Consider the following 102,843-nt stretch of genomic DNA (forward strand, 5'->3'; position numbering starts at 1 on the left):
GAGAGACGCACCGGACGCCCCTCGACGCTCAGCGTATCGCTATCGAGCCGAACCCGCGCAGGGAACACCAAACCTTGCTGTTGATCTTCCATCGCATCACGCGAGATATGTTTGACTTCACCTGAAAGAGTGCCGAATCGGGTATAGGGGAAACTGTCTACTTTGACTTCTACCGCCTGCCCCGGCAGAACAAAACCGACATCTTTATTCAGGATCATCACATCCAGTTCCAGTGGGTAATTTTCTGGTACCAGCACCATCAGCGGTTGAGCGGTGGTGACCACCCCGCCAAGGGTATGTACCGCCAATTGCTGGATAACACCACTCACTGGCGCACGCAAAGTTTGCTGCCGTTGCCTTTCTACCGACTTAATCAGCTCTTGCTGCAATTGATTGATAACTTCGTGGGTTTTGTTTAATTGCTCCTGATAACTTCGTTTCTTTTCAGCCATATAATGCAATCGTGTTTGGCTGAGATTGCGCTCTTTCGCTTGTAAGATAGCGAGTTCATTTTGCATACGGCTGGCTTCCGCTTTGGCATTTAGCCACTCCCGCTCTTGGATTAATAACTCAACTTCAGCAATAGCTTTAGATTTGGCGAGTGTCTGCAATGCTTGTAACCGCTGATAAATGTTTTTCATCAAGGTTTTTTGGTTGGCAATGCTGGCAGCGGCTGACTGCATATGTGCCTGATTAACGGCCAGTTCACTCTCTTGGCGCGCCAGTTCGGCATTATCCTCATCATGCTTTTTTATCAAAAGTGACTTCGCCGTCATGACCAGTTCCTCAGCGCTGCCATCAGGGGAGACAAAATTCGCCAGCGGATCATCGGTCAGTAATGCCGTGACTTGAGCAGCTTCAAGTAAACGATGTATTAATTGTTGATTGATATTGCCGACCTCAGCATCAATGCCAATTGGATTTAGCTCAATTAGCACCTGACCGGCGCTGACATGGTCACCATCACCAACATGAATGGCGGCTACCACTCCGGGCTCAAAGGGTTGGATGACTTTGGAGTGTTCGGAGACAATCACCTTGCCATTGGCTGAGGCGTGGATATCTAATTTACCGATTATTGACCAAGCCAATACCAGCAGTAATGTCAGCGCCAGAAACCAAGCAGTACGCCGCGCCAATGGCGACACCGGACGCTCAACGATATCCAGATAAGCGGGAAGAAAATCATATTCATCGCGGGTTTTTCCTTGCGCGAAGTGGCGCTGCCAGCGCTGTTTCAAGGCATTCACCCAGGACAATTTAGCCAGATATTGCATCAATTTCATTTTGATTCCTCATGGCTAAAGTCAGCTTGTTGCCGCCAAAGTTGGGCATAGGTGCCGTCGAGCGCCAATAACGCATCGTGACTGGCCAGTTCGGTCACTTGGCCCTGAGTAATAACGGCAATACGGTGGCAATGTCGTACGGTTGAAAGACGGTGAGCAATGGTAATCACGGTACGATTGGCGATAATACGCGACATATTTTTCTGCACTTCAGCTTGTGATTCATCGTCCAGCGCACTGGTCGCTTCATCAAAAATCAATACCCGGGGATTGGCCAGCAGGGTTCGAGCAATTGCAATCCGTTGACGTTGCCCGCCAGACAGCGATGCCCCGCCCTCTGACAGTAGCGTGTCATAGCCAAGCGGCAGAGCAAGAATGAAGGTATGAGCGCCCGCCAACGAAGCCGCCTCAACCACCTCACTAAGGGGTGCAGTGGGCCGAGAATAGGCAATGTTTTCACGCACCGTCCTGTTAAACAGGTAGTTTTCCTGCATCACCACCCCGACTTGCCGCCGCAAATATTCAGGAGAGAAACGGTTTATTGGGTGACCATCTATACTTATCTCCCCCTGTTCAGCGATATACAGGCGCTGCAATAACCGGGCGACGGTACTTTTCCCCGAACCGGATGGCCCGACTAACCCGATATGCTCCCCGGCTTGTAGTGACAGTGAAAAATGGCGCAGCACTGGATCAAGATCAGGGCGATAGCGGAAAGTGACATTCTCCAGTGAAATATGGCCGCGGATCTGGCTATCAGAAGGTACGGTCCCTGTGGCTTGCTCCACCGGTAAACTCAAAATATCAGCGATAAGAGTCAGCCCGACTTGGGCCCGAATGCTCTGTTGCCATAAATCAACCAGCTTACTCATTGGCATTAATGCCTGAACCGCCAACATGTTAAAGGCAATCAACTGCCCGATACTGAGCTGCACCGACATCACTTGATAGGCTCCAACCACAATAACTAGCGCCCCAGCCAGCTTTTGCAACAACTGGGCACTCTGGCTACTGAAGTTTTGCAGATTCTGCACCTTAAAATTCGCTTGGGCATAATCACGCGTTTGTATTTCCCAGCGTTGTTGCATTTGCGGTTCTAATGCCAGACTTTTTACCGTTTCAACCCCAGACAGGGTTTCAGTTAAAAATGCGCCATTTTGTGCGGCGCAGGTGCACAATACGCTGACTTTCTTTTGCAGCGGGCGCGTGCTAAGTGCGGCTAATAACAGATAAAAAGGCAGTGTGGCGAGAACAATGAGTGTCAGCAGCGGAGAGATACACCACATGACAATAAACAGCACCAGGGTAAAAACAACATCAACACATAATGTCAGTGCAGAACCGGTGATGAATTCGCGAATATTATCGAGTTCACGCACTCGGGCAACAATATTACCCACATGACGTTGCTTAAAATAACTTAGAGGTAATTTAATTAAGTGATTAAATAACTTTCCACCCAATAAAATATCCACCCGCGTCGTAGTATGAGTGAAAATATATTCACGCAGGAATTTCAGCACCACTTCATATATACCTGTTACTAATAATACAATAATTAATACATCAAGGGTTGTCAGCGCATTATGAACTAAGACTTTATCCATAATAACTTGAAAGAAAAGTGGCGATATGAGTGCCAGAAACTGTAATAATAGAGACAACACCAAGACCTGAGTCAGTGATTTTCGGTGATGGAGTAAAGCAGGAATAAACCAGCGAATATCAAAGCGTGAGTGACTGCAATAGAGAACAACGCCACCCCACAAGGCACTAAGCTCATGATGATTAATGATTTTGGGTTGTTGGCTGTCGGCGTATTGCAGCAATGCCTGATTGTCACTCAGCCGAGCCAATAAAATAAACCGGCCCTGTGTATCGCGAAATGCGAGTGGTAACTGTTCTGGCTTGACTCTATTTAGTGACTGTTTTTTGACTTTAAGACGTGTTGGGGTGGTTCGTGATAATGTTGAGAGATATTGCTGCAATAAGCTGAGCGTTGCCATTGCTGAAATTTCAATATTAGCATTTTGTCTAAATATCTTCACAGGCTCCGCGCTAAATCCCGCTAAGCTGAGTAATCTCGCCGCACATACCAAAGAGGAGTGAACGTGGTTTTCCATAAATTACATTGTCCATTATTTCATCGTAAGGAACAGATAAGTTTCGATGTGCTAAAAATATAACTATGGAATTGTATAGCTTCTTTTATAAACCAATCTCATAAAGTAAGAAGTTTTAATATCCAATATCTCAAAAGTTCTTTAATGCCATTTGAAAAAATAAAACTGATATAAAAAACGAACAAGAATAAGACACCAAAGATATAAATCAGCGCTCTTGCATTAATTTTTGAGGGTGGAAAACACAACATTATCAACTACTGATGACTTCACATTTATTGATTTGTATCGCCAAATCCTCATCACTTTGTGTGATAATTTCGCCATGATTTATAGTCCTTATGATTGACTACCGCCGTTTTGTCACTGATAACAGGAATTTCCCCAGCATGACACCCACTCTACCGTCTACTGCCGATGATCTCTCCCCAATACCCTATGCGAGTCATGACGCAAACTTGCAACCTATCCAGCATATTGCGCAGCAATTAGGCCTCACTGCCGAGGATTTAATTCCCTATGGGCATCATATGGCGAAAGTCGATATCAGTGCCTTACGCCCCGGTAAAGTGCGCGGTAAACTGATTCTGGTTTCCAGCATTACGCCCACGCCAATGGGAGAAGGCAAAACGGTCACCACCATTGGATTAAGTCAGGGAATCAACCAGTTAGGCCACCGCGGCGTGGCATGCATCCGCCAACCTAGTCTTGGCCCGGTCTTTGGTGTGAAAGGGGGAGCCGCAGGCGGTGGTGCCGCACAAGTGTTACCGATGGAGAAATTAAACCTGCATCTTACGGGGGATATTCATGCCATCAGCGCCGCACATAATCTGGCCGCGGCCGCACTGGATGCCCGTCTGTATCATGAACAGCGGCTGGGGCCAGCCTTTAGTCAACAAACCGGTATGCCACTGCTGAATATTGATGCTCAGCAGATTCTGTGGCCACGTGTGGTTGATCATAATGATCGTGCATTGCGCCACATTAAAGTGGGAGTGGGCGGCGGAACTCATGGTGTTGAACGCCACGATCACGTCGAGATAACCGCAGCATCAGAGTTGATGGCTATTCTGGCGTTATCGGAAAACTTGCAAGATATGCGGCAACGTATTGGCCGGATCATTTTGGCAAAAACCACCGGCGGTGAGCCGATTACGGCGGATGATCTGGGGGTTGCTGGGGCCATGACCGCATTAATGAAAGAGACCATTCATCCAACATTAATGCAGACCAGCGAACACACTCCGGTATTGATCCATGCCGGACCATTTGCCAATATCGCGCACGGGAACTCTTCAGTGCTGGCCGACCGTTTAGGGCTACAGTTAGCGGATTACGTGGTCACCGAGGCCGGTTTCGGCTCCGATATGGGAATGGAAAAGTTCTTTAATATCAAATATCGCCAATCCGGTATTGCCCCCTCTTGTGTGGTGCTGGTTGTCACAATCCGGAGCCTGAAAGCCAATAGCGGCGCTTTTGACATCAAACCGGGCCAGCCACTGCCCGCTGAAATTCTCAGCACCAATATTCCGTTGCTCAGTCAAGGTTGCGCCAATCTGAAATGGCATATTAATCATGCCAAAAGCTATGGTCTGCCGGTGGTGGTCGCGGTCAACTGCTTCCCCGACGACAGCGCAGAGGAACTGGCCTTTGTCAGCGACTATGCATTATCGGCCGGGGCTGTAGCCTGCGAAATCAGTGAAGCATTTGCCAAAGGCGGTGCCGGGACCACTGCGCTGGCGCAGCAAGTTATCAATGCTTGTGCCGAAGCTCAAGAACCCACCTTGCCTTACCCTGACCAGGCCTCACTGGAGCAAAAAATTGCCGCTCTGGCTCAAAATTATGGTGCTCGCGACATCACCTATACATCCCAGGCACGCCAGCAACTTGCGGCGATAACCGCGGCAGGTTTTGCTCATTTGCCGCTGTGTATGGCCAAAACTCCCCTGTCTATCAGCGCCGACCCTCGCTTGAAGAATGTCCCACAAGATTTTGTCTTGCCTATCACCGCCTGCGCGGTGTCAGCCGGAGCCGGTTTTGTCCGCATCTATGCTGGGGATATTATGACCATGCCCGGCCTTGGCACTCAGCCAGCGTATTATCATATTGATATAGATGACGAAGGGCACATTTGCGGGTTAAGCTAGCCTCATACAACCTCAGGTAAAAAGGTAATAAGGTTTATTATGTCTCAACAGCAGGAATATCAACGTATTGGTGGCTGGTTATTGGCCCCGCTGGCCTATTTGATTGTGACATTACTCAGTGCCAGCTTAATGTTGGCATTGTATGCCATGGCTATTTTTACACCGGAATCCAGAGAGTATTTGGTCACCAATTCGCAGGCATTTACGCTGCAGTGGTATTTCTCGGTTGTAACCACTATTTTAATGTGGATTTATACAATATGGGTTATCTGGCTATTGTGTAGCCGCTCACAACGTTTCCCCCAATGGTTTATTTTATGGTTATTGTTAACCGTATTATTGGCATTAAAGGCATTCGCGTTTTCCCCTATCAGCGATGATATCGCCTTGCGCACCTTAGGTTGGCCTCTGCTGGCGGCGGCTGTTTTTGTTCCCTATATCAAACGTTCTCAGCGGGTGAAAGCCACATTTACCGAAAAATAAGCGTATTTAAGGGAGTTAGACCATTTTTTGCTATCCTCAAAGGATTTTGAGTTGCCGTTAGGTCGCCATTGAATAAACCCAAGGAGTTGAGATAACTCAATGACTTGGGTGAATGATGGCCACTGACAGTCCGGTATTTTGAAATAGGATAGAGATAAATCGTAATAACCTTGCACTTCATCTGTTGTCGTCAGGCCGCCAATTTTGGATAATAGGCGGCTTTTATTTTTTTAGGCTCCGCAATGACTGAATACCTGCTCCTGTTTGTCGGTACTGTTTTGGTAAACAACTTTGTCCTGGTCAAATTTCTTGGCCTGTGCCCCTTCATGGGTGTCTCCAAAAAATTGGAGACCGCCATTGGTATGGGGCTGGCAACCACTTTTGTACTGACACTGGCCTCGGTGTGTGCCTGGATGGTCAACAGCTTTATTTTGCTGCCTCTCGGCTTGGTCTATTTACGGACGTTGGCATTTATTTTAGTTATCGCGGTAGTGGTGCAATTTACTGAATTGGTGGTCCGCAAAACCAGCCCGGCACTTTATCGCCTGCTGGGGATATTTTTGCCGTTGATCACCACCAACTGTGCGGTGTTAGGTGTGGCCTTGCTTAATGTCAATCAATCTCACAATTTTATGCAATCGGCAGTCTATGGCTTCAGTGCCGCCGCCGGTTTCTCTTTGGTCATGGTGTTATTTGCCGCGATCCGCGAACGCCTTGCTGTTGCTGACGTTCCGGCCCCGTTCCGTGGTTCATCCATTGCCCTGATAACTGCTGGGCTGATGTCATTGGCCTTTATGGGCTTTACCGGGTTGGTGAAGTTCTAATGATGTCGTTATGGATTGCCATAGGCGCACTGAGTACCTTAGCGCTGATTTCAGGTGCAGTGCTGGGTTTTGCTGCCCGTCGTTTTCAGGTTGAACAAGACCCCATCGTTGAGCAAGTTGACGCCATCTTGCCACAAAGCCAGTGCGGCCAGTGTGGCTACCCCGGCTGTCGCCCCTATGCTGAAGCGGTCTCAGGTGGTGGTGAGAAAATAAATAAATGCGCCCCCGGTGGCGAGCAAGTGATGCTCAAGCTGGCCGAGCTGCTAGCTGTTGAACCACAGCCATTAGATGGCGATGAAGCTGCCGCTCACCCTCAGCGCAAAGTCGCCTTTATTGATGAAGCAAACTGTATCGGTTGTACTAAGTGCATTCAGGCCTGCCCGGTCGATGCTATCGTTGGGGCGACCCGCGCGATGCATACCGTGCTGCCCGATCTCTGTACTGGCTGTGACCTTTGTGTCTCTCCCTGCCCGACCGACTGTATTGAAATGATCCCGGTTGCTACCACCACCGCTAATTGGAAGTGGGATTTGAGCACGATCCCAGTCAAAAACCTTCCCACACAATTAACTGCCTCGCAGATGATTCCGGTGAAAATGATAGATGTGGAGCAACATGTTTAAGCTGTTTACTGCCCGTCAGCACGACACCATTTGGGATTTCAACGGTGGGATTCATCCGCCGGAAATGAAGCTGCAATCAAGCCGGGTACCAATGCGTATCGCGCCCCTGCCTGCGCAGATGATTATCCCGTTGCAGCAGCATCTTGGGCCGGAAGGTGAACTCTGTGTCAAAGCTGGCGACCCAGTGCTAAAGGGCCAACCACTGACTATTGGTCGTGGGCGCACCGTTCCGGTGCATGCACCGACCTCCGGTACCATCACCGCCATTGCCCCCCACACCACTGCTCACCCATCAGGTCTGGCAGAGCTGTGCGTGCATATTACCCCGGATGGTGAAGACCGCTGGCGTGAACAGCAGCCTTGGGCTGATTATCGGCAACAGGATAAGCTCGCCCTGCTGGACCGAATTCATCAGGCAGGGATTGCCGGCTTAGGTGGCGCGGGCTTCCCCACCGCCAGCAAGCTGCAAGGCGGTTTGAACGGCGTGATCACCCTGATTATCAACGCGGCGGAGTGCGAACCTTATATCACTGCCGATGATCGGTTGATGCAAGACCATGCAGAAGAGCTGGTTACCGGGATTCATATTTTAATGTATCTGCTGCAACCTCAGCAGGTATTAATTGGCATTGAAGATAATAAACCTGACGCTATCGCGGCTCTGAAACAGGCACTACGCGGTCATGATGACATACAGTTGCGCGTGGTTCCCACCAAGTATCCCTCCGGTGGCGCCAAACAGTTGACCAAAATTCTGACCGGTAAAGAAGTGCCTTTCGGCAAGCACTCGTCATCCATTGGGGTGTTGATGCAAAATGTCGGGACAGTGGTAGCTATCAAGCGGGCAGTGATCGAAGATCAGCCATTAATCGAGCGAGTGGTGACGTTAACCGGCGAGGCACTATCAAAGCCAGGTAACTTCTGGGCCAGAATCGGCACGCCCGTCATCCACTTGTTAAAACTGGCCGGTTTTCAGCCACAAAGCCAGCCCATGGTGATTATGGGTGGCCCACTGATGGGCTTTACTCTGCCAAGTCTGGATGTGCCCATTGTTAAAATCAGTAACTGCATTTTGGCCCCAACCGAGGCTGAAATGGGGTTATCCGAGCCAGAGCAAGCTTGTATTCGCTGTGGCTTATGTGTTGATGCCTGCCCGGCCGGTTTATTGCCTCAGCAACTCTATTGGTTTAGCCGGGGCGAAGAGCATGAGAAGGCCCGTAATCATAACTTATTTGATTGTATTGAATGTGGTGCTTGCGCTTATGTTTGCCCGAGTAATATTCCTTTGGTGCAGTACTATCGTCAGGAAAAAGCAGAAATCCGTGCCCTTGATGAAGAGAGCGCCCGAGCTGCAGAAGCCAAAGCACGCTTTGAAGCTAAGCAAGCTCGGCTCCAGCGCGAGAAGCTGGCGCGTGAATTGCGTCATAAACAAGCTGCCGTCAAACTGACCGAGGCGGATCAACAGACCGTTGAAGCGGCGGTCAGCCGTTTGGCCAGAGAGCCAGAAAGCACGGATTCCGCTATCACTGTGATTGCTGGGAAAGCCCCAGACAACAGCGCGGTTATTGCCGCCCGAGAAGCGCGGAAAGCACAGGCCAGAGCACGTCAGGCAGAAAAGCAAGTGACTGCCGCCACGGAGGAGATTGATCCGCGTCAGGCCGCAGTCGCTGCCGCCATTGCCAGAGTGAAAGCCAAGAAAGCGGCGCAAGCTCTGTCTGAGCCCGAAGCAGTGAAAAGTGACAGTGATGTGCCAGAAGTTGATCCGCGCAAAGCCGCAGTCGCCGCCGCTATTGCCAGAGTGAAAGCCAAGAAAGCGGCGCAGGCGCTGTCTGAGCCCGAAGCAGTGAAAAGTGACCGTGATGTGCCGGAAGTCGATCCGCGCAAAGCCGCAGTCGCTGCCGCCATTGCCAGAGTGAAAGCCAAGAAAGCGGCGCAAGCTCTGTCTGAGCCCGAAGCGGCGAAAAGTGACAGTGATGTGCCGGAAGTCGATCCGCGCAAAGCCGCAGTCGCTGCGGCCATTGCCAGAGTGAAAGCCAAGAAAGCGGCGCAGGCCGCTAATCCAGATTAAGCTTTCAATTTACCGCCATCAGGTAGTGATAGACAGATGAAATATCACGCATTTTAGATTCAGCATGGCAGCTGCTATCAACCTCGATAACTTCCATTTCTAAGCCGCCACCGAATTCATCACGCAGCTTAGGTAATACTTCGTTATACAGATAGATAGAGAATTTCACGCACTCTTTAGCGCTGCCTTGATGAGTTATCGACAAAAATTCACCCGCCGGTATTGAGATATGGTCTATCTCACGATGGCCCTGAATTTCGTGCCTTTTCTCTTTATCAATCGCGGTCGAATAATACACACTGTTCTGCCCTTGCTGACAATCTTTGGCTGAGAACAGCGAATAAATTCGCTGGCATGAAAAGTTAACTTCCTTAAAGAAATCGAGCAAAATTTCATCTTTCATTGCCATAAATGATGAGTGCTGACCGCTACAATGATTGTGCTCATCAAAATCCAACCGCCGGGTAAAGCCCACCAACTCGCGCTCAGGCAAGACTATGCGCTTGATTTCTGGCGTATAATGCTCATAGAACCCAAAGCGCGGGATCATGCCCTGCACATCCCACTGCTCCATCTGGCGGAAACTATTAGGTGTCACACCAAAACGCTTTTTAAAGGTACGGGTGAAGGTCTGTTGCGAATCAAAGCCTAACTCATCAGAAATTTCAATGATTGGTCGCCGTGAAATACGCAATGCAACTGCCGCACGAGTCAGCACGCGCCCACGGATATAGGAGGCTAATTGTAACCCAACAATACTTTTAAACTTACGTTGTAGGTGCCATTTTGAATATCCTGAAATCTTCGCCACATCATCCAATGTGGGTCTCTTTTCTAAATTGATTTCAATCCATTCAATTAATTCTTCTATAAATAATATGTCTTCATTAATCATTTTACTGTTCTTTAAATATATAATTACCTTGCATACTACATTAATCTATCATTATGCCAACGCTTTTCTTAACTCTAATTAGTAACGTTAATAAGTCGTTAATTTACAAATGGTTGACAAATTAAGATGAGATAATAAACGCTATTAAAACAGTGAATTATCGCTCTCTTTCTGCTACTTAAGTCTAATAACATTTTTTGATAAAACAGCGCTACCGACTATTTGCTTGTAACTATTCTTATATGAATTGCAAGTTAATTCTTTGATTGGCTGTACTTATTAAACCCCACTATTTCCTGAATATCATCAGATATGATGGGCAATAACCCTATAATTAAGGCGTATTACACTTTGTCTGAATAGGGTAGAATACGGCACCAATATTATTCCCCCTGACGGCTGAGTGTATTGACGCCCGCAAGCACTGACTTGCCCGCGCGACGCCTGCGTTTGAGAACCCTGTTAAGTATTCGACATATGGTTGCAATTTCATGAAATTCAGGCCTGTAACACCGACCCAGAGCAAAGGGTTGCAGATAGCCAGCTCCCCTTTTACCCACAATCAACGTAGTACCCGCAGCATCATGCTATTGGTGATTTTGGCCTGTATTCCCGGCATTATTGCCCAGACTTATTTCTTTGGTTATGGCAGCCTGATTCAGGTCGCACTGGCCATGGTGACCGCCTTGCTGGCTGAAGGCGCGGTGTTGCAATTACGTAAACAGCCGGTACTCATACGGCTGCAAGATAATTCCGCCCTGCTCACCGGCTTACTGTTAGGGGTAAGCCTGCCACCACTGGCTCCCTGGTGGATGATTGTCTTGGGTACCTTATTTGCCATTATCATTGCCAAACAACTCTATGGGGGCTTGGGGCAAAATCCCTTTAATCCTGCCATGGTCGGCTATGTCGTGCTGCTGATTTCATTCCCGGTACAAATGACCAGTTGGTTGCCGCCACTGCCATTACAAGGCACTCCGGTCGGATTTTATGACAGCCTATTAACCATTTTCACCGGTTTTACCCACAGTGGCGCAGATATTCATCAACTGCAAATAGGGGTCGATGGCGTCAGTCAGGCCACTCCGCTCGACCACTTTAAAACGGCACTGCGCTCACAGCCTGCCGAGCAAATCCTCCACCAGCCGCTGTTTGGTGGGGTTCTGGCGGGCATCGGTTGGCAGTGGGTTAACATCGGTTTCTTGGCTGGCGGTTTAGTGCTGCTGTGGCGTAAAGCCATTCACTGGCATATTCCGGTCAGTTTTCTGCTAGCTTTGGCCGGTTGCGCCGCAATCAGTTGGATGATCGCGCCACAAAGCTTTGCTCCGCCGCTGCTACATCTGTTTTCTGGTGCAACAATGTTAGGGGCGTTTTTCATTGCCACCGACCCGGTCAGCGCCTCTACCACACCGCGTGGTCGCCTGATTTTCGGTGCGTTGATTGGGATTTTAGTGTGGTTAATTCGCGTTTATGGCGGCTATCCCGACGGCGTTGCTTTTGCCGTCTTGCTGGCTAACATTACTGTTCCGCTAATTGATCACTATACCCAACCACGGGTCTATGGTCATAATCGCGGGCACAAATAAGGAGCCGTTATGCTAAACACCATGAAGCGTCACGGCATCACTCTGGCACTGTTTGCCGCCGGTGCCACCGGCTTAACTGCCGTGGTTAACGCATTGACCGAGACCACCATCGCCCATCAGGCTGCTTTGCAACAAAAAGCCTTGCTCGATCAGGTTGTTCCAGCTGAAAATTATGACAACGACATGCAAGCAGAATGTTACGTTGTCACTGATCCAGCCCTCGGCAACAACGCGCCACACCGCCTCTATTTGGCACGTAAAGAGGGCCAGCCGGTCGCTGCCGCCATTGAAACCACGGCGCCAGATGGCTATTCCGGTGCTATCCAACTGTTGGTTGGGGCCGATTTTCGCGGTAACGTACTGGGCAGCCGAGTGGTTGAGCATCACGAAACCCCCGGGCTTGGCGATAAAATTGATATCCGGATCTCTGATTGGATAACCCATTTCAGTGGTCAGCAGGTTGAAAATGCACAAGATAAGCGCTGGGCCGTGAAAAAAGACGGTGGAACTTTTGATCAATTTACCGGTGCGACCATCACCCCTCGGGCAGTGGTGCGGGCGGTGAAAAATACCGCGCTGTATTTGGAAACCCTACCGGCAAAACTCGATAGCTTGCCGGTCTGTGGAGAGAGTCAATGAGTGAAGCAAAAGATCTCTTAGCCCAAGGGCTATGGAAAAATAACTCGGCATTGGTACAACTGCTGGGCCTATGCCCATTGTTGGCCGTTTCATCTACCGCCACCAATGCCTTAGGTCTAGGTTTAGCCACCACACTGGTGTTGGTCTGCACCAATACCGCGGTCTCTGCGCTGCGCCGCTGGGTACCGAATGAAATCCGCATCCCAATTTATGTGATGATCATTGCATCGGTGGTCAGTACCGTGCAAATGCTGATTAACGCCTATGCCTTTGGCTTATACCAATCATTAGGGATATTCATTCCATTGATTGTGACCAACTGCATTGTGATTGGTCGAGCGGAAGCCTATGCCGCAAAAAATCCGGTGGGTTTATCGGCGCTGGATGGTCTGGCAATGGGGCTGGGGGCCACTGGCACACTGTTTGTGCTGGGCTCACTGCGTGAGATTCTGGGCAACGGTACTCTGTTTGATGGTGCCGATATGCTGCTGGGCAGTTGGGCAAAAGTGCTGCGTATTGACGTCTTGCATCTGGATAGCCCCTTCTTGTTGGCGATGCTGCCGCCCGGTGCTTTTATTGGCCTGGGTTTATTGCTAGCCGGTAAATATGTTATTGACGAGAAAATGAAAGCGCGCAAAGCCAGAGCATTGGCCACTGCACCACAAACTCAGGATATCGCGGCCGGGAAAGCCTAATGAATAAAGAAAAACGTGTCGCTATTTTGACCCGCTTGCGGGATAACAACCCGTATCCAACCACCGAGTTGGTCTACCATAGTCCTTTTGAGTTGCTGATTTCCGTGTTGCTGTCAGCACAAGCCACCGACGTCAGCGTCAATAAAGCCACCGCCAAGCTCTATCCGGTGGCTAACACGCCTCAGGCTATACTGGACTTGGGGGTTGAGGGTTTGAAGCCATACATCAAAACCATTGGCCTGTTTAATACCAAAGCCGAAAACGTCATTAAAACATGCCGTATTTTGCTGGAAAAACATCATGGTGAAGTCCCGGAAGATCGCGCCGCGCTAGAGGCATTGCCCGGAGTTGGCCGCAAGACCGCCAATGTGGTCTTGAACACCGCCTTTGGCTGGCCGACCATCGCGGTTGATACCCATATATTTCGGGTCTGTAATCGCACCGGTTTTGCCCCCGGCAGTAATGTTGATCAGGTTGAAGCCAAACTGCTCAAAGTGGTACCGGCAGAATTCAAGCTTGATTGCCACCACTGGTTGATTCTGCATGGCCGCTACACCTGTATTGCTCGCAAACCGCGCTGTGGCTCATGCATTATTGAAGATTTGTGCGAGTTCAAAGAAAAGGTTTACCCCGAACATTGATTATCCCGCCCGGCAACCTAAGCCGGGCAGGCTCGCGATAAACCAGCTCTATGCCGCGATTGCGCTATTCGATTAGACGCCTCAGCCCCGCCCCACTAGACTTGTGACAAAATAGATTCAAACAGTTAATTATTTCGTTACCTGTTTGAAACAAAAATAACACCTGCGGCGTATCCATAATGAAATTTAAACCAGCAATAAAACCCTATACCGGCGCGGCCGGTGGTTGGGGATCTCTTGAAGCCACCACCCGCTTTGTATTGGACAGCAAACAAGCCCTGAAAAATATTCGTAACTTGCTACGCGTCAATCAGGTTAAAGGTTTTGATTGCCCGGGCTGTGCCTGGGGCGATGACAACCACAGCACTTTCAGTTTTTGTGAAAATGGTGCCAAGGCCGTCAGTTGGGAAGCCACACGCAAAGCAGTTGAACCGCAATTCTTTGCCGAACATAGCCTGACCACTCTGCGCCAGCAAAGTGACTATTTCCTTGAATATCAAGGACGAATCACTCACCCGATGCGCTATAACCGGCAAACTGACCGTTACCAGCCTATCAGTTGGCAAGCCGCCCTTGAGTTGATTGCCAAACATATTAATGGTCTGGATAGCCCCAATCAGCTGGAGCTGTATACCTCGGGCCGTGCCAGCAATGAAGCCTCCTACCTTTATCAATTATTTGGCCGCATGTTAGGGACCAATAACTTCCCTGACTGCTCAAATATGTGCCATGAAGCCAGCGGTAGCGGGCTAAAACAGAGTATTGGGGTCGGTAAAGGCACCATTCGCATGCAGGATTTTGAACGGGCTGATGCCATTTTTGTTTTCGGGCAGAATCCGGGCACCAACCACCCACGAATGCTGCACAGCTTGCGCCATGCCAAAGATCGCGGCGCGCGGATTGTGAGCTTTAATACCTTACGTGAACGTGGATTAGAACGTTTTGCCGATCCACAAAATCCGCTTGAAATGTTGACGCCAAAATCCTCACCGATTAGCTCCGCCTATTTCCAGCCTAATCTGGGCGGCGACATGGCGGCGGTCCGCGGGATGGTGAAAGCCCTGCTGGAAAGCCATCGTGAGCAACTGGCGCAAGGGGATGCTGGCCTATTCGACCAGGCATTTATTGCCGAGCAGACTCAAGGGATCGACGCCTATCTGGCGGCAGTCGATAACACCTCATGGGCGCAAATAACGCAACAATCCGGTCTGAGTGAGGAACAAATACGCCATGCGGCTGATATTTATCAGCATGCTGAGCGCGTCATTGTGACTTGGGCCATGGGCGTGACACAGCATAAACACTCGGTGATAACCGTGCGCGAACTGGCCAATCTTCAGCTCTTGTTCGGCCAGCTCGGCAAGCCGGGCGCGGGTTTGTGCCCGGTTCGTGGTCACAGTAACGTGCAAGGCAACCGCACCATGGGGATTGATGAAAAACCCTCAGCCGCCATGCTGGAGCGGTTAGGCCGTCACTTTGGCTTCACAGCACCGCAAGCGGCGGGCCACAACACGGTTGAAGCACTGGAAGCTATGCTGCGCGGTGAAGTCAAAGTGCTGATAGCGCTGGGGGGCAATCTGGCTGCTGCCGCGCCGGATACCGAACGCACCGCACAAGCCCTACGCAGTTGTGACCTGACCGTGCACATCAGTACCAAGCTCAACCGTAGCCACCTGATTACCGGTACTGAAGCCCTGATTTTACCGACCCTCGGGCGCACCGAGCGCGATATGCAAGCCACGGGTTCACAATTTATTACCGTGGAAGACTCTTTCAGTATGGTGCATGCCTCGGAAGGTGTGGGGAAACCCTTGGCAGATACCCAGCATTCAGAAACCGCCATTGTCTGTGGTATTGCCAATGCGGTTTTCGCCCAGCAACCGGCTCAAGGGAACGCGCTGAATTGGTTGGCATTGGCTGATGATTACAACCTTATCCGTGACCATATTGCCGCAACCATTCCCGGCTTTGATGATTTCAATGCGCGTTGCGAGCAGCCCGGTGGTTTCTATCTGGGAAATGCGGCCGCTGAAATGCGTTTTGCTACCCCAAACGGTAAAGCCGAGTTTTGTGCCTCAGCACTGCCGGAGAGTCTATTCCCACAGATGGCTGGGGAGCCCGTCCCGTTTGTGTTGCAAACCCTGCGCTCCCATGATCAGTACAATACGACTATTTATGGCCTTGATGACCGCTATCGTGGGGTTTATGGGCAACGAGAAGTGCTATTTATTAATCCACAAGATTTAGCCGAATTACCACTGGAAGAAGGTGAATTGGTTGAAATTGAAACCCTGTGGCACGACGGTATCACTCGTAAGGTTAGCGGGTTCAAGTTAGTCAGCTATGATATTCCTCGTGGCAATCTGGCTGCCTATTACCCCGAAACCAATCCTCTGGTGCCGCTGTCCAGTTTTGGCGATGAAACCCATACACCCACATCAAAATCAGTCCCGGTGACGGTACGGCGCTGGCAACAGCCACCATCGTTACGTATTGCCTGACGTTACGTATTTTGCCTGAATAGAATAGAACTGGGGCAATGGACATGCCCTAATCTTTATCAGGGAATTGCTCTCTAAGGTGATATGCCGCTTGCCCGATGGGGCTGATTCGCGTAAAACTGTCAGCCGGATTAATCCCACTCACTACACCATTCACTGGACGATATGTTTCAAGATAACCCGCTGCTGGCGCAGCTAAAACAGCAACTTCACACTCAGACTCCACGCGTCGAAGGCGTCGTAAAAGGGACTGAGAAAGGCTTTGGCTTTCTTGAGGTAGATGGGCAGAAAAGTTACTTTATTCCGCCACCACAGATGAAGAAAGTCATGCACGGCGATCGGATTATTGCCACCTTGCATACCGATAAAGATCGTGAGATTGCTGAGCCGGAAACACTGGTTGAGCCATTTTTATCGCGCTTTGTTGGCCGAGTGCAGAGAAAAGACGACCGCCTATCTATTGTGCCTGACCATCCTCTGTTGCGTGATGCCATCCAATGCCGTCCGGTGCGTGAATTAACCCACGACTTCCAGAATGGTGATTGGGCGGTGGCTGAAATGCGTCGCCATCCATTAAAAGGTGATCGCGTCTTTAATGCTGATCTGACGGCCTTTATCACCAATGGTGAAGATCATTTCGTCCCTTGGTGGGTCACCTTGGCGCGCCATAATCTGGAACGCGAAGCGCCAGTGATGGTTGAGTCATCCCTGCATGATACTGATCTTCAACGTGAAGATTTAACCGCACTTAATTTTGTCACTATTGACAGCGCCAGCACCGAAGACATGGATGATGCGTTGCATGTGGCAGACAAAGGCGACGGTTCCCTGCTGTTGACCATTGCTATCGCCGACCCGACGGCTTATGTCGATGAAAACAGTGAGTTGGATTTAATTGCCCGCAAACGTGCTTTTACCAACTATCTGCCGGGCTTTAATATCCCGATGCTGCCGCGGGATTTATCTGACAATCTCTGCTCATTGCGCCCCAATGAGCGCCGCCCGGTATTGGTGTGCCGCGTGACCATTGCGGCCGATGGCGCGCTGGGTAATGATATTCACTTCTCTGCCGCGTGGGTCGAGTCCAAAGCCAAACTAGTTTATGACGAGGTTTCAGACTGGTTAGAGGGCCAAGGTGACTGGCAACCACAAAATGCCGCTATCGCCGAGCAAATCACCCTGCTGAAACGCGTGTGTGAAGCCCGCAGTAACTGGCGTCAACAGCATGCATTAGTGTTTAAAGACCGCCCTGACTACCGCTTCCTGTTGGGTGAAAAAGGCGAAGTGCTGGATATTATTGTTGAGCATCGCCGCATCGCCAACCGGATTGTTGAAGAGTGCATGATTGCCGCTAACGTCTGCGCAGCCATAGCTCTGCGGGATAATCTCGGTTTTGGCATTTACAACGTGCATACCGGTTTTGATCCGGCGCTGGTTGAGCAAGCAGCCAATGTACTGCAAGCCAATGGGGTGGAAGCTGACCCACAAGCCCTGCTGACATTGCCGGGCTTCTGCGAGTTGCGTCGCCATCTTGATGCCTTACCGACTCAATTCCTCGACAGCCGCATTCGTCGTTTCCAGACTTTCGCTGAAATCAGCACCGTTCCTGGCCCTCATTTCGGTTTGGGGCTTGAAGCTTATGCCACCTGGACATCGCCAATTCGTAAATACGGCGATATGGTTAATCATCGTCTGCTGAAAGCGATTATTACTGGCCAGCAAGCAGAAAAACCGCAGGATGAAATTACGGTGCAATTGGCCGAACGCCGCCGGTTGAATCGTATGGCTGAACGCGATGTCGGTGACTGGTTGTATGCCCGTTATCTCCAGCCGCAAGCTGGGACTGATACGCGCTTCCCAGCAGAGATTATTGACGTAACTCGTGGCGGCCTGCGGGTTCGCTTGCTGGATAACGGCGCGGTGGCCTTTATTCCTGCTCCCTTTATTCATGCAGTGCGTGATGAGATGGTGTGTAGCCAAGAAACTGGCACGGTGCAAATCAAAGGTGAAACGGTTTATAGCCAGAGTGACAAAATTGAAGTGCGAATTGCCGAAGTGCGCATGGAAACCCGTAATGTGGTGGCCCGCCCTGTCATTTGATAGTTAATTGGCAGCAAACTGATAAGCCGTGGTTAACATCCCACGGCTTTTTTATTGCCTTTTTCCATCGCCAATAGACTGCAAGATGCCGGTCACATGTCACAATATGTAAGTAAATGATACTAAGCATGAGTTAAAAACAAATAGCCCATCACATTTCTCACTTCCGCTACTTTTCTTTCACATTAAAGCTCCTATGTTAAATAACCGTTACAGCCTACTTAATTCTACAGGCATCGATAACCGTGAAATCCCCCAACATAACGAAGGAGTCGTTACCCATGAAAAACGTCAAGACTGTCGTCATATGGCTGACCGTGGCGTTAATTGGCGCATTTGCCTTTGCCATGCTAGCCCTGAGCCGGGGTGAGCATGTCAATGCCATCTGGCTAGTGATTGCCTCAGTAGCTTGTTACAGCATCGCTTACCGCTTTTACAGCCTCTTTATTGCCAAGAATGTGTTTGAGTTAGATGATCGGCGGCTTACGCCAGCGGAGCGGCGCAATGACGGGCTGGACTATGTCCCGACCAACAAATGGGTGCTCTTTGGTCACCACTTTGCGGCTATTGCTGGCGCTGGGCCATTAGTTGGGCCCATTTTGGCGGCACAAATGGGCTTCTTGCCCGGCACTATCTGGATTCTGGTTGGGGTGATGATGGCGGGTGCGGTACAGGACTTCCTGATCCTGTTTATCTCTACCCGTCGTGATGGCCGCTCTTTGGGGGAGATGGCGAAACAAGAATTGGGGGCTTTTGCGGGCGTTATCACCATGCTGGGGGCCTTGGGGGTGATGATTATCATCCTGTCCGCACTGGCATTAGTGGTGGTTAAAGCACTGGCCGATAGCCCTTGGGGTCTGTTTACCATTGCCGCTACCATCCCCATCGCCCTGTTTATGGGCGTGTATATGCGTTTTCTGCGCCCGGGTAAAATTGCTGAAGTGTCATTAATTGGTTTTGTGTTAATGATGGCCGCAATTATTTACGGCGGGAATATTGCCGCCCATCCATATTGGGGGCCATTCTTCACCTTGCATGGCACCACATTGACTTGGGTATTGGTTATCTATGGCTTTATTGCTTCAGTATTACCCGTGTGGCTATTGCTGGCGCCGCGCGATTACCTGTCAACCTTCCTAAAGATTGGCGTCATTATTGGTCTGGCGGTGGGCATTGTATTCGCCATGCCAGAGATGAAAATGCCAGCGGTGTCGCGCTTTATTGATGGTAGCGGCCCAGTATTCTCCGGCAGCTTATTCCCGTTCCTGTTTATCACCATCGCCTGTGGCGCGATTTCGGGCTTCCATGCTTTAGTGGCCAGTGGCACCACACCGAAACTGATTGAGCGCGAAAGTCATACGCGCTTTATCGGCTATGGCGCAATGTTGATGGAATCCTTCGTGGCCATCATGGCGTTAATCTGTGCCTCGGTGATTGATCCGGGTGTTTACTTCGCCATGAACTCACCCGCCGCCTTAATTGGTACCACGGTAGAGAGTGCCTCGCTGGCCATCAACAGCTGGGGATTTGTGGTCACACCTGAAATCTTGACCATGATTGCCAAAGATGTGGGCGAAAACTCTATTCTATCTCGTGCTGGCGGTGCGCCAACCTTCGCCGTGGGAATGGCACACATCATCAGTGAAGTCTTTAATAGCCGTAACATGATGGCCTTCTGGTATCACTTTGCCATTCTATTCGAAGCCATGTTTATTCTGACCGCAGTGGATGCCGGTACCCGTGCTTGCCGCTTTATGGTGCAGGATTTGGTGGGCGTGGTAGTGCCGAGTTTGGCGAATAACCGTTCATGGTTTGGTAACTTGTCCGGCACCACCGTAGCAGTTGCTTGCTGGGGCTTCTTTGTTTACCAAGGCGTGGTCGACCCACTGGGCGGGATCAATACCTTGTGGCCGCTATTCGGTATCGGTAACCAGATGCTGGCCTCAATGGCGCTGATTTTAGGTACTGTGGTCCTGTTTAAAATGAAGAAGCAGCGCTATGCTTGGGTAACCATCCTACCAACCATTTGGCTGTTTATTACTTCAATGACGGCAGGCTGGCAGAAGATATTCCATGAAAAACCGAGTATTGGCTTCTTGGCTCAAGCGAAGAAATTCTCTGCGGGTGTCGAGCAAGGGGTGCTAATTGCGCCAGCCAAGAGCATTAAGGACATGGAAACCATTGTGTTTAACAACCAGATCAACGCCGCTTTATGTGCTTTCTTCATGTTGGTGGCGGTGACTATGCTGATTTCATCTTTCTTTGTGGTGCGGCGTGCGCTGAAATCCAGCAAGCCAACCACCCATGAGACGGAAGTTGTGTGGCGTGAGGAGACGGCTCGTGGCTAATGCAGGTATACCGCTGCGTACGCGGCAAACGAATCTTTTACAAAACAAGCAATTGCTTACTGGGCCACGGCAGATTACGCGCTGCATCCCGCTGATTCCGCGGGTCACTCACCCCACCACGCTGCGGGCTTGGGCGCGGTTGATTGCACATCGCGTGGCGCAAAGCTTCCGTTTAATGGTGGGAGTTCAGGATTATGGCAACTATGTTAATCATATGCGCCGCCATCATCCAGAAACACCGCCAATGAGCGAACGGGATTTCCATCGTTATTGTCTCGATGCGCGTTTCCCCAGCAAGGCCGGTAAACTCGGTAAGTGCCCTTGCTAGCATACAGTATTAAATAAGTGACATCGTAACGCCCTGTTGATCGTTAACAGGGCGTTTTCTTAATAGCAGTCCGTGATGATAGCCAATAAAACTAGCTCAGAATGGCGCTACCAAAGGCTCCCTGCCAATCATGCTCAAACTGCTCCACTGCCGCTTTTACTGCCGGTGTGCTGATAAACTGCTCGGCAACATCAACCGGGATAGTCACCGACTGGCAACCGGCCAGCAGGCAATCAAGCACCTGCCGCGGGGTGCGGAAACTGGCAGCCAGCACTTTCGCGCCCGGCGCATGTAAGGTCAGCAGCTGTTGTAGCTCGCGCACCATCGCAATGCCATCCCCGCCCTGAGCATCCAGCCGATTAACGTATGGCGCGACATATTCAGCGCCCGCTAATGCGGATAGCAAACCTTGCCCGGCACCATATACCGCGGTACCTAAGGTCGGAATCGACATAGCTTTCAATTTCTTGATTGCGGCCAAGCCTTCAGCGGTTGCCGGAACTTTTATCACTAAACCGGGGACTCGCTGCGACAACAACACCGCCTCAGAGACCATCAGCTCACTGTCGCTGGCCAACACCTGAGCAAAAAGTTTACCGGTGCCACCCAGCGCATCACGCAGCGCAGGTAACACTTCCCAGATAGGTTTGCCCGCTTTTGCCAAAATACTTGGATTGGTGGTGACGCCCTGCAATGGCAATACACGCGCCAGGCGTTTTACTGCGGCCACATCTGCTGTGTCGAGATAAAGCTCCATAAAAACCTCCGGGATTATTTAAAACGGATAGATTAACCAAGAATCATTAGCCGCAATCATAGACCAGCCATCAAGCAATAATGTGATCCTTATCAAACATCTTTCATTCGAAAGTAAATTACACTTCAAACGAAAGTTTATTTACTCGGCGGGAATGCAATGAACTTAAGACAGCAATCAATTATACAGTTAGTAAATGATCGACAACGCATTAGCGTCAGTGAATTGGCTCAGGCAAATCAGGTTTCTGAAGTGACCATCCGTCAGGATCTCAATCTGTTAGAGAAGCGCGGCTTGCTCAAGCGCGTGCATGGGTCGGCTGTCGCCCTGCAAAGTGATGATGTCGATGTCCGCATGATGAGCCATTTCGCTACCAAGCAGAAACTGGCCAATCATGCCGCCTCGCTGGTTAATGACGGCGAAACTATTTTTATTGAAAGTGGCAGTAGCAACGCCCTGCTGGCCCATAAGCTGGCACAGCGCCCCGGCATTACACTGGTGACGGTGAGTGGCTATATTGCCCGACAGCTAAAAGACTCCGCCTGCGAGGTCATTTTGCTTGGCGGGATTTATCAGAAGAAAAGTGACAGTATGGTCGGCCCATTGACGCAACTCTGTCTGCGTCATGTGCATTTTAGTAAAGCGTTTATCGGCATCGATGGTTACCAGCCCAATGCCGGATTTACCGGACGTGACATGCTGCGAGCCGAGGTTATTAACAGCGTGTTGGCTAAAGGTGCCGAAAATATCATTCTGGCTGATGCATCAAAATTTGGTCAGGTACATCAAAACTCATTGGCTCCGCTGTCGTCCATTAGTCGGGTCATCACGGATAACCGCCTGCCGACAGTTTATCAGCAACAGCTCATTGCCCAAGGAATTCAAGTCGATATCCTCAGCGAATAAGCATTCGTGGCTAAAACAGGCAGCAAAGCAAAACAACAATCTTCGGAGTCACAGCAATGGCAGATATTACTTTCACTCGCGAGCAGACTCAGCGCATGGCGCATAAGATCCAACGCTATATGGAACAAGAACATAACTTTGAATTGGAAGATTTTGATGCGGAGTTTTTATTGCAATTTATCAGCCGTGAGTTAGGTGCTCATTATTACAATCAAGGCGTCAATGATGCGATTGCACAGGTTGAGGCCAAAATGCTGGATATCACGGACTCGATACTATGGCTGGAAAAACCCGTGCAAGACTAAGCCCGGGTTCGCCAGAATAGCCAGACTATTGCCCGTAATAGGCATTTTTCCCGTGTTTACGCAGATAGTGCTTATCCAATAGCTGCGGCTGCATATCCGCTAATTGTGGGTTCAACTGGCGTGAGAAAATCCCCATATAGGCCAGTTCCTCTAATACCACGGCGTTATGTACCGCATTATCAGCACTGCTTCCCCAAGCAAATGGCCCGTGTGAGTTGACTAACACCGCGGGCACATCTTCCGGCTTAATCCCGCGCTCATGGAAGGTTTTGACAATCACATTGCCTGTTTCCCATTCATAACGGCCAGCAATCTCTTCTGCGGTCATCAGGCGGGTACAGGGAATGGTGCCGTAGAAATAATCCGCATGAGTGGTTCCCCAAGCGGGCAAATCCAAACCAGCTTGTGCCCAGATGGTGGCATGGCGCGAATGGGTATGCACAATGCCGCCAATCTGAGGGAAATTAAGGTAAAGCACCCGATGGGTATCAGTATCAGACGAAGGCTTCTTGCTGCCCTCCACCACTTTGCCGCTCTCCAACTCGACCACCACCATGTCATCGACCGTCATCACGTCATATTCCACACCCGACGGTTTAATCACCAACAGACCTGTTTGCCGGTCGACGGCACTGACATTCCCCCAAGTGAAGGTGACCAGATTATGGCGCGGCAGCGCCAGATTAGCGGCTAGCACCTGCTGCTTCAGTTCGTTGAGCATCGTCGTATCCTGAATAACGGAATTTGTCTCATTTTCAGCGCCACGGGTCAGAACCGGTATGGGGGAAATAGCTATAAACTGCGTGCAGATCGGCTGGAAAATGCAGTCTGAGAGATCGACAGATCAAGATGAGGAACTTTGTTTAGTGCGGACAACAGGTTAAAGGGTCAGATAATCCTTAATTTCGCCTTGGCTCGGCCAAATTAAGACTATTTACCTATTAAATGATTCACGGGCATTTATACTGGTTTATATCGGCGACAAAACGAGTTTTTAGCATTAATCGCGAATTTAAATCAAAAAGACGTTTTTTATTCCAAACACTAACACAAGAAGACCTCGGCTAAAATTGATTCAATGCCTATACTTAGTAAGGTAAGTTCAATGTGATACGTATGGATTAGGATATATAGACTGAATGAATGTTTCCTGCTCTATCCGTATTAAGCCAACGTCAGGAGAATTATTATGATGATCACTAAACGATTTGCCACTGCTGCATTGGCCCTCACCCTGGCCTTATCGTTATCCGCATGTTCTAACATGTCCAAACGCGACCGTAATACTGCCATTGGTGCCGGTGCCGGTGCCGTAGGTGGTGCCGTGCTGACAGGGAGTACGCTGGGGACATTAGGTGGGGCGGCGATTGGTGGGGTTATTGGTCATCAGGTCGGCAAATAACGTTTATCCTTCGTTCTTGGCGCTGTAGCTTTGTTGGCCGCACTTATTTACCCGAATCACTGACACAAGTCAGCTCATCGGGATTCATTCGTTTGCCGCCTTGCTACAGCACCAATAACTTTGGATAGTATCTTTCGTACTTGACGCTGTAGCTTTGTTGGCCGCACTCATTTACCCGAATCACTGACACAAGTCAGCTCATCGGATTATGAGCCCTTAATAAGGCTCACCCTTCGGGCCAACGCAAGCGTTGTTCAAATCGGTTTACAACCCATTTGTCATTCGTTTGCCGCCTTGCTACAACACCAATAACTTTGGCTAATATATTTCGTTCTTGACGCTGTGTTTTGTTGGCCGCACTCATTTACTCGGTCTATGCATGGCGCTGATGACTGTGGATAATATGCTAGCAAAGCTCAAGGGTGGGAAATGTGCCAACGACCATCGGTACCGTTATCCCACCCGCTTCTGAGCAACAAATTAGCGTGTTATATCAACCACCCGCTAATTTAACTTTCATCCCTTTGGCTTCCAAAAGTTGTTTCAACAGATCGCGTTTATCGCCCTGAATTTCGATAACGCCGTCTTTTACTGACCCGCCGCAACCGCATTTCTTCTTCAGCTCCGCGCCGAGCTTCTCCAGCATTTCATCACTGCCATCAATACCTGTAATCAGACTCACACCCTTTCCTTTACGGCCACTGGTTTGGCGCTGGATACGAACCACCCCATCACCTTTAGGACGTTCAGGTTTTACCTCTGGTTCATTGATACGACCAGTGTCTGTTGAATAAACCAGGCGGCTATTATCATTACTCATTATGCGACCTTACTCAGTGATGCCAGAATTTCACTCAGTGTTTTCTCCGGATCTGGTGATAAGGTGATCGGACGCCCTATTACCATATAATCGACACCAACCGCGATGGCCTGCTCTGGCGTCATAATCCGGCGCTGATCACCGGCATCACTGCCCTGTGGGCGAATACCCGGCGTCACCAATTTAAAATCGGTGCCACAGACTTGTTTCAAACGCACCGCTTCATGGGCAGAACACACCACACCATCCAAGCCGCAATCCCAGGTTAATTTCGCCAGCCGCTCCGCATGTTCCGCTGGGCTGATAGTAATGCCGATATCACGTAAATCTTCACTGTCCATACTGGTTAATACCGTCACAGCAATCAGTAATGGTGCTTGTGGTCCAAAAGGCAATAAAGCCTCTTTTGCCGCGGTCATCATCCGGGCACCGCCACTGGCATGAACATTCACCATCCATACGCCGAGATCGGCGGCGGCGGCAACAGCATGAGCCGTGGTATTAGGAATATCGTGAAATTTCAGGTCGAGGAAGATTTCAAAGCCGCGCTGTTGCAAGTCACGGACAAACTGTGGGCCATATAAGGTAAACATCTCTTTGCCCACTTTTAACCGGCAATCTTGCGGATTAACACGATCCGCAAAGGCTAACGCCGCGTCTTTATTGGCATAATCCAGAGCAACAACGATCGGAGAAGATATTGAGCCACTGTTATTAGTGTTAGTTGCAGACGTCATTTTTAAGCCTTTTTCAGTCAGTTAGTCATGATAACGCTGACATTCTACAGGGTACCTCACTGAAATTACAGCTATCAGCCCGCGCGGTGTTTACCCTTTGTTCAACATGAATTGATGGTGAGAGTCAGTTTGCGTCAATAATACGCCGCCTCCATACCCACCATTAAGTAAAATAGTTTCAAGAAGCGTAAATTATCAATCAAAATATTTGATTAAAACAGTCAACTGTTTGTGATTTTCATTCAACAGCAATGCTATATCATTCACTCCATCGCAAGACATTGACTGTCTACTAATGATTTAAATAAACTTTATTTAATCAAATAATAAACAAAAAATTGGAGTTTCACATGAAAAGCATCAAATACATCGCCCCGGCATTAGTGCTCTCTTTAGCCTCATTTGCCAGTGTTGCTGCAACACAAATCCAGCATACTCCATCAACTGGACTGAATGAAATTGGCGTTATTACTGCCAGTAATGCCAGCACTCTGACTGATTTGGAAAATATACTGGCAGAGAAAGCTGCAGCGGCGGGGGCTAAATCTTTCCTTATTACTTCTGCTGGGGGGAATAACAAGCTACACGGCACCGCGGTTATTTATCGCTAAGTCGGTTTCCCCTCAGGTTAAGTCTGTGTCGCAGCATAAAAGAGCGCTTTGGCGCTCTTTTTGCACATTCTAATGTGAATTTTTTGTGACAGTTGTGTTATCCCCTAGACAGTTCACCTTCCCTCGCTTAGCTTGGTATTTTCCCCTAAGTTGAAGGTTATATGATGAGCGAAATATCTACCTTAACCATTAAAATCCCTCTGGAATTAAAAGAGAAAATCAAAGCAGCCGCCTTAGAAAAACAGTTTTCTCTCAGTACCGAAGTCTGCGAAAGATTAGAAAAAAGCTTTGAAGTTGATGTTAAAAATAGTAAGGGCGGCCGTAAAGATGCCAAATTACATCACAGTGAGATTGATAACCAAGGTGTCGAAGAGATTTCAGAACAGCCGTTAAGCCAGAAAGAATTGAAGAAACTGCGGCAATTATTGAAAGCGCCGCAGAAGAAAAAATAGCGCCTAATTTCCTTATCTACTCCAATCGGGTGATTCACTTCACCCGATGACGCTTTGCTCCCAGCAGCCATTACTGCCCATCCAATCCTCTGATCGGTTTAACCGACGCCCAGGCCCGGCAAGATGGGCAATGCCAGTAGAGGGAATGTGCGGTAAAACCACACTTGTGGCAGCGGTAACGCGGTTTGGTGCGGATTTGCTCCCCAACCATGTCACGTAGCAACAGCAAGCTCTCTTTCGCGCGCCCTTCCTCTGCATCAGCCAAGTGATAATCCATCAAACGATAGAAAACACGCATAGTTGGATGACGTTGCAACTGGCGGTTAATATAGGTTTGCGCCACATCACGGCCTTCATGCTGCTCAAGAATTTCCGCCAGCATCAACTCGGCCGTAGCACCGGTATTATCCTCAACACAGCGCTTCAGGAAATTAGCCCAAGCCTCGGGTTGTTGTAGATGCTGGTAACACTCACTCAGCATAGGTAGTGCTTCACTTACAATTTCTTTATCTTGCTCCAGCACCCGCTCCAGAGCTTCAACGCCCTTAGCATATTCACCCTTGGCGAGATATAACCGGCCTTGCATGATAGAAACTCTGGCGCACTGTTTATCAGCAGAGGCGGCTTTTTTCAGCAACCCCATGGCCTTATCCAGATCATCACTCCCCATAGCTTGCAGCGCGAGTTCGCAATAAAAATGGGCAATTTCCAATCGCTGGTTATCTTTACCCATTTTGACCAGTTTTTCAGCCACTTCGATGGCATTGTTCCAGTCACTGGTGGCCTGATAAATGATTAATAATTGCTGCAATGCACCCAGTCGGAAATCTTGTTCCTCAACCAATTGGTTGAACATATCTTCTGCACGATCATATAAACCCGCCGCCATATAATCACGGCCCAGTTGCTGAATCGCCAGTAACCGCTGTTCAAATGTCAATGAAGCGCTTTCCATCAAGGCCTGATGGATGCGGATAGCGCGGTCAACTTCACCACGGGAGCGGAACAAATTGCCTAACGTCAGATGTGCTTCAACGGCTGAACTGTCTTCTTTTAGCATTTCAAGAAACAGATCAACCGCTTTGTCCTGCTGATTGGAGAGAAGGAAGTTAACCCCGGCTACATATTCACGAGACAGGCGGTTAGCATCCTGCTGCTTATCCTGCTGAGCACTTCTACGCCCCATATACCAACCATAGGCGGCAGCGACCGGTAACAGCAGAAACAGCATTTCTAACATAGAAAATTATTCCTTGCTGACAGCAGGTGCGGATGCAGTAACACTGGGTTCAGTTGACGGTGCAAGCTGTGCTTCAAGACGTTTAATTTTCCGCTCTGCGCGACCCAACAAAATTCGAACCCGCAGATAAAAAAGCCCGCAAATAACCCATCCCAGCACCAAGCCTGCCGCAAAAAGCGTTGCCAATAACGTCGATACCCGATATTCGCCCTGAGCCAATAAATAATTAAAGGTAACGACCTGATCGTTATTTGCCCCCAGCGTGACTGAAATCACGAAAATCACCAGCACTAACAAAAAAATCAGCAAATATTTCACGTTTTTTCCTAAAGGCCGAATCAACCTGATGAATTATGCCAAAAATGTGGCGTCCTTACTTATTAAATTAGCACTTCCTCACCCAGCAAAGAAACCCTGCACCAAGATAAAGCGCCGAAGCGGTGCTCAATAGGCATTATTTTAAGCAACTTAACTGAGAATAATAACTAATCGCTTAATTTTCCCCATGCTCACGGTTTTCGATTTCCTGCTGTTCTTGCGGCACAATAGTTAATGGGCCAAACCAACGCTGTACCAAACTGCATACAATCGCGACTAATAAAGCACTAATAAGGGTTGCTGCCATCAGATCCCGCGGCCAATGCATTCCTAACACCAGGCGGCTCATCATGACACCTTGCGCCCATAACATCAGCAAAATTACCGTTTTATAGTGCCGCCGTGGCCATAATAATCCCACCGCCAATAATGCCCAACTGGCAGCAAAAACCGTATGCCCGGACGGAAAGGCAAAACCGGTTTCAAATTGCCAATGGTTACTCAACCACGGCGGAATAATAGATTGGTTTTGTAGTTGCTGCTTCACTAACTCACTACGCTCAGCGCGCGGTAACGAATAGAAAAACCGATTATCAATATGATGCTCAGCTTCAAGCCACACCACGAATGGCCGTGGCTCCTGCACATGTTCTTTGATCAACGATTTGAGGCCTTGCCCCAGCACAATCGCCATACTCAGAATCACCAACAACCCCACCGCAGGTTTGATTCGAAAGCGCAGACACCATAAGAACCAGCCGCTTAGCAATACGCTGGTAATGATCCCCCAAGGGGCGGTGACTGTTTCGGTCAGCCAAAAAAGGCCTTTTAGCCAGCCAACATTGTTACCGGGTTGCCACTGCCAGCCGGAAAGCCAGATAGCAAAGGTTGGCAGCAGCAAAATAAGTGCTCCCACAGTGATTCGTTTTGCTATATTCCACATCTGAGATCCTTTCTTTCTGGCGATATCCACAACAGATTATCCATGGTGATTACACTAATTGCAGTTATAGCCATTACACATCAATTACGCTATCCATTGATAACATAAATAAATTTTTGTCATTGCCGAAATAAATCCCAGCCAGACATTCACTCTTACCTTCTTGCTGCTTTGTTGAACAGCAGTGAGTCAAAAGTTATGGCAATATAGCTAATAATGATCGCAGAGAAACTTTTTATTTAACCTTATACCCCAATATAGAGGGTATGACGGGCATTCACGGTAGGATGTGCAACAACCTTCCTAAGGGTCTGAAGTTATAATATGAACAGCAAGATGCAGCTAAAACGTGTAGCAGAAGCCAAATTACCTACTCCTTGGGGTGATTTTCTGATGGTCGGTTTTGAAGAACTGGCCACAGGTCATGACCATCTGGCCTTAATATTTGGTGATATCAACGGAGAAGAGCCAGTGCTATCCCGTGTTCATTCCGAGTGCCTGACGGGTGACGCTTTATTTAGTCTGCGTTGTGATTGTGGTTTTCAGTTAGAAGCCGCGCTGGCACACATTGCTGAAGAAGGCCGTGGTGTGCTGATATACCATCGTCAGGAAGGCCGTAATATTGGTTTGCTGAATAAGATTCGAGCCTATGCTTTGCAGGATCTTGGGGCCGATACCGTTGAAGCCAATCACCAACTCGGTTTTGCCGCTGATGAGCGCGATTTTACCCTGTGTTCTGATATGTACAAATTACTCGGTGTCAAAGCCGTGCGCTTGCTGACCAACAACCCGAAAAAGGTTGAGATCCTGTCACAGGCCGGGATTAACATCGTCGAACGTGTTCCGCTGATTGTTGGCCAGAACCCGAAGAATGAGCATTATATGGCGACCAAAGCCGCTAAAATGGGTCATTTATTGACTAAATAGCCCACTACTCTCGGGGTTTAGGAAAGACTATTTCCAAACAGTATTAGGGTGGCTTTGCAGCCACCCTTTTTATTTACTACATATCTATTCGTTGAAAAGTGACACCGTCACTCATCACTGTGGCTATTACAACATTTTGCGGATCACATAATGCAAAATGCCGCCGTTTTCGAAGTAAACCAATTCATTACCTGTATCTATACGGCAGCGAGTATTGACCGTTTGTTGGCGTCCGTCAGCATAGGTTATTATCACTGCCACAGTCTGCCCCGGGGCCAAACGCTGTAAGCCACTGACGCTTATCGCTTCATCGCCGGTCAAACCTAACGTTTTGCGGTCTACGCCCGCTGGAAATTCCAGAGGCAGAATCCCCATGCCGATTAAATTTGAGCGATGAATACGTTCGAATGATTCAGCAATCACCACTCTTACCCCTAATAATCGTGGCCCTTTTGCGGCCCAGTCGCGGCTGGAACCGGAACCATACTCTTTACCGGCAATCACCGCCAATGGCACATTTTCCTGCTGATAGCGCATCGCCGCATCATAAATAGGCATTTCATTTTGCGATGGAATATGTCGAGTGATGCCCCCTTCAACTCCGGGCACCATTTCGTTACGAATGCGAATATTAGCGAAAGTGCCGCGCATCATAACTTCATGGTTACCCCGGCGGGAACCGTAAGAGTTGAACTCCTTAATTTCAACCCCGCGATCGCGCAAATAGCGACCAGCCGGGCTGTCCAGTTTGATATTACCGGCGGGTGAAATATGGTCGGTGGTCACTGAGTCGGCCAAAATTGCCAGAATACGGGCATGGTGAATATCCTGAACCGGGTCAGGTAACGCTTTCATATCACTAAAGAAAGGTGGCAAACGGATATAAGTAGAATCGCTCTGCCAGTCATAGGTCGGTGTGCTCTCCACCTGAATGGCCTGCCAATCTTCATCACCATCAAACACTGCGGCATATTCCTTGCGGAACATATCGGTTTTAACTTCTTCAACCGCTTTGGCAATCTCGAGCCCGGTTGGCCAGATATCTTTTAGATAAACCGGATGGCCATCAGGGTCATTACCCAGCGGGTCTTGGGCAAGATTGACATTCATGTTCCCAGCCAGGGCATAAGCCACCACCAGCGGCGGTGATGCCAACCAGTTAGTTTTGACTAATGGATGGATGCGCCCTTCAAAGTTGCGGTTACCGGAGAGCACCGCTCCCACCGTTAAGTCCCCTTCTTTGATGGCTTTTTCTATTGAGTCCGGTAATGGGCCAGAGTTACCTATACAGGTCGTACAGCCGTAACCCACCAAGTTGAAGCCTAAACGGTCAAGATAGGGGGTTAAGCCCGCCGAATTGAGATATTCAGTGACCACTTTAGAGCCGGGAGCCAGTGAAGTTTTCACCCAAGGTTTGGTTTTCAGGCCTTTTTCTGAGGCTTTTTTCGCTAACAGTCCCGCAGCCATCAACACGCTAGGGTTCGATGTATTGGTACATGAGGTAATGGCGGCGATGACAACCGCACCATGCTGTAGTTCGTGGGTTTCGCCGTCAAGAGTGAAGGCGACGTGGCTGACTTTGTCTTTTTTACTGTTAACTTCCAACTGTTCAAAAGCATTAAATGCGAGGGGAACTTTAGCTAATGCGACCCGGTCTTGTGGGCGTTTCGGCCCAGCCAGACTGGCCTCTACCGTGCTCAAATCCAGTGATAGCTGGCTGGTAAACACCGGCTCATCCCCCGCATGACGCCATAGTCCTTGTGCTTTACTGTAGGCCTCAACCAAGGCTATCTGCTCATCACTGCGGCCACTTAAGCGCATATAGCCCAGAGTGACATCATCTACCGGGAAGAAGCCGCAAGTTGCGCCGTACTCCGGTGACATATTGGCGATAGTGGCACGATCTGCCAGCGGCAAATCCGCCAATCCATCACCATAAAACTCAACAAATTTGCCGACTACGCCGTGCTTTCTCAGCATCTGCGTGACCGTCAATACCAAATCAGTGGCGGTGATCCCTTCGCGCATTTTGCCCGTCATTTTGAAGCCGACCACATCAGGGATAAGCATGGAGACCGGCTGGCCCAACATCGCCGCCTCAGCTTCAATCCCACCGACACCCCAGCCCAGAATCCCCAAGCCATTAATCATAGTGGTGTGGGAATCGGTACCCACTAAGGTATCCGGATAAGCGACCTGCTTGCCGCCCTGCTGCTCATGCCATACGGTTTGCCCCAGATACTCCAGGTTAACCTGATGGCAAATCCCGGTACCCGGTGGGACCACGCGAAAACGGCTAAAGGCTTTCTGCCCCCAGCGCAGGAAAATATAGCGCTCGTGGTTGCGCTCCATTTCTAAGCGGACGTTTTCACCAAATGCCGCTTTATCGCCAAACTCGTCAACAGTTACTGAGTGGTCGATAACCAAATCTACTGGAGACAATGGGTTAACCTGTGCAACGTCGCCACCCAGACGTTTGACCGCCTCGCGCATTGCCGCCAAATCCACGACTGCCGGTACCCCGGTAAAATCCTGCATTAATACCCGAGCGGGACGGTAGGCAATCTCTTTATCGGCATGACCGGTTTGTTGCCAGTCGACGATGGCTTTAAGGTCTTCTTCCTGAACTTGCTCACCATCCAGATGACGCAGTAAGTTTTCCAACAACACTTTCAGTGATTTCGGTAGTCGGTCGATATCCCCCAGCACTGCCGCTAATTGCGGCAAGCTGTAGTAGTGATATTCATGGTTAAGGGCGACCAACTTAGCCATACTCGTTTTTCGCAGATCCAACGACATAGCGCCTCCATTGTTTCTTATAAGTGCTCTAAACAACATTCATCTCAACAAGGCTATTCCCTTGAAATTATGAGGTCTAGATTAAATATAACACAAAGAAACATTAACATTTTGGCAACAATGGCGATTACTGGCAGCGATAGGTGCAAACGATGATAAGCACTCAGGGCCTGATCAAATTCTGCTACAAATTTTGACTTCCTTTAATTATCTCTCAAGCCCCCTTTCGTCATTTCTCTCATTTCCTTAAAGTTACTGGATAATTCTTTTTCAAGTCGCTCTATTTTCTCTATTAAATTTGCTATATCTTTATTCGAAGCAGCCATATCAGTTTCTTTAATTTTATTCATAGTGTTGGTATATTTTTTCTGTAATAAGGTTTGATACTCAGGATCACCGGTCGTATACTCATTTTTATTTATTCCTTTCGAACTGGCGATATCAACAGTATCTTCCTTTAAGTTGGGTGCAGTATACTCATTTTTATTTATTCCCTGCGAACCGACGCCATCAACAATATCTTCTTTTAAGTTAGGCGCTATATACTTCATATCTATCGTGTTAGAGGATGAGGAAAGTAGGTTTGAGAAAAAATCGCATATTTTATCCCACAAACTTCTTAGATCAAATATGGAACTCAACTCATCACTACAGCCGTAAAATTTAATATTTAACACATTATCTTTTGTTAATATCTCACCGTCAGGTTTAAATTTAACGATCAAATCCACTCTAACAAAAGGTTCATCACCTTGATATATCTCATGTATTTTTTTTATTGTTCCGTCGGGATTACATTCAGCATACTTATCATATTGTAGGGTATGGTGCATGACCAGATTATTTTTGGCATCAAAATCAAAATTCATTGTACTCACACTTGGATGCATAGGATAAAACTTTAACTTATTAACTTCAAATAATTCATGAAGTTGCTTATTAACTGCCTTATCAATTATTGAGTTTTCTCTCTGTTGAGTAATTAATTTACCTAATTTAGTCGTTAACTTATCAGCTATGGCATCATTTTCTTTTTGTAGATAACTATCTTTTATCGACATGAAATTTTCAGCGGAAACTGAAGGCTTTTTTATATCCATATTCTCTTGCGTGAATTGAATAGCACTTAACTTACTCGATGGTGGGTTGTTTTCTCTTGGTGAATAAATATGATTTATCGATATAAATTTCTCGGCAGAAATTGAGATTTCTTTTATATTCTGATGTTCCTGTTGGAATTTAATAATTGGGGAAGGAGGTGCATCCCCTCTATCCAATTTCATTATGTATTCATGATTGCCTTGATTTATATACGCAGGGAGTAACCTTGTCGTTATGCTGTCCATTGCTGTTCTCCAATTACCATTGAATATAGCCTCTATTGGTTTAACTCAACTCTAACCAATAGTCATAGACATCACTATAGATAAAACAAGATTAGCTGGCTTTCAATTTTTAACTAAATAAATAAAAAACCACCTAAAATAAGGTGGCTTAAATTATTAGTGCAGAAGAATTATTTCGTTGGCAATTTAATATCCTTAAACATCGCCTCAATATCATCATTCGAACGCAGAGCCACTGCTTTATCCACTACATCACGCGTTAAATGCGGTGCAAAGCGCAGAATAAAATCATACATATAACTGCGCAGGAAGGTACTGCGACGGAAACCAATTTTGGTGGTGCTATAAGTAAAGATATCTCGTGCGTCAACGGTCACTAAATCAGGATCTTGAATCGGGTCAACCGCCATGCTGGCGATAACCCCCACCCCCAACCCTAATCTCACGTAGGTTTTAATCACATCGGCGTCAGTGGCGGTAAAAACAATTCGCGGTGTCAGACCGGCGCGATTAAACGCCATATCCAGCTCAGAGCGCCCGGTAAAACCAAAGGTATAGGTCACTATAGGATAGGCGGCCAGCTCTTCAATACTGACATGCGCTTTGCCCGCTAAAGGATGATCGGGTTTCACAACCACCGCACGATTCCAGTGATAGCACGGCAGCATAATCAGGTCGTCGTACAGATGAAGCGCTTCTGTCGCAATGGCGAAATCAGCACTCCCCTTGGAAACTGCTTCAGCAATTTGTGTTGGTGACCCTTGATGCATATGCAAGGAAACACGCGGGTAGCGCTCGATAAAACCTTTAATCACATTAGGCAGCGCGTAACGTGCTTGAGTATGGGTTGTCGCCACATACAAAGAGCCTTTATCAGGATAAGTGTGCTCACCGGCAACCGCTTTGATGGCATCAACTTTGGATAATACTTCACGGGCGATACGGATGATTTCCAGCCCTGCGGGGGTTACCTGTGTAAGATGTTTACCACTACGGGCAAAAATCTGGATACCCAGCTCATCTTCCAGCATTCGCACCTGTTTACTGATCCCGGGTTGCGAGGTGTAGAGGCCTTCAGCGGTAGATGATACGTTAAGGTTATGGTTAACCACCTCAACAATATAGCGGAGCTGCTGCAATTTCATATCTATACCATCCTAGGTTAAACACTGCGGGGAAACCCACAGTTTGGTATATCGGTATCACCCGGTATGCCGAGAAGTTATTAACTGAAACCCATAACTGCATGATGCCAAAGTGGTCAGTATTGACCTTATAATAACATTCGGTGATAAAAAAATATTTTATATAACCACTATATCATTTCATCAGAAACTGTATACACCCTCTCAGGTTACATTTCAGCGATATTAGCGGCTTTTTTCGCCTAAATCACTGACTCGCGTCCCTATGTATACTTGGGCTATTAACCACCTTAGCTTTCGAGTATTAGCCTAAAAATAATTGTGTTTTTGATAAATGCAGGCAGCCGCTAAAGATTGATAGCATCAACGGATTAACCAAGACTATAAAGCACTTGGATAGATTAGCCCAATAAAAAAACCAGCCATTAAGGCTGGTTTCAGTTGCGCAACTCGGTGCTGCACTTTGCCGCTTAGTGGCAGCCAATCAAGTTAGATGCTGCCACATGCTCAGTAAAGCACTTATTTTTTAGCTTCCACCCATTTGCCGTCGATGTAGAAAGCAGACCAACCGGTAGCTTTGCCATCTTTCTCTGACGAAACATACTGTTGTTTGGTTTTACGGCTAAAGCGCACCATGGTTTTATTACCCTCTTTATCCGTCACTGGCGCATCAGCCAGGTAACGTAATTTCTCAGGTAAACGGTCCTTGAAACGCACCAACTCTTCTACCAATGGCGCACGGGTTTCGCGCGATTTAGGGAAGGTATTGGCCGCCAGGAATACGCCAGCTGCACCATCTCGCAACACAAAATAGGCATCAGACTTTTCACATGGCAATTCTGGTAACGGGACCGGATCTTCTTTCGGTGGCGCAACTTCACCACTGCGCAAGATTTTACGGGTGTTTTTGCACTCATCATTGGTACAGCCCATGTACTTACCAAAACGCCCCATTTTCAGGTGCATTTCGGAACCACATTTCTCGCACTCAACAATTGGGCCTTCATACCCTTTGATTCGGAACTCGCCTTCTTCTATCTCATAACCATCACATGCCGGGTTATTACCGCAAACATGCAATTTACGTTGGTTATCGATTAGATAGCTATCCATGGCTGTGCCACATTTCTGGCAGCGGCGGCGGGCGCGTAATGCGTTAGTTTCCGCATCATCACCTTCCAGGATATTCAGAATTTCAGCTTCTGGCACCAGATTAATGGTGGTCTTGCAACGTTCTTTAGGTGGCAATGCATAACCCGAGCATCCTAAGAACACGCCCGTGCTAGCGGTACGAATCCCCATAGGACGGCCACAGGTTGGGCAGTCAATGCTGGTCATCACCATCTGATTTGGGCGCATACCGCCCTCTTCAGGATCTTTTTCGGCTTTTTCAAGCTGCTCACTGAATTCGGCGAAGAAACCATCCAACACCGCTTTCCACTCAGCCTGATCATTGGCGACTTGGTCCAAACCACTTTCCATGCGCGCAGTAAAGTCGTAATTCATCAACTCGCGGAAGTTCTCTTCCAGACGGTCAGTGACGATTTCACCCATTTTCTCTGCATAGAAACGACGGTTTTCTACCCGCACATAGCCACGATCCTGAATGGTCGAAATAATCGACGCATAAGTGGATGGGCGGCCAATACCGCGTTTTTCCAGCTCTTTTACCAGTGATGCTTCACTGTATCGTGCCGGTGGCTTGGTGAAGTGCTGGCTTGGAATCAGTTTTTGTAAATCCAACTCACTACCCACTTCAATCACTGGCAAGGTGCGGTCTTCATCACCTTTACGCAGTGCCGGCATCACCTTGGTCCAACCATCAAACCGTAAGGTACGGCCTTTAGCACGCAGTTGGAAATCGCCCGCCTGCACAGTCAGTGTCGTAGAATCATACTTGGCCGGTGTCATCTGGCAGGCCACAAACTGACGCCAAATCAGCTGATACAGCTTCTGAGCGTCGGCTTCCATATCTTTTAACTGTTCAGCCAGCACATTCACATCAGAAGGACGAATAGCTTCATGCGCTTCTTGTGAGTTTTCTTTGCTGCTGTACTGATTTGGCGCCGATGGCAGATATTTATCACCAAAATTATCGCCAATATAACCGCGCACCATAGTCAGTGCATCCTGACTTAAATTGGTGGAGTCAGTACGCATATAGGTGATATGACCCGCTTCATACAAGCGCTGCGCCATCATCATGGTTTTCTTCACACCAAAACTCAGGCGGGTACTGGCAGCCTGTTGCAAGGTGGAAGTAATAAATGGTGCACCCGGCTTGCTACTGGTCGGTTTATCTTCGCGATCCAGCACTTTATAGCGGGCATTTTCCAGCAGTTTCAGCGCGGCGTGAGTTTGCTCGCGATTTACTGGTTTAAATGGCTTGTCATGGGCATGAGTGACTTCCATTTGAATAGGAACTTCACCTTTTGCCAGCAAGTCGGCATGCAGTTCCCAATACTCTTCAGGAACGAATGCTTTGATGTCACGTTCGCGTTCCACCACCAGACGCACCGCAACCGACTGTACGCGCCCTGCTGACAGGCCACGGGCAATCTTTTTCCACAGCAGTGGCGAAACCATATAACCCACCACCCGGTCCATAAAGCGACGGGCTTGTTGGGCATTAACCCGGTTGATATTTAATTCACCAGGTTGATTAAACGCCTGTTGGATGGCGTTCTTAGTGATTTCGTTAAATACCACACGGCTGAAACGCTTATCGTCACCACCAATCACTTCCCGCAAATGCCAGGCAATAGCCTCTCCTTCGCGGTCAAGGTCGGTTGCGAGATAGATGTGGTCAGCGTTTTCAGCTAATGCTTTCAGCTCGGCAACCACTTTCTCTTTGCCGGGCAAAATTTCATACTGCGCTTTCCAGCCATGATAAGGATCGACGCCCATACGGTTAACTAAGGCAACCTTTTCGTCTTTCTTTACTTTAGTTTTGGGCTTGTCAGCTTTCTTGGCTTTATCTTCAGTTGAGTTAGCGCTCTTCTTACTGGCTGAGCCACTGGTCGGCAAATCACGAATGTGACCGACACTGGACTTAACCACGTAGTCATTCCCTAAATATTTATTAATAGTTTTGGCTTTTGCCGGGGACTCAACTATTACGAGAGCTTTACCCATAATTACCTTTACCTAAATTATTTCTTCTAAAAGAAGGTTTTTATCTTGCCGTACCGCGGCATTCTGAATCTCTTTTTTATATTGCGGTACTTTTTCAGGAGATCAACCTGTTTTTTTGATCGGAGCCATAAAAGAGTCATCCGAAACAGACCAGGCTATCCCGCAAAATCTTTGCCTGTGCCCAGAGCAACAGTCGTAAATTTTGCCCTATGGCGTCAACAAAACCTTCCACCTAATAGTATAAAATCCCACACTGTACCTGATAAAAAGCGCCACGCAACCTAATTAGCTCGGAATCTGAATTTATCCAATTGTGCTGACAAAACCATCAATGACTCGAATAAACCTTAGTCGGTTTGCGAACAAATGCTAACCCGCAGTAGAATAGTGAAAGAAATTACCTTGTTCTGAGGAAATATAATTGTTGTGAGGAAATATAATGTTTGTAAACACCGCACCTATTGAGCGTAATAAATTGTTGGCAGAGGCTAATGAGATTATTCGCCAGCATGAAGATTATCTGCAGGGTATGCAGGCCACTGACGTTGAGCAAAAAGGCTCAGTATTAGTATTTCGCGGCGAATACTTCCTCGACCCAGATGGTTTACCAACGCCAAAAACCACCGCGGTATTTAATATGTTCAAACATCTGGCGCATGTTTTGTCTGCTAAATATCATTTAATCGATTAATGGCAGATTACTCTTCTATTTATTGCTTCTTGTTTTAGCTATTGAGCAAAAAATAACAGGGGGCTAAGCCCCCTGCTTTTATCCTACAACATTCATATCACATCAGGTTATAGCAGTGGTTTTTCACCACGCTGCCACCAGCGTAATAATAAACGATCCACACTTTCTGCGGCGCTACCGGTAAAACGATCCATTAGACGTTTACGGCGAGAATAACGAACACCAATGACTTCGTGGTTATCCATTTCAGCAATCAGTAAATCATCACTGGTACCAATGGCATCAACCAAGCCTTTCTCTTTGGCTTGTGTCCCAAACCAATGTTCACCGGTCGCCACAGCATCAATGTCTAAAGAGGGGCGCTGCTGCTGAACGAACTGCTTGAATAACAGATGTGTTTCATTCAGATCTTCGCGGAATTTCTCACGACCTTGTTCAGTATTTTCACCAAACAGCGTGAGAGTTCGCTTAAACTCTCCTGCGGTATGCAGCTCTACATCAATATCATTCTTTTTCAGCAAACGATGGAAGTTAGGTATCTGTGCAACCACACCGATAGAGCCGATAATAGCAAAAGGCGCGCTAATAATGCGGTCAGCTACGCAGGCCATCATATAGCCCCCGCTGGCAGCCACTTTATCTACCGCCACCGTCAGACGGATGCCTTTGTGGCGCAAACGCTCTAACTGGGAAGCGGCCAGACCGTAGCCATGAACCACGCCCCCCGGGCTTTCGAGCCGAAGTAACACTTCATCTTGTGCTGTGGCAACCGCGAGTACCGCCGAAATTTCTTCGCGCAATGATGTCACTTCATGTGCATCAATGCTGCCTTTGAAATCAATGACATATAAGCAGGGCTTTCCTGTCGCCACCGCGCCTGCTTTAGCACGCTGTTTCTTCAGTTTTTGATCGGATTTTTGCTGCTTTTTAAATTCTTTGCTCCAGGCTTTTTGTTCAGCATGACTCATGCGCGCCAGCCGCATTTCACGCTGCATTTCCTTATATTGCTCACCCAGATCAACCAGATTAAGCTCTCCCCGTTGCCCTTGTTTTCTCATTCCTTGGCTGACAATCAGTAATACTACCGCACCAATCGCGACCACAATGGTCACCACCTTAGCGAGAAACAGTCCGTACAGCGAAAATAACTCCACAAATACCGCCTTTATTCATCTGCTATTAAAGAGATACCTGCATTCTAGCGAACCCATCGGCCGCCGTCTTGCGCAAATGAAAAATTGCATTGGTTTCGCTTAAATATAAGAATGTAAGAGATATCGCGGCACACGAAAGTCAAAGACCCGCCGCTAGGAAGAGGAATAATTATGCATTACCAACCTAAAGATGACCTGCTCGATAATCGTACTATTCTCATCACGGGAGCAGGCGACGGCATTGGTCGCGAAGCGGCGCTGACTTACGCACGCTTTGGCGCCCATTTGATTCTGGTGGGCAGAACAGAAAGCAAATTAGTTGCCGTGCAACAGCAGATTGCCGCAGCAGGAGGCCATCCAGTCTTGGTTTTGGTATTAGATCTCTTGCACGCAACACAGCAAGATTGCCAGCAATTAGCTCAGACTCTCGGCAGTCAAATATCGCATTTAGACGGCGTTCTGCACAATGCCGGCTTATTAGGTGACGTTGCCCCAATGATCGATCAAAATATTGCGGTCTGGCAAGACGTCATGCAAGTGAATGTCAATGCAACTTTTATGCTCACTCAAGCACTATTACCCTTACTGCTTAAATCTCCCAGCGCCTCTCTGGTGTTCACCAGTTCCAGTGTCGGCCGCCAAGGGCGCGCTGAATGGGGAGCTTACGCCGTATCAAAATTCGCCACTGAGGGCATGATGCAAGTGCTGGCGGAGGAATATAAACACAGTAATCTGCGCGTTAATTGCATTAATCCCGGTGGAACCCGTACTCAGATGCGTGCAAGCGCTTTCCCTGACGAGAACGCTGACAAGTTAAAAACACCCGCAGATATTATGCCGCTGTATCTCTACTTAATGGGCGACGATAGCCGCAGAAAGACCGGCATTAGCTTCGACGCACAACCAGGCCGTAAAGCCGGCCCCGCAGAATAAAGGAAGGTTTTATGTCTGAAGAACGTCACCAACAGCGCCAACAGAAAATAAAAGAAAAAGTTGAATCTCGGGTTGCCGCCGCGCAGGAAATTCGCGGTATTTTGATTGTTTTTACCGGCAATGGTAAAGGCAAAACAACTGCCGCATTTGGTACGGTAACACGGGCGGTTGGTCATGGTTTAAAAGCTGGAGTCATACAGTTTATAAAAGGCGAGTGGCCAAACGGTGAGAAAAATCTTTTGCAACAACATGGGGTTGAGTTTCAGGTGATGGCAACCGGGTTTACCTGGAATACACAGAATAGAGAAACGGATACCGCTGCCTGTCAGGGGGTTTGGCAACACGCGCTGCGTATGTTAGCTGACCCATCGCTGGACTTAGTGGTACTGGATGAGCTGACTTATATGGTGGCTTATGACTATCTACCACTGGATGAGGTTGTGAATGCGCTAAAGCAGCGCCCTACCCATCAAACTGTCATCATTACCGGTCGTGGTTGCCATCGAGACTTGTTGGAAATGGCAGATACGGTCAGTGAATTGCGTCCGGTCAAACATGCCTTTGATGCTGGAATTAAAGCTCAGCAAGGTATTGATTGGTGACTACCGCCCCGCTTCAATAACAAAAAGATGCCGCGGGGAAAAGCCTGCGGCATTTATCTTTAAAGAACATCCTAATATCGCTAACCGATATTACCTACTGTTCCCCTCCTGAGAAAAGTACCGGCATATTTGCGGGTGTTAATATTCCCATTGCTGGCGTTAGAGTTCCCATTGCGGAGGTAGCCTGGCCTGTCGGTGGTGTCTTTTGCTGGGTGCTACCAAAATAGCAAAGTGTTTTCCAAGGCTGTGAAAGAGGGCTACAAGTTTTTTCACAAATATCACCGTAGTGGGAGTGCGGGCCACTGCAAGCATAAGTCATTGAGGAAAATCCGGTACCGACAACAAATAAGATTGCTGTGCTGGTCATTAACAGAGATTTTTTCATGGTAATGCTCCTTAGAGTTTAAATCTGATGGGGTATTTATATATTCCCCAAGAGCACTGTAACCATTTGAAATAGCATAAGACCAGAGCTATCCGGTGATGGTTGACCTAATGTTTATGCTGTCAAACCTTTCCTGATAGGTAGTTTATATATTCGAAACAATCAGTGTCAGTTTTTTATACTTTAGGGAGAAAAGTGAAATAGAGGAAAGGCAGGAAATAGAGTGATATTAGAAATAACGAATGGGAAGAAAGTTATTTCTTCCCATTTTGGCGATTACCCGCGCTTGTTCGACCCGCGACGCCCAGCCGTTGCTGCTGGAGCTGCATTACCCGCATTTTGACGGGTGGAGCCTTTGCGTGCCGAACCTTGACGGCCAGCAACCTGACGGCCAGCGACTTCAGTATGGCGTTTAACTGCACGACGGATCTGATTCGCTTTCACCCGGCGTCTGTCTTTTTCTACCGGCAGCTTGCTGACAGTTTCAGAATCCAGTTCAACCAGTTCGCGCAGATAGTTAGTCGCGCTCAGATCTAATTCAGTCCAGCCACCACGTGGTAGACCTTTTGGCAGATTGATATCACCATAGCGAACACGAATCAGGCGGCTAACCTGCACGCCGACAGCTTCCCATAAGCGGCGAACTTCACGATTGCGCCCTTCGGTCAGAGTGACGTTATACCATTGGTTAATCCCTTCGCCACCTTGGAATTTAATGGTGCGGAATGCCGCAGGACCATCTTCCAATTGCACACCACGGCTCAGTTGCTTGATTTTTTCATCATCAATTTGACCAAATACCCGCACCGCATATTCGCGCTCAACTTCACGACTTGGATGCATCAGGCGGTTGGCCAGCTCACCGTCAGTGGTGAACAGCAATAAGCCGGAGGTATTCACATCCAAACGGCCTACCGCTACCCAGCGCGAACCACGCAGCTTTGGCAGACGATCAAACACCGTTGGGCGGCCTTCAGGATCATTACGAGTACAAAGTTCACCTTCTGGCTTGTAATACGCCAGAACTCGGCAGACGGCTTCTTCAGACTCTTTAATAGAAAGAAGATGGCCATCCAGGCGAATTTTAGTGGCCTGAGTGACTTCAACACGATCACCCAACTTTGATATTTTACCATCAACGCTGACGCGGCCCTGCTGAATGATTGTTTCGATTTCCCGACGAGAACCATGACCGGCTCGTGCCAAGATTTTCTGTAATTTTTCACCCACAACTTTATCGCCCTGTGGTTTAGGGCCTTGTGGCTTTGAGTTTGGTAATTTTTGGTCTTCTGACTTCTCGCTCATTGAGCAACCTCTAATGTCGCCTTCACAGGCGTCAGTTTTAACTATAGAATCAATACGTTAGCTTAATGTTTCATTAGATCTCAATGAGTTACAACATTAAGGCACACAATATGGACACCAAATTGGTGAACAACAGGCCTAAGTTTACCACAGAGCGCAATGGATTTTTTTATATTAATTTCAGGCTTTCCAATGTTAGATAACCCAATAGCAATGAATTACTCAGCATTAGTAACCAAGGCGCATTTGAGAACGGAAGATCGCTGTGAATTCTTTGTGCTTCTTCTAGCCCGTTTCAGCGTGACGTAAAGCAATATGTTTTATTGTCCTCGGATATTTTCAGCCAGTCGATTATTGGTGACTCGTTACTATTTTTACTGGTCTACAATCAAATTGATACTGAGCTTTTATGTTGAAGTTACTGGCAAATAACAGGAAATATGAGTGTAATCAATGCCAATTTAATTACCTTTAATTTCATACGTTAAGGAACGCGTCCATGCCTGAAACTATTAATCCCGTTGCCCTGGTTGCATCAACAACACCTATTAGCTCCAAACCTTCGAGCTATCCAGAACCCTTTGCGTCCAGAGTGTCCGGCAAAGAGAAGCATCCCCTTAGTGATTTATTTAGCCTCACAAATTTTGGCGTCAACTACACCCGTCTAAGCCCAGGTGCAACATCAGCACTGCGGCACGCCCACACAAAACAAGATGAGTTCATATATATCCTGCATGGAAATCCTACTTTGCATACTGATGAAGGTTTTACAAAACTCGCTCCAGGAATGTGCGCAGGTTTCAAGGCTGGCAACGGCAATGGTCACTGCCTGATAAATGAGTCAGCAGAAGATGTTGTTTACCTTGAGGTTGGCGACAGGACTTCAGAAACCGAAGTCAACTATCCAGACGATGATTTGAAAGCCATTGTTGCAGATGGTAAATGGATTTTCGTTCACAACAATGGGGTTCCATATTGATGGCTGTTCCATTGCGGGTAGGTACAACCTGCTCGCTGAAACAGCGATAGACCTGAGGTGGCGTAATGACTTCCCCTACGGGAAGTCATGGCAGAAGCGGCAATGAAGCTTAGTACTTAATCATCGATGGCCCAACACTTAGAGTTCTCCCTGTATGAAAAGACGAGTTTTGAATTTTTACCGCCACAACGGGTACTTCGTGGGAGGAATAATTTTTGTCATCCTCTCATTTTTTATGGGCTTCTGGGGAAATTTGAGCATTAAAGGTAATACCAGGGAAGGTGTGATTTGATTGACCAGAACATTCAGGTTCCGGTGACATTATTATAACGGTTTGAATATGGAAAATTGAAAGCTACCTTTTGCATCAAAACCTACATGATGAACAGCTACTCCAATAACTTTACGAACACCGTCTATATCAAAAACGCAAGATTAGTTTGGCTACTTTTATATTTTAGCTGCCTTTAGGTAATTAATGTAAATTAATTATAAACATAATAGTTTATCTTTAAAAAAATGGTTTATTTTTAGTTGATAATAAGACATTTCAGAATAATCACCTCCTTTACTATTTATCATTGAGTATTTTACTTTCGGATGAGCTTAATGAATAAAGTCTTTATTTAAAGAAAAAACAAATTATGTAAAGTTTTGTATGTAAGAATTAAAAAGATTGACGACTCTGCAATTATTATAAAATAATTAATCGCCATTAAGGATGATGGTCATTAATTTATGATGATTCCATTCTGCTTTTATTTTTCTGACGTTTTGTCAATTTTATAATGTCTCGAGGAGTTGTAAACGTGAGTCAACGTAAGATAAATATTAACTATATAGTGCCGTTAGCATTATCTTGCACGGTAGGCCAACTTTTGCTCGCTGGTCAGGCTGTAGCGAAAGACTACAACCTTTCCTTTGAAAATGAGGTGAAAAATCAGCAAGGTATAGTTATCAAAGATAATCCTCTGGAGAGTAAAGATTATAATATTAACGTTACTGTTAATAACCCTGTTATTGCCGAAAATAATGGCCTTGAAGTGTATATTGGTGACCTGAGGGCTGGAGAAATCGGCGGGAATTATAATATTGGTGATTATGCCGTCTCGATTAAAGGAGAAACAGAACAAAATCACCAGAGTGGTTTGGCTTTTTTTGGTTTAGCCGCAACTGGTGCTGACACGAAGGTCACCGTTGATAATTTCAAACTTGAGAACGAGTTTACGGTTAAATCTAAGTATAATCATAACAACACCGCACTCTATGCGACTGATGGGGCTAACATAGCTATAAACGGCGACCTTTATATTCGTTCCAGTGTCGATCATACAGAAAGCGGAGAAAAGGCAACATTAGCCAATAATGGTATTTATGCAAATGGAAAGGATACTTCTATAACGGTAAACGGCGGAAAAGTTTATATTAATACTTATGCCAGTAATTTTCAGGAACGTATGGATAACAATAGTGGCTATCCTGAAGGTTCTTCAAAAAGCGATGCAATCAGTGCGAAACGAGGCGGTAGCGTTAATATTAACCAGACAGGTAATCACCAAGTAAATATTCTGGGGAATATCGATTTTGGTGACAAATTGTACGACAACACCAGCCAAATTAACGTTGTCCTCAATGGTACTAACTCCTACTGGCATGGTCATGAGGTCAATTATCGTGACCCTACTTCTGGGAAATGGACCGGCGATCTAAATGCTGTATTCATGAATGGTGCACACTGGATCCCGGATGGAAAAGACGCCGAGATCAGTGCTATTACGCTAAAAAATGGCGGTACTGTGAACCTGCATGGCTATAATTTGCATACCAATCAAAGTATTAACGAAACCGTCAAGATCCATGATTTGCGTGGCAATGATGGTATTTTCCTGATGGATGTCAATACCAGCAAAACTGACGGACAGCGCCGTAATGGCAGCGATTTTATCGCAGTTGTTAATAGCAGTACGGGGGGAACTCACGCCATTGAAGCATTAAATGTTGATAAGCTGGCAGATCTTAAAGAAGATATTTGGGTCGCTGATGCGGCAAACAATGTTAACTTCGTTGCTTACGATAAAATCGATATCACCAATGAGTACGTTTACGACTATAAACCGCTGCTTCGTTCAGATATCCGGGAAGGCGACCCGGATAGTCAATACGGCACGAACTGGTATATTACAGGCATTTCCACGAAAGCCAGTGCGGGAAGTAATACCGCAATTGCGAACGCCAGCATAAACTATACTGCCGCTACCGCGCGTCTTGAAATTGATAATTTGAATAAACGCCTGGGTGAACTACGCAATAACCAACAGGAGAATGGGCTGTGGCTCCGCTATAAAGGCGGTGAAATAGAAAGCCGAAATGGAAGTTACTTTAAAAATCAATATAACTTCTGGCAGCTTGGTTACGATAATAAAGAGGAGGATGAAAACTCCATCTTCACCCGCGGTATTGCTGCACATTATATGAAAGGTAAAGCCGATTTTGACTACGGCTCAGGTGATAATAAAAGCTTCGGTGGTTCACTGTATACTGCATGGAGCCGACCAGAGAAACAAGACTATGTTGATCTGGTTTTAAAATATAGCCATCACGACAGTGACTTTGATTATCGTAATGTCTATGGCTATGGCGGAACAGGTGATTCCAGCACCTGGTCTATCAGTGCCAGCGTCGAATATGGCCGCGAGTTCACCATTGCGAAAACGTCGTTTATTGAGCCTCAAGCTCAGCTTATTTACACCTATCTTGATGATGCAAAATATACGACCAGTAGTGGTTTAAAGGTTGACCAGAAAAATATCGACAGCGTCATTGGCCGCGCAGGGTTCAGAATGGGGCATCGTTTTGATGAACAGCCCAATAGCGATATTTATCTGAAAGTGGATTTGCTCCATGAATTTGCCGGCGATCGCGATATTTCTGTGCGTGGTAAAGATGCAACGCTGAACGTCAGCGAAGGTGGTGACGATACCTGGGTCAACTACGGTATCGGAGCTAATATCCAGCTGACGCAGAACAACAATTCGCGACTGTATGTTGATCTGGAAAAATCAGCAGGCGGAAATTTTGATACCAACTGGCAAGTCAACGCAGGTTTTCGCGTTGAGTGGTAATTAACGCAGTGGCCTGTTAAGGCGTATCAAGTAGGTGGCGGGATTATTCCCGCCATCCTCTCACATCGCTGCACATGCGTTAGCTCAAGCAATTCCCGGTATAGCGATTCTGGAAGGTGATGAACGAGGCGGTAAGAAATAACGACTACTTCGCATCAGCGGAGTTGTTTCGTGGAGAAATTCGGCGATTTTTTTGGTGAAATATTTCTGGTAATTGCGGGTTGCTGACATATCGAATTAATTTCAACTTCCAGTTGCTGTGAAATGTATCTTCAGTTAATCATGTATAAATCTGATATATTCAACACAGTCTTGATTAGAGGAAAGAACTTTGGGCAATCAATCTATTACGGTATAGGCAACCACCGTTTAGGCCGTCGCATATTGTGGCTCCGGGCTAATGTCATTCAATAGTTGTGAAACAATCCCTGCATTCATCAGCATCGGTTGTAATGTGTTGATGCCTAATTTCCCCAACGCACTGCGTTTGTGATAGCTAACGGTTTTGTTGCTTAGCGCCAGGTGACTGGCAATATCATTGTTCGATTTGCCTTGCAGTAACAGGGCCAAAACGGTTCTCTCTCGCTTCGATAATATACAGGGGCGTTTTTTACTGAGTGCTGGCGGGTTTGAAAATACCCGGTTTAATTGAGCAACAAATTGGCTCAGAGGCGCATTTTGGGCAATGACGGCGTAAACCTGCTCTACCCCATAGAAATATTGTTTTAGCAGATAGACACAAAATTCATCGGCAATGACAATGACACGACAGTTTGGGCGGTGTATACGCAACCAATCAACCACCAGACTAAGACTATCGCCAGAGGTATAATCCTCACCGCGTAGATTTAAGATAGCCAAATGTACTGCCGGAAACTTGACCAAATTATCATAACAATCAGTCAGGGAGCTGATACTGGCGGCTATCTTGACTGATTCACTCATTAATAGTTTTTTTAAAATACGTTCCAGAGTGAAACGAGTATAAAAACAAGGGTGTTGAATGATTGCAAGCTTCTCTTCCATAGCGCTTATTTCCTTTTAGACACTTAGGTTAAATTTTATTTATCTAAATCTTCTTAATTTTTTTAAAAATACATTTATAAAAAACATGGCAACCATTGCGGAGATAAGTGATAACCATAATGAGAGCGAAATTAACGAGTCATACGTCTCTTCAGAGACAATGGCACCGAGATAAATTGAGTATATGTAGTTCATAAAGTCTGGAAATGTCTCAACAATAACCAGACTGAAAAGACAGAACAGCCAGATAAACCAGAAGAGATAGAGTGAATATGATGTCAATTTATTCATAGGGTTATAACCATATCGCCATTAATCTTGTAGGAAAACCTTTAGGACGGTCATGCGGTTACTGACATATCTAGCTGCGGGAAGCAGCAATATCCCGATATAACGGCATCAATTGCACCGTCAAGATTAATAACATCATCCTTTTTATATACGTATCCACTAACCCCGATTCCGAGACATTTTTTTAGGTAATACATTGAGGTTAAAGAGGTGTAAATAAGCACTCTTGACTCAGGCGACATCAGCATCAACTTTTGAATAAGATTAAGTTGAATATTTTTATATCCGACAAAATCTATAACAATGATGCTCGGTTTATAAACGCTGGCCATCTTAAGCGATTCTAACTCTTCGCCTGTCTCATAAACTTTCCCTCCTTTGCATTCTATAAGCCCCCTCACCACATGTCTTATTAAAGGATGTTGATCAATAATTAATGCTGATATTTTTCCAGTCATAATCGCCTCATTTGCAGAGTTAATGACATCAGTAATTTCGGCAACATTATTAGTGGCAATAATGTTGCCGAATATATTTGTTATGCTTAATTCAGTGTATATCCTCCCGACAGAGCACAATCTACTGAAAGTGATGTTTCAGCCGTGGTTGAAGGGGTTGAAACATATAATCCATAATAAATAGGATCCGTATTGTATGTCTCAACTATGTCATCATAACCAGGAACAATAATAGCTCGAGAGAATGTATATCCTGGCACTGTTGCTGGGGTGTCATTTATATAAGCACCACAGGTCACTTCAGTATTACTGCCCGTAGCAGTGACTACACTGGGTGTGATATTAAAGTTCAATGTTTTACTTTTAGTTGTTGGTAACCAATTAACACAGTTAATAGATAAATTAATAGCACCAATATTCTCTGACTTGCGAGTTTCATTACTATTATGCAAATAGATATGGTCACCACTCAGGATATTCTCAATATTGGTAGAACCTGTAGCGCTCGCGTCACAAGCAACATCAAGATTTTGCTGAACAAGATCGATCGTACTACTGGTATAATTCTCTGGAGTGGCTGTTGTGCAAGAACTGCCACTGCTACATACACTCCCTAAACCTTGGGTTGTTATCCGAAATTTTCCTGAACTTCCTGCCAATGAAGTGATATTGGATCGTAGAATAGAAACATGCTGATCAACTGCGACACCATGTGCAATAGCAACTTTTACGGCATCATAATGTGTGGCAGCATCTAGTAACTCATTATCGAATGAACCATTCCCTCGCAGATCAATATCTAATGTTTGAATCGGAGGGGTAATTAAACCACCCCCTGAATTTAGCATGCTAAAGGTATATCTTAGCAAACAAGAGTTTAGTGATACTGTATTTGAGGCTCTTTTACACTTATTAGTGTGGGACATATGCGAGTTTTGATCACCCGCAGTTGGCGGGTTATTTGTCCCATCCCAATAAGTATGAACCAAATCAAAAGAAAGTTCATTTAAACTGGTTTGTGGGTTTTTAACTTCATAATGGCCCAGCACTGTGTTGGGTAATATTAAAAAAGCGGAAGAAAATAAAAAACAATTTAATAGTTTCATAGTAAATATCCACAAAAAAGTTACTGCAGAGCAGGTTTCAATTTAAATACTGAACACACCTACTTTTTAAGTATCGAATGATGCGAAGAGGGTATTAACTACACGGGCTATACCCTCTTCATCAACGTTTCTCTATTTAATTATCGCCTTACATTGTTAAAACGAATTTCACACTGAATGGCACCGGAATAAACGTCAGAATATCTGTATCACTGGTGCCATTGATGGTTGCCGTCACGGTGCTATCCCCTGGGTTGGCACTAACGACCGTCATAATAACTTCACCATTACTATCTGTTGTTCCATTGGCAGCCATCGTTGCGCTGTTAGTCGCATTGAAGCTAACCAATTGACTCGCCACTGCATTACCAAATGCATCGATGACTTTGGCTTTGACACTGTTTTGTGCCGTGCCGTCTGCCGGCATATTACCGATTACCGCAGCCAGACTGACACTTGCGGTGCTGGCATCAGGAATAAAGGTGGTATCTACCGTCCTGCTATTACCATTGACAGTGGCCGTCACTTTGGTCACTCCCGATTTGGTATTAGTTAAGGTCAAGGTTACCGAGCCATCTGCACCAGTAGTGCCGCTGGCCGCGATCAAGCCACTATTATCAGCGACAAAATTCACCAGCAGATTCGGCACCAAGTTGCCTTCAGCATCGGTCACGATCGCTTTCACCGAGTTGGTCGCCACACCGTTAGCCAGTGCACCATCCACTTCAATACTCAGTGCCCCACTGACAATGGTCGCCGTGCCGCTGTTAGGAATAAAGCTCACATCCACACTTTGACTGTTACCATTGACGTTGGCGGTCACCTTAGTCACACCCGACTTAGTGTTGGTCAAGGTTAAGGTAACCGAACCATCTGCACCGGTAGTGCCGCTGGCCGCGATCACTCCACTATTATCAGCGACAAAATTCACCAGCAGATTCGGTATCAGGTTCCCTTCAGCATCGGTCACTATTGCTTTCACCGAGTTGGTCGCCACACCGTTAGCCAGTGCACCATCCACTTCAATACTCAGTGCCCCACTGACAATGGTCGCCGTGCCGCTGTTAGGAATAAAGTTCACATCGACACTTTGGCTATTGCCATTGACGCTGGTCGTCACCTTAGTCACACCGGATTTGGTGTTGGTTAAGGTTAAGGTAACCGAACCATCTGCGCCGGTGGTGCCGCTGGCCGCGATCACTCCACTGTTATCAGCACTGAAATTCACCAGCAGATTCGGTATCAGGTTCCCTTCAGCATCGGTCACTATTGCTTTCACCGAGTTGGTCGCCACACCGTTCGCCAATGCGCCGTCGGTCTCGATACTCAGTGCCCCACTGACAATGATCGCCGTGCCACTGTTAGGAATAAAGTTCACATCCACACTTTGGCTATTGCCATTGATGCTGGCGGTCACCTTAGTTACACCCGATTTGATGTTGGTTAAGGTTAAGGTAACCGAACCATCGGCACCGGTAGTGCCGCTGGCGGCGATCACGCCACTATTATCTGCACTGAAATTCACTAACAGATTCGGTATCCGGTTCCCTTCAGCATCGGTCACGATCGCTTTCACCGAGTTGGTCGCCACACCGTTAGCCAATGCGCCATCGGTCTCGATACTCAGTGCCCCACTGACAATGGTCGCCGTGCCGCTGTTAGGAATAAAGGTCACATCGACACTTTGACTATTGCCATTGACGCTGGCGCTCACCTTAGTTACACCGGATTTGGTGTTGGTTAAGGTTAAGGTAACCGAGCCATCGGTACCGGTAGTGCCGCTGGCGGCGATCACGCCACTATTATCAGCGACAAAATTCACTAGCTGATTGGGTATCAGGTTGCCTTCGGCATCGGTCACTATTGCTTTCACCGAGTTGGTCGCCACACCGTTCGCCAATGCGCCATTGGTTTCGATACTCAATGCACCACTGACAATGGTCGCTGTACCACTGTTAGGAATAAAGTTCACATCCACACTTTGGCTATTACCATTGACCGTTGCAGTTACCTTAGTCACACCCGATTTAGTGTTGGTTAAGGTCAAGGTAACCGAGCCATCGGCACCGGTCGTACCACTGGCGGCGATCACCCCACTGTTATCTGCACTGAAATTCACCAGCAGATTCGGCACCAAGTTCCCTTCGGCATCGGTCACGATCGCTTTCACGCGATTAGTGGCGATACCATTTGCCAGTGCGCCATCAACTTCAATACTCAATGCCCCACTGACAATCGTTGCCGTGCCGCTGTTAGGAATAAAGCTCACATCCACACTTTGGCTATTGCCATTGACGGTGGCAGTAACGTGGCTGACCCCGGCAATGGTGCTGGTCAGAGGCAGAGTCACTGACCCATCAGTTCCCGTCGTGCCACTGGTGGCAATATTAGCCCCATTGCTCGCCACAAAACTGACGGCAAGATTAGGGATCGGGTTGCCACTGGCATCGGTCACCACCGCTTTTACCGAGTTGGTCGCCACTCCATTAGCCAGCGCACCATCAGTTACAATAGTGAATGCACCGCTCACAATGGTTGCCGTGCCGCTATCTGGCACAAAATTCACGTTCACACTTTGGCTGTGACCATTCACCGTGGCGGTGACATGCACCACACCTGCAGTGGTGTTTGTTAGCGGCAGAGTCACTGAGCCATCCGGCCCTGTGGTACCACTGCCAGCCATCGCCGCACCGTTATCTGCCAGGAATGTCACTACCTGATTAGGTATGAGGTTGCCGGTAGCATCGGTGACTATCGCCTTAACTTCGTTGCTGGCGATACCATTTGCCAGCGCATTATCTATGGTGATGGTCAGTGCGCCGTTGACGATGGTGGCTGTCCCGCTATCGGGGATAAAGGTGACATCTACCGCCCGGCTAACGCCATTAACCGAAGCAGTGACTCGCGTCACACCTGCGGTCGTATTGGTCAGCGATTGCGTGATAGAACCATCAGCCCCGGTCGTCCCATTAGCGGCAATATGGGCCCCATTGCTCGCCACAAAGCTAACGGCAAGATTAGGAATCGGGTTGCCACTGGCATCGGTCACCACCACTTTCACCCGATTACTGACACTGCCATTCGCGAGTGCGTTATCGGTAAGCACGCTAAGTGCTCCGTCAACAATGGTCGCCGTACCACTGTCTGGGATAAAGTTAACCGCGACACTTTGGCTCGAACTATTTAACGTAGCTGTGATGTTGGTTACGCCCGTTGCGGTGTTCACCGCCGTGACAATGATCGCCCCGTTGGTGTCGGTAATGCCGCTGGATAATGAGAGTGTAGCGCCGTTATCCGCAACGAAACTGACCAGTTGGTTAGGAACAGGATTACCATTAGCATCGGTTACTCTGACCTGAACACTGTCAGTGGCAAGACCATTTGCCAGCGCATTGTTGCTTAGCACCGTGAGATTTTCGCCAAGAATAGTTGCCGTGCTTTCATCCGCCATAAACATCACTGCGGCTTGCGCTCTGTTGCCATTATCTAACACGGCATGAACCTGCCCAGCGCCCGCCAGGGTACTTTTAACCGAAACCGTTGCCCGCCCCATGTTATCTGTTACAGCTGATGGCGTGACAATGTCACCAATGGTGGCATTAAAGGCAATATTCATCCCGGCCATTGGCGTATTTGCCCCATTAGCAGTATCAACCACAGAGGCCCGATAAGTGACTAATGCGCTGCCATCCGCCGTGGCGGAGGTGCTTGAACCCACGACATTAAGTGCAATCTGATGTGGTGATTCCTGCACAATAATTTGAGTGGTTGCCGTGTTAGATTTATTACCACGAATGTCGTAGGCAACAGCACTGACTTGATAACTATTGATATTTTGCAGGTGTTGGTAGGCTGGGAGTGTGATTGAAGCGGATTCCATCGCCAGTGGCGTCAAGGCGCCACCGGTAGTAATCAATATCGGAGCACTCCATTCAACCCGAGCGGCACCATATTTAGAGGCCACGCTCCCGGTTAAGGTGACATTTTCCAGCGCATGGGCTGAAATCGTTTCCGGCAGCGTTAAATTGATCAGGTTCTGCTTTTCATACTGCATGACAATATTGTAATTACGATCAACCAAATCATAACGGCTGCCCGCAAGGCTACGCATCAAAGCAACTGTGTCTTTATTGATTTGATCAATCCAAGGCACACCGAAGCGGTAATTAAAGTTCAAACCAACCTGCAGTTCATTTGAGGTGTTTTGGCCTTTCTTATGAGCAACATCGACGGTAACTAGCGGGATTGGCGTGTAATTTACACCCAAGGTCACGGCTGATGGTGAGTCGCCTAAATCATCCGGGCTAGTGCTGCCGCTATTGAGCGCGACACCTTTGCCGAAGTATTTCTCATACATTAATGAGCCGCCCAGTTGGGGATAGGCTGGCAGATAGGCCGCGGCCCTGACATCAAAGCCATTTGCCGGGCGCTCGTTATAATCTTCCATATTAGACAGCACCGATTGGTGCCAGTCAGTTAAGCGAAAATAGCCATTGGCGGAGAACTTAAGATTATCAGTCCAGGCTTCAGCCCCGACCCCTACCCGGCTATTTTTGCCCGTCAGGTCATAATCATAAAAGCTGTTGACACCCAACATCCAGTTTTCGGTAAATTGACGAACCCCGATGCCAGCATTATTTGTCGTCCGGTAGCCATCGTAACGCACACCTAATTGACCAAATAACAGGTTGTCTTGTGATTCAACCAGCGGCAGTAAAATATCTGCATTGCCAGTGCCGGAGGAATTAAGTTGCACTCTGGCATGACCAAATTGACTGAGCCAATCAGAGGCCGCTTGCGCCGCCAAGCCAGAGGATACGCCTCTCACCGCACTTTCTGCCGCTCGCGCTGAATTCTCGCTGCCCATCACGCCCCAGAATTGGGTGGCGGTGCTGGCAACGTTATCTTCGGTAAGATTAAATTTATTCGCGCTCGTGCTCTCGGCTTGCGATAAATCTTCGGAGCCTAAATTAGGTAACGTACTGCCCTGCGGCACATTAGATGGAGCTTCATTCCCTATGAAAGGATTCGCTGGTTGATATTGGTAAGGAACAGCGGGTTTTTCAAGATGATTATTGGGCTGTTCAGAATAAGTGTTAGGTGCCACCGCCATGGGCTCAACCAGTATTTCGGAGGACCGCATCTTCGCCATTATCTCGTCTAATTCATCTGCACGTGCAGATAGCGATATTAGCGGTGTGAAAGCTATAGTTATGGGCAGCAGTAGTTGCATTAATAAGGTATTAATTGCAACTACTCGCATAAGTGATTTATTTGAATGGAAACCGTTCATAGTGAATTCAAAGTTCCGATTTTGAATGGCGATATCCGTTACCGCATAGATACAAGCCGTTTTATTATTGACAGACATAGATATAATCATCATTGATTAATATTAATGATGTTATTCTGTGTCTCACCCAATAAACTCAATTTTATTGATTTTGCAATAATGTAGATTACGAAAAGAAATGAGCAATTTAGCGAACTAAACTGCTCTAATCCTAATGGCTATATTAGAAATATTTCATTGTCATAAAATACAATATCTATCCCAACCAGAAGATGAGAATGATAATCATATAAAATGCAAAGCATAAACACACGGATTGTTATAATTACTGCATATAGCAAATGTCACTGTGTCTTATTGAATAAAAGGCTAGATCCGTGAAAGATAATTCACTTTGTTTTGTACTTCGTTGAACGCAGTATTTCTAACTCTGGCACACACCATTTTAAGTTTTGAATCCAGTTCCAGAGAAATGAGCTGCTTAGGATCATTATCCAAGATATTTCTATTCTGTTCCAAGAATGCGTACATATCATTGATTTGGTCAAACTGCCCTCTAAATACCCCAAACTCATTGGTATTCAGTTTTTTGACCATGGAGAAATTATTGACGCACTGATCGTTGGTACTCTTCTTAATAATGGCTGCGGTCTGCTTCTCGGAGTCAACCTTTGCTTGCGTGCTGCACCCTCCCAATACTGCACTTGCCATCAAAATCACTATCGCCACTGCTTTCATAAAATACCCTCATTAATCCTTTATAAGTACTCAACCTTCCATTGGATATGCCGACCCTGGTACCAATATCATTTCCACCAAATATCTGTGTAGTGATATCAGTCGCATTTGTTCAATAGAATGCAATCCAACAGATGTAGCAGGGACACTCTACATCGCGATCTTTTGTGCTGTCAAATGACCTTAAGTTAGATCTAAACGCTATCTTATCTCATTAGTCCAGTTTAATGTTCTGACTGATAATCTTGAAATGGATGTAAAGATCGTATTTTATATGATTGATAGTTTTATATTTCAAATTATTTATACAAAACAGTTGATCAACCCAATTAAATTTAAGGCAAAAAAAACATAAAATTAATCAAAATTGTTGACACAGTGCATAAAAATGAAATGTCAATTATTACTCGCTGTAAGAAATAAAACATTCCGTCAGCAAATTAATAACAATATATATCCAGGAGGGGATTGTTTAATATATCTTGTGGATTTAAAAGATTAAGAATTATCTTGGTTATTCAAAAACAAAATTGAGAATAGAAATATCCATTTTTCATAAAAAAAGCTTACCAATCATTGGGGCATCAGTAATACCTTAAGTATCCCGTTAATTTCTTTGACGCCTAGCTTATTATATACATTACGTCTATGTGCACTCACTGTCTTATTTTTCATATCAAGCTCACTTGCTATATAACTATTACTTAAATCTAATAATATATATTCAAGAATTTCATTCTCTCTTTGAGTTAATTGTGACTTTATTTTTATTGAAAATGTTATTCTGTCAAATTTCTTAGGGAGGATTCGTGAAGATAATAACCTAATTATCATGGTTTCTATCTTATCTATGGTCGTTAATCTGAATCACCTCAATGCCATTCAGCGCTTTAACCCCCAGACCACCGACGTTGTCGACACTCACATTATTCTATTTTAGGGTTTAAACTCTAGAATAAAAGATCGTCAAATTAAAATGATATCAAATAAGGTATATTTACAATTAAATTCTCATTGGATGTGTCTTAAAAATATTGGTGCATAAAAAGTATTAAATAGGTAAATAAATAACAAGTTAATTATTGTTGAGAATTTAGTTTAGCGCCCACAAAAATATACTTAAATGTCAGAAATAACGAGTGATTACTCTAGGAATGATACAAAAAATACTGAAAAATGGATAAGCAGATGAGTAATATATTTATGCAGAATAACTTACTGTAATAGCGCGTCATTAATTGGCGGTGGAATTGGCTATATTAACCCTATGCTCTGCGAGAATAGCGCCATGATAGCGGCAATTTGATTGGGTCTGGGTGGGAGGTTGGTGAACGGGTTGGATACGGGCATTTCACAAAGGAATTGATACCGTATCCAACATAGGCTGTATCCAATAACGGCGAATATCTAAAACAAACCTAGCGGAATGGCGTGACGTCCCCCGCTCCTTCACGGATAACTTCAGGTGAAGAATCCGTCAAATCAATAACAGTAGTCGGCTGTTGGCCCAATGAGCCGCCGTGGATGATTAAATCCACTTGTTTGCCCAAGTGTTCTTTGATCTCTTCAGGATCAGATTCTGCAAAATCATTACCCGGTAGCATCAACGTGGTCGACATTAATGGCTCACCCAATACATCCAGCAGCGCCAGCGCGATAGGATTAGACGGCACACGCAAACCAATAGTCTTACGTTTGTCATTCATCAAACGCCGAGGTACTTCTTTGGTCGCTTTTAAGATAAAGGTGTAATTGCCGGGGGTATTATTTTTGATCAAGCGAAAGGCCGTGTTATCCACATAGGCATAGGTAGATAACTCTGACAAATCACGGCACATCAACGTGAAATTATGATTACCATCCAACTGGCGAATACGACAGATACGCTCCATTGCCGATTTGTCTTCTAAGCGGCAGCCAAGGGCATAACCGGAATCTGTCGGATAAACAATCACCCCACCTTTGCGCAAAAAATCAACACTCTGATTGATTAATCTTGGCTGCGGATTTTCCGGGTGAATATAAAAAAATTGACTCATGACTCTACCTCATCATTCAACATTCGAGTTGGCTGGCTCTATAGGCCAATCACGCCATACCGGCTCCACCCCAGCAGGTAGCCACAATTTGCGGCCTAGCTCAATCCAGGAACAAGGTTGATGGAAATCAGACCCCTGGGATGCAAGTAAATTATAGTCGCGTGCATATTGGGCAAGTTGTGCTCGCTCATGTGGAGCTTGCTGGCATTGAGCGACTTCCATGGCATCTCCGCCAAACTCGGCAAAATGTGCCAATAACCGTTTCAGCCATTTGGCGGTTAAATCATAGCGGCCGGGATGCGCCAGCACCGCTTGCCCACCAGATTGCTTAATTGCATCAATAGCTTGTTCTATTGTACACCATTGCGCGGGAACATAACCGGTCTTGCCTTTGGCTAAATATTTTTTAAAAACCTGCCCGACATTACTGGCTAGCCCAAGCTCCACCAAATAGCGGGCAAAATGCCCACGGGTCACCTGTCCGCCACTCGCCAACCGATTAGCGCCTTCCCAGGCATCAGGAATGCGTGCTTTTGCCAGACGAGCGCTGATCTCTTGCGCACGCACATAGCGATGGTTGGATTGTTCACTCAGCAGTGTGCAAATACTGTCATGGTGGATATCAATACCGAGTCCCACGATATGGATTTCATGATTTTCCCATAAAGTAGAAATTTCAACGCCGGGGATAAGCCGTAATGCCAGTTGCTGTTGTGCAATAGTGGCTGCCGCTTCTGCTAATCCCGCCGTCGTATCGTGATCGGTAATGGCCAAAACGCCCACCCGCATTTGCGCCGCCCTCATCACTAGCGCCGCAGGCGTCAAGCAGCCGTCAGATGCCGTGGTATGGCTATGCAAATCATAGAGTGTAAATGCCGTTGAACCGGCTGCGGTATCAGGTAAATCAGCCGAGCCAAGCAAGATGGCGTTATCAGACAAAACGGGTTTATTTATCAAAACGGTCTTATTAACCAAAACAAAAATCCAGAAAAAACGTGGTTGAGTATGATACTCGTTAATAAGCTTTTTACGCACCTTAATTGAAGTCCGTACTCGCCAGCCACACCAAGTTCATTAAAAAAACAATCATTCAAGAGCTTGACATTCATCTCGCGAACCAGTTAACTAGTACACAAGTTCACGAGGTACCAAAATGGTGATCGGAACAGTGAGTCGCATAACTGTGTTCCCCAAAGATATTGGAGTTGCAGGTAGGCATCATCCCGATGAGCTTACATCAGTAATGAGTGAACGCAGCTAACGCCCCAGCGGCTTCAAGAGCCAAGGGGATAAAATGAAAGCAATCCTAGAGAGCAATGACTGAAATGAAAACTACCCTGATCTCCTTACTGCGTTGGTGGCACATCTCCCTCACTCGGGCGATGTAATCACGCATATCAGTCATCAGACAGTGCAGATTGCTTCAGCCCGCTAATAGCGGGCTTTTTTATGGACAGATTTCGGCGTAATTACTTTTTCAGGATCAACAAATAATGATGCAAACTTCGCGCCCCACTTTACAGCTACTCACCGCCACGGCGTGTTACCGCGATGACCCAACTGCACTGTTTCATCAACTTTGCGGCGCACGCCCTGCCACTTTGCTGCTCGAATCAGCAGAGGTGACCAGCAAACAGAACCTGAAAAGTCTGCTCATTATCGATAGCGCACTGCGGATCACCGCATTGGGACAGAAAGTGACCATTGAAGCGCTCACTCGCAATGGCGCGTCTTTATTAGCCTTGTTAGACAGTGCGTTACCGGCTGAAGTTGATATTCAAGTGCGCCCTAATGGTCGTGAATTAACTTTCCCGGTCATTACTGCGGTACAAGATGAAGACTCTCGCCTACAGGCGTTGTCGGTTTTTGATGCTCTGCGCCTGCTATTAAAACTGGTTGATTCCCCAGTCGCCGAGCGCGAAGCCATGTTCCTGGGCGGCCTGTTTGCCTACGATTTAGTCGCCGGTTTTGAAAACTTACCGCCACTGCGCCATGAAAACCGTTGCCCGGATTTCTGCTTCTATCTAGCCGAAACCTTGTTAGTGTTGGATCATCAAAATCGCACCACTCGATTACAAGCCAGTCTGTTCACCCCAGATCTCGCCGAGCATCTGCGTCTGAGTAACCGTTTAGAGCAAATTAGTCATCAGTTACAGCAAGCACCACAGCCGATTCCTGCCAAAGCAGTACCCGAGATGACGTTACAGTGTAACCAATCAGATGCAGAGTATGGCGCGGTAGTCAGTCAGTTGCAACACGCCATTCGTGAGGGTGAAATTTTCCAGGTGGTACCGTCACGCCGCTTCTCTCTAGCTTGCCCATCCCCACTAGCGGCTTACCAAACCCTGAAAGACCATAATCCCAGCCCTTATATGTTCTTTATGCAGGATAACGAATTCGCGCTGTTTGGTGCATCACCTGAAAGCGCACTGAAATACGATGCCACTAACCGCCAAATTGAGATTTACCCCATTGCCGGTACTCGCCCACGTGGCCGCCGTGCCAATGGCGAGTTGGACCGCGATTTAGACAGTCGTATTGAGCTGGAAATGCGTACTGACCATAAAGAGCTTGCTGAGCACTTGATGCTGGTGGATTTAGCCCGTAACGATCTGGCGCGCATTTGTGAGCCCGGTAGCCGTTATGTCGCCGACCTCACTAAAGTTGATCGCTACTCTTTTGTTATGCATCTGGTTTCTCGCGTAGTGGGAACGCTGCGCCAAGACTTGGACGTGCTACATGCTTACCAAGCCTGCATGAATATGGGGACATTGAGCGGCGCGCCAAAAGTTCGGGCCATGCAATTGATTGCTGGCAGCGAAGGTGCGCGACGTGGCAGTTACGGTGGTGCCGTCGGCTATTTTACTGCCCATGGTGACCTGGATACCTGCATTGTTATCCGCTCGGCTTATGTCGAAGACGGTATCGCTACCGTACAAGCCGGCGCCGGTGTTGTACTCGATTCCATTCCACAAGCGGAAGCTGATGAAACCCGCAATAAAGCGCGTGCTGTTCTGCGGGCGATTGCCACCGCACACCATGCCAGGGAGCTGTTCTAATGGCTGATATCTTGCTGCTCGATAATATCGATTCCTTTACTTATAACCTGGTGGATCAACTGCGTTCCAGTGGCCATCGCGTGGTGATTTATCGTAACCACATTGCTGCCGAGACCATTATTGAGTGCCTGCAACAACTCGAACAACCGGTGTTGATGTTGTCCCCTGGCCCCGGCACTCCGGCACAAGCAGGCTGTATGCCTGAATTACTGCAACGCTTACGCGGCCAACTACCGATTATTGGTATTTGCCTGGGTCATCAGGCCATTGTTGAAGCTTATGGCGGCCACGTAGGTCAAGCAGGTGAAATATTGCATGGCAAGGCTTCAGCCATTGAACATGATGGACAAGGGATGTTTGCCGGTATGCCAAATCCATTGCCGGTTGCCCGCTACCACTCATTAGTCGGCAGCAATATCCCAACAGAATTAACCGTTAACGCCCGTTTTGGCGAGATGGTCATGGCGGTTCGTCATGATGCGCATCGGGTTTGTGGCTACCAATTCCACCCGGAATCGATTTTAACCACCCAAGGTGCCCGTTTGCTTGAGCAGACATTGGCCTGGGCGTTAGCGTAAATAAGGAACATAAAATGCAAAATTTACCCTCTAAAGACATGCTGCTGGCCAAAGACTTGTCATTAACCAAAGAGCAGCTATTAGAAAAACTGTTTCAGGCCGAGGTTATGACCCAGCAGGAAAGCCAGATGCTGTTTGCGGCTATCGTGCGTGGCGAACTGGAAGCCAGCCAACTGGCCGCAGCATTAATCAGCATGAAAGTGCGTGGTGAAACCCCGGCCGAGATTGCCGGTGCTGCTCAGGCTTTGTTGGCCGATGCACAACACTTCCCGCGCCCTGACTACTTGTTCGCGGATATCGTCGGTACCGGTGGTGACGGCACAAACAGCATTAATATTTCCACTGCCAGCGCCTTTGTTGCTGCCAGTTGTGGCGTGAAAGTCGCCAAACACGGTAACCGCAGTGTCTCCAGCCGCTCTGGTTCATCAGACCTGCTGGCCGCCTTTGGTATTCGTCTGGATATGCCGGCTGAGCAATCACGGCTGGCATTAGATGAGTTAGGTGTTTGCTTCCTGTTTGCGCCGCAGTATCACACAGGTTTTCGCCATGCCATGCCAGTGCGCCAACAGTTGAAAACCCGTACCTTGTTTAATGTACTGGGGCCACTGATTAACCCTGCCCGCCCACCACTGGCATTAATCGGTGTTTACAGCCCAGAATTGGTGTTGCCCATTGCACAAACACTGAAAGTGCTGGGTTATCAGCGCGCAGCCGTCGTGCATGGCGGCGGAATGGATGAAGTGGCTATTCATGCACCAACGCAGGTTGCAGAACTGAATAACGGCAGCATCGAAAGCTATGAATTATCGCCAGAAGATTTTGGTTTAAACCACTATCCACTGGGTTCGTTGCAAGGTGGCGCACCTGAAGAAAATCGTGACATTTTAGCAAGGTTGTTACAAGGTAAGGGTGAAGCGGCGCATGCCGCAGCCGTCGCGGCTAACGTAGCGTTATTACTGAAGTTGCACGGTCAAGAAAACCTGCGTCATAACGCACAACAAGCATTGGAAATGATTCACAGCGGTCAAGCTTTCTCACGAGTGACCGCTCTGGCAGCAAGAGGATAAATCATGCAGGAAACCGTACTTCACAAAATAGTGCGCGATAAGGAAATCTGGGTTGCCGCGCGGAAATTGCAACAGCCTCTGGCCAGCTTTCAACACGATATCACTCACAGCCAGCGCAACTTTTATCAAGCGCTGCAAGGCGATAAAACCGTTTTTATTCTGGAATGCAAAAAGGCGTCCCCATCCAAGGGGGTCATTCGTGACAATTTTAATCCGGCAGAAATTGCCGCTGTATATAAAAACTACGCCTCCGCTATCTCGGTATTAACTGACGAAAAATACTTCCAAGGCAGCTTTGATTTCTTACCGCAAGTCAGCGCGGTGGTGACTCAGCCCGTATTGTGCAAAGACTTTATTATCGATGCTTACCAGATTCAGCTGGCTCGTTTTTACCAGGCTGATGCTATTTTGCTGATGTTGTCAGTGCTGGACGATGATACCTACCGCCAGCTGGCTGCTGTCGCGCATAGCCTGAATATGGGAGTATTGACCGAAGCCAGCAATGCCGAAGAATTGGATCGTGCCATTACACTGGGCGCTAAAGTCGTGGGCATTAATAACCGTGATTTACGCGACTTGTCGATCGACCTTAATCGTACCCGTGAGCTGGCACCTCGTCTGCCTGCCGGCGTCACTGTTATCAGCGAGTCGGGGATTAATTATTACCGCCAGGTGCGCGAACTGAGCCATGTTGCCAACGGTTTCCTGATTGGCAGTGCGCTAATGTCTGAGACAGACCTTAATGCTGCCGTGCGCCGGGTCTTGCTGGGTGAGAATAAAGTCTGCGGACTGACCCGCGCCCAAGATGCCGCTGCTGCCTATCATGCCGGTGCAGTATATGGCGGGTTAATTTTTGTCAGTAGCTCACCACGTCATGTGGACATTGCACAAGCTCGCACGGTGATCAGTGGTGCGCCGCTGAAATACGTCGGCGTGTTCCGTGATGCTGAAATCAATACCGTCCAACAAACTGCCGAGCGCTTATCTCTGGCTGCCGTGCAATTACATGGGCATGAAGACCAGTCTTATATCAATCAGTTGCGTGAAATTTTGCCCGCTAACTGCCAAATTTGGAAGGCATTGAGTGTCGGTGACACCTTACCCGCGCGCAATTTACAGCATGTCGAACGTTATGTTTTGGATAATGGCAACGGCGGTACCGGCCAGCACTTTAACTGGGCACTTTTAGCCGGTCACTCGTTGGATAACGTCCTATTGGCAGGCGGATTGGGGGCCGAGAATTGTGACGCAGCAGCGCAACTGGGTGCTGCCGGTCTGGATATCAATTCCGCAGTAGAAAGTGCTCCCGGCATCAAAGACCCACAATTGATCGCCGCCGTATTCGAGACATTGCGCGCTTACTGATTTCTAAACACATTTGAGTTAACCCTCTACCCAATAGATTTCAAGATGCAGGAAGGCGGCAAGCAAGATAATCCCGATGAGCTTACAAAAGTCAGTGATTCGGGTTAGTCAGTACAGCCAACACACCTGCAGTTTGAAAGATCACGGGCATATAAAGGACAGAAAAATGACCACATTGAATCCTTATTTTGGCGAGTTCGGCGGCATGTATGTGCCCCAGATTCTGATGCCAGCATTGAAGCAACTGGAAGAGGCTTTCGTCAGTGCGCAACTGGACCCTGAGTTTCAGGCGGCATTTCAGGATTTGCTCAAGAACTATGCCGGGCGTCCGACAGCCCTAACTCTGTGTCAGAATCTGACCGCTGGGACCAAAACCAAGTTATATCTCAAGCGCGAAGATCTGCTGCACGGCGGCGCGCATAAGACCAACCAAGTGTTGGGCCAAGCTTTATTAGCCAAACGCATGGGTAAGACTGAAATTATTGCAGAAACCGGTGCCGGCCAGCATGGCGTGGCATCAGCATTAGCTTGCGCCCTACTGGGTTTGAAATGCCGCATTTATATGGGCGCGAAAGATATTGAACGTCAATCACCGAACGTGTTCCGTATGCGGCTGATGGGCGCAGAGGTTATCCCGGTACACAGTGGCTCATCAACCTTAAAAGATGCCTGTAATGAGGCGCTGCGTGACTGGTCTGGTAGCTACGAAACCGCACACTATATGCTGGGAACCGCCGCTGGCCCACATCCTTATCCAACCATTGTGCGCGAATTCCAGCGGATGATCGGCGAAGAGACTAAAGCGCAAATATTAGCCAGAGAAGGCCGTTTACCGGATGCGGTATTGGCATGTGTCGGTGGTGGCTCAAACGCAATTGGTATGTTTGCTGATTTTATCGATGAAGAAGGTGTTGGCTTAATTGGGGTAGAACCCGCCGGGCTGGGTATCGAAACCGGCCAGCATGGTGCTCCACTTAAACACGGTAAAGTGGGTATCTACTTCGGTATGAAATCGCCGATGATGCAAACCAGTGATGGTCAGATTGAAGAGTCTTACTCAATTTCTGCGGGGCTAGACTTCCCGTCTGTTGGGCCACAGCATGCTTACTTGAACAGCATTGGCCGCGCCGATTATGTTTCGGTCACTGATGATGAAGCTTTAGAAGCATTTAAAGCATTGTCATGTAAAGAAGGGATTATCCCGGCATTGGAGTCTTCCCATGCCTTGGCACATGCCCTGAAAATGATTAAAGCATCACCGGAAAAAGAACAGCTTCTGGTGGTTAATCTGTCCGGGCGTGGTGATAAAGATATTTTCACCGTCCACGATATCCTGAAAGCACGGGGAGAAATTTAATGGAGCGTTATCAGCAGCTTTTCAAACAGTTGGCCGCCAAAAATGAAGGTGCTTTTGTTCCTTTCGTGCAATTAGGCGACCCGTCACCGGCAATATCATTAGATATTATTGATACCTTAATTGCCGCAGGTGCAGATGCTTTGGAGTTGGGTATTCCCTTCTCTGATCCACTGGCGGATGGCCCAACCATTCAAAACGCGGCATTGCGGGCTTTTGCTGCAGGCGTGACGCCGGGTATCTGCTTTGAGATGCTGGCCGAGATCCGCAAAAAACATCCGACCATCCCTATTGGGCTGCTGATGTATGCAAATTTGGTATTCCACAACGGCATTGATACTTTCTATCAGCGCTGTGCCGAGGTGGGTGTCGACTCGGTTCTTATTGCTGACGTGCCATTTGAAGAGTCAGCCCCTTTCCGTGCGGCGGCATCCCGTTATGGCATTGCGCCAATCTTCATTTGTCCGCCCAATGCTGATGATGATTTATTGCGCGAGATCGCTTCTCATGGCCGTGGCTATACTTACTTGCTTTCGCGCGCGGGTGTAACCGGTGCAGAAAATCATGGTCATCTGCCGTTAAACCACTTGATTGATAAACTGCGTGAGTACCATGCAGCTCCGGCACTGCAAGGTTTCGGTATTTCCGAACCTGAGCAGGTGAAAGCCAGTTTAGCAGCGGGTGCCGCCGGGGCTATTTCTGGCTCCGCGATTGTAAAAATCATTGAAAATAATCTCTCGCAACCAGCCGAGATGTTGGCTCAGTTATCGCGTTTTGTGACGGAAATGAAAGCCGCTACTCGTCTCTAGTGTTACCCAGCGCCTGAGGGTTTACCCTTTCGGGCGCTATATTCTCTTCTTTTCAAGCTGTTCCACGCCACTTATCTGCCGTTTATTTGAATAAAATTCATTCATAACCAATACTAATTACTGCGTAATACATGCCCTATGTCATCAATAAACATGGAGAGTCATTTATGAAGATTTTCAAGACCTTTTCAGCTTTATGCATTGCAGTAATCATGGCGATGGCTGTCTCAGCCTGTGCACCCACCGCAAAGTCGGAAGGAACGGGGGGTTATCTGGATGACACCGTCGTCACCACTAAAGTGAAGTCAGCGCTGCTGGGTGAGAAGAATCTAAAATCGACTGAAATCAGTGTTGAGACTTTCAAAGGGCGGGTTCAGTTGAGTGGTTTTGTTAGCTCACGTCAGGATGCCAACCGCGCAGTACAGATCACCCGCACAGTACCAGGGGTGAAGTCTGTTAGTGATCAAATGCTTATCAGATAATTTAACGGTCGGAGGCGCATTGCTGCGCCTCCTTTGTGACCCCATCCTGCCATACCCAGCACGACAGGCTTACCCAAAGTTATTACTGTTACAGGTAGGCAGCCAGTGAGCGCAGCTAACACCCCTGCAATATCAAGCACGACGGGCTTGCCCTAAGTTATTGCCGTTACAGGTAGGCAGCCAGTGAGCGCATCCCGATGAGCTTACTCAAGTAAGTGATTCGGGTAAGTGAACGCAGCTAACACCCCTGTAGCGGTAAGAACGACGGGCAAGTTAGAAACGATAACCCGCGCCAAACATAAACACCCACGGATCAAGACGAGTATGAATACTCTGCTCTTCACCACCCGCTTTGAATTTGACGTCAGTTTCGATGTTCATCCACCAGACAGACATATTCAGCATCCAGTTCTCGCTGACCATATAATCCAGGCCGGCTTGCCCTGCTACACCCCATGAATCTTTAACATTTAAATCCGTCAAACCGGCGGAACTGCCGGTGTTATTGAACTTCTCATCAAAGAACGTGGTGTAGTTCAGACCGATCCCCAGATACGGGCGCAGTTTGTCTTGTTTGTCACGGAAATAATATTGCGCCATTAGGGTCGGTGGCAATTGCTTAACTTCAGCAATGTCCCCGGTCGGCCCAAGGCCAATTTTGTGGCGGAACGGCGTAGCCGCCAGCAATTCTACCCCGATATTATCAGTAATGAGATAGCTGAAGGTCAGGCCCAACTGAGTATTGTTATCTGCCTTGAAGGAACCATAACCTAGAACATCATCAGACCCGGCATTTGGTCTGACAGTCGCCGTCCCTGCCCGGAAAATATAATCGCCTGCTTGATGTGCGCTTACCGCAGTCGATGCCAGAGTTGCTACGGCTAACAATGCCAAAGTGACTTTTTTCATTATCCATTCCATTTGTAGGTATATTCGCGAACAGAATATACCTACAAATGAGTATTCATGATCCAATAGAGATCACACCTTTCGTAACAAATTGAATAAATCCTAAATTAAGTAAGGTTATTTAATTCCTTAATAACATTGAAATTGATCTGGATCATAAATGGGCACTTCACATTAAATCGTATTAATACGCATTGATGAAAAAGAGAACAGTGGTCATGCTGCTATGCTTGGATGTCGTATGTGTGAAATCGTGATCGGTTGGCTGTTTACTTTGTAAGGAGCAGTAGATTAAAGATGAGCGCTGAAATTAATCCCTGTGTGAACTGTGGTGCCTGCTGTGCCTATTTTCGGGTGTCATTCTATTGGGCTGAGGCCCAAGAAGGTGGCGGCACCGTTCCTAATGCCATGACTGAGCAAGTCACTCCCTTTATCAGCTGCATGTCTGGCACCAACAGCAAATCCCCCCGTTGTGCCGCCCTGCAAGGAGAGGTCGGTCAGTCTGTTTCCTGCTCAATCTATGGTGATCGACCGCCTCCTTGCCATGAATTTGAACGTTCAGGTGAAACAGGCGTGCGCAATCCACATTGTGATCGCGCCCGCGCCCACTATGGTTTGCCACCGTTACCTATTGATAACATCCAGATAATTAGATTAGAAGAAATCGGTCATTGGCCTATCACGGGATCCCATAGCGCCCCATAACAAGGTATAATCATTGGCTAAGCGCTATTTTTTCGATCCCAAGGAGCTTTCATGCCTATCACGGCTAACACTTTATACCGTGACAGTTTTAACTTTTTACGTAATCAGCTGCCGGCCATCCTGTTACTGGCTTTGCTGACTGCGTTCATTACCGTCATGCTGAATCAGGCATTTATCCCTGGTACAGAACAACTGAGTATTTTGAGTGCCTCAGAAAGTGATTTTGCGTCATCAGGGAATATCAGCATTCGGGATATGGTGGCGCAACTGACACCAGAGCAACAAATAGTGCTGCTCAAAGTCTCTGCCGCAGCAACCTTTTCCGCATTAGTGGGCAATGTGCTATTAGTCGGTGGGATGCTAACGCTGATGTCGATGGTATCAATGGGGCGTCGTGTTAGCGCATTGCAGGCCATTGGTATTTCTGTGCCTATTTTGCCTCGCTTACTGTTACTGATGTTTATTGGCACGTTGCTAATCCAGTTAGGATTAATGCTCTTCATCGTGCCCGGTATCGCCATTGCGGTGGCGCTTTCATTATCGCCGGTTATCGTGACCACTGAAAAAATAGGCGTTTTTGCCGCCATAAAGGCGAGTTCTAAACTGGCCTTTGCCAATGTGCGGTTAATTATCCCTGCCATGATGTTGTGGATAGCGGCTAAATTAGTGTTGCTGTATCTGGTCAATCACTTGACCGCATTGCCAGCACCTATTGCCAGTGTCATTTTAAGTGCACTGAGTAATCTGGTTTCTGCATTATTGCTGGTTTACCTGTTCCGCTTATATATGTTGCTGCGTCCAACCGATGCTAGCGCCTAAATATCGACTCAGATAGAACCATAAAAAGGGCCATTACGGCCCTTTTCTAGTTTTAAATCTTTTCTATTGACGTTCGATGATAACGAATGCCCATCAGTTAACTTCAGGCTCGCCACCCTCTACTGACTCTTGTTTTTCTGGTTCTTGCTTCTCGGCCACTCGCTGTTTACTTTGAATCAGCTTAAGGGCCAGATACAGATCGGGAACCAAGATCAAATCTTCATCATGGCTTTTTAGCCGATTAATTCGGAACCAGCGCGTCAACTCAGTCCGTCGTCCGGCTAATATCAGCTTAATATTGCGCTGTTTCAAATCACGTTTAAGTTCGTCAATGGCGGCCAGCACACTGATATCAGCATAGGTAAAGCTGGCAACAGCATCGATAACGACCCAATCCGCCGGATGCGGCGTGCTATCAACCAGATTCAAAATTCGCCGCTTGAAATAGGCCACATTGAAATAGGTCAATGGCGAATTAAAGCGATACATCATGACACCGGATACCGGCTTAATACCATTACCGCTACGCATTGAATGGATCATGCCGTCCGCGTTAACCCCCAATAACTGCTCAGTCGGGCGGAATACGGTACGCAGGAATTGTAATAACCCGAGTAACACGGCTAAGCCAATGCCGCTAATCACCCCGACTAACACCACGCTGATAAAGGTAAAAAGCGCCAGATAGAAAGCTTGAGTGTTGCGTTTACGTAACTGCCATAGGCTCCTGAACCCCAGCAATGACCAAGCGGCATAAATCAGCACCACGCCCAATGCCGCGATAGGAATAAATTGCAGTGGACGCGTTAGAAACAGCAGCACCATCGCAATAACCAATGCTGCAATAATAGAAACCAACTGGCTCTTGCCATTATTGGCATCATTCACTGCGGTGCGAGTACTGGCTCCGCTGATAGCAAACCCTTGAGACAAGGCCGAGACGATATTGGTGATACCCAATGCGCGCAGTTCGACATCGGCATCAACCTCATAACCATTCTTGGCGGCAAAACTACGCGCCGTCAGCATCATGCTAACAAAACTCACTACAGCCAAGTTGAGTGCGGGGATAACCATGTCACGCAGCAGGCCCGGTTGGAAATCAGGCCAATGCACCATAGGCAGACCACCTTCAAATCCGCCGACGATAGAGACACCAAATTGCTGCATATTGGCGGCCCACGAAACAAAGGTAGCAATGACAATCGCCAACAGCGGCGCAGGCCAGTTGGGCCTTAACCACTTAACGCCATACAGTACCACCAGCGTCAGTAGCGAGATGGCCACGGTTGGCAAATGGGTATTCATCAAATTATGTGGCAGCGCCAACACCCGCTCAATCAGCTGCGGTGGGCGGGTCATAAAGCCAAAAACCTTACCGAGTTGGTCAACGATGATGGTAATGGCAACCCCATTAAGCAACCCGGTCAGTATTGGCCGCGATAATAAATCCGCCAATGCGCCCAGTTTGAAACGGCTGGCCACCAAGCACCATGTCCCCATCATCAATGTCATCATGATCGTGAGTTGCCAGTGCACTTCACTATTACCGGCAGCCAGCGGTGCTACTACCGCGGCGATCACCGCACAAGTGGCGGCATCAGGCCCAACAATCAATTGTCGCGATGAGCCAAAAAATGCATATGCAATCATCGGCAAAATACACGAATACAACCCCACTGCGGCACTGACACCGGTCAATTCGGCATAAGCGATGGCAATGGGTAATGCCACAGCGGCGACGGATAAGCCCGCTCTGACATCTGGCTTGAACCAGTCGCGTTCATAAGCCATTAATTGGGTCAAACCCGGCATCCAATACCGGAGTGATTTTCTCTGCATAGTTACTCCACAAGCTTTAACCCAATATTCACTACGTATCATGCTGGGTTAACGCATGACTGGCAATATACAGACAAAATCTGTTACTTGTTTATCGTAAGTTTCTGCAAATTCCACTGGCAGAGCGCGCATTCCGGCAGATAATTAAGGATAATAGTGTTTTACCGCTGGTACCCTCACCGCACTGAATCCGGTATAGTCGGGCGGTGTACAAATGATGGATTGATTCATGAAGCAACTTTTAGATTTTCTCCCATTGGTCGTATTTTTCGTTTTCTACAAGATGTATGACATTTTTGTCGCCTCAGGGGCGTTGATCGTCGCAACATTGCTGGCATTGGCCTTTACTTGGGTCAAATATCGCAAAGTAGAAAAAATGACATTGGTTACCGCCATTATGGTGCTGGTATTCGGTACCCTAACACTGGCATTCCACAGTGACTTATTCATTAAGTGGAAAGTAACGGTGCTGTATGTGCTGTTCGCTGCTGCGCTGTTAATCAGCCAGTGGTTTATGAAAAAACCATTGATTCAGCGAATGCTGGGCAAAGAACTGACATTACCTGATGCAGTGTGGTCAACGCTGAATATGTCTTGGGCCATCTTCTTCTTGGCCTGCGGCCTGCTGAACATCTATGTCGCATTCTGGTTACCGCAAGATATCTGGGTGAATTTTAAAGTCTTTGGCTTAACCGCACTAACGTTGGTATTCACCCTAATCAGTGGGGTTTATATTTACCGACACATGCCAGAAGAACAGAAAAAGTCGTAACTTTAACGATTACCCCGCTAATAAATGAAGTATTTGCTGCCCACTGACCTTCCAGTGGGCTATTCCAGGTGAGCAGATTTTTAGTAGGCAGAGATGACTCAGGAACAATTATCACCTCGCGGTGAGCAATCATTACCTAACGGTGAATTGGTACTCCGTACCCTTGCAATGCCCGCTGACACTAATGCCAATGGGGATATATTTGGCGGCTGGTTGATGTCGCAAATGGATATCGGCGGTGCTATTCAAGCAAAAGAGATAGCGCAGGGGCGTGTTGTCACGGTACGTGTTGACGGGATGACATTCCTCAAGCCCGTAGCGGTGGGTGATGTCGTATGCTGCTATGCCCGCTGTATCAAGACTGGCCGCAGCTCTATTACTATCAATATCGAAGTCTGGGTGAAAAAAGTCTCTTCCGAGCCTATCGGTCAGCGCTATCGCGCAACTGAAGCGGTCTTCACCTATGTCGCTGTGGATGATGCCGGTAAAGCCCGCGCCTTACCAAATGGCCGCGGTAATTTTGAGGTCGGTGCGACGCAGTAGTCGCTAACCGGGCTCTGCCGATGCAAAAAGGGTCGCGTTAAAGCGACCCTTTTCTATTGTGCTGACTAAATCATGTTTTGAACCAGAGCTTTGATGCTTTAGTTCATCTCCATGTTGCCACCAATCTTGAACACGATGGTCGTGACATAATCTTTGGCAGCAACTGCTTCAAACCGCCATTTACGCATAACCTGCTTCACCTCACGCTCAAAGGTATTGCGCGGAGTCGCTTCCAAGATACGTACATTTGTCACACGGCCATTTTCATCGATGTCGTATTGCACTTTAACCTGCCCTTCAACCCCCAAGGCCAAGGCGCGGGCGGGATAAGTCGGTTTCGCCTTACTCAGTGCTTTTGGCCCTGCTGATGTTGATGCCCCCGGCACTGATGCCTTAGGTGCCGATTTTACCGGCGCATTGTTAGCAACCAGCGCAGGCTCATCAGATTTAAAGGGTTTGTCATCCGGTGGCGCCACTGTTTTCTTAACATCGGGCTTCTTCACTTCCGGTTTTTTCACTTCTTTTTTCACCGGTTTAGGTTTTGGCTTAGGTTTCACCGGTTCAGGTATTGCAACGGGCACCGGCTCTGGCAACACCTCAGGCTCTGGTGGTGCCTCTTCAACCGGTTCAGGCTCGGGTTCTGCCTGTGGTTCCGCCGCCGCAGGTTGTGGGGCGGCAAAAGTGGCGATATTGACCATAGTGACAGCAAGCGGCGCGTCCTCGATTTCCGGCTGTTCTCGCATTTGCTCGACTGAAACGTATAGCAATGCCGCAACTACGCTGCCATGTAGCCCTACTGAAAGTGCGATTGGCCATGTAAGGCGTCGACCCAGAAAAAATTTATTTAGCTGCATAATAATTCACTGTCCTCTGATGCAGCTAAGTTTAAATGCAAATAGCAATCATATTCAATAAGCATCTGCAAACTATCTCATCAATAGGCCTTAAATGATGTTTTAAGCGGCAATATCAACGGAATGACACTTTCTATTTACGGTTAGTTATCATTTTATTTCATTATCAATTACCAGTGTATTCCGCGATTTTCCCCTTTACACCCATGATTGAATTTAGCAATGGAACGTGCTGTTATGGAATACCGAGCCAATATCATGATAATGATTTTAAAGGTGAAACATGCTTTATGTAATCTTTGCTACCGATATCCCTGACTCACTTGAAAAGCGTCTATCCGTGCGCCCTGCGCATCTGGCTCGCTTACAAGCATTGCAGGACCAAGGGCGCTTACTGACCGCGGGCCCAAACCCCGCCATTGACAGTGCCGACCCAGGTGCTGCCGGGTTCAGCGGTTCAACGGTGATTGCTGAATTCGCCTCACAACAAGAGGCTGAAGCTTGGGCCGAACAAGACCCTTATGTGGCCGCTGGCGTGTACCAGTCGGTTATTATCAAACCTTATAAGCGGGTATTCTGACAACATGCTTAGCGGGCCGCCATGCTAGCCATGCTAGCATCGTGGCAGCCCACAGAAAAATGGCTTATCGTCTTTCAATCCAGCCCCTCGCTCCGCGCAATTACATCTATTTAAGTATCTTTACTTATACTTACCGTGAATCATTGTCTAATAAATTATCGATTTCTCTCTTGAGATATTGAGCTATTTTGTTAAACGCGGAGATGAAAACTATGCAGTGTCCAGTATGCAAAGATACCCAATTGGTAATGTCTGAACGTAAAAGCATTGAGATTGATTACTGCCCAAATTGCCGTGGGGTCTGGCTGGATCGCGGAGAGCTTGATAAAATCATTGAAAAATCAGTAGAAAGTGAGCCTGCAACTGCCTCTTATTCTGAGCCTAGAGACCGTGAACGTCATCATGACCGTGATAACCACGGATACGCAAAACCTAAGCATTACAAGAAGAAAAGTTTTCTATCAGAATTATTTGATTAATTGAATTGATAAATACCATTAATCCACACAATACGCCTGGGTTCAGGCGTATTTGATTGACTTCTCTGCGCCCCACTACACTTTGTAGTGTTTCAACCAATGATCTTCGCAAGCTTCCACCGCTTTATCCAGCATGTGTGCAGGTGATTTTAATATCATATGGTCTTTTCTTACCCATACAGGATAAGTATGTTTCCCGGCAGCAATCACTTGTTCAGAATAAATAGCAGCGTGGTATATCAGCTCAGACTCTTCACAATAAATCTCATATTTATACAGTGCGGTACTGGTTTTTAAATCCCCGAAGAATACTGTTTTAGCCAGTTTATATTGAGACATGAACGATAGCCTTTGCTGTAATAGGGATTATATCATCCACTGAACGGCAACATATAACTGTGATACCCACAGCAAAAGCCTGCTAAGTTGATGTCCTGTCGATATAATTTGGCTTTTCTCTCGCAGAGGACCGTCATTTGACGGTGATTAATGCTGGGCTAATATCGCAGTAAATCTATCTGATATTGGCATACTCATAGCGCAATGGAAGATGATTGAGTTCATCCAATACCACCGAGCTAAATAAGTAACCTTGCATGGCATCAACGCCCATATTGGCAAGCTGATTAAACTGCTGATGAGTTTCGACCCCTTCAACAACAACATTCTGACAATGGTCACGTAGACGTATCACCAGATTGTCAAAGGTGACACTCCCAGCCCATTGCCAGTAAAAATGCTTGTCAATTTTTACACATTCGAAGAAGTCACTTGCCGCTGCCGCGATGTGAGCATTGCCGCTGCCAAAGTCATCCAGCCACAAGCAATATCGTTTAGCCAGCTTACTTAATGGTGTATTCCTCGCCCCTTCACTGAGATTGGGAAAGCTCTCCATTATCTCCAGCCGGATAAAGGGCATTGAGCTCAATAATGCGATGACACTCTCGTCACAAAGCACCGCTTGCGTCATATCAAAATCTATATTTATTGAGAGTATTATTTGATGTTCAATAAACCATTTCTGCTGTTTTTTTACTGCAGATAATTGGTCATACAACAAGGTTGCCTTCATCTGCGCATTAAGTTGATGCAAGAAACGTTCGGTATAAATAGGCGATTTAAAAGAGCTCGTCGTGAACCGACTCAATAACTCTACTGCAAATAATTTACCATTACGTTTGTAAACCGGCTCACAGATAAAAGTGCAATCGACTGCAATGTTTAGCCTGCTATCCACGGTAAAAATCCTTTTATTTGATGAGAACAGCAGTATTGATCAATTGGTAAAATTGATCAATTTTTTATTATTGATCACTAAAAACGATAACAAGAATTGACCAAAGAGAATACGCCAGATAACAACTCATTGATAGATAAGAAAGTATTAGTTAATCACGATGATTATCAAGTTTACTATTTCATATTCATTTATTTAACAGGAGATTGGCCGCCTCGAACAACCCAACAGTAACACCCCTGAAACTGAACGATTAGAACGAAGCGGCCGAATATATAGGGTAGCGCGATGTCATTCTGATGTGAAATAAACTGATAAACCACTATTTTGCACTGTTTATTATTAATAATAACATCAGAATTGTCGCATTTTGTTAATTTAGGATAGGGCTGATTTTTATGCGAAAAAAAGCGTAATTTAAAGAGGAAAATATCATTAGGCAATTTCAGATTAACCACGAAATGTTAAAATCGTCACCAGCAACATCACCACTAGCCGCTGTATAGCTCGAGGGTTTGTAGAGCGGAAATTTAATAACCCGTAGCAACTCAGTATGGCAAAAACAAAAACAACCTCATAAAGAGGCTGTTTTTATTATCGACTACAGTGAATCACCATTCATAAGCCACGGTGAACAATAGCGACCTACGATGCTGATGTTCATGAAGCTGCCGCACACAATAGATATGGCGATAACGCCGCGATTGACCTTCAAGCCAGCGATTTTTACGGCGCTGATTTTGCCGCAGCATACGCCAACGGCCGACCTCATTCTTACTCCGTCTCATGAAACCATTCTTCCAAAGCTGAGAACCGGCTCATTATAGACCTTTCATCTCTTGATCCAAGTCACAGCATGGCAAAAACGCATGTTTGGTCCTAAAACTCGCCACGTTCGAACCGGAATATTAGCAAACGTCTGCTATATTTAGTCTTGCAAGTCCTTTAGCCTAAAAGATTTTATCCAGTAATATATCCGATTAAAGGTTTCGCCTTTACCATACTGTGCGTACACTCTTTAGTGACCGTTTGTGAACAGGATTTCTGCCCTTATGACAACATTTTATACCGTAATCAGTTGGCTCTCAGTTTTTGGCTATTGGTTGCTTATTGCCGGGGTAACATTGCGTATTCTAATGAAACGCAGAGCCGTTCCTTCGGCCATGGCATGGCTGCTTGTTATTTATATTCTGCCTTTGGTGGGGATTATTGCTTACCTCTCATTTGGTGAGCTTCATCTAGGTAAGCGGCGCGCTGAGCGGGCAAAAGCCATGTGGCCTTCCACTGCGCGCTGGCTGAGTGAACTGAAAGACTGCCAGCATATATTTGCCAGCTCAAATAGTGAGGTGGCGACCCCGCTGTTTCAATTATGCGAACGCCGCCAAGGCATCAGTGGCGTTAAAGGTAATCAATTACAATTATTAACCACTACCGATGACACACTTAAAGCGCTGGTGCGTGATATCGAACTGGCGCGCCATAATATAGAAATGGTGTTTTATATCTGGCAGCCAGGCGGCCTGGTTGATCAAGTGGCTGAATCACTGATGGCCGCAGCACGACGCGGTGTTCATTGCCGTCTGATGCTCGATTCCGCCGGGAGTCAGCAATTCTTCCGAACCCCATACCCTTCCATGATGCGCAATGCCGGTATCGAAGTGGTCGAGGCGCTTAAAGTCAATGTCCTCCGGGTATTCTTTCGCCGCATGGATTTGCGCCAGCACCGCAAAGTGATCTTGATTGATAATTATGTGGCCTACACCGGCAGTATGAATATGGTAGATCCGCGCTTCTTCAAACAAGATGCGGGTGTGGGTCAATGGATTGATATGATGGCACGTATGGAAGGCCCGGTGGCGACCACTTTAGGTATCGTATATGCCTGTGACTGGGAGATTGAAACCGGCAAACGCATTCTGCCACCGCCGCCAGATACTCATATCATGCCGTTCGAAGAAGAGAGCGGCCATACCATTCAGGTTATTGCTTCCGGCCCGGGTTTCCCTGAGGAAATGATTCATCAGGCATTATTAACCGCCGTGTATGCCGCCCGTAAACAGTTGGTCATGACCACCCCCTATTTAGTCCCGAGCGACGATTTGCTGCATGCCATTTGTACCGCAGCGCAGCGCGGGGTTGATGTCAGCATCATTGTACCGAAAGATAATGACTCGATGATGGTCCGCTGGGCTAGCCGTGGCTTCTTCTCCGAATTGCTTGACGCTGGCGTTAAGATTTACCAGTTTGAAGGGGGTCTGTTGCACAGCAAGAGTGTGCTGGTTGATGGCCAGCTAAGTCTGGTGGGCACCGTCAATCTGGATATGCGCAGCTTATGGCTGAACTTTGAAATCACGCTGGTGATTGATGATGATGGGTTTGGTGCAGATTTGGCGCAGGTGCAAGATGACTATATTGCGCGTTCGGTGTTATTAGATGTCGAACTTTGGAACAAGCGCCCTCTCTGGCACCGGGTCACTGAAAGACTATTCTACTTTTTCAGCCCATTCTTGTAATAAATGGAAAGCTAACTGTCATCCAATTGTAGATTCTCCGAGTTATTAGCTTTCAGCAGCATAATAATTGTAAAAGTGACATAGAGAATGTTTTAATGAGCGCAATCTGCAAATGATAAATGGGAATCTGCAAATGGATCAGAATGCACCAGAGCCAAGCACTATGGACCTTAATAATCGCCTGACTGAAGATGAAACACTGGAACAGGCTTACGATATTTTTCTGGAACTGGCGGGTGATAACCTCGATCCAGCAGATATTTTATTGTTTAACCTTCAGTTTGAAGAGCGTGGCGGTGCTGAGTTGTTTGATCCCGCTGAAGACTGGCAAGACCATGTCGATTTTGATTTAAATCCGGACTTTTTCGCCGAGGTGGTTATTGGCCTTGCTGACAATGACGGTGAAGAGATAAACGATGTATTTGCCCGTGTTCTTCTGTGCCGTGAAAAAGACCATAAACTTTGCCACATTCTGTGGAAAGAGTAATAGGCAACTGGCTTGTAACCCTGACCATCAGTGTTTCTGAGCTGTAGTTATCCGTAAACACTTATCCATAAATACTGATAGAACCATAAATACTGATAGGTCCATAAATACTGATAGAAAAATCCCCGCTTATTTATTTGGCGGGGATTTTTTTATGGGCCGATCAATGTCTGATTGCAGTCATCACAAAGGGTCAACTTTCAGGCAAGAGACCGCGTGGCGGAAACTTCCTTCTAATAATGGCCGTGTCTTGGCGCACTCTGGCCCCGCTATCGGGCAGCGAGTACGAAACACACAGCCAGAAGGTGGGTTTATCGGCGACGGTAACTCCCCCTCCAACAGTTGAATAACTTTCGCCCTTTCTTTGTCAGGATCGGGGATAGGTACTGCCGACATCAGTGCCTTGGTATAAGGGTGCTGCGGATTATGATAAACCTCATCATAGGTACCCAATTCCACTGCATGGCCCAAATACATCACCAACACCCGGTCAGAAATATGCTTTACCACCGCCAAATCGTGCGCAATAAAGATCAGAGACAACCCCATCTCACGCTGTAGTTGCTGTAATAAGTTCACAACTTGAGCTTGAATTGACACATCCAGCGCCGACACCGGTTCATCACAAATCACCAGTTTCGGTTCCAGAATCAACGCGCGTGCAATACCAATTCGCTGGCACTGTCCTCCTGAAAATTCATGAGGATAGCGGTTGATTAAGTTCGGCAGCAAGCCCACTTTCAGCATCATGGCTTTAACTTTGTCTTTGATTTCCTGGCGCGGCATTTTGGGATGATACGTCCGCAGTGGCTCGGCAATGATTTCACCAATAGTCATTCGCGGATTTAATGACGCCAAGGGGTCTTGGAATATCATCTGAATATCACTGCGAGTCTCACGCCATTCGGCATCACTCATATTCAGTAGATCTTTACCTAACCACGCCACCGTGCCGCCGGTCGCTTTCACTAAGCCAATAATAGCGCGGGCAAAAGTTGATTTGCCACAACCAGATTCACCCACCACCCCTAAAGTCTCGCCCTCATACAGACGCAGAGTGACACCATCGACGGCTTTGAGTGTTTTACTCGGCTGCCAAAACCACTGTTTACCGTCCTGAATATCAAAATGGACTTTCAGATCAGCCACTTCCAACAACACTTTTTTTTCTGTCATGGCATTCATACCAATTCCCCTACTGGCTTATAGCAGGCACGTAAACGGCCATCACCAAAGTGCTCTAATGCCGGAGCCGTTGAACAGCGGTCCATTGCATATTGGCAACGAGGCTGGAACGGACAGCCTTGCGGCAAGCGCAGTAAATTGGGCGGATTACCCGGAATAGTCATGAGAGAGTCGCCTTCAGCATCAAGACGGGGAACTGCATTCAGTAGACCAATAGAATAAGGATGACTTGGGTGATAAAAAACATCACGCGCCTGACCATACTCCATTGTTCGGCCTGCATACATCACCAGAACTTTATTACAAATACCGGCAACCACCCCCAAGTCATGGGTGATCATGATAATGGCGGTATTAAACTCATTTTTCAGTTCATTCAGCAAAGTCATGATTTGAGCTTGAACGGTTACATCCAGTGCTGTTGTCGGCTCATCGGCAATTAAGAGTTTAGGCCGGCACAACAATGCCATGGCAATCATCACGCGCTGGCGCATACCACCTGAAAATTCATGAGGATACATGCGCATGCGTTTACGAGCTTCCGGCATTTTCACCGCATCAAGCATGCGGATTGACTCTTCAAAGGCTTCACTCTTACTCATCTTTTTATGCAGTTGCAGCACTTCCATGAGCTGCTCGCCCACGCGCATATAAGGATTCAAAGAGGTCATTGGGTCTTGGAAAATCATCGAGATCTCTTCGGCCCGTAAACGGTTCAGTTGCTTTTCTGGCAGATTCAGAATTTCACGGCCATTAAACTTCGCCGAGCCGCCGATCCGACCATTACTGGCCAGCAACCCCATTAAAGCAAACGCCGTTTGCGATTTACCGGAGCCTGACTCACCCACAATACCCAAAGTTTCACCGGCGCGCAGATCAAAATTAAGCGCGTTAACTGCGGTAACATCACCATCCGGCGTACCGAAGGTGACGGTCAAATCCTTTACATCCAACAGTACATTGTGCTCAAACAAATTAGATTGCTGAACAGTAGACTGATTATCTATCGTCGTCATGGTGCTACTCCTCAGCGATCTTTCGGGTCAAGGGCATCACGCAAGCCATCGCCGATAAAGTTAAAACAGAACAAAGTCACGACCAGGAAACCGGCAGGGAACATCAAAAGCCACGGAGAAACCTCCATTGAGTTGGCACCATCACTCAGTAATGCGCCCCAACTGCTCAGCGGCTCTTGCGTCCCTAAACCCAGAAAGCTCAGGAAGGATTCAAACAGAATCATGCTCGGAACCAGCAAAGAAGCGTATACCACAACCACACCTAATACGTTCGGGACGATATGGCGCAAAACAATGTTGCGCGTGGAAACACCGCCCACCACTGCGGCCTCAATGAATTCTTTGCGCTTCAGACTTAACGTTTGCCCGCGCACAATACGCGCCATATCCAGCCAGGAAACCATGCCAATGGCGACAAATATCAACAGGATATTCTGACCAAAGAAGGTCACCAACAGGATAACGAAGAACATGAAAGGGAATGAGTTAAGAATTTCCAGCAGGCGCATCATCAGTGAGTCGACTTTCCCACCAAGATAGCCCGATAAAGATCCATACAGTGTGCCGACAACCACAGCAACCAGCGCGGCAGCAACACCCACCATTAATGATATCCGCCCACCAATGGCGACACGAACCAACAGGTCACGGCCCGATGAATCAGTACCAAAGTAGTGGCCTGACTCCATATCAGGTGCGGCTGACATCATGCCCCAATCAGTATCCGCATAAGAAAACTGCGCTAACATTGGGGCCAGAATAACAAATAAGGTAATTAACATCAGGATCACCAAACTGGTGATCGCCGCACGGTTATGAATAAAACGGCGGCGGGCATCCTGCCAGAGGCTGCGCCCTTCAACTTCCAGTTTCTCACTGAAAACTTCCAGAGCTTCGCTATTTTTCTTGCTCAACATAATTGGCGTGCTCCAGTGCTAGTAACGGATTTTTGGATCAATGACAGCATAGAGCACGTCAACAATCGCATTGAATAAAATGGTTAACGCGCCCACTAGAATGGTCAAACTCAAGACCAAAGAGTAATCGCGGTTTAACGCTCCGTTGACGAACAACTGACCAATACCCGGTAGACCAAAGATAGTCTCAATAACCATTGAACCGGTGATAATCCCGACAAATGCCGGTCCCATATAGGACAGCACCGGGAGTAATGCAGGTTTCAAAGCATGACGTAATACAATCGTTCGCAATGGCAAGCCTTTGGCCCGCGCAGTGCGGATGAAATTGGAGTGGAGAACTTCAATCATTGAACCGCGAGTAATACGCGCGATACTGGCAATATAAGCCAGTGACAGCGCCACCATCGGCAAAATAATAAACTTCGGTGCCCCGCCATTCCAACCCCCACCGGGCAGCCACTTTAATATAATGGCGAACACCAGCACCAATAAAGGTGCGACCACGAAACTGGGAATAACCACCCCGGTCATGGCAAACCCCATTACCGTGTAATCCCATTTGGTATTTTGGTTAAGTGCGGCAATAACACCGGCACTAACCCCTAGAACCACAGCCAGTAAAAATGCAGCGAATCCGAGTTTGGCTGAAACCGGAAACGATGCCGAAACCAGCTCATTTACGGTGTAATCTTTATATTTAAACGAAGGCCCAAGATCACCTTGGGCCAATTGCCCCAAGTAATTGAAATACTGTTTATAAACGGGGTCATTGAGGTGATATTTCGCCTCAATATTCGCCATAACTTCAGGGGGAAGATTACGTTCGCCGGTAAATGGGCTGCCCGGGGCGAGACGCATCATAAAGAATGAAATGGTGATCAAAATAAAAAGTGTCGGAATTGCTTCCAGACAGCGGCGTAGAATAAATTTTAACATTGCCTGTACCTTTAGCCTCTTACTGCGACTTTATATTTCAAAGCAATAAGGGCAGCACACGGATTGAGTGACTGCCCTTACTATACTAGTGCTTGATAATATAAAGATCTTTAACGTGCATATTATCCAGTGGATCTTTACCGGTGTAACCACCGACATAAGGTTTCACTAAACGGGCATTCACGTAATAGAACAACGGTACAATCGCAGAATCTTTATCCAGCAACACTTCAGCTTGTTGGTATAAACCAGCGCGCTCTTTCTCTGATTTCACTTTTAGGGTATCGGACATCAGCTTATCAAACGCCGGGCTCTTATAATGCACGGTATTATTACTACTGTCAGATAGCATCATGTTCAAGAATGAGGATGGTTCGTTATAGTCAGCACACCAGCCAGCACGCGCTACATCGAAAGTCCCTTGATGGCGGGTATCCAAGAAGGTTTTCCACTCTTGGTTTTCCAGCTTAACGTCAACACCCAGGTTTTTCTTCCAGATAGATGCGGCAGCAATAGCCAGTTTCTTATGCAAATCGGATGTGTTGTATAACAGGTTGAATGTCAGAGGCTTATCTTGGGTATAGCCCGCTTCTGCCAGCAATTTCTTAGCCACTTCATTACGTTTTTCTTGTGTCCAGCTAAACCATTCTGGTGGCGTCAACTCAGCACCACTGGTGTACGGCGGGGTGAAACCATAGGCCGGTAAATCACCTTGGTTTTTCACTTTGTTCACAATGATGTCGCGATCCATACCCAGCTTCAGCGCTTCACGCACTCGAGCATCGGTGAATGGTGCTTTCTGGTTGTTGATTTCGTAGTAGTAAGTACACAGATACGGGTCAACATGAACTTCTTGTGGGATCTCTTTTTTCAGCTTCTGGAACAATTCAATCGGCATGTTGTTATACGTCATGTCGATTTCGCCGCTGCGATAGCGGTTAACGTCAGTCACTTCAGACGAGATTGGCAGGTAAGTTACCTGATTAATCACGGTTTTGGCGTTATCCCAATAAGTCGGGCTGCGCTCTAATACAATACGTTCGTTAACGGTCCAGTCTTTCAACTTATAGGCACCATTACCGACAAAGTTTTGTGGCTGAGTCCACTTCTCACCAAACTTCTCAATCACAGTTTTATTAACCGGAGACATAGATGGGTGAGCTAACAGCTTATCCAAATAAGGTACAGGTTCGGTCAGCGTAACTTCCAGAGTATGGTCATCCAACGCCTTCACACCCAAAGTGTCAGGTGCTTTTTTGCCGGTGATAATATCGTCGATATTAGCAATATGCGCATATTGCACATAGCTGGCATAAGGAGAGACTGTTTTAGGATCGGCCAAACGCTGCCAACTATAAACAAAATCCTGTGCCGTTACAGGGTCACCATTTGACCATTTAGCATCTTTACGAAGATGGAAAGTCCAAACTTTAAAGTCCTTATTATCCCAGCTTTCTGCAACACCCGGCAGGATTTTGCCGTTAGGATCGTTAATAACTAATCCTTCTAACAGGTCACGCGAGATATTTGATTCTGGCACACCTTCAATTTTATGTGGGTCCAGTGACTGAGGCTCGGAACCATTATTACGGACTAACACTTGTTTTTCTGCCAGTTGCACGCCTGCCGGCACATTAGCCGCAAACGTATTTCCCACAGCCATCATACCCAAGGCAGCCACAATACCCGCGGCCAGGAGACTTTTCTTTGTGATGTTGGTCATGCTTATATCCACTCCAGTTTTTATTATTGCATCACCCAGTGACTGGGCAAGCTTCACCTTTAAAAGGTATTTTTAAATTACATCGCTCGGGGAACGAATCCGACGATATAAACACCCTATGTATTAGCACCAGACGAAAATTCGTACTGTGTTATACATCCCTATTACTCTGTCTTTTCTAAACACTTTGTGGCACGGTTTCTTGCTACAGCCAATATGGCTAATAACTACAACTTACGAATATACAGATTTTTCAAATCCACCAAATCTTGTGGGTCTTTACCGGTAAACCCACCGACTGTCGGTCGAATAAGCCGGACACTGACGCGATAATAGACCGGCACCATAGCCGAGTCTTTATCCAATAAATTTTCCGCTTGCTGATACAAAGCAGTACGTGCTTTAGCATCGGGAGCCGCCAACGTTTTGGCTAACAGCGCATCAAACTCAGGGTTCTTGTAGAAGAATGTATTATTGCTGCTATCTGACAACAACATATTAAGGAAGGCGGTCGGCTCATTATAATCACCGCACCAGGTTGCTCTGGCGACATCAAATTGGCCCTGATGGCGGCTTTCTAATGATGTTTTCCACTCTTGGTTTTGCAACGTTACCGTTGCACCCAGATTTTTTTGCCACATAGATGCGGCGGCAATTGCCTGTTGTTTATTTTGATCTGAGGTGTTGTAGAGCAAATTAAACTTCAATGGGTTTTCGGCATTATAGCCCGCTTCAGCAAGCAGTTTCTTCGCCTCAGCATTGCGTTGTTCCTGAGACCAACTGGCCCACTCTGGTCGCGCAAAATTACCGCCGTCAGTAAATGTTGGGGTAAAACCATAAGCGGGGATCTGCCCTTGCCCCATAATTTTGGTCGCGATGATGTCGCGGTCCAAGGTTAATTTGATTGCTGTTCTTACCCTTACATCAGTAAATGGCGCTTTCTTATTATTAATTTCGTAATAGAAGGTGCAAAGGTATGGGCTGACGTGAACCTGCGATGGCAGGTCTTTTTTCATCTTGGCAAATAAATTGGGCGGGATTGCGCTATTGGTAATATCAATTTCACCACTGCGATAACGGTTAATGTCACTGACTTCCGAGGTTATCGGTAAGAAAGTGGCCTTATTAATAACCGTTTCTTTGTTATTCCAATAAGTCGGGTTACGTTCAAGCACAATGCGTTCGTTGACTACCCAATCTTTCAGCCGGTAAGCACCATTCCCCACAAAATTCTGTGGAAGTGTCCATTTATCGCCATATTTCTCAACAATATCGCGCCTAACTGGTTTCATCGAGGTGTGTGACAGCATACTGATAAAATAAGGGACGGGTTCAGTCAACGTGACTTGTAAGGTTTTATTATCGAGTGCTTTTACACCTAATTCATCCGGCGTTTTAGTCCCTTTCAGGACTTCATCAACATTTTCAATTTGGGCATACTGCAAATAGCTGGCGTAAGGTGAACCTATTTTAGGATTAGCCAATCGTTGCCAACTATAAACAAAATCCTGCGCAGTGACAGGCGTACCATCACTCCAAACGGCATCATCCCGCAGATGGAAAGTCCAGATTTTATAGCCGTCATTATCCCAGTGAGTTGCCACCGCCGGAATAACATGACCATTGGCATCATTACTCACCAATCCTTCTAATAGATTTAGAATTATATTAGTTTCGGGATTTCCTTCGACCTTATGCGGGTCCAAAGAGGCGATCTCGGAACCATTATTGATGGTAATACTCTGATCTATCGCTAATACCACACCATTAGGAACAGTTGCTGCCATTGCTACAGAGGAAAATGATAAACCCAGAATAGTGCTAATTATTGCCAGTGGTCGCTGCTTAAACTTTATTTGCATTTCTAACCGCCCATTTACGAGATTTATGATGTTTTTCTCTAGGTTTGCGTCAATTTGCTGCCCACAACGACTAGCAATAACTATTCCAAAATAAAAATTGCCCGTGATATTTTCTAAAAAAAACAAGAAATCTCTCAACGGAGAGTTGTTCGGAAACTAACAGAACCCGAAATCTGACGCCAATAATTTTTACAGAAATGTTAAGCAATTCTCTTTTTCAATGAGTCACTAACGATAGTGACTATCTGTATTAGCCAGCAGAAATCCAAGTAACCTACTGATTAAAAACAGTAAAATAGTAGCTAATATTAATTTCACAACAATAATTATGTTGCAAAACAGCCAAAAGAAACATTAAGTTAACATTGCTATCGTTACCAGAATAAACCCCTATTCATTGGGGTGTAATCACTAATAACATCTAGATAAATTCAGCACAAGCCCCACAGAATGATGTGAGCATTTTAACAACAAAGGGTGTATTTAATTTAAACAGATGGCAGGTAAGCCATTTATTAAAGATGCAAAAATAAGCCTTAAGCTAAATTTTTTGTGCAGAAGAACTATTATTGCAACATTTAAGTGCAACAGATTAAACTTCATGCATTATTTGCACCAAATTAAGGCTGAAAGATTTGAATTTCATCTTCATCGCACAAAAAAGGCCACCGATAATAAGCGGGTGGCCCTTCTATGGCGATGAATAGTGAATGACATTACAGCGGATTAGAGTAAACCGGGGAAAATAGCCTTGATGCCTGTCACAATAAATTCGATACCCAATGCCATCAGCAGTAACCCCATAATACGCGTTATGACGTTAATACCGGTCTGCCCTAACAATCGAACCAATAGCGGCGCAGCACGGAATAATAGCCAGCAACAGAACGCAAACAGGGCAATAGCGACGGTTAATCCCAACAGATTCTGCCAACTGTGGTAGCGAGAGCTCCAAACAATGGTTGAACTGATTGCACCCGGCCCGGCCATTAATGGCAATGCCAGAGGGACCACCCCGATACTTTCTCGTACCGCCGTTTCTGTTTTTTCTTGTTTGTTCTGTTTGTCTTCACCGAGTTTGCCACTGATCATCGACATCGCGATGCTGACCACCAGGATCCCCCCCGCAATACGGAATGAATCAATAGAAATACCGAATATTTTTAGGATGGCATCTCCGAGGAACAGAGAGATCCACAAAATAATTGCCACCGACAGGTTGGCTGTCAGATTGGTTTTGTCCCGCCCTGCCGCCGCCTGATAGCTGGTCATACTGATAAAGACCGGCAATATGCCGACCGGGTTTACCAGCGCAAATAAGCCAACAAAAAACTTGATGTAACCTGAAAGGTCCAACAGTGATTGACTCACACATCACTCCGCGAAATTGCCAATAAATACATCACAGATAACAGGTCATTATAACTAATGCCCCAGACAACACACTTTATGGCCAGAATCCGGAAAATTTGCGGCACCAACCATGTTGCCAGCACGCAGAAACTATTCTGCATTATTCAAATATTCCACCACAGTGCTTTTCACCAAAAATCACCCTTAGGGCATCTCCCTATAGATGTGCGCGCTAATGTAATGGAATTAGTTACAGGAATCCACGGAATAAACCAGCATTTATGCTGGGTTTATTCTCTCCACTTAAAATGATGATTATTGTTAATATTCTGTAGTGTTGGTGGTAGTTTAACGTCATGAATTATCACTTTATTTATGTTAATGATAATTACTCTCAACAAATAATTGCTGAATGGTGTCAGCTTGACGATTTTGTGATTTAAATCACGAAAAACATACCTAGGAATAGTTAAGCTCTGAGCACTGGTGAAGAACACGTAGTAAAGAAATAGAGTATAAAGGTTGAAAATAGTCTTTTTTGCCCCACTTTATTCCTAGTGCACCAAAAAGCTCTTTCAGTAAATCAGCGGTGAAAATGAGAAAGTAAGATACAAAAACTATCTCTAATTGACAGTACAGCATGCTAGAGCCTGTCTATACTAGTTGCTTCAACAGCTCATTTACTAAAAGAGTTTAACATTATCAGGAGAGCATTATGGCTGTAACGAATGTCGCTGAACTTAACGAGCTAGTAGCACGCGTCAAGAAAGCCCAGCGCGAGTATGCCAACTTCACTCAAGAGCAGGTTGATAAAATCTTCCGTGCCGCAGCTCTGGCTGCAGCAGATGCCCGTATTCCTCTAGCCAAATTGGCGGTAGAAGAATCAGGTATGGGTATTGTGGAAGACAAAGTGATCAAGAACCACTTTGCTTCTGAATACATCTACAATGCATACAAAGATGAAAAGACTTGTGGCATTCTGGAAGAAGACAAAACCTTTGGTACCATCACTATCGCTGAACCTATCGGTTTAATCTGCGGTATTGTACCAACAACTAACCCAACCTCTACCGCTATCTTCAAGGCGTTAATTAGCCTGAAAACCCGTAACGGTATCGTATTCTCTCCACACCCACGTGCTAAAGACGCAACCAATAAAGCCGCAGATATCGTGCTTCAAGCCGCGATTGCAGCAGGTGCGCCAGCAGATATTATCGGTTGGATTGATGCGCCAACAGTTGAGTTATCTAATCAACTGATGCACCACCCAGACATTAACCTGATCTTGGCAACCGGTGGCCCAGGCATGGTTAAAGCGGCTTACAGCTCAGGTAAACCTGCTATCGGTGTTGGTGCTGGTAACACACCTGTTGTTGTTGACGATACTGCTGATATCAAACGTGTTGTAGCTTCTATCTTGATGTCTAAAACCTTTGATAACGGTGTGATTTGTGCGTCAGAGCAGTCCATCATTGTTGTGGACTCTGTGTACGATGCAGTTCGCGAGCGTTTCTCTTCCCATGGTGGCTACCTGTTACAAGGTAAAGAACTGAAAGCTGTTCAAGACATTATCCTGAAAAATGGTGGTCTGAACGCAGCTATCGTTGGTCAGCCAGCAACTAAAATTGCTGAAATGGCCGGCATCAAAGTTCCATCTAATACCAAAATTCTTATCGGTGAAGTTAAAGTTGTTGATGAATCTGAGCCATTCGCTCACGAAAAACTGTCACCTACTTTGGCAATGTATCGTGCGAAGAACTTCGAAGACGCTGTTGCAAAAGCAGAAAAACTGGTGGAAATGGGCGGTATCGGCCATACATCTTGCCTGTATACAGACCAAGATAACCAGCCTGCACGCGTTAAGTATTTCGGCGATAAAATGAAAACCGCCCGAATTCTGATCAACACTCCTGCCTCTCATGGTGGTATCGGTGACCTGTATAACTTCAAAGTAGCGCCTTCACTGACGCTGGGTTGCGGTTCTTGGGGTGGTAACTCCATCTCTGAAAACGTCGGTCCGAAACACTTGATCAACAAGAAAACTGTGGCTAAGCGAGCAGAAAACATGTTGTGGCATAAACTCCCGAAATCTATTTACTTCCGCCGCGGCTCTCTGCCTATCGCATTGGAAGAAGTGGCAACTGACGGTGCAAAACGTGCCTTCATCGTGACTGACCGCTACCTGTTCAACAACGGTTATGCAGATCAAATCACTAGCGTACTGAAATCTCACGGTATCGAAACTGAAGTCTTCTTCGAAGTAGAAGCTGACCCTACCCTGAGCATCGTGCGTAAAGGTGCAGAGCAGATGAACTCCTTCAAACCAGACGTGATTATCGCGCTGGGTGGTGGTTCACCGATGGATGCTGCAAAAATCATGTGGGTAATGTACGAACATCCTGAAACTCACTTCGAAGAACTGGCATTGCGCTTTATGGATATCCGTAAACGTATTTACAAGTTCCCGAAAATGGGCGTGAAAGCGAAAATGATCGCCGTAACAACCACATCAGGTACCGGTTCAGAAGTCACACCATTTGCGGTAGTTACTGACGATGCAACTGGCCAGAAATATCCATTGGCTGACTATGCATTGACTCCAGATATGGCAATCGTTGATGCCAATCTGGTTATGAATATGCCTAAGTCTCTGTGTGCCTTCGGTGGTTTGGACGCAGTAACCCATGCGATGGAAGCTTACGTTTCTGTATTGGCAAATGAATATTCTGATGGCCAGGCGCTGCAAGCACTGAAATTGCTGAAAGAATTCTTACCTGCAAGCTACCATGAAGGTGCTAAGAACCCGGTTGCACGTGAACGTGTTCACAACGCCGCGACCATCGCTGGTATTGCTTTTGCTAACGCCTTCTTGGGTGTCTGTCACTCAATGGCCCATAAACTGGGTTCTGAGTTCCACATTCCACACGGCTTGGCAAACGCCATGTTGATTTCTAACGTTATCCGCTATAACGCGAATGACAACCCAACTAAGCAGACTGCTTTCAGCCAGTATGACCGTCCACAAGCGCGTCGTCGTTATGCTGAAATTGCAGACCATCTGGGTCTGAGTGCACCGGGCGACCGTACAGCACAGAAAATCCAGAAACTGCTGGCTTGGTTAGATGAAATCAAAGCGGAACTGGGTATCCCTGCTTCAATCCGTGAAGCTGGCGTTCAGGAAGCTGATTTCTTGGCTAAAGTAGACAAACTGTCTGAAGATGCATTTGATGACCAGTGTACCGGTGCTAACCCACGTTACCCACTGATCTCTGAGCTGAAACAGATTCTGATGGATACTTACTACGGCCGTGAATTCAGTGAAGAGCTTGACCGTGAAGAAGTTGCCGCAGTAGCAACTCCAGCACCGAAAGCTGAAAAGAAAGCCAAGAAGTAATATCAATCTTAATGTGTAAACCTCATGTTTAATTGAGGCAAGCAATAGAAGATATAACCCCCGAGCAGCAGCTGCTATTCGGGGGTTTCTTTTTATCTAACCGCCAGAAATCACACATCGCGGCAATTCCCGCCTGAAACGCCCCCAGAACAGCTATCTAGTCGCCCCTTGCCGTTGTACTCTTTATATTAAATAAGCTCACCACGCGCCGCCAATAGCGCCGCATGTTACAAAACCGCAAGTGACTAGCTTACAAAATAAGCTAATTTCAAAATAATCGACGTTGGGATGATGAATAAAAATGCTCGACAGTCTATGCGTGTTAATACTGAAAAAGAAAAGTAGGCAAAGAGAGGCTTACATGGCGCTCAGGCGCGATGAATAAAGCTATATGGCGTTAATACAATAAGAGGCTAACTACCCCACGGCTGCAATGATAAAGCTCGTGAGGTATGCAGGTTGAGATATTGGGCTTAAGAATGCTGTTGAAGGCTGGCCGCTTTAATGGCTTCTTTGTAATGGCGGCGACAAACGGAGACGTAACTTTCATTCCCCCCGATCACCACTTGTTCGCCATCGTGCATCGCTCGGCCCTGCTCATCCAACCGCAGCACCATATTCGCCTTACGCCCACAATGACAAATCGTTTTTAGCTCTACCAACTTATCGGCCCACGACAACAGATATTTACTGCCAGGGAATAACTCACCGAGGAAATCTGTACGCAAGCCGTAGCACAGAACAGGAATATGTAATTCATCGACCACCTGGCACAATTCCTGAACTTGTTCTTTGGTCAAGAATTGGCATTCATCGAGCAGAATACAATGTACCGGTTTATCCTGATGCTCAGCACTGATAATAGATAATAATTCTGTTTCACTATTGTACAACAGAGCCTGCGAAGATAGCCCAATACGCGAGCTGACGGTCCCCACCCCAAAGCGATTATCAATCTCGGCAGTAAATACCAAAGTACGCATGCCACGCTCTTGGTAGTTATAAGACGACTGCAACAGCGCGGTAGACTTTCCTGCATTCATAGCTGAGTAATAAAAATAAAGTTGAGCCATGGGCCCGTGACTCCAATGATATAATAGATGGTCATAGTGACAACGTGTCCACAGTTTATCATAAACTCAGGCTTTACGGGGAGCAGGCAATTTTCTCTATATTACTGTTTTCTATATTAAGTAATGATATAGCTAATGAAATTGATCGTGTTTTCATGTCAAGTACCTCGCTATTATTAGGTACATTACATGACCTATTTCACAATATTGATGCAGGATAAGTATTCTGCTTGAACATTAACCAGACCCGAGAGAGCAGAAAGCAATTGTGTTCGATATGAACGCCGCACGATTGGTTCATTAATCATACGAGTAATGTGTTCACATGATTAATTCGTAAAATAGTGATAACAAATATTGTCATAATCTGACAAATCCTATGTCGCATGCTTTTTTCTTACTCAATATTTCGTTGCCACTATATCAATATCGCGTCGCACTCATGTGATCAGTTATTGCGCATCCCAACCTGGCAAGTAACCTATTTTTGCTTTATTGATATAAAGCAAACTTATAACTTAGTGGGAAAATCATGTTCGCGAGTAGGATCATTAGGGAGCAAAATGAACTTTCGTGTTAAAAAGAGCTCAGATAATAACAAGTGCCCATCGTTTATTAGTAGCAAGCAGCAAGTTTTCGCTAATAAAATACGTAAATTCGAGTATACCAATCAAATTGGCTATTGCAGAAATTAAAATAGCACTCTATTATTATCCAGACGCCCCCCCACCAATTATAATTTGAGACCAGGACAATGAGCGAAGCGTTAAAGATTCTTAACAACATCCGTACTCTGCGTGCACAAGCTCGTGAATGCACTCTTGAGACATTAGAAGAAATGCTTGAGAAACTCGAAGTGGTCGTTAACGAACGCCGCGAAGAAGACTCCCAAGCACAAGCAGAAATTGAAGAACGCACACGTAAATTACAACAGTACCGCGAAATGCTTATTGCAGACGGTATTGATCCAAATGAACTGTTGAATACTATGGCTGCTGCTAAAGCTGCTACTGGTAAATCAAAACGTGCTGCGCGCCCTGCTAAATATCAGTACACAGACGAAAATGGCGATGTGAAAACCTGGACAGGCCAAGGCCGTACTCCAGCTGTGATTAAGAAAGCCATTGAAGAACAAGGTAAATCACTGGATGATTTCCTGCTGTAATCGTAATAGATAATTGACTATTATGATGAAAATACCCTCCTATTATATGGGGGGTATTTTTTTGTTTATCTCTTGGTAACCTTTCATAGTTAGTATTTGTGCCACCACTTGATGAATAACTCCGCTCAATCACTAACAGACAATCGGTAAGCAACAGTCAACCTGAACATATCACTTTCAATAAATAACCTTCTGCAACCACTGTGCTTGTAAATCGATAAGAATACTCTGCTAATTTATAACAACATAATAATCGATATAACTGTGGTGCCCGAGCGACACCATCGTTTTGTGATATAAGTGAAATTTTGCAATAAACTTCAGTTACAGAATCCTACTGTGATGGTGTTGGATACAAAACAACACTAATTTGATTTTTGTACCCAACACATAAATTCATCTTTATCACTTATTACGCACGATTAATCGAAGAACCACGGCCAATCCCGTAATAAGTGAATCCTCTGCTATTTAGGCGCTCCGGATCGTACAGATTACGTCCATCGAAAATAACCGGTTGCGTTAGCCGAGCTTTGATCATATCAAAATCAGGTGCTCTGAAATTCTGCCATTCTGTACAAATAACCAATGCGTCAGCGCCTTGTAATGCAGACTCTTTGGTGCCCATTAATCTTAAGTCATCCCTAGCACCATAAATTCGCTGAGCTTCATCCATTGCCTCTGGGTCATAAGCTTGAATAGTAACCCCTGCTTTCCACAACGCCTCCATTAAAACTCGGCTTGGCGCTTCTCGCATATCATCTGTATTGGGTTTAAATGCTAATCCCCAAAGAGCCAATGTTTTCCCCGCAAGTTGTGAAGAAAAGTGATGTTGAATAAATTCGAACAATTTATACTTTTGCTCGTTATTGATTTGCTCGACTGCCTGTAACAATTGAGGTTGATAGCCACAACTTTCCGCTGTACGAATTAGCGCCTGAATATCTTTAGGGAAACAGGAACCGCCATAGCCACAACCGGAATAAATAAAGTGGTAGCCGATACGGGAATCAGAACCAATGCCCTGCCGTACTTTCTCGATATCTGCACCAAGCCGTTCCGCTATATTAGCGATCTCATTCATAAAGCTGATTTTGGTGGCAAGCATGCCATTTGCTGCATATTTCGTCAGTTCGGCACTGCGAATATCCATAATCAACATGCGGTCATGATTTCGATTAAAGGGCTCATATAGCTCGCTAATTAAATCAATAACGCCATTATCATTAGTATCAATACCGATGACGATTCGCTCAGGGCGCTTGCAATCCGCTACGGCTGCCCCTTCTTTTAGAAATTCTGGGTTTGAAACTACGTTGAATGCTATTTCCTGCCCACGTTGCTGCAGGATAGTTTTTATCCTTTGTTGCACTTTATCCGCAGTCCCTACCGGCACAGTAGATTTATCAATAATGACTTTAGGTGCATCCATATATTTTGCAATAGTACTGGCAACCTCAAGGACATATTTCAAATCAGCGGCACCATCTTCATCAGGCGGCGTACCAACAGCAATAAACTGAATGGTCGCGTGTGCCACACCTGCTTCTGCATCCGTAGAAAACCGCAGCCGGCCCTCTTCATAATTTTCTTTTACCAGTGGTGCTAGTCCGGGCTCAAAAATAGCGATACGGCCTTTTTGTAGGTCAGCAACTTTATTTGCATCAACATCAATGCAAAGTACATCATGGCCAACCTCGGCCAGTACCGCTGCCTGAACCAATCCTACATAACCAATACCAAAAACCGTAACTTTCATCCAATCAATCCTCGAGTAGAAATCCGATAAGGGGTGTACTGTTAGCCATTATCAGGAACTAACCTTAATTTAGCCTGAAGCGACGCAACCTTATTGCTAGCGAATAATAAAGCTAGCAGAAATTTTGCAGAGATAAGTAAGGCGGAAAGTATATCAATCGATATTTTTCACATCTTGGTGATACACACTGATTGAAACAAATTAGCGTTATTTCACAGATTCGTTATAGAAATATTTATGTTGAGGTGGGTGTAAGGCAAATAAAAGAAGCGACATATTAGTGATCAGAACGACTCATCAGCAGAAAGCATCAAACGTAAGCGGCTACCGCCGCCCCATACTTGACACTGCCATGCCTCACAGCGCTGACTAATTTGATTTAAGTGGGTTGTTTTTAGTGTCCCCAAAGGCACACCATTACTGAGTTGAATCTGATTTTTGCCTGCATTGACGTTTGCATGTAAGCCCGCAGAGACCAAGATTAAATTCTGATACTCCACATGATAATAACCCACCAACAAAGGAAATTGCCCATCAAGATGAGTACGTCTTAATAGCTGATTGAGTTGTTCGAGCAGGGATGACATCTGCGGCAAACGATGTTGCTGCTGTGACAGATGCTCTTGTAAAATCCCGTTAAATAATACGCGCAGTAGCAAAGCAGCTAACACGCCATTATCCCCAGCCCGTGTTACGTCCAGACAGTAAAAAGCCAAATCCTTATCTGACAATGCGGCAATATCAAGGACCAATCCTGGTTTCTCAACCATGGTTAATTGTCGGTAATTGATGCGACAGCGAGCAATAATTTGTTGAGCCGGAGGTTGCAGTTGTTTAAGTAACTGGGCGGCATCATAAGGATTCTTACGCAGTGCATCCCAATCCTGTATTAACTCGGTTTCTTCGATGGCATGAGAGGTGAACAGGGCTGGATACAGGCAAGCCAACACGGCCTCACGCAAACGGTTTAAATCAACAATCGGCTTCAGCAGCACGTCCTTAACCCCCAGACGCAAGACTTTAGCGATATCCGTCATTTTATCTGTCGCCGAAATAACCAAAACAGGGATTTTCACACCTTGAATGAGTAAGCGCTCAACGAATTCGATCCCGCCCATCTTCGGCATAGCCAGATCGCACAAGATAAGCTCGGGAGTCTGGATTTTTAGCTGCTCTAATGCTTCCAGCCCATTTCCAGCCTGGTGGACCGTCGCACCAAGTGACCCTAAGAATCCCGCAATTACTGAGCGAAAAACCGTTTCATCCTCGATGACTAAAATATGTTTACCTGCTAGTGGTTTTTCCATGCCCTGCTTCTCTTACTAACCTTAATGGTAATAGTGGCTCAAAATGATAGATTGTGCTTGTCAGAAATTGTCATGCTCTGTTTTCAAATACATACCGAGGCCTATTTTTGCCTTACCAGGTGGCACAATTTCTCAGCATTCTTCTCCGTGGCTAATTGCCCCGCAGCAATGGCTTCCTCCGCACGGTGAAAATCCAGTGTGGATATCTGTGGGCAGTAAGGTTGAATCAGCACATCAGGAGGATCACCAGCCATCCGGTTACGTTTCAGACGGTTCTCCAGCACTTGTATAGAGGTAGACATTATCTCCATCGCACTGGGAATACTCTTAGCCGGGCTAGCTGACATATTCGTTATCCGCGCCGTCAAACGCTTATGCCAACTGTCAGATATATTCACGGGTTTGCCTTCAGTTGGCGTTTGTGAGGAAAACATATCTTGCTGGATCAAATGGGCATCATGTTGCAAATCAACGGCAATGACGATATCTGCCCCCATGGCTCTGGCCAAAGAGACCGGAACCGGATTAACAACTGCGCCATCAACAAGCCAATACCCACCAAACCAAACAGGCGAAAGTAACCCTGGCATGCTGCACGAAGCTCTAATCGCCTGCTTAATATCCCCTTCCGTTAGCCATAACTCACGACCCGTGGTTAAATTGGTCACCACGGATCCGAAAGGCAGTCTACATTCCGCAATATCCTGCACTTCTATTATTCTGTTGACCGCATTGAAGACCCGTTCCCCACGCAGTAATCCGCCGCGACGCCAGGAAAAGTCCATCATCCGAATAACATCCCAGTACTTAAATGAACGAACCCAGTGCTCCATTACATCCAAATGATCACTGGCATAAGCTGCACCGACCAGAGAACCAACTGAACAACCCGCTACCACATCAATTTTTACACCCATTTCATTCAGAGCATTAATGACGCCAATATGGGCCCATCCTTTAGCAGCCCCTGCTCCCAGTGCCAATCCAACCTTGATCTGTCTCATTGTATTTCATCCATTTTCAACTGGTTTGGCACTTTCTTATAACCAGAATAAATCAAATAAAAATCGCATAGCCCACCTAACTGGTCGGTACGCCAATTAGCGGAAGCCAACAACCTGATACTCCGGAGAAAAATGTATATTTCCCAATTTACTTAACTAGAACACTTATATGACTATAGTGAATATTTATCTTTCTGGTAATTTGATACAAATATTTTACATTTATTGACTAAGATATAGCTTGGAGCGCGAAGGATATACTATGAACATTGAAATATGCCAAACCGATCTGTTTATTCCTGAACTTATTGCATTGATTACTCAATTAGATGCGTACCAAGAGGCACTCTACCCGGTTGAAAGCAATCATGCCGAATCTATTGAAAGTCTGGCTCTGGTAACGACCTTCGCATATATCGCAAAACTAGAGGACACTATTGTCGGGTGTGCAATCCTTACGTTGCCCGAAACACCCTACCCTGAAATTAAACGGGTCTTTGTCAATCCAGATTACCGTGGGCATGGGATCGCATCATTACTGATGACTGCCATACTAGAGAAAGCTATTTCATTGAAATTAAGTAATATTTATCTTGAAACAGGCATTTACCAACCTGAAGCAGTAAAGCTCTATCAGCGATTAGGTTTTGAATTGATATCTCAATTTGGACATTATCAATATGATCCATTGAGTATATATATGATGAAGTCATTAGCTAGCTGTCGATGAGCTAATGAAGAGAGGCATAATAGATAAACAGCTAAATTGTCAAATTACTTAATTTACAAACATCTATCATTTGAGTTTTATTTTTCAGCAACAGATTAAATGCAAAATAGCCACCCTAGTGGCGGCTATTTAGAGCAAATATTCTGGATTAAGCAAAATCAAAAGATTAAATATCTTTTAATAATAACAAATCGGGTAAACAGGTCATTGCATATTCTGCTTTCGCTTTCTGGCCTGCTTGCTATGGATGCAGCGCCATTACCTGTAAACTAATTTAGATCAGAATATTATGAAAATTTTCTGGCTAATAATGAAATAATTAGCCGTTGATGGTGCCGAATGAGACACTCATTTTTTCGAACATTGCGATAACTTTATTGATCAGTTTCATGGGTTGCTCCTGTAAATATCTTTATTTTTATGTGATACACATCACAGTTACTAAGTTACGCCGGAATGAAACGCCGGTCAAGTTTTTTTGTGAGGTACATCACAAATCTTTCTACCAACTTACCTTTCTTGCGAGATTATCAACTTTGAACCTCAAGGCGTGATTAGGTAAGATGGCGTCTGTGTTTACCAAGACGCTATTTTCCTGCCTTGGTCTGTTGCTAACCTTCACGCCAGATATCAGGGCAAATTGATTATTTCGGAGAGATTTTGTCAGAACAATGTCCATGCGGCAGCCCACTTGAATATCAGAAGTGCTGTGAACCCTATATTCTGGGGGCGAAAATTGCGGCTAAACCGGCAATTTTGATGCGCTCACGCTATAGCGCCTATGTAAAAAAGAATGCGGATTATCTGATTAAAACCTGGCACCCCGAGTGTAATGCCCAAGAATGGCGTGATGGAATAATTCAAAGTTTTTCCAATACAACTTGGCATGGGTTAACCGTCATTGCTGAAAATGCAGGTACTCACGATAATGAGGCCTTTGTTGAGTTCATTGCTCGTTTTACTGATGAAAATAGTCAGCAGATGAGCACAATGCATGAACGTTCGCGCTTCCTTCGCATAAATGAACACTGGTACTATATTGACGGAATCCGGCCATCCGTGGGTAGAAATGATACATGTCCTTGTGGTTCGGGGAAAAAATATAAGAAATGCTGCGGGCATTAACAGTAAAATCGTTCTATTACTGACTGCAACATCAGACATTTACATAACATCAAGTCATGTTAAGACAGGATTTACCACCTTATGCCACACCAGAATGTACAAAAGAAAGTGTTACGCACTATTTGCCCTGATGCCAAAGGCCTGATCGCAAAAATCACCAATATCTGTTACAAGCACCAACTGAATATTGTGCAAAATAATGAATTTGTAGACCATCTGACCGGTCGTTTTTTCATGCGCACAGAACTTGAAGGTATTTTTAACGATACGACCTTATTGGCAGATCTGGATGATGCATTACCAGAAGGGACCAACCGAGAATTGCATACCGCAGGGCGTCGTCGCATTGTTATTATGGTGACCAAAGAAGCGCATTGTCTCGGCGACTTATTAATGAAAAGTGTTTACGGTGGCTTGGATGTTGAAATTGCCGCCGTCATTGGTAATCACGATGCACTACAGAATTTGGTTGAGCGCTTTGATATCCCCTTCCATCTAATTAGTCATGAAGGTCTGACTCGCGACCAACATGATCAACTGTTGATTGAACAAATTGAGCAATACCAACCAGACTATGTGGTGTTGGCAAAATATATGCGGGTCCTAACACCCGCCTTTGTTCAGCGTTTCCCATATCAGATTATTAATATTCATCACTCATTCTTGCCAGCATTTATTGGGGCGCGCCCTTATCATCAGGCTTATGAACGTGGTGTGAAAATCATTGGGGCCACAGCTCATTATGTCAATGATAGCCTGGATGAAGGGCCAATCATTATGCAGGATGTGATTCATGTAGATCACTCTTATACCGCAGAAGATATGATGCGAGCAGGTCGTGATGTAGAGAAAAATGTTCTGAGCCGTGCTCTATATCGTGTTTTAGCGCAGCGTGTTTTTGTTTACGGTAATCGTACCGTCATTCTGTAACCGCACAATAAATCGATATTTTTTGCCCATATAAGCATCTTCGCGGACAAAAAAGCATCGAACGAATTATTTTTTTCATTTCAAGTCTTTACAGCGGCGCTTCATTTGATATGATGCGCCCCGCTTACCAAGACAGTGTTGTTAAGCAGTTAGGCCAGTGGTGGGGTTCCCGAGCGGCCAAAGGGAGCAGACTGTAAATCTGCCGTCATCGACTTCGAAGGTTCGAATCCTTCCCCCACCACCATCTCTAGACATACCCTCGAATTTCCCAAAAAATAATTCAATCAAAAAATAGCACCTATCTGGGGAAGGTAAGAACCTTCGACAAGGTTCGCGCCGAGCGAAGCGAGACAACGACGCAAAGCGGCGGCCCGCAGGGTGAGGAACAAAGTGACGAATAATCCTTCCCCATCACTATTACATTATGATGCACCCATTCCCACAATAAATTGTGGCAAAATAATAAATTAGTTCAGGGAAGGAAATAATAGTGACTAATATAGGCTAACAGTCAATTAATAAATCTACAGTTCTTATGTCAAGGTACAAACGTAGTCAATAAGTCCATTTAAGACACTCGAGTGTGATCTTGATTTATAAAAATACAATTTATTCTCATCTTGAAAATTCGCTAGATTAATAAAATCCAATTGGGAGTCACCATTGAAATTATCCATAATAGAATCTGTGATGCAAATATAGCGCCCAGAGTAGATGAAATCCAAGCAGCACGCCAAGTTATCCACTTGTCTAATACTCACTTTACTGTGTTGTTTTTTAACGCATTCTTCTAAATATTTAACAAATTTGCTTCTATATAATGTTGGATTACATAACCAGATATTGTTATGAAGAATATTGATAACATCTTGGCTTTCATTAATAATATCCTTTCTTCCATAAATACCAAAACCACTATCTGGGATTTCATTCAACAGTGAAAATCTCTCACTGGTTATTTTTTCAGATGATAAAACAAGTGAATTACCATCATAGTCTCCAATCTCATCAATGTTTTCATAATAAAACTTTATTATATTAGCCTGGATGTTATTCTTTTCAGCGACTTTATATAGCTTCGTTAGCTTTTCACTTTTCCCCCAGTCGTAATAAATATTGATGACATTGGAAACATGCCCTGTCAGATGTTTTTTAGTTATTTCTTTTTCCTGCTGATATAAATCTTTTAGATCATTATAAAGCACCTCACCATCTCGTGTTAAACTCATACCAAACTTCTCTCGTTTAAATAACTTTTTCCCTATTATGCTCTCAAAGTCCTTTATAGACTTGGCCACTGGGGGCGTAGTCCTGTTCATCACTCTTGCAGCTTTACTTAGCGAGCCATTTTCAACTACAGCCATAAAGGCTTCCAACTTACGAGATAGAAACATAATTCACCAATCCTTTGCTTTGCGTGAAATTGATCAGAAAAAACGACAAGCATGCCCACATATATAATTCTAACTTTAGATATTATTTATATATAATGTAAAACACACCGGTTGGATTTGGAATAATTGAGAGATAAATTATAAAAAATTATTATCGCGTAGAAACTAGCGACGTGAAGTTGCATTTTGTGCAATCAAAGTTTTGGAGACCTTGTGTATTACCGCCTTATCACTACAAATATTTCTAACAGAAATTACTAT

Annotated in this window: 86 protein-coding genes, 1 tRNA gene, 1 other RNA gene, 1 pseudogene and 1 other annotated feature (1 of these 90 cut by a window edge); of the genes and pseudogenes, 46 read left to right on the plus strand and 43 right to left on the minus strand. The window is 46.4% G+C overall.

The genetic code is table 11. The features are described 5' to 3' along the window. Together FTA96_RS22715 and FTA96_RS22720 are read right to left on the minus strand one after the other, a co-directional pair. Positions 1-1,286, minus strand: the 5' portion of a protein-coding gene (locus FTA96_RS22715; RefSeq protein WP_145506313.1) for an HlyD family type I secretion periplasmic adaptor subunit. 109 nt of this gene lie to the left of the window's left edge; the window shows 1,286 of its 1,395 coding nt (coding positions 1-1,286); it begins with the start codon at positions 1,284-1,286; the stop codon falls past the left edge of the window. Continuing rightward, positions 1,283-3,409, minus strand: a complete 2,127-nt coding sequence (locus tag FTA96_RS22720) for a peptidase domain-containing ABC transporter (protein WP_145537666.1) — start codon at positions 3,407-3,409, stop codon at positions 1,283-1,285. Before FTA96_RS22720 ends, FTA96_RS22715 begins: the two co-directional genes overlap by 4 nt. A gap of 389 nt (positions 3,410-3,798) precedes the next feature. On the opposite strand from FTA96_RS22720, the gene FTA96_RS22725 reads away from it, so the two are divergent. From FTA96_RS22725 to rsxC, 5 genes are all read left to right on the plus strand, one after another. Further along, positions 3,799-5,556 (plus strand): formate--tetrahydrofolate ligase, encoded by a 1,758-nt coding sequence (locus FTA96_RS22725; RefSeq protein ID WP_186372917.1) that lies wholly within the window; start codon positions 3,799-3,801, stop codon positions 5,554-5,556. Positions 5,557-5,595: 39 nt separating this feature from the next. Further along, on the plus strand, positions 5,596-6,039 hold the full coding sequence (locus FTA96_RS22730) for a DUF2569 domain-containing protein (RefSeq protein ID WP_050106926.1): 444 nt from the start codon (positions 5,596-5,598) through the stop codon (positions 6,037-6,039). Between the two features lie 242 nt (positions 6,040-6,281). Then, the gene (rsxA, locus tag FTA96_RS22740) at positions 6,282-6,863 is read left to right on the plus strand and encodes an electron transport complex subunit RsxA (RefSeq protein ID WP_013649928.1); all 582 of its coding nucleotides are present in this window, start codon (positions 6,282-6,284) and stop codon (positions 6,861-6,863) included. Continuing rightward, a complete protein-coding gene (rsxB, locus tag FTA96_RS22745; RefSeq protein ID WP_050106925.1) occupies positions 6,863-7,486 on the plus strand; it encodes an electron transport complex subunit RsxB in 624 nt (207 codons plus the stop codon). The genes rsxA and rsxB overlap by 1 nt, the downstream gene beginning before the upstream one ends. Beyond that, complete coding sequence (gene rsxC, locus FTA96_RS22750; RefSeq protein WP_145574961.1) at positions 7,479-9,554, plus strand: electron transport complex subunit RsxC; 2,076 nt, start codon at positions 7,479-7,481, stop codon at positions 9,552-9,554. The genes rsxB and rsxC overlap by 8 nt, the downstream gene beginning before the upstream one ends. A gap of 4 nt (positions 9,555-9,558) precedes the next feature. On the opposite strand, the gene FTA96_RS22755 is transcribed toward rsxC, so the two are convergent. Further along, positions 9,559-10,449, minus strand: coding sequence for a helix-turn-helix domain-containing protein (locus FTA96_RS22755; protein ID WP_050106923.1), 891 nt, complete (start codon positions 10,447-10,449; stop codon positions 9,559-9,561). Between the two features lie 491 nt (positions 10,450-10,940). Between FTA96_RS22755 and rsxD the strand changes: the two genes are divergently transcribed. From rsxD to FTA96_RS22795, 8 genes are all read left to right on the plus strand, one after another. Beyond that, positions 10,941-12,035: an electron transport complex subunit RsxD gene (gene rsxD, locus FTA96_RS22760; RefSeq protein WP_186372918.1), complete on the plus strand. Its 1,095-nt coding sequence runs from the start codon at positions 10,941-10,943 to the stop codon at positions 12,033-12,035. Positions 12,036-12,044: 9 nt separating this feature from the next. After that, on the plus strand, positions 12,045-12,674 hold the full coding sequence (rsxG, locus tag FTA96_RS22765) for an electron transport complex subunit RsxG (protein ID WP_050134414.1): 630 nt from the start codon (positions 12,045-12,047) through the stop codon (positions 12,672-12,674). Continuing rightward, entirely contained in the window at positions 12,671-13,369 is a 699-nt protein-coding gene (locus FTA96_RS22770; RefSeq protein ID WP_145574964.1) for an electron transport complex subunit E, read from the plus strand. Before rsxG ends, FTA96_RS22770 begins: the two co-directional genes overlap by 4 nt. Further along, entirely contained in the window at positions 13,369-14,010 is a 642-nt protein-coding gene (gene nth, locus FTA96_RS22775) for an endonuclease III (protein WP_050106919.1), read from the plus strand. Before FTA96_RS22770 ends, nth begins: the two co-directional genes overlap by 1 nt. 179 nt (positions 14,011-14,189) lie before the next feature. Next, positions 14,190-16,511: an FdhF/YdeP family oxidoreductase gene (locus FTA96_RS22780; protein ID WP_145574967.1), complete on the plus strand. Its 2,322-nt coding sequence runs from the start codon at positions 14,190-14,192 to the stop codon at positions 16,509-16,511. A 165-nt stretch (positions 16,512-16,676) separates the two neighbouring features. Beyond that, positions 16,677-18,611, plus strand: coding sequence for an exoribonuclease II (locus FTA96_RS22785; protein WP_145574970.1), 1,935 nt, complete (start codon positions 16,677-16,679; stop codon positions 18,609-18,611). Positions 18,612-18,892: 281 nt separating this feature from the next. Further along, a complete protein-coding gene (locus FTA96_RS22790; RefSeq protein WP_050106916.1) occupies positions 18,893-20,959 on the plus strand; it encodes a carbon starvation CstA family protein in 2,067 nt (688 codons plus the stop codon). Continuing rightward, positions 20,952-21,287 carry a YbdD/YjiX family protein gene (locus FTA96_RS22795; RefSeq protein ID WP_050318379.1) on the plus strand — a complete coding sequence of 112 codons (336 nt, stop codon included), beginning with the start codon at positions 20,952-20,954 and terminating at the stop codon, positions 21,285-21,287. Before FTA96_RS22790 ends, FTA96_RS22795 begins: the two co-directional genes overlap by 8 nt. 91 nt (positions 21,288-21,378) lie before the next feature. Here the strand turns inward: FTA96_RS22795 and fsa are convergent, their stop codons facing one another. Continuing rightward, positions 21,379-22,044 carry a fructose-6-phosphate aldolase gene (gene fsa, locus FTA96_RS22800; protein WP_050101284.1) on the minus strand — a complete coding sequence of 222 codons (666 nt, stop codon included), beginning with the start codon at positions 22,042-22,044 and terminating at the stop codon, positions 21,379-21,381. Positions 22,045-22,203: 159 nt separating this feature from the next. Between fsa and FTA96_RS22805 the strand changes: the two genes are divergently transcribed. Both FTA96_RS22805 and FTA96_RS22810 read left to right on the plus strand, forming a co-directional pair. Next, entirely contained in the window at positions 22,204-22,950 is a 747-nt protein-coding gene (locus FTA96_RS22805; protein ID WP_050134410.1) for a DeoR/GlpR family DNA-binding transcription regulator, read from the plus strand. A 56-nt stretch (positions 22,951-23,006) separates the two neighbouring features. Then, entirely contained in the window at positions 23,007-23,255 is a 249-nt protein-coding gene (locus FTA96_RS22810; protein ID WP_050106913.1) for a DUF2164 domain-containing protein, read from the plus strand. Positions 23,256-23,280: 25 nt separating this feature from the next. On the opposite strand, the gene araD is transcribed toward FTA96_RS22810, so the two are convergent. Then, on the minus strand, positions 23,281-23,976 hold the full coding sequence (araD, locus tag FTA96_RS22815) for an L-ribulose-5-phosphate 4-epimerase (RefSeq protein ID WP_145574973.1): 696 nt from the start codon (positions 23,974-23,976) through the stop codon (positions 23,281-23,283). A gap of 468 nt (positions 23,977-24,444) precedes the next feature. Here araD and osmB point away from each other — a divergent pair, with 468 nt between their 5' ends. Further along, complete coding sequence (gene osmB / locus FTA96_RS22820; RefSeq protein ID WP_049648519.1) at positions 24,445-24,657, plus strand: osmotically-inducible lipoprotein OsmB; 213 nt, start codon at positions 24,445-24,447, stop codon at positions 24,655-24,657. A gap of 493 nt (positions 24,658-25,150) precedes the next feature. On the opposite strand, the gene yciH is transcribed toward osmB, so the two are convergent. Continuing rightward, positions 25,151-25,477 (minus strand): stress response translation initiation inhibitor YciH, encoded by a 327-nt coding sequence (gene yciH, locus FTA96_RS22825; protein WP_050121371.1) that lies wholly within the window; start codon positions 25,475-25,477, stop codon positions 25,151-25,153. Then, on the minus strand, positions 25,477-26,214 hold the full coding sequence (gene pyrF, locus FTA96_RS22830) for an orotidine-5'-phosphate decarboxylase (protein WP_050106910.1): 738 nt from the start codon (positions 26,212-26,214) through the stop codon (positions 25,477-25,479). Before pyrF ends, yciH begins: the two co-directional genes overlap by 1 nt. Positions 26,215-26,564: 350 nt before the next feature. On the opposite strand from pyrF, the gene bhsA reads away from it, so the two are divergent. Then, a complete protein-coding gene (gene bhsA, locus FTA96_RS22835) occupies positions 26,565-26,825 on the plus strand; it encodes a multiple stress resistance protein BhsA (RefSeq protein ID WP_050106909.1) in 261 nt (86 codons plus the stop codon). 164 nt (positions 26,826-26,989) lie between these two features. Beyond that, complete coding sequence (locus FTA96_RS22840; RefSeq protein ID WP_050134408.1) at positions 26,990-27,277, plus strand: hypothetical protein; 288 nt, start codon at positions 26,990-26,992, stop codon at positions 27,275-27,277. A 70-nt stretch (positions 27,278-27,347) separates the two neighbouring features. On the opposite strand, the gene lapB is transcribed toward FTA96_RS22840, so the two are convergent. From lapB to pgpB, 3 genes are all read right to left on the minus strand, one after another. Then, a complete protein-coding gene (gene lapB / locus FTA96_RS22845) occupies positions 27,348-28,517 on the minus strand; it encodes a lipopolysaccharide assembly protein LapB (RefSeq protein ID WP_050121374.1) in 1,170 nt (389 codons plus the stop codon). 6 nt (positions 28,518-28,523) lie between these two features. After that, positions 28,524-28,835, minus strand: a complete 312-nt coding sequence (locus tag FTA96_RS22850; protein ID WP_050106906.1) for a LapA family protein — start codon at positions 28,833-28,835, stop codon at positions 28,524-28,526. A 175-nt stretch (positions 28,836-29,010) separates the two neighbouring features. After that, positions 29,011-29,778 (minus strand): phosphatidylglycerophosphatase B, encoded by a 768-nt coding sequence (gene pgpB / locus FTA96_RS22855; RefSeq protein WP_050121375.1) that lies wholly within the window; start codon positions 29,776-29,778, stop codon positions 29,011-29,013. 336 nt (positions 29,779-30,114) lie between these two features. On the opposite strand from pgpB, the gene ribA reads away from it, so the two are divergent. Further along, complete coding sequence (ribA, locus tag FTA96_RS22860; protein ID WP_050145950.1) at positions 30,115-30,705, plus strand: GTP cyclohydrolase II; 591 nt, start codon at positions 30,115-30,117, stop codon at positions 30,703-30,705. A 126-nt stretch (positions 30,706-30,831) separates the two neighbouring features. On the opposite strand, the gene acnA is transcribed toward ribA, so the two are convergent. The 4 genes from acnA to topA all read right to left on the minus strand — a co-directional run bounded on the left by acnA (position 30,832) and on the right by topA (position 39,130). Beyond that, positions 30,832-33,504, minus strand: coding sequence for an aconitate hydratase AcnA (gene acnA / locus FTA96_RS22865; RefSeq protein WP_050106904.1), 2,673 nt, complete (start codon positions 33,502-33,504; stop codon positions 30,832-30,834). 203 nt (positions 33,505-33,707) lie between these two features. Then, positions 33,708-34,850 carry a hypothetical protein gene (locus tag FTA96_RS22870; RefSeq protein ID WP_145574976.1) on the minus strand — a complete coding sequence of 381 codons (1,143 nt, stop codon included), beginning with the start codon at positions 34,848-34,850 and terminating at the stop codon, positions 33,708-33,710. A 170-nt stretch (positions 34,851-35,020) separates the two neighbouring features. Next, positions 35,021-35,995, minus strand: coding sequence for an HTH-type transcriptional regulator CysB (gene cysB / locus FTA96_RS22875; RefSeq protein WP_050106902.1), 975 nt, complete (start codon positions 35,993-35,995; stop codon positions 35,021-35,023). Positions 35,996-36,514: 519 nt separating this feature from the next. Next, entirely contained in the window at positions 36,515-39,130 is a 2,616-nt protein-coding gene (gene topA / locus FTA96_RS22880; protein WP_050134403.1) for a type I DNA topoisomerase, read from the minus strand. Between the two features lie 439 nt (positions 39,131-39,569). On the opposite strand from topA, the gene FTA96_RS22890 reads away from it, so the two are divergent. Then, entirely contained in the window at positions 39,570-39,821 is a 252-nt protein-coding gene (locus tag FTA96_RS22890; protein ID WP_050106900.1) for a YciN family protein, read from the plus strand. Between the two features lie 107 nt (positions 39,822-39,928). Here FTA96_RS22890 and sohB read toward each other — a convergent pair whose 3' ends face one another. Further along, complete coding sequence (gene sohB, locus FTA96_RS22895; RefSeq protein WP_050121379.1) at positions 39,929-40,975, minus strand: protease SohB; 1,047 nt, start codon at positions 40,973-40,975, stop codon at positions 39,929-39,931. A gap of 171 nt (positions 40,976-41,146) precedes the next feature. Between sohB and FTA96_RS22900 the strand changes: the two genes are divergently transcribed. Together FTA96_RS22900 and cobO are read left to right on the plus strand one after the other, a co-directional pair. Beyond that, the gene (locus tag FTA96_RS22900; protein WP_050145836.1) at positions 41,147-41,908 is read left to right on the plus strand and encodes a YciK family oxidoreductase; all 762 of its coding nucleotides are present in this window, start codon (positions 41,147-41,149) and stop codon (positions 41,906-41,908) included. 11 nt (positions 41,909-41,919) lie between these two features. Further along, positions 41,920-42,510: a cob(I)yrinic acid a,c-diamide adenosyltransferase gene (cobO, locus tag FTA96_RS22905; protein ID WP_145574979.1), complete on the plus strand. Its 591-nt coding sequence runs from the start codon at positions 41,920-41,922 to the stop codon at positions 42,508-42,510. Between the two features lie 94 nt (positions 42,511-42,604). Here the strand turns inward: cobO and FTA96_RS22910 are convergent, their stop codons facing one another. Next, complete coding sequence (locus FTA96_RS22910) at positions 42,605-42,895, minus strand: hypothetical protein (RefSeq protein ID WP_050106896.1); 291 nt, start codon at positions 42,893-42,895, stop codon at positions 42,605-42,607. A 276-nt stretch (positions 42,896-43,171) separates the two neighbouring features. Continuing rightward, the gene (gene rluB / locus FTA96_RS22915) at positions 43,172-44,200 is read right to left on the minus strand and encodes a 23S rRNA pseudouridine(2605) synthase RluB (RefSeq protein ID WP_050106895.1); all 1,029 of its coding nucleotides are present in this window, start codon (positions 44,198-44,200) and stop codon (positions 43,172-43,174) included. Positions 44,201-44,699: 499 nt separating this feature from the next. Between rluB and FTA96_RS22920 the strand changes: the two genes are divergently transcribed. Then, positions 44,700-45,179: a cupin domain-containing protein gene (locus tag FTA96_RS22920; RefSeq protein ID WP_145574982.1), complete on the plus strand. Its 480-nt coding sequence runs from the start codon at positions 44,700-44,702 to the stop codon at positions 45,177-45,179. An 809-nt stretch (positions 45,180-45,988) separates the two neighbouring features. Then, positions 45,989-48,301 (plus strand): autotransporter outer membrane beta-barrel domain-containing protein, encoded by a 2,313-nt coding sequence (locus tag FTA96_RS22925; protein WP_391592637.1) that lies wholly within the window; start codon positions 45,989-45,991, stop codon positions 48,299-48,301. A gap of 369 nt (positions 48,302-48,670) precedes the next feature. Here the strand turns inward: FTA96_RS22925 and FTA96_RS22930 are convergent, their stop codons facing one another. From FTA96_RS22930 to rnm, 8 genes are all read right to left on the minus strand, one after another. Beyond that, the gene (locus FTA96_RS22930) at positions 48,671-49,327 is read right to left on the minus strand and encodes a helix-turn-helix transcriptional regulator (RefSeq protein ID WP_050134397.1); all 657 of its coding nucleotides are present in this window, start codon (positions 49,325-49,327) and stop codon (positions 48,671-48,673) included. Between the two features lie 341 nt (positions 49,328-49,668). Continuing rightward, positions 49,669-50,076, minus strand: coding sequence for a response regulator (locus FTA96_RS22935; protein WP_145537652.1), 408 nt, complete (start codon positions 50,074-50,076; stop codon positions 49,669-49,671). 86 nt (positions 50,077-50,162) lie between these two features. Continuing rightward, complete coding sequence (locus FTA96_RS22940; RefSeq protein ID WP_145574989.1) at positions 50,163-51,182, minus strand: heme utilization protein; 1,020 nt, start codon at positions 51,180-51,182, stop codon at positions 50,163-50,165. Positions 51,183-51,330: 148 nt separating this feature from the next. Next, entirely contained in the window at positions 51,331-56,334 is a 5,004-nt protein-coding gene (locus FTA96_RS22945; RefSeq protein ID WP_186372919.1) for an Ig-like domain-containing protein, read from the minus strand. Positions 56,335-56,844: 510 nt separating this feature from the next. Then, the gene (locus FTA96_RS22950) at positions 56,845-57,213 is read right to left on the minus strand and encodes a hypothetical protein (RefSeq protein ID WP_050110458.1); all 369 of its coding nucleotides are present in this window, start codon (positions 57,211-57,213) and stop codon (positions 56,845-56,847) included. Positions 57,214-57,786: 573 nt separating this feature from the next. Continuing rightward, on the minus strand, positions 57,787-58,047 hold the full coding sequence (locus FTA96_RS22955) for a response regulator transcription factor (protein ID WP_145574995.1): 261 nt from the start codon (positions 58,045-58,047) through the stop codon (positions 57,787-57,789). A 584-nt stretch (positions 58,048-58,631) separates the two neighbouring features. After that, positions 58,632-59,252 carry an L-threonylcarbamoyladenylate synthase gene (locus tag FTA96_RS22960; RefSeq protein ID WP_050110461.1) on the minus strand — a complete coding sequence of 207 codons (621 nt, stop codon included), beginning with the start codon at positions 59,250-59,252 and terminating at the stop codon, positions 58,632-58,634. 12 nt (positions 59,253-59,264) lie between these two features. Further along, positions 59,265-60,227, minus strand: a complete 963-nt coding sequence (gene rnm, locus FTA96_RS22965) for an RNase RNM (protein WP_050146516.1) — start codon at positions 60,225-60,227, stop codon at positions 59,265-59,267. 350 nt (positions 60,228-60,577) lie between these two features. Here rnm and trpL point away from each other — a divergent pair, with 350 nt between their 5' ends. The 7 genes and pseudogenes from trpL to FTA96_RS23005 all read left to right on the plus strand — a co-directional run bounded on the left by trpL (position 60,578) and on the right by FTA96_RS23005 (position 67,966). Then, the gene (gene trpL, locus FTA96_RS22970) at positions 60,578-60,640 is read left to right on the plus strand and encodes a trp operon leader peptide (RefSeq protein ID WP_134957788.1); all 63 of its coding nucleotides are present in this window, start codon (positions 60,578-60,580) and stop codon (positions 60,638-60,640) included. After that, positions 60,602-60,703, plus strand: a sequence feature (Trp leader region). Its footprint overlaps the gene before it by 39 nt. Before the next feature lie 45 nt (positions 60,704-60,748). Further along, a complete protein-coding gene (locus FTA96_RS22975) occupies positions 60,749-62,311 on the plus strand; it encodes an anthranilate synthase component 1 (RefSeq protein WP_050146514.1) in 1,563 nt (520 codons plus the stop codon). Then, positions 62,311-63,956 (plus strand): annotated as a pseudogene (trpD, locus tag FTA96_RS23645) (bifunctional anthranilate synthase glutamate amidotransferase component TrpG/anthranilate phosphoribosyltransferase TrpD). The gene FTA96_RS22975 and the pseudogene trpD overlap by 1 nt, the downstream one beginning before the upstream one ends. Before the next feature lie 3 nt (positions 63,957-63,959). Further along, positions 63,960-65,321, plus strand: a complete 1,362-nt coding sequence (gene trpCF / locus FTA96_RS22990; RefSeq protein ID WP_145574998.1) for a bifunctional indole-3-glycerol-phosphate synthase TrpC/phosphoribosylanthranilate isomerase TrpF — start codon at positions 63,960-63,962, stop codon at positions 65,319-65,321. A gap of 166 nt (positions 65,322-65,487) precedes the next feature. Beyond that, positions 65,488-66,678, plus strand: a complete 1,191-nt coding sequence (trpB, locus tag FTA96_RS22995) for a tryptophan synthase subunit beta (protein WP_050110464.1) — start codon at positions 65,488-65,490, stop codon at positions 66,676-66,678. Beyond that, positions 66,678-67,484: a tryptophan synthase subunit alpha gene (trpA, locus tag FTA96_RS23000; RefSeq protein WP_050136461.1), complete on the plus strand. Its 807-nt coding sequence runs from the start codon at positions 66,678-66,680 to the stop codon at positions 67,482-67,484. The genes trpB and trpA overlap by 1 nt, the downstream gene beginning before the upstream one ends. 167 nt (positions 67,485-67,651) lie before the next feature. Beyond that, the gene (locus FTA96_RS23005) at positions 67,652-67,966 is read left to right on the plus strand and encodes a BON domain-containing protein (RefSeq protein WP_050110466.1); all 315 of its coding nucleotides are present in this window, start codon (positions 67,652-67,654) and stop codon (positions 67,964-67,966) included. A gap of 273 nt (positions 67,967-68,239) precedes the next feature. Here the strand turns inward: FTA96_RS23005 and ompW are convergent, their stop codons facing one another. Further along, entirely contained in the window at positions 68,240-68,875 is a 636-nt protein-coding gene (gene ompW, locus FTA96_RS23010) for an outer membrane protein OmpW (protein ID WP_072077755.1), read from the minus strand. A 297-nt stretch (positions 68,876-69,172) separates the two neighbouring features. Between ompW and FTA96_RS23015 the strand changes: the two genes are divergently transcribed. After that, positions 69,173-69,580 (plus strand): YkgJ family cysteine cluster protein, encoded by a 408-nt coding sequence (locus tag FTA96_RS23015; protein WP_050110468.1) that lies wholly within the window; start codon positions 69,173-69,175, stop codon positions 69,578-69,580. Between the two features lie 51 nt (positions 69,581-69,631). Further along, positions 69,632-70,399 (plus strand): YciC family protein, encoded by a 768-nt coding sequence (locus tag FTA96_RS23020; RefSeq protein WP_050110469.1) that lies wholly within the window; start codon positions 69,632-69,634, stop codon positions 70,397-70,399. 93 nt (positions 70,400-70,492) lie between these two features. Here FTA96_RS23020 and FTA96_RS23025 read toward each other — a convergent pair whose 3' ends face one another. After that, positions 70,493-72,241 carry a SulP family inorganic anion transporter gene (locus FTA96_RS23025; RefSeq protein WP_050110470.1) on the minus strand — a complete coding sequence of 583 codons (1,749 nt, stop codon included), beginning with the start codon at positions 72,239-72,241 and terminating at the stop codon, positions 70,493-70,495. A gap of 229 nt (positions 72,242-72,470) precedes the next feature. Here FTA96_RS23025 and FTA96_RS23030 point away from each other — a divergent pair, with 229 nt between their 5' ends. Next, positions 72,471-73,013 carry a septation protein A gene (locus FTA96_RS23030; protein ID WP_050110471.1) on the plus strand — a complete coding sequence of 181 codons (543 nt, stop codon included), beginning with the start codon at positions 72,471-72,473 and terminating at the stop codon, positions 73,011-73,013. A gap of 93 nt (positions 73,014-73,106) precedes the next feature. Next, positions 73,107-73,556 carry an acyl-CoA thioester hydrolase YciA gene (gene yciA, locus FTA96_RS23035; RefSeq protein ID WP_050110472.1) on the plus strand — a complete coding sequence of 150 codons (450 nt, stop codon included), beginning with the start codon at positions 73,107-73,109 and terminating at the stop codon, positions 73,554-73,556. A 98-nt stretch (positions 73,557-73,654) separates the two neighbouring features. Here yciA and tonB read toward each other — a convergent pair whose 3' ends face one another. After that, positions 73,655-74,410 (minus strand): TonB system transport protein TonB, encoded by a 756-nt coding sequence (tonB, locus tag FTA96_RS23040; protein WP_050110473.1) that lies wholly within the window; start codon positions 74,408-74,410, stop codon positions 73,655-73,657. A gap of 283 nt (positions 74,411-74,693) precedes the next feature. On the opposite strand from tonB, the gene FTA96_RS23045 reads away from it, so the two are divergent. Together FTA96_RS23045 and FTA96_RS23050 are read left to right on the plus strand one after the other, a co-directional pair. Continuing rightward, entirely contained in the window at positions 74,694-74,990 is a 297-nt protein-coding gene (locus FTA96_RS23045; RefSeq protein WP_134957281.1) for a YciI family protein, read from the plus strand. A gap of 212 nt (positions 74,991-75,202) precedes the next feature. After that, positions 75,203-75,469: a TFIIB-type zinc ribbon-containing protein gene (locus FTA96_RS23050; protein WP_050110475.1), complete on the plus strand. Its 267-nt coding sequence runs from the start codon at positions 75,203-75,205 to the stop codon at positions 75,467-75,469. A 75-nt stretch (positions 75,470-75,544) separates the two neighbouring features. On the opposite strand, the gene FTA96_RS23055 is transcribed toward FTA96_RS23050, so the two are convergent. The 3 genes from FTA96_RS23055 to FTA96_RS23065 form a co-directional block, all read right to left on the minus strand. Then, positions 75,545-75,808 (minus strand): hypothetical protein, encoded by a 264-nt coding sequence (locus FTA96_RS23055; RefSeq protein ID WP_050101340.1) that lies wholly within the window; start codon positions 75,806-75,808, stop codon positions 75,545-75,547. A gap of 175 nt (positions 75,809-75,983) precedes the next feature. After that, a complete protein-coding gene (locus tag FTA96_RS23060; RefSeq protein WP_050122187.1) occupies positions 75,984-76,706 on the minus strand; it encodes an EAL domain-containing protein in 723 nt (240 codons plus the stop codon). A gap of 611 nt (positions 76,707-77,317) precedes the next feature. Continuing rightward, a complete protein-coding gene (locus tag FTA96_RS23065) occupies positions 77,318-77,494 on the minus strand; it encodes a YciY family protein (RefSeq protein WP_050110477.1) in 177 nt (58 codons plus the stop codon). Positions 77,495-77,758: 264 nt separating this feature from the next. On the opposite strand from FTA96_RS23065, the gene cls reads away from it, so the two are divergent. Beyond that, on the plus strand, positions 77,759-79,219 hold the full coding sequence (gene cls, locus FTA96_RS23070; RefSeq protein WP_145539002.1) for a cardiolipin synthase: 1,461 nt from the start codon (positions 77,759-77,761) through the stop codon (positions 79,217-79,219). A 163-nt stretch (positions 79,220-79,382) separates the two neighbouring features. Then, positions 79,383-79,706 carry an HI1450 family dsDNA-mimic protein gene (locus tag FTA96_RS23075; protein WP_032910897.1) on the plus strand — a complete coding sequence of 108 codons (324 nt, stop codon included), beginning with the start codon at positions 79,383-79,385 and terminating at the stop codon, positions 79,704-79,706. 183 nt (positions 79,707-79,889) lie between these two features. On the opposite strand, the gene oppF is transcribed toward FTA96_RS23075, so the two are convergent. The 7 genes from oppF to FTA96_RS23110 all read right to left on the minus strand — a co-directional run bounded on the left by oppF (position 79,890) and on the right by FTA96_RS23110 (position 88,719). Then, positions 79,890-80,891, minus strand: a complete 1,002-nt coding sequence (gene oppF, locus FTA96_RS23080) for a murein tripeptide/oligopeptide ABC transporter ATP binding protein OppF (protein WP_050110479.1) — start codon at positions 80,889-80,891, stop codon at positions 79,890-79,892. Further along, positions 80,888-81,907 (minus strand): ABC transporter ATP-binding protein, encoded by a 1,020-nt coding sequence (gene oppD, locus FTA96_RS23085; RefSeq protein ID WP_050146489.1) that lies wholly within the window; start codon positions 81,905-81,907, stop codon positions 80,888-80,890. The genes oppF and oppD overlap by 4 nt, the downstream gene beginning before the upstream one ends. Positions 81,908-81,918: 11 nt before the next feature. Next, positions 81,919-82,827 carry an oligopeptide ABC transporter permease OppC gene (gene oppC / locus FTA96_RS23090; RefSeq protein WP_050110481.1) on the minus strand — a complete coding sequence of 303 codons (909 nt, stop codon included), beginning with the start codon at positions 82,825-82,827 and terminating at the stop codon, positions 81,919-81,921. Between the two features lie 15 nt (positions 82,828-82,842). Next, positions 82,843-83,763, minus strand: a complete 921-nt coding sequence (oppB, locus tag FTA96_RS23095; protein ID WP_004875191.1) for an oligopeptide ABC transporter permease OppB — start codon at positions 83,761-83,763, stop codon at positions 82,843-82,845. Between the two features lie 85 nt (positions 83,764-83,848). Continuing rightward, the gene (gene oppA / locus FTA96_RS23100) at positions 83,849-85,486 is read right to left on the minus strand and encodes an oligopeptide ABC transporter substrate-binding protein OppA (protein ID WP_050146487.1); all 1,638 of its coding nucleotides are present in this window, start codon (positions 85,484-85,486) and stop codon (positions 83,849-83,851) included. A gap of 227 nt (positions 85,487-85,713) precedes the next feature. Further along, positions 85,714-87,348: an ABC transporter substrate-binding protein gene (locus FTA96_RS23105; protein WP_145575002.1), complete on the minus strand. Its 1,635-nt coding sequence runs from the start codon at positions 87,346-87,348 to the stop codon at positions 85,714-85,716. Between the two features lie 726 nt (positions 87,349-88,074). Beyond that, a complete protein-coding gene (locus FTA96_RS23110; RefSeq protein ID WP_004708395.1) occupies positions 88,075-88,719 on the minus strand; it encodes a YchE family NAAT transporter in 645 nt (214 codons plus the stop codon). A gap of 697 nt (positions 88,720-89,416) precedes the next feature. Between FTA96_RS23110 and adhE the strand changes: the two genes are divergently transcribed. Further along, complete coding sequence (gene adhE, locus FTA96_RS23120) at positions 89,417-92,095, plus strand: bifunctional acetaldehyde-CoA/alcohol dehydrogenase (RefSeq protein ID WP_050110485.1); 2,679 nt, start codon at positions 89,417-89,419, stop codon at positions 92,093-92,095. A 473-nt stretch (positions 92,096-92,568) separates the two neighbouring features. Here adhE and FTA96_RS23125 read toward each other — a convergent pair whose 3' ends face one another. After that, a complete protein-coding gene (locus FTA96_RS23125) occupies positions 92,569-93,168 on the minus strand; it encodes a thymidine kinase (protein ID WP_050110486.1) in 600 nt (199 codons plus the stop codon). Between the two features lie 754 nt (positions 93,169-93,922). On the opposite strand from FTA96_RS23125, the gene hns reads away from it, so the two are divergent. Next, positions 93,923-94,333, plus strand: coding sequence for a histone-like nucleoid-structuring protein H-NS (hns, locus tag FTA96_RS23135; RefSeq protein WP_004708400.1), 411 nt, complete (start codon positions 93,923-93,925; stop codon positions 94,331-94,333). A 412-nt stretch (positions 94,334-94,745) separates the two neighbouring features. Here the strand turns inward: hns and FTA96_RS23140 are convergent, their stop codons facing one another. From FTA96_RS23140 to rssA, 3 genes are all read right to left on the minus strand, one after another. Then, on the minus strand, positions 94,746-96,092 hold the full coding sequence (locus FTA96_RS23140; protein ID WP_050110488.1) for a UDP-glucose dehydrogenase family protein: 1,347 nt from the start codon (positions 96,090-96,092) through the stop codon (positions 94,746-94,748). 284 nt (positions 96,093-96,376) lie between these two features. Next, positions 96,377-97,399: a two-component system response regulator RssB gene (gene rssB / locus FTA96_RS23145; RefSeq protein WP_050110490.1), complete on the minus strand. Its 1,023-nt coding sequence runs from the start codon at positions 97,397-97,399 to the stop codon at positions 96,377-96,379. Positions 97,400-97,500: 101 nt separating this feature from the next. Beyond that, positions 97,501-98,403, minus strand: a complete 903-nt coding sequence (gene rssA / locus FTA96_RS23150; protein WP_050110492.1) for a patatin-like phospholipase RssA — start codon at positions 98,401-98,403, stop codon at positions 97,501-97,503. 262 nt (positions 98,404-98,665) lie between these two features. Here rssA and FTA96_RS23155 point away from each other — a divergent pair, with 262 nt between their 5' ends. The 5 genes from FTA96_RS23155 to FTA96_RS23175 all read left to right on the plus strand — a co-directional run bounded on the left by FTA96_RS23155 (position 98,666) and on the right by FTA96_RS23175 (position 101,605). Then, positions 98,666-99,133, plus strand: a complete 468-nt coding sequence (locus FTA96_RS23155) for a GNAT family N-acetyltransferase (protein WP_080990570.1) — start codon at positions 98,666-98,668, stop codon at positions 99,131-99,133. Positions 99,134-99,793: 660 nt separating this feature from the next. Then, complete coding sequence (locus FTA96_RS23160; RefSeq protein WP_050136471.1) at positions 99,794-100,258, plus strand: YchJ family protein; 465 nt, start codon at positions 99,794-99,796, stop codon at positions 100,256-100,258. Between the two features lie 81 nt (positions 100,259-100,339). Further along, positions 100,340-101,188, plus strand: a complete 849-nt coding sequence (gene purU / locus FTA96_RS23165; protein ID WP_050110495.1) for a formyltetrahydrofolate deformylase — start codon at positions 100,340-100,342, stop codon at positions 101,186-101,188. A 159-nt stretch (positions 101,189-101,347) separates the two neighbouring features. Beyond that, a tRNA-Tyr gene (locus FTA96_RS23170) sits at positions 101,348-101,432 on the plus strand. 47 nt (positions 101,433-101,479) lie between these two features. Next, a non-coding RNA gene (locus FTA96_RS23175) (RtT sRNA) lies at positions 101,480-101,605 on the plus strand. A gap of 116 nt (positions 101,606-101,721) precedes the next feature. Here the strand turns inward: FTA96_RS23175 and FTA96_RS23180 are convergent. Then, the gene (locus FTA96_RS23180; RefSeq protein WP_050107205.1) at positions 101,722-102,582 is read right to left on the minus strand and encodes a LysR family transcriptional regulator; all 861 of its coding nucleotides are present in this window, start codon (positions 102,580-102,582) and stop codon (positions 101,722-101,724) included. Positions 102,583-102,843 lie beyond the last annotated feature (261 nt).

The organism is Yersinia alsatica, assembly GCF_902170305.1.
In the GTDB taxonomy this organism is placed as follows: domain Bacteria; phylum Pseudomonadota; class Gammaproteobacteria; order Enterobacterales; family Enterobacteriaceae; genus Yersinia; species Yersinia alsatica.

Excerpts from the sequence above, each read along its gene's own strand:
- FTA96_RS22950 (WP_050110458.1), bottom strand. The coding sequence starts at position 57,213 with ATGAAAGCAGTGGCGATAGTGATTTTGATGGCAAGTGCAGTATTGGGA.
- lapB (WP_050121374.1), bottom strand. The coding sequence starts at position 28,517 with ATGTTAGAAATGCTGTTTCTGCTGTTACCGGTCGCTGCCGCCTATGGT.
- hns (WP_004708400.1), top strand. The coding sequence starts at position 93,923 with ATGAGCGAAGCGTTAAAGATTCTTAACAACATCCGTACTCTGCGTGCA.
- FTA96_RS22725 (WP_186372917.1), top strand. The coding sequence starts at position 3,799 with ATGACACCCACTCTACCGTCTACTGCCGATGATCTCTCCCCAATACCC.
- FTA96_RS22810 (WP_050106913.1), top strand. The coding sequence starts at position 23,007 with ATGGCAGATATTACTTTCACTCGCGAGCAGACTCAGCGCATGGCGCAT.
- FTA96_RS22935 (WP_145537652.1), bottom strand. The coding sequence starts at position 50,076 with ATGACTGGAAAAATATCAGCATTAATTATTGATCAACATCCTTTAATA.
- FTA96_RS23005 (WP_050110466.1), top strand. The coding sequence starts at position 67,652 with ATGAAGATTTTCAAGACCTTTTCAGCTTTATGCATTGCAGTAATCATG.
- FTA96_RS23015 (WP_050110468.1), top strand. The coding sequence starts at position 69,173 with ATGAGCGCTGAAATTAATCCCTGTGTGAACTGTGGTGCCTGCTGTGCC.
- FTA96_RS23155 (WP_080990570.1), top strand. The coding sequence starts at position 98,666 with ATGAACATTGAAATATGCCAAACCGATCTGTTTATTCCTGAACTTATT.
- FTA96_RS22755 (WP_050106923.1), bottom strand. The coding sequence starts at position 10,449 with ATGATTAATGAAGACATATTATTTATAGAAGAATTAATTGAATGGATT.
- oppD (WP_050146489.1), bottom strand. The coding sequence starts at position 81,907 with ATGACGACGATAGATAATCAGTCTACTGTTCAGCAATCTAATTTGTTT.
- trpA (WP_050136461.1), top strand. The coding sequence starts at position 66,678 with ATGGAGCGTTATCAGCAGCTTTTCAAACAGTTGGCCGCCAAAAATGAA.
- FTA96_RS22780 (WP_145574967.1), top strand. The coding sequence starts at position 14,190 with ATGAAATTTAAACCAGCAATAAAACCCTATACCGGCGCGGCCGGTGGT.
- osmB (WP_049648519.1), top strand. The coding sequence starts at position 24,445 with ATGATGATCACTAAACGATTTGCCACTGCTGCATTGGCCCTCACCCTG.
- FTA96_RS23030 (WP_050110471.1), top strand. The coding sequence starts at position 72,471 with ATGAAGCAACTTTTAGATTTTCTCCCATTGGTCGTATTTTTCGTTTTC.
- FTA96_RS22945 (WP_186372919.1), bottom strand. The coding sequence starts at position 56,334 with ATGGCGAAGATGCGGTCCTCCGAAATACTGGTTGAGCCCATGGCGGTG.
- FTA96_RS22930 (WP_050134397.1), bottom strand. The coding sequence starts at position 49,327 with ATGGAAGAGAAGCTTGCAATCATTCAACACCCTTGTTTTTATACTCGT.
- purU (WP_050110495.1), top strand. The coding sequence starts at position 100,340 with ATGCCACACCAGAATGTACAAAAGAAAGTGTTACGCACTATTTGCCCT.
- pgpB (WP_050121375.1), bottom strand. The coding sequence starts at position 29,778 with ATGTGGAATATAGCAAAACGAATCACTGTGGGAGCACTTATTTTGCTG.
- FTA96_RS22890 (WP_050106900.1), top strand. The coding sequence starts at position 39,570 with ATGTTTGTAAACACCGCACCTATTGAGCGTAATAAATTGTTGGCAGAG.
- FTA96_RS23125 (WP_050110486.1), bottom strand. The coding sequence starts at position 93,168 with ATGGCTCAACTTTATTTTTATTACTCAGCTATGAATGCAGGAAAGTCT.
- FTA96_RS23075 (WP_032910897.1), top strand. The coding sequence starts at position 79,383 with ATGGACCTTAATAATCGCCTGACTGAAGATGAAACACTGGAACAGGCT.
- FTA96_RS22900 (WP_050145836.1), top strand. The coding sequence starts at position 41,147 with ATGCATTACCAACCTAAAGATGACCTGCTCGATAATCGTACTATTCTC.
- FTA96_RS22960 (WP_050110461.1), bottom strand. The coding sequence starts at position 59,252 with ATGAGTCAATTTTTTTATATTCACCCGGAAAATCCGCAGCCAAGATTA.
- FTA96_RS22955 (WP_145574995.1), bottom strand. The coding sequence starts at position 58,047 with ATGATAATTAGGTTATTATCTTCACGAATCCTCCCTAAGAAATTTGAC.
- FTA96_RS23025 (WP_050110470.1), bottom strand. The coding sequence starts at position 72,241 with ATGCAGAGAAAATCACTCCGGTATTGGATGCCGGGTTTGACCCAATTA.
- adhE (WP_050110485.1), top strand. The coding sequence starts at position 89,417 with ATGGCTGTAACGAATGTCGCTGAACTTAACGAGCTAGTAGCACGCGTC.
- yciA (WP_050110472.1), top strand. The coding sequence starts at position 73,107 with ATGACTCAGGAACAATTATCACCTCGCGGTGAGCAATCATTACCTAAC.
- topA (WP_050134403.1), bottom strand. The coding sequence starts at position 39,130 with ATGGGTAAAGCTCTCGTAATAGTTGAGTCCCCGGCAAAAGCCAAAACT.
- FTA96_RS23055 (WP_050101340.1), bottom strand. The coding sequence starts at position 75,808 with ATGTCTCAATATAAACTGGCTAAAACAGTATTCTTCGGGGATTTAAAA.
- cobO (WP_145574979.1), top strand. The coding sequence starts at position 41,920 with ATGTCTGAAGAACGTCACCAACAGCGCCAACAGAAAATAAAAGAAAAA.
- fsa (WP_050101284.1), bottom strand. The coding sequence starts at position 22,044 with ATGGAGCTTTATCTCGACACAGCAGATGTGGCCGCAGTAAAACGCCTG.
- FTA96_RS22920 (WP_145574982.1), top strand. The coding sequence starts at position 44,700 with ATGCCTGAAACTATTAATCCCGTTGCCCTGGTTGCATCAACAACACCT.
- oppF (WP_050110479.1), bottom strand. The coding sequence starts at position 80,891 with ATGAATGCCATGACAGAAAAAAAAGTGTTGTTGGAAGTGGCTGATCTG.
- FTA96_RS22720 (WP_145537666.1), bottom strand. The coding sequence starts at position 3,409 with ATGGAAAACCACGTTCACTCCTCTTTGGTATGTGCGGCGAGATTACTC.
- rsxA (WP_013649928.1), top strand. The coding sequence starts at position 6,282 with ATGACTGAATACCTGCTCCTGTTTGTCGGTACTGTTTTGGTAAACAAC.
- FTA96_RS23065 (WP_050110477.1), bottom strand. The coding sequence starts at position 77,494 with ATGAGACGGAGTAAGAATGAGGTCGGCCGTTGGCGTATGCTGCGGCAA.
- FTA96_RS22770 (WP_145574964.1), top strand. The coding sequence starts at position 12,671 with ATGAGTGAAGCAAAAGATCTCTTAGCCCAAGGGCTATGGAAAAATAAC.
- trpCF (WP_145574998.1), top strand. The coding sequence starts at position 63,960 with ATGCAGGAAACCGTACTTCACAAAATAGTGCGCGATAAGGAAATCTGG.
- FTA96_RS23180 (WP_050107205.1), bottom strand. The coding sequence starts at position 102,582 with ATGTTTCTATCTCGTAAGTTGGAAGCCTTTATGGCTGTAGTTGAAAAT.
- FTA96_RS23105 (WP_145575002.1), bottom strand. The coding sequence starts at position 87,348 with ATGCAAATAAAGTTTAAGCAGCGACCACTGGCAATAATTAGCACTATT.
- bhsA (WP_050106909.1), top strand. The coding sequence starts at position 26,565 with ATGAAAAGCATCAAATACATCGCCCCGGCATTAGTGCTCTCTTTAGCC.
- FTA96_RS23045 (WP_134957281.1), top strand. The coding sequence starts at position 74,694 with ATGCTTTATGTAATCTTTGCTACCGATATCCCTGACTCACTTGAAAAG.
- FTA96_RS22940 (WP_145574989.1), bottom strand. The coding sequence starts at position 51,182 with ATGAAACTATTAAATTGTTTTTTATTTTCTTCCGCTTTTTTAATATTA.
- cysB (WP_050106902.1), bottom strand. The coding sequence starts at position 35,995 with ATGAAATTGCAGCAGCTCCGCTATATTGTTGAGGTGGTTAACCATAAC.
- acnA (WP_050106904.1), bottom strand. The coding sequence starts at position 33,504 with ATGTCGTTGGATCTGCGAAAAACGAGTATGGCTAAGTTGGTCGCCCTT.
- FTA96_RS22975 (WP_050146514.1), top strand. The coding sequence starts at position 60,749 with ATGCAAACTTCGCGCCCCACTTTACAGCTACTCACCGCCACGGCGTGT.
- rluB (WP_050106895.1), bottom strand. The coding sequence starts at position 44,200 with ATGAGCGAGAAGTCAGAAGACCAAAAATTACCAAACTCAAAGCCACAA.
- rsxC (WP_145574961.1), top strand. The coding sequence starts at position 7,479 with ATGTTTAAGCTGTTTACTGCCCGTCAGCACGACACCATTTGGGATTTC.
- rsxG (WP_050134414.1), top strand. The coding sequence starts at position 12,045 with ATGCTAAACACCATGAAGCGTCACGGCATCACTCTGGCACTGTTTGCC.
- FTA96_RS22840 (WP_050134408.1), top strand. The coding sequence starts at position 26,990 with ATGAGCGAAATATCTACCTTAACCATTAAAATCCCTCTGGAATTAAAA.
- nth (WP_050106919.1), top strand. The coding sequence starts at position 13,369 with ATGAATAAAGAAAAACGTGTCGCTATTTTGACCCGCTTGCGGGATAAC.
- FTA96_RS22805 (WP_050134410.1), top strand. The coding sequence starts at position 22,204 with ATGAACTTAAGACAGCAATCAATTATACAGTTAGTAAATGATCGACAA.
- FTA96_RS22730 (WP_050106926.1), top strand. The coding sequence starts at position 5,596 with ATGTCTCAACAGCAGGAATATCAACGTATTGGTGGCTGGTTATTGGCC.
- rsxB (WP_050106925.1), top strand. The coding sequence starts at position 6,863 with ATGATGTCGTTATGGATTGCCATAGGCGCACTGAGTACCTTAGCGCTG.
- FTA96_RS22790 (WP_050106916.1), top strand. The coding sequence starts at position 18,893 with ATGAAAAACGTCAAGACTGTCGTCATATGGCTGACCGTGGCGTTAATT.
- pyrF (WP_050106910.1), bottom strand. The coding sequence starts at position 26,214 with ATGACGTCTGCAACTAACACTAATAACAGTGGCTCAATATCTTCTCCG.
- trpB (WP_050110464.1), top strand. The coding sequence starts at position 65,488 with ATGACCACATTGAATCCTTATTTTGGCGAGTTCGGCGGCATGTATGTG.
- FTA96_RS23140 (WP_050110488.1), bottom strand. The coding sequence starts at position 96,092 with ATGAAAGTTACGGTTTTTGGTATTGGTTATGTAGGATTGGTTCAGGCA.
- araD (WP_145574973.1), bottom strand. The coding sequence starts at position 23,976 with ATGCTCAACGAACTGAAGCAGCAGGTGCTAGCCGCTAATCTGGCGCTG.
- oppA (WP_050146487.1), bottom strand. The coding sequence starts at position 85,486 with ATGACCAACATCACAAAGAAAAGTCTCCTGGCCGCGGGTATTGTGGCT.
- FTA96_RS23050 (WP_050110475.1), top strand. The coding sequence starts at position 75,203 with ATGCAGTGTCCAGTATGCAAAGATACCCAATTGGTAATGTCTGAACGT.
- oppB (WP_004875191.1), bottom strand. The coding sequence starts at position 83,763 with ATGTTAAAATTTATTCTACGCCGCTGTCTGGAAGCAATTCCGACACTT.
- rsxD (WP_186372918.1), top strand. The coding sequence starts at position 10,941 with ATGAAATTCAGGCCTGTAACACCGACCCAGAGCAAAGGGTTGCAGATA.
- cls (WP_145539002.1), top strand. The coding sequence starts at position 77,759 with ATGACAACATTTTATACCGTAATCAGTTGGCTCTCAGTTTTTGGCTAT.
- FTA96_RS22785 (WP_145574970.1), top strand. The coding sequence starts at position 16,677 with ATGTTTCAAGATAACCCGCTGCTGGCGCAGCTAAAACAGCAACTTCAC.
- ompW (WP_072077755.1), bottom strand. The coding sequence starts at position 68,875 with ATGAAAAAAGTCACTTTGGCATTGTTAGCCGTAGCAACTCTGGCATCG.
- FTA96_RS23020 (WP_050110469.1), top strand. The coding sequence starts at position 69,632 with ATGCCTATCACGGCTAACACTTTATACCGTGACAGTTTTAACTTTTTA.
- rssB (WP_050110490.1), bottom strand. The coding sequence starts at position 97,399 with ATGGAAAAACCACTAGCAGGTAAACATATTTTAGTCATCGAGGATGAA.
- yciH (WP_050121371.1), bottom strand. The coding sequence starts at position 25,477 with ATGAGTAATGATAATAGCCGCCTGGTTTATTCAACAGACACTGGTCGT.
- FTA96_RS22870 (WP_145574976.1), bottom strand. The coding sequence starts at position 34,850 with ATGGACAGCATAACGACAAGGTTACTCCCTGCGTATATAAATCAAGGC.
- ribA (WP_050145950.1), top strand. The coding sequence starts at position 30,115 with ATGCAGCTAAAACGTGTAGCAGAAGCCAAATTACCTACTCCTTGGGGT.
- tonB (WP_050110473.1), bottom strand. The coding sequence starts at position 74,410 with ATGCAGCTAAATAAATTTTTTCTGGGTCGACGCCTTACATGGCCAATC.
- rssA (WP_050110492.1), bottom strand. The coding sequence starts at position 98,403 with ATGAGACAGATCAAGGTTGGATTGGCACTGGGAGCAGGGGCTGCTAAA.
- FTA96_RS22910 (WP_050106896.1), bottom strand. The coding sequence starts at position 42,895 with ATGAAAAAATCTCTGTTAATGACCAGCACAGCAATCTTATTTGTTGTC.